This is a genomic window from Chryseobacterium sp. JV558, assembly GCF_033712365.1.
GTDB lineage: Bacteria > Bacteroidota > Bacteroidia > Flavobacteriales > Weeksellaceae > Chryseobacterium.
Genome location: NZ_WJHU01000004.1, coordinates 403,700 through 519,042 on the forward strand (window position 1 = coordinate 403,700; position 115,343 = coordinate 519,042).

The window sequence follows — 115,343 nt, forward strand, 5'->3', positions numbered from 1 at the left end:
TTTAATGCCAGAAAAATTAAGAAAGATCGACACTACTCTACGTTCTATCGGTATGGGAAGTCTTGCTGATGAAGGCGTAAAATTATTAAACAGAGCTGCTGAAGATGCCGTAACAGAAGCTGCTCCTATTTTCACCAACGCTATTACTTCCATGACCATTACGGATGCCAAAAACATTTTGTTAGGCAATAATAATGCAGCAACAAGTTATCTTCAGGGGAAAACACAAAGTCAACTTTTCAGTGCTTTTCAGCCTAAAGTAAAGGCATCATTAGGAAAAGTAGGTGCTGATACGCTTTGGAAAAACCTGATTTCAAAATACAATACTTTTACAGGGCAATCTGTAACAACGGATCTTAACGAATATGTTACTACAGAAACCATCAATGGGGTATTCAAAATGGTAGCCGATAAAGAAAGCGGTATCAGAAATACTCCTGCAATGAGAACGACAAGTATTTTGCAGAAGGTATTTGGAGCGCAGGATGGGAAATAAAGAAGATTAGAATAAATATATAGAAGCTGTTTCATGATGAAGCAGCTTTTTTTGTTGGGCTTTAATTTCTTTTGTCTTGAAACAAAAGAAACAAAAATTCAAGACCTGGATCTCTCCGCTAAAAATAAATCCTGTTCTCTAAAAATTCTAAACTTGCACGAAATCATTATTGCTGAATCAGTTCTAAGTGTGTGTCGTGCTTCGGACAGGAGAATTTTCTTAACGTTCACAGAATTTATTTTCTTAACGCTCCGATTTCCTATGTCGCTTTTAAAGTCATTATTAGAAATATTTTCTCTTTTTCAGAATTTTAAATGATAAAGAAACTTTTTTAATGTTGAGGTAGCTTTTTTTGTTGGGCTTTAATTTCTTTTGTCTTGAAACAAAAGAAACAAAAATTCAAGACCTAGATCTCTTCGCTAAAAATAAATCCTGTTCTCTAAATTCTAAACTTGTGCGAATTCATTATTACTGAATCGGTTCTAAGTCTGTCTCGCGCTTCGGGCAGGAGAATTTTCTTAACGTTCTCAGAATTCATTTTCTTCACGCTCCGAGTTCCTATGTCGATTTTATCTTCTATGTTTTACAAAAAGTTTCGGCCTCACTTTGTGAGGCCGAAACTTTTTGTATTGTAATCAAATTAGAATTGCATTTCAGGAATTTCTCCTTCAATGATCAGATCTGCTTCTGTAGCTTTGATAATATCTTCTACTGAAACTCCCGGTGCTCTTTCCACCAGTTTGAAACCTGCTGGAGTTACATCCAGAACAGCTAGTTCAGTAACAACTTTTTTCACACAGTTGACTCCTGTTAAAGGAAGAGTACATTTTTTAAGGATTTTGCTTTCTCCTGCTTTGTTCACGTGCATCATTGCAACGATAATATTTTCAGCAGAAGCTACAAGATCCATAGCGCCTCCCATTCCTTTCACCATTTTTCCGGGAATTTTCCAGTTGGCAATATCTCCGTTCTCTGAAACCTCCATCGCTCCAAGGATGGTAAGGTCTACTTTCTGACCACGAATCATCCCGAAACTGAATGCAGAATCAAAGAATGAACCTCCTTCTAAAATAGTAATAGTCTGTTTTCCGGCATTGATGATATCAGCATCTTCTTCTCCCGCAAAAGGGAAAGGCCCCATCCCCAAAACTCCGTTCTCACTCTGAAATTCTACGGAAATACCTTCCGGAACATAGTTAGCAACCAAAGTAGGAATCCCAATTCCCAGGTTTACATAATAACGATCTTTGAGTTCTTTTGAAATTCTTTTGGCAATTTGTTCTTTTGTAAGCATAATAAAAACTTAGACTGCAATTTAATTATTTTCACTTGAATACAAAAGGCCTTTGTTGTATTCAACAATTAACACTGTTAGTTAAAATAATATCTGTAATTTTGCTTCATTATTTTAACAGAATGAAAATACTTTTTAAATATCTTAAACCTTATCAGTGGCTGATCCTCATTTCGTTATTTTTGGCTACTATTAATCAGGTTTTCTCTTTATTTGCCCCTGCTATTACAGGAAATATTCTTGACCAGTTGGTTACTCATCCTAATTTTTTTGATAAAGAAAAGTTACTACCCAGAAATCTAAATGAATATTTATACGGAAGTACTGTATACCATGGTGCCTTTTATTTTTTAGGACTACTGATCGGTACTGCCATGGTAAGTAGAATTGCCAAGGCTTTTCAGGATTACGTGGTAAGCGTTATTACGCAAAAGTTTGGCGCTAAAATATTTACAGATGGCTTAAAACACTCTATGGCTCTTCCGTATCAGGAATTTGAAGATCAGAGAAGTGGTGAAACCTTATCTATTTTAACCAAAGTAAGAGAAGATACGGTGAAATTCATCACCAATTTCATCAATATTTTCTTTGGAATCCTGGTGAGTATTATTTTTGTTTCAGTGTATGCGATCCGTTTACATTGGTCGATCATGCCGGTTTATATATGCGGAATTTTTCTGATTGCCTTTGTTACCAATCTATTGAGCAAGAGAATAAAAGGTATTCAGAAAAATATTGTTACTGAAACCACTGCTCTGGCAGGAAGTACTACAGAAAGTTTAAGAAATATTGAAATCGTCAAAAGTTTAGGATTAACCAACCAGGAAGTAATCCGTTTGAATAACAATACCTATAAAATTCTTGGTCTTGAGCTGAGAAAGGTGAAAAGCATCCGTTCTTTAAGTTTTATCCAGGGAACAATGGTGAATTTTCTTCAGCAGATGATTACCCTGACTTTATTGTATTTGATTTTCAAAAACATTGTAACTCCTGGGCAGTATCTGTCTCTGATGTTTTATGGTTTCTTTATTTTCGGGCCGATGCAGGAAATCGGGAATATTATTATTTCTTACCGTGAAGCTGAAGCATCTCTTCAGAATTTTGACCGTTTAATGAAAAAAGAAGTGGAAGAAAAACCTCTTCATCCGAAACAAATTGGTGCTATTGAAGAACTGGAATTCAAACACGTTTCTTTCAAACATCAGTCTGCGCAATATAAAGCTTTAAACAATATCTCTTTTGATCTTAAAAACGGAGAAACAATTGCTTTTGTAGGACCTAGTGGCTCTGGGAAAAGTACGCTGGTAAAACTGCTGGTTGGGTTGTACAGACCTCAGGAAGGGAATATTTTTTACAATGGAATTAATGGAAAAGAATTTGATTTTGATGAACTGAGAAATCAGATTGGTTTTGTAACGCAGGATACCCAATTGTTTGCAGGGAGTATTAAAGAAAACCTTCTTTTCGTAAATCCCGCAGCTACTGAAGAAGAACTAGCTGTTGCTTTACAGAAATCGAGCTGTACAGCATTGCTGGAAAGGGCAGAAAAAGGAATTGAAACCATTATTGGTGAAGGCGGTCTGAAGCTGAGTGGCGGTGAAAAACAAAGAATAGCAATCGCAAGGGCTCTTTTAAGAAAACCTCATCTGCTGATATTTGACGAAGCGACTTCTGCATTGGACAGCATTACTGAAGAGGAAATTACCACCACTATCAAGGATATTTCAAAAGAAAAAGAACAGATAACAGTACTTATTGCGCACCGTTTAAGTACAATTATGCATGCCGATAAAATCTATGTTCTTGAACGCGGACAGGTAGTAGAAACAGGTTCCCACAGCAATCTGATTGCCGAAAAAGGACTTTACTACGCCATGTGGAGACAACAAATCGGAGAAAGAAAAACACTGACTCCTCAAGCATAAAAAAAGCGCTGAAAATATTTTCAGCGCTTTTTTATTTATTATTTGAGCTTATTCTTTAGTTCTTACTGTTCTCTGCTCAATTCTTTTTTCAAATTTTTCTCCCTGGAAAATTCTTTGAATCATGATTCCCGGAATATGAATTTCGTTTGGATCCAATTGTCCCGGTTCTACCAATTCTTCTACTTCTGCAATGGTGATCTTCGCAGCACCCGCCATAGGATGGTTGAAGTTTCTTGCAGAACCCTTGAAGATAAGATTTCCGGCATGATCTCCTTTCCATGCTTTTACGATAGAATAATCTGCTTCGTAAGCATGCTCCAGGATATGAGGTTTTTCTTTGAATTCTTTTACTTCTTTCCCTTCTGCTACTTCAGTTCCGTAACCTGCAGGGGTATAAAAAGCTGGGATTCCCGCCTGGGCAGCTCTGCATTTTTCAGCCAAAGTTCCTTGTGGAGTAAGTTCTACATCCAGCTCACCTGAAAGCATCTGTCTTTCAAATTCAGCATTTTCTCCTACATAAGAAGAGATCATTTTCTTGATCTGTCTTTTGTGAAGCAGTAATCCTAATCCGAAATCATCTACTCCTGCATTGTTTGAAATACAAGTAAGATCTTTCACATCACTTTCTACCAAAGCATTGATTGAGTTTTCAGGGATACCGCAAAGTCCGAATCCGCCAAGCATCAGTGTCATTCCATCCTGAATTCCTTCAATGGCCTCCTTTGCATTTTTTACTCTTTTATCTATCATGAAATATTAGATTTTTCTGTTGGCTAAATTTAATAAATTTTCTGGTATATCTGATGACTGGAAATCATCCTGAATTGTATCCTTTTATTGAATCTTGCTTTTTAACATCTAACATCATAAAAATCAATATTTTATCGACAAAAAACGAACAAGTCGGTTCGTTTTTATGGTATTTCTCGTCAATTTGATTTATATTTGAGCCTGCAAATCCAGAAATACAAGCTATCATTGTTTTCGGGTATCATTGATTTAAACACACTATTAATATAAAAATTATTTCGCGGCAGACCATTATTGCCCTTTACTTCTTCTGATTTCTTCAGGGAACCATTCCAACAAATACCATCACATTAATCATATACAAAATCAAACCTTAAATAAAAACATGAAAAAATTATTTACCTCAGCATTACTTGCCCTGGTACTGAGCATCAATGTGTATGCACAGGAAAAAACTTATTTTGATGAAAACTGGGAAAAAACCACTCAGGATAACATGGAATACTACCGTGAAACAACTCCTAAAGGCAAACTCACCCTTATCAAAGATTTCTATAAAGACGGAAAACTACAGATGGAAGGGCTGGCTTCTGATATAACTCCAAACAATGAAGTTTTTGACGGAAAAGTGACTTGGTACACTCCTGAAGGAAAAGTAATGAGTACAGTAACTTATTCTAACGGAAAACAGGTTGGAGCATCTCAGTCATATGACGATAAAGGCAGAATTACAGAAGATATGGTCTATAAAGCTGACGGCAGCTTCACAGGAAAAATGGTGGCATACAAGGACCCTGAAAATGAATCTTATTATAACACGATAACCAATTATGAGAATTCCCTGCCTGTAAAGACCATTATTTATGATGAAGATATGAAGGGAATCAGATACGAAACCACTTCTGATAAAGACGGCAACTACGAGACTAAATATTACGGTGAAAAAGGGAAACTTATTGGTACATCTCCTTCGGGTTCCGGAGAAGGGCTACAGGTAGATTATTATCCGAATCCAATGAGGATTTCAAAAATAGAAAAAACTAAAAGTGACGGCAGTATAAAAGAAAGTATCATTTATGCTAAAAACGGACAACTGCTGCAGGAACAAAAGAGAAACAAAAAAGACGGTTATAAAACCACTTATGATGAATCCGGTAAAAAAATAGGCCACCTTGTTTATCAGTACGATAAAGAGAATGATATTTACCAGCCAACAGAGGGTGAAGATTATCAACTTAATTATGATTATGCACTGATCTCTTCTATTGATGAATATAAGAACGGTTCAATCATCACCAGTAAATACTTTGATGAAGAAGGAAAGTTATCCTCTGAGAAAACATTAAAAGACGATATTACTCAGGAGATTAAATACTACTCCCCGGACGGAAAACTGAAATCTACACTAACGTATAAAGATGAACTGCCTTATAATGGTACAGCCTACGAAGGACTTACCGAAACGCAATATAAGGAAGGCGTTTTAGTGAATATTAAAATGTATACCGAAGAAAAAAAGCTGAAATCTGAGAAGAAATTAAATTCGAAACAAACATCTTACGATGCTGCTATTTATGATCATAAAGGTACTCTTTTATACACTTACAATCAGCCTTTGAGTGAAGACGGAGGTAATGATTACTTCTTCACAGCTCAAATTGTGCAGTACGTAAAAGGTAAGCCTGCTAATAAATCTTCTGTAAAAGCAGGTATTTTACAAAGCGGAAAAATAAAACTCACCACACTAAACGGAGTTAAGGAACTTGAACGCAGTGGAAAATGGGTCCTCTTAAAATTATATAGTACAGATGGAAAACTTATCCAGGAAACCAAAACGCTGGCAGATATACCGGATGAGTATGCTTCTACGGAAAACCCGGCAGCATTAAGCGAGGATGATCTATATGTTGACTAATCACCGCATTCATATATCAAAGGCAGTTTCATTTTTTTGAAGCTGCTTTTTTGTCAATTATATGATACGAATTTTCACAGATGATAATAAAGAATATATGTTTGCTAGGCTCAGTATCTACATTCTGTTATAAGATAAAAAAAGAGACCGCTATTTCCAGCAGTCTCTAAAATTATAATTGTGTTTCGTTTACTTGTTACTGAATAATCAGTTTTAAAGTAAATAGTTTTCTTCCGTGTACTTTTACAAAATAAACGCCTGCCGGAAGATTTTCATTCACCAAAGAGAAACGTTGGTTATTGATATTTTTTGATACATAAAGCAATTCTCCTGAAGCTGAAACCAATTCGATTTTCTCAATCGGGTAATCACTCTTAATGAAAGTAGGCTGTCCCGGTTTGGTTGGGTTTGGATACAACACTACATTTTTCTCTGTACTTCTGGTTTCTTCCGTTCCTAACGTTGGTGAAGTTACCTGGAACTGTACTCTGTTTGAGACTTCTGTATAAGAATCATTGGTAAACATGACCATATAATAGTTCCCTGGTGTAGCAGGTACTGCTGTTCCCTGAATCGTTTTTGTTCCCTGAGTCACTCCGTCAAAATAAGTATAAGAAACGAAGTTATCATCCGGTGTCTGAACACTTTGTGGGTAAATCCCTAACCAGTCTTTGATAATCCCTGGAGAATCTGTCCATGAAGCGGTAATATTTTCACCTAAAGTATATACAGGTTTATTGATCCAAAGATCGGTCACAATATCTCCTACTTTAAAAAATACCTTCTCCCCGATTCCGTTATATCCATCTTCCAGCAGATACTGAGCATAATAATATCCTTTCGGAAGTCCTGTGAAATTAAGCGTTCCTAATGCAGTAGTTACGTAGCTCCATTTGATAGCAGCTGTAGTTCCCGGAGTCTGCCCCATTTTATAAATTCCGATCCAGTCTTTCTGTAAGTTAGGTCCATTTGTAAAATTAAGAACCACTGTTCCTCCTACAGGATAAGTATCAGAAGTTGTCTGCAGCTGAACTTTCGGTCCTACATAGAACTCTTTTCTTGGAGTGATTTCCGTATAACCACCGTTAGCAAAAAATCCTGCAAAGTACTGACCTTTATTAGCCATACCATTATTAAAAGTAACCGTTCCTGCTACCTGCCCATTCGTATAACTATATACTTGTGAAGTAGTACTCGCCGGTGTTTGTCCTTTTTTATAAATTCCTACCCAATCCTGCTGATTTCCAGGACCTCCAGTGAAAGTAGCCGTAATTGCTTCATTTTGGGCGTATTCTGTTTTATTTAAAGTAAATGTAGGATTTGAAACTACACTTCCTGTGATTTCAAACTGCTTCACATCACTCCAGTCACTCCACTCCAGGTTTCTGTCTCTGTAACGTGTTTTCACGTAATAGTTTCCGTTTGGAATAGAGTTTGCCGCCAAAGTTGCTTTTGTAATATCTACTCCCGCATTCAGGTTTTTGGTTTTATCAGGAGTTCCGTTTCCGTCTTTTCCGAACCAGTTTTCAAAATCTCGGTAGAACTCTTTTTCAATCACAGAAAAATTCGATGTCTTACTGATCAGGAACTGTGTTGTGTTCAATAATTCATTATTTGAAGAGGTAAATGCACTTCCATTCAATGTCAAAGGCAAAGTAATAGACCCTGAGAAACTGTTTGTAATGGATGGTTTTGCCGGTTTAGGCTGATTTTTATATCTGTGGAAAGAATCTACCAGCACATTATTCTTTTTGTTGTAGACTCCTCCAATAGAATAACATTCAATATCTACTTTTCCTGTCGGAATATCTACCTCCACAATCTGGTACGTCCAGTCTGTCAATGTTTTCTGAACATCATCAAAATCCTTTTCATTAGACATTCCCCAATACTGGTCCCAAGCCGTTCCCCCGGAAATAATCTGATAGTTTGGTGTATTTTTCAACTGCCCTCTGTGGTACAAATGATGGTGGGCCCCCACGTGCATTAAATATTTATCAGAAGTTACCAGAAGCGGTACAGCATTTTCTCTTACCCATGTAGAAATATCTCCCACATACTGCTCAGCCTGATAAGGTCTGTGGCTTAAAGAAATGATCCAGTCTACTGTAGTATCATTGTTAGCTGCTGTTAAGACCTGTTGAAGCCATGTCTGCTGTGCAGATCCCGTATGTTCTGAACTTAAACTTACGAATAATACATTCCCAGCCTGCTGAGCATAATAATTTTCATTTCCTGAGCTTATCCCTTTATAACTAATTTCATCAATATAAAAATGAGCATAATAAGAATTCATTCCCATTGTTCCGTAGGTCTCATGATTTCCTACTGTTGTCTGAATAGGCAGATACGGTGACAATTTGATGTTCTTTTTAAAGTGAACATTTTCATAATGATCCAACGTTCCTACATCCACCTGATCTCCCACCATAAAAGTAAGAGCAATATTATCCGAAGGATCTGAAATAGCTCCGAATTTTTCTTTTAATTTTTTATAGGCATTCAAAGTAAGCGTGTCATATCTAGGCTCAGCTTTGATCTGATTGTCCCCCATAATCAGGAAACGGATCTTTCCATTAGCTGTTACAGCCTGCCCAGGCAAAGGAAGTGTTCTGAAATTATAAACAGCAGACTCGCTGGTACCTGTTTTTATCTTATAGTAGTATTTCGTATTCGGCTGTAGATTGGTAACCTTTGCCGTATGATAATAATAGTTGTTGTTGTATCCGGTATCTGAAAAGATATTGGTAGTTCCCGTTACTGTCACGCTCAAATTCGTTGGAGAATCTCCGTAGATCACGGTTGTTTCATTATTGGAAGCTGTTTTCCAATTGACGATCATAGAATTCGGTGTCGGGTTTTGTAAATAGGGAAACAAAACCTGTCCGAAAGCCATCTGGACCGCGAAACAAAAAAAGAAGAAATAATGTTTCATAATAGCTTTAATTTTAAAATAACATATAGTTTTAAGTTGTGAATCAGGAATTTAAAAATCGGTGTTAAGATTTTTTATTTCGGGCAAAAGTAGAGTTCCCATATAAACTGTGCCTGATGGTATTTTAAATTAACTGTTAATTTTTTAACAAAATCGGAATGAAAAAATTATAGTTTTTAGTACATTAATTATTTGGTGAATTCAAAAACTATTTTGTACATTTGCAACCTGTTATTCAACCTCTGACGAAGAACGTGTAAGTTGCTTAGCTTTAACATTTTATTTTATTAATAATGGATTTATTAAAGTACGTACAAGACAAGTACATCGCTAAAAAAGAATTCCCTGAATTCAAAGCAGGTGATACAATTACTGTGTATTACGAAATTAAAGAAGGACAAAAGACAAGAACTCAGTTCTTCAAAGGAACAGTTATCCAATTAAGAGGTACTGGTTCTACAAAAACTTTCACTATCAGAAAAATGAGTGGTGATGTAGGTGTAGAAAGAGTATTCCCTATTAACCTACCTGCGCTTCAAAAAATTGAGCTTGATAGAAAAGGTAGAGTTAGAAGAGCTAGAATTTACTACTTCAGAGACCTTAGAGGTAAAAAAGCAAGAATCAAAGACGCTGCTTACAAGAAGAAATAATTCAGACAACAATACATACAAAGAGAGGCTGTTTACCCGTAAACAGTCTCTTTTTTTGTTTAAAACATTCTTTATTTTCTATTTGGAGTTCCTTTTCCTGTTTCTAAATTATCAATATTTATTTATGTTCATTAAACCCTGTCAAGGTTTAGCGGGATTTATGCCCATCCAAACGCTTTATCAACTGCAAAATATTACTCATGTTTTATGAGATACTGCAAAGGAGTTGAGCCTGTATGCTTTTTAAAAAATTCTATAAAAGCACTGTCTGACGAGAAATCTAAAATATAGGACACCTCTCCTATTGAATTACCTTCTACCAAAAGCTCAATCGATCTTTGTAACCGCCACTGCTGTCTCCATTCCTGATAAGACAGCCCTGTTTCTTTTTTAAAAATACGGCTGATTGTCTTCTCCACTGCTCCTATTTTTTCTGCAAGATCTTTCAACATTGGTGGCATAGCATATCGCAGAGTCCACTCTTCTGAAATTTTCTTAAAACGCCTGTCTTGTGGCATTGTAAGTTCCAGTTTTTCCTCTGGAGCACTGTTCATTTCATCCCAAAATACATTCATCAGGCTGGCCTGATCATTTTTGAGATCTGACCATTCCCAAAAGCAGATCCTTTCGATAATTTCTTTTAATAAAGGATTTACATGCAACACTCTAAGGCCGAGGCCCATATATTTTTCTGCATAACTTTTATCAAAATAAACTGATCTGTAAGCCACAATATTTCTGAAATTTACACGGTGAATCTCATTGGCAGGAATCCAGAGCATTCTGAAGGGAGGAAGTACCAACTGTCTGTCAGAGGTTGTGACCGTCATACAGCCAGATGGTGCATAAAGCAGCTGAGCCTTCGTTGTATGAAGATGAAAGCCGGAATCATGCATCACCATATCAGAAGCTATTCCAATTACTTTTTCCTGAATAGAATCCGCATCAAACTCTTCATTTTGCTTCAATACAGCCATATCTTATTTTTGATGTTTTTTGTATTTATATCATTATAAATATACATTGAAATTTTGGAAACTTTGCAGAAAAAATGAAAAAGACAAATCCTATCTGGCTGCTGACCGTACTTGTAATGCTTCCTCAGTTTGTAGAAACCATTTACAGCCCTGTTTTACCAATGGTACAGGAACAATTCGGAGTGAAAGAAGAATCTGTCGCCCTGACGATCAGTTTATATTTTATAGCATTTGCTCTGGGAGTAGCATTTTGGGGAGTACAATGTGACAGAATCGGAAGGAAAAAGGCTCTGGAATATGGACTTATCACTTATGGCATCGGAACTCTGACAGCTGTTTTTGCGCCCAGTTTTATGGTTCTTCTTAGCGCCAGGGTTATTTCTGCATTTGGAATCTCCGTGGGCTCTATCGTAACCCAAACTATTCTAAGAGACACTTATGATCAAGACAACATCAATAAAGTATTTTCCTGGATCGGAATTGGGTTATCCATAAGTCCTGTAATAGGAATGATCACAGGTTCAGTATTGGCCAGTTCTGTTGGTCATCAGGGCGTTTTCATAACATTATGCCTGCTCGGAGGGCTGTTTTTTATTCTTTCCCGGAAAAAAGTTTCAGAAACCCATCATTCGGTAAAGAAAATCAACATGGGTATTTTAGCAGGTTTATTAAAAAGGATGCTTTGTGATCAGGCGATCATAAAGTGCTGTTTACTGATTATGAGCTTTAATGTCTTACTGTTTTTATACTATTCACTGGCTCCATTTATCTTTAAAGACAATCATTATTCCTCTTATGTTTTTGGATACAGCAGTATTATATTGGCTTGCGGAACATTTGCAGGAGCAAAACTTAACAGATTTCTTTTATTGAGGAATATACAACCTAAACACTTAGTTGAAGCAGGTACATTTACTGCATTTATCGCTTCTATTTTCGTATGGATTCTAACAAATGAAGGAATATATTTCTTAATTCCCTATTTTTTTATTGTTATGGCATTCAGTATGGCAGTCCCAAATATTCTGAGTACTGCACTTATCAATTATAAAAACGAAACCGGAAGTGCCGGAGCTTTACTGGGATTGATCTATTATGTACTGATAGGTTTAGGTCTGATTAGTATTGGTTTTATACAGAATTTAGGGATTTCATGTGTTTTATTTTCAGGAATTGGAGTTTGTACTTTACTACTTATTGATCGCAAGAAGCAATAAATTTGAAACATTAAGTTTAATGAAATGATAAGGAAAGCAAAATAGCTTACTATTTTAATCGTTCAACAAAAACTTAATGTTTCAAGTATTCTATTGTATAAAATGATACAGGGCATCAAAAAATTGAGGATATACTTCTATGTGAGGAAGATGTCCTACATTTTCAATCTCTACAAGTTTTGAACCTGCAATTTCACGCTGAGTTTTCTTTCCTAATTCCTGATACTGCCCCATTTTCGGCTGAAGTTCCTTGGGAGCTCTATCTTTCCCGATAGCAGTTCTGTCTCTTGTTCCAATAATAAGAAGTGTGGGAACTTTTATATTTTTAAATTCATAGCATACCGGCTGATTGTAGATCATGTCCGAGGTAAGCGCTGCATCCCAGGCTACCTGAGGGTAATCTTTATGAAGCGTCCATCCTGCAATCAGATCAAGCCATGGCTGATATTCTTGTTTCCATTTGTTATCATAATAGAATTTCAGCTGATAGTTTTTATAGGTTTCCGCGGTATTTTTCAATTCGGACTGATATGCCTGATCAATGGTCTGGTAAGCTGCAAACGTTTTATAATCTTCAAGTCCTATTGGGTTTTCAAGAATCAGTTTCTGTGCTTTCTCCGGATACAGCAATGTAAATCTGGCCGCTACCATTCCTCCCATTGAATGCCCCAGGATTATTGCTTTATCAATTTTTAATTCATCTAAAACTGCTTTTGTATTTTCCGCCAGCTGTGAAAAAGAAAACTGATAAGCATGAGGTTTGGACGATTTTCCAAATCCGATCTGATCAGGAATCACTACTCTGAATCCTTTATCAGATAAATCTTTTGCTGTTTTCTCCCAATAGGCTCCATTGAAATTCTTTCCATGGAGAAGCATTATTGTTTTTCCATTTGGTTTTTGTGGCTGTACATCCATATAAGCCATTTTCAAATCTTCACCCTGAGATTTTAAATTGAGAAAATGAACTTCATAAGGATATTTATAGTCGGAAAGCATGGCATCCAGAGGTTTTACCTGTGAAAATATAAAACCAGACATCATCAGTGCAAAAGCAGCCGTTATATTTCTGAAATCTTTCATGAAACTTTATTTTAAAGATTAAAATTAAAAAAAACCGCTCCAAAAGGAACGGTTCAACTATTATTTTATTTAAATATTTTTTAAGACAATTCTGCCACTGAAACTTCTTTTACTTTTTTTGAAGGTAAATTCATCAAAACAATAGCAAAAAGAATCAGGGTAATTCCTATCCATTGGATTAAAAACACTTTCTCACCTAATAAAACAAAGGCCATCGTCACAGAAACCGGAAGTTCCAGTGATGAAACAATACTTCCCAGACCCAATCCTGCATTCGGAAATCCTATATTGAATAAAATCGGTGGAATAATGGTTCCAAAGAGAGCCAGTACAAATCCGTACGTCAGGAATATTGAATAATTAAATGAATGAATATGTTCTGTATTTTCTGTGAAATTCAAGTACAATGATTTTAAACCATCAAAATACATAGGTCCTATCTGAGCAAAAAATAAAAATGCAAAAACCACCACAGAACCACCAGCCAGCATAATAATACTTTTTCTGAAAACCGGAAGATGGGTAGCCAGCGTATTGGAAGTAAACATTGTCAGGGTATACGAAGCAGCCGCCATCAATCCCCAGAAGACTCCATGCCAGTCCAGCTCAATTTCCATATTGATAAGATTTGTTGCCAGGACTGTTCCCAACAATACGATAACCACAGAAATTACTTTTCTTGCATTGGGCAGTTTTTTTGAAATAATACTTTCCACTACCACGCTGAACCAGACGGACTGCATCAATAGTACAATAGCAATGGAAACATTGATATATTGTACCGCAATATAATAGAATAAACTTGTCCCTCCCAGAGAAGTTCCTGCAAGCAATAACATTCTTACTTCTTTAGAATTGGGCAGCGATAACTTTTGTTTTGAGGTTAGGGTCTGAATAAGATTAAGGATCAAAAGTCCTATTAAACCTAATACGAACTGGGAAGTAGTCACTTCCGAAGTGGTGAAACCATCATGGTAAGCCATTTTCACAAAAGTGGCCAACATACCGTATATACTAGCTCCAATCCCTACAAATAAAACACCTTTTAGTATATTTTTCTTCTTCATAATTTTTTTTACAGCCTGCAAAGTTACGACATATAAATTAAACCAATCTAAAGTGTTATCATGATAGATAAACAAAATCGCCACAAGCAAGCTTGTGGCGATTTTAAAATTGATTATAAATAAATTATTTTTTAACCATTACTTTTGAAGCTGCTTCGAAACCTAATCCTTTGATTTTAACCATATAAGTTCCGTTTACCAAATTGTTTGTAGAAATTGCTTTCTTAGCATCTGGTGAGATTTTATCTTCAGAAGAAACCAGTTTACCAGACATATCATAAAGTTCTACGCTTACTTTTCCAAGGGTATTGCTTGGGAAGTTGATATAAAACTCATCTTTAGCCGGATTTGGATAGATAGAAATATTATTATTTTTATCACCATTCACTTCATTGGTAGCTAATAAACACTGTTCTGGTACATTAAAGTCCTGAACCTGATCATTAATATTATTCTTCACTCCTGCAGAAGCATTCACTCCTAAACCTCTTCTTGCGAAAACGCCCCAGATCATACATTTGTCAACACCTCCAGTTGTTGCCAGCTCTGCTGCTAATATTGCATTTCTTCCATCAATAAAGCTAGGGTTACATGTCTGAAGTTTCAAAGCATCTGTTACCAGTTGTAATACTTTTGTACTTCCGTTAGGAGTTGTGGATAATACATCTGAAGAATATCCATATTTTTCAACATATTTCCAGTGAAGATCCCATAGCATAGTAGCCCAAACGAAACCAATAGAGTGTACATCCGGAACAACTGCTGATCCGTTATTGTATTCCATCCCATTGGTATCTCCATATGTAAATCCGTTAACAGAAAGGCTTGTTGAATATTTTGCAGGTCTAATACCTCCTCCTGTTATCGCCTGACCTAATGCATAAGTACCTGTACCTCTTGCTACAGTAGCATTATCTCCAGCTTTATTAGTCAACATTAAGGCGAAGAAATCAGACCATCCTTCTCCCATCTGTTCTCTACTCACTCCTGCATTCAGACAGTTATATCCTGTACCTGTCATTCTGTTGGATATTCCGTGACCATATTCATGAGTTACAATTCCGTTATCAAAACTTCCATCAGGAGTCATATTTCCTTTTAAGGTAACATTTACAGTAGTACTTGCTGCCATCTGAGTTTTGATATATTCTCCCTCTGCATTGGTAATAAGTACCGAAGGAATTGTAATTGTTGGATCATTACCTGCCATATTACCTATAGTAGCTCCATTCACTGCGTTGTTATAAACAATCGCTGCTTTAGCTCCGGCATCCTGAAGGTTTTTCACTTTAACAGCAAAAGAACATGTTCCTCTTTCAACCAGTCCTATTTTCTCAGTCAATGAACTTGCAGGCAAAGCTGTACAACCATCCAAAACTGATGAAAGCGCTACATCACCTGTTATTCCGCCCATAGGTAACGGAGCGCCAAACTGAGCAGTTCCAGCTCCCGGTGTACGGGAAACAGCAGCCGTTGGTGCGTTATAGTAGAATACTCTTCCTACCGGAGACCAAAGGTACATCTGCATTTTACCATTATAACCATCCTGTCCTGAAGAGAAATTCGCATTATTTAATCCGCTTCCATCCTGAGCTTCTGCATATACAGAATCATCATCTCCTCCTACAGGTCCATTACCAAAATTGTTCTGCTGGAAGTTTCTGGCAGATTCTGTAAATCCGAATTTATAGAAAACATCATGAATTCTATTATTCAGATAAAATAAATTCGTAATAGCAGCATTTCTGTTGTTTAACGGAGTTTCATTGATATTAAAAGGGAAATCAAAATTTCTTGTAGCCCCACCGTCTGCCGGAGCTCCTGTAAGATAATCAGGCGCTGTTAAAGCTGTTCCTGCAGCATCTTCGTAGGCAAAAACATTATTTCCTCTTGTAACAGTATAATGAGTAGTACCGTCAGAATGCCATCCTTCAGGAGAAGCACTCAGGATCCAAGGATTCGTAATGATTGATCTTGAACCAAAAGTAGGCGCTTCAATTGGCAATGGAAATACATTATAGGATGCATTATCCGGTAAAAGTAACGGAATATTATTCTGTGCTACATTATTTTGAGGCCCCATTAGGGTATTTTCAAAATGATCAGCATGGCTGTACTCAGCATCTGAGCTATAAGCATCATGATGGAAATTACAGGATAAAGTCAGGTTGTTTTTTAACAGGATATTTCCATTGTTGGCATCTACTAAAATATTCCAGTAATTCGGAGTCTTTGGTTCCGTTAAGGTATATTCATAGGCTAAACGCAAGTTTCCGTTCTCGTCATTGGTATATACCAGTCTTTGATTGGCTGATGTGGCTTTTTTTTGAGTCTTTTCAAGATATTCAAGAATCGTAAAATTTGCAATATCAGGGTTTTTCAGATCTTCAGCAATCTTTTGAAGAGCCATGTTTTTATTAATTGCAGCTGTACCAGATGTAGATGCAGTATAGTCTTTTACAAAATTATCTGTATAATAAACAATTTTACTGTCCTTGATCAATGCTGTTCCTACAGAGCTGTAAATTGGTAAACCATTATACGTCTGTAAAAATTTCACAACATTACCATTTAAGGATTTTGAAGGATCTACAATATCAACAATGATATTATTAAGATCAGACTTTTTATATTCTCTTATTTTATTTTGAGAAATATAATCCTTAATCAGTTTTTCATTATCCTGTCCGAATAATATAGTCGGAAATGCAGAAAACACTGCAAATAAAAGGGGTAGAGCTCTATTTTTCATATCCATTATTAAAGCCGCTAATCTACAAATAATTCACATAACTTTAATATTTTTTTTATTAAAAATCAAAATATAAATGAATACATTAAAAATCATCAAATCAATGTCATTTTGCATATTTCTCAATAAGGAGAACCTCATCACAAGTTTATGCCTACCACATTATATTTAACGTATTTTTAAATCTTTACAATTTAATTATTTCATCAAATAAGTCACACATCAATGGATATTTTTAATGATTATTGATCTCTATTTTTTTTGAAAAAATTTTGATTTCTGATGATATATTATTGTTTCTTTATCAAGTTTTACATTTTATTTATTGTATTTACATAAAAAAAGCCGCTCAAACGAGCGGCTCCTTATATATCAATGGTTCAAAGATTATTTACCTTCTTCCATTTTTCTTTTCAACTCTGCTAATGCATCGATGTCTCCAAGAGTAGATCTTTCTTCGTTGTTTGAAGAAGAAGATACGTTTCTAGAAGAAGATTCTTTAACGTTTTTCTTTTCTTCGTCTCTGAAGATACCTGTGTGAGATACTACTACTCTCTTGAATTCTTTGTTGAATTCGATTACTTTGAATTGAGCATCTTCACCTTTTTTGATTTTAGATCCATCTTCTTTCTCTAATAATCTTGAAGGACAGAATGCTTCTACTTCAGCATCTTCGAATTGAACAGAAGCTCCTTTATCGTGAACTTCTACAGCTTTACCAGCGTGGATAGTTCCTTCAGCATATTTAGTTTCGAATTTATCCCATGGGTTTTCAGTCAATTGCTTGTGACCTAGAGATAATCTTCTAGCTTGGATATCTAATTCAAGAACTACAACATCTAATTTATCACCTACTGCACAGAATTCAGATGGGTGCTTGATTTTCTTAGTCCAAGAAAGATCAGAGATGTAGATTAATCCGTCGATACCTTCTTCTAACTCTACGAATACACCAAAGTTAGTAAAGTTTCTTACAGTTCCTACATGCTTAGATCCTAATGGATACTTAGTTTCGATATTTTCCCATGGATCTTTAGACAATTGCTTGATACCAAGAGAGATTTTTCTGTCTTCTCTATCTAAAGTTAATACTTCAGCTTCTACTTCATCACCTACTTTTACGAAATCTCCAGCAGATCTTAAGTGAGTAGACCAAGACATTTCAGAAACGTGGATTAATCCTTCTACACCTGGAGCAATTTCTACAAATGCACCATAGTCAGCAAGAACTACTACTTTTCCTTTTACTTTATCTCCAACTTTCATGTCAGCAGAAAGAGCATCCCAAGGATGAGCTTCTAATTGCTTCATACCTAATTGGATTCTTGTTTTCTCATCATCAAAATCAAGGATTACAACTTTTACAGTCTGTCCGTCCTCTAGGATTTCAGATGGGTGGTTCACTCTAGACCAAGAAAGGTCTGTAATGTGGATCAATCCATCAACACCTCCTAAGTCAATGAATACACCGTAAGAAGTAATATTCTTAACAGTACCTTCAAGAACCTGACCTTTTTCAAGCTGAGCGATGATTTCTTTTTTCTGACCTTCGATATCTGCTTCGATCAATGCTTTGTGAGATACAACTACGTTTTTGAACTCAGGGTTGATTTTCACAACTTTGAACTCCATAGTTTTTCCTACGAACTGATCGTAATCTTTAATTGGCTTAACGTCAATTTGAGAACCAGGTAAGAATGCTTCGATTCCGTGAACGTCAACGATCATACCACCTTTAGTTCTTGATTTAACAAAACCGTTAACGATTTCTCCAGTTTCGTGAAGTTCGTTTACTTTATCCCAAGCTTTAAGCGTTCTAGCTTTTCTGTGAGATAATTGTAACTGACCAGTTTTGTCTTCTCTCTTGTCAACCATTACTTCTACCTCATCACCTACTTTCAGGCCTTGGTTGTAACGGAATTCGTTAAGAGAAATAACACCTTCAGATTTGAAGTTGATGTCTACGATAGCTTCTTTGTCAGTTAATCTTACTACTCTACCAACTAAAACGTCATTATCGTTTAGGCTGTTAAGAGATCCGTTGTAGATTTCTTCTAAATCGCTTTTTTCTTTTCTCGCATCTGCATCAAGACCTGATTCGAAAGAATCCCAATCAAATTGTTCTGGTGCTACGTTTTGGTTTAATAAAACCTCTGCTGAATTTGTCTCTTTTGACATTTTCTAATAAAATTTGTATTCCTTCTTTTTTAATGGCTTGAATAAATGTGGATCTAAAAAATACGGAAGTAATTAGTTTATAATAATTTACTCATCAAACCTTTCACACAAAAAGTGGGTGCAAAGATAGGAATTTTATTTGAGACAAGCAATACTTTTATCTTTACACATATTCTCATTAAATAACTGAATATCAATATTTAATAATTAAAGATTAAAGGATTTAAAAATTGAAAGATTAAGTGGTTCAGAAAAATCCAGGTTATTTTTTGATATTAAAAATAGAGAATAAGAACTGGAGTACAATTTATAATAAAGATGCTTCGCTACGCTTTGCACTGTTCAGAATGACACTGTGAAGAACAGATGGCAATCAAACTATAAATAACCCATTTATGAATAGTGAATTTTGCTTTGCAAGTAAATAGAGAATGAATACGGTTTGAAAAATTGACAAGTGAAGCGAATTGACTATTCACCATTTACCGTTTGTAAAATCTACTGTCTATTTCACTACCTTTGCACCATGGAACTACAATCAATCTATCAAAAACTGCAGATTCAGGATATGAATCAGATGCAGAAATCTACTTATACTGCGTCTGAAAACAATACAGACATTGTTTTACTCTCTCCTACAGGATCTGGAAAGACTCTTGCTTTTCTATTTCCGGTTCTCCGGAATCTGAAAAAAAATGTTCAGGGAGTTCAGGCATTAATATTGGTTCCGGCCAGAGAATTGGCTTTACAGATTGAGCAGGTTTTTAAAGCTATGGGAACAGATTTTAAAGTATCTGCTTGTTATGGTGGACATGATAAAAAAATTGAGGCCAACAACTTAATTGAAGCTCCTGCAGTTTTGATAGGAACTCCGGGAAGGGTTGCTTACCATGTGAGAAATAATAATTTTGATCCGACAACGATTAAAACACTCGTTCTTGATGAATTCGACAAAGCGCTGGAGCTAGGTTTTCATGAAGATATGGAATTTATTGCAGGTTCATTAAAAGGTCTTTCACAAAGAATTTTAACTTCAGCTACAACGATGGATGAAATTCCAACGTTTACCGGTTTAAAGAATGAAAAAACCATTGACTTTTTAAAACTAAGTGAAGTAAAACCAGATATCCAATTACGAAAAGTAATGACAATTTCTGAGGAAAAACTGGATACTTTATTTAATTTAATCTGTAAGATAGGCAATAAAAGGACTCTTATTTTCTGTAACCACCGTGAGGCTGTTGATAGAATCTCAGAACTTCTTCATCAGATGGGAATCGACAGAGAAACCTTCCATGGCGGTATGGAACAGGATGAAAGAGAACGTGCATTGTTGAAATTCAGAAATGATTCCGCAAGAATTCTTATTACTACGGATCTTGCTGCCCGTGGACTTGATGTTCCGGAGGTAGAATCTATTGTACATTATCAGCTTCCTCCAAAAGAAGATGCTTTTATCCACAGAAACGGACGTACTGCAAGGATGAATGCCAAAGGTTTTGTATACCTCATTATGACAGAGGAAGAAAACTTCCCATTCATTAAAAACAATACTCCTGAAGAAAGTGTCACTGGATTTACTAAAGTGCCGGAAAAAACACCTTTCCAGACTATTTATATCAGCGCAGGAAAAAAAGATAAGGTCAACAAAGTGGATGTTGTAGGCTATCTCATCAAAAAAGGAGAACTTCAGAAGGAAGATATCGGTTTGATTGAAGTAAAGGATACCACTTCTTATGTTGCTGTTTCCAGAAGTAAAGTAAATGCTGTTTTAAGAAAGCTTCAGAATGAAAAACTGAAGGGGAAAAAGGTAAAAATGGAAGTTGCTTACTAACTTTACAACTTCATTCTAAAATTTATAAACCACAAAAGCTTCAATATTTAAAGAAAAAGTAATTAACCGTCTGAGAATTCCCCTCCTCCGGAGGGGTGGCGAAAATTCAGAGAATTTTTGACGGGGTAATTTCAACAATACAATAAAAGAGCTCTGAAATTTCAGAGCTCTTTTATTTATATAAACATTGAATGCTATTTTATTCCTCTTACTCTGGTAGGAAATGTATATACAGATTTTGAAGCAGTAATAAATAGAATATCATTATTTTTTCCACCAAAAGTTACATTGGAGGTCCATTTTTCAGGAATAGGAATATGGTAAATTTTCTTTCCGGAACGGTTAAAAACATGTACCCCATCTCCTGTCAAATAAAGATTTCCATGCTTGTCCAGCTCCATTCCGTCTGATCCCATTTCACAGAAAAGTCTTTTTTCAGAAAGTTTTCCTTCGCCCAGTATGTCATATACATACGTTTTCCCGGCATCAATATCAGAAAGGTATAATTTTTTCAGTTTTTCGCTGCCTACAATTCCATTCGGCTGAGTAAATGTATCCAATTTGGTAACTTTCCCTGCTTTATCTCTGTAGTAAAGGCTTTTATGTGGAAGTTCCTGTTTAAAACCTATCCAATAATCTCTTTCGTATAATGGGTCTGTAAAATACATTCCTCCGATTTCATCATTCCAGACATCATTAGGGCCATTCAGTCTTTTTCCTTCAAAACCTCTAAGCAGGACTTCTACTTTTTTGTCTTTGGAAATTTTCCAGATTTCTCCCTGATCATCTGAGCAGGTAATTAAATATCCGTCTTTGTCAAAGTGCGTTCCGTTGGCCCTTCCCGTCTTGTCTAAGAATTCTATTACCTTATTGCTTTTCCAATCCCAATAATAGATCTTATCATTGGGTTGATCGGTAAAGTAAACATTCCCTTCTTTATCTGCTGATGGCCCTTCTGTGAAACTGAACGTATCTGAAACCATTTCCGGTTTTACTCCCTCATAAAACATTTTACTATAATTTACTGATTGACAGTTTACCAATGCGAAAACCAAACCAATCATGCCTATTTTAAATATATTCTTCATACTTCATTTTTAGACCTGCAATTTACAATATGACTTACAGGTTTCAAAATATTTTCTCATTTTGATATAATAAAAACCAAGAACACAAAATGTCCTAATTGTCCTATTTTTGAAGTAGATCCTATTAGTAATAAGAGGATATAATCCGGAGCTTTGCAGTAACAGGATCGATCACTTTTTTCAATGATAAAATCAATTCAAAAAACAGGATGGATCCGGATGAAAATAGTACCAATATACTTTTATAGCATACAACAATGAGCGCAGAGTCCAACAATATCAAGTCTTTGGAAATTGAAAATGAAGATTTCAGAAATTCAGTGGGAACAATGGATGAAACCGGAAAAAGGAAGTGGATATTCCCCAGAAAACCTAAAGGAAAATACACCAACTACAGGAATTACACCAGCTATCTTCTTCTTGCTATATTTTTCGGACTGCCTTTTGTAAAGATCAACAATAATCCTTTTCTGCTCATCAATGTCATCGACAGGAAATTCTTTATCCTTGGGCAGCCTTTTTACCTGCAGGACTTTTTTATCCTTGCTTTGGGAGCGGTAACTTCTGTTATTTTTGTGATGCTATTTACTGTAGTTTTCGGAAGAATATTCTGTGGCTGGCTTTGTCCTCAAACTCTTTTTATGGAAATGGTTTTCCGTAAAATAGAATTCTGGATTGAAGGAGACCGAAACAAACAGATGAAACTCGACAGACAGGAATGGGATGCTGAAAAAATCCGAAAAAGACTGACAAAATGGTCTGTTTTTATTTTGATTTCGCTGGTCATCTCTACTTTCATGTTTATGTATATTGTAGGCTATGAGCAGGTTTTCCAGATCATGCTGGAAGGACCTTCAGAACATCCTTTGAAGTTTATTACGATGATCTTTTTCACGATGACTTTCTATTTTGTTTTTGCATGGCTTCGTGAGCAGGTATGTACTCTGGTTTGTCCTTACGGAAGACTTCAGGGAGTTCTAATTGATAAACAGACAATCAACGTATATTATGATTTTAAAAGAGGGGAAGGCCGTTCAAAATGGAGAAATAATGAAGATAGAAAAGCGGCTGGTAAAGGAGATTGTATAGATTGTAATCAATGCGTTGTTGTCTGTCCTACGGGAATTGACATCAGAAACGGGCAACAATTGGAATGCGTTAACTGTACCGCCTGTATTGATGCCTGTGATGAAGTGATGGAAAAAGTAGGTCTACCTAAAGGACTGGTTCGTTATGCTACAGAATCAGAAATAGAAAACCGCGAAAAGTTCAGATTTACTCCGAGAATGAAAGCGACGACCATTATCCTGGCATTGCTGATTGGATTTCTTGGATTTTTAATGTACGACCGAGGTTCTATGGAAGCGAAATTCATCAAACCGGCAGGCTCTACATTCTTCGTTAAAAATGGTAAAATTACCAATACCTTTATTTATACGCTTCTGAATAAATCTAATGAGAAAAAGACTTTAAGTATCAAAGTTATCACTCCATCAAATGCTGAAATCACGTATTTTGGTTCTGAAAAAATCATCTTGAAAGGAGACCAAATCTTGAAAGGAAACATCAATATCTCCTTCCCTGAAGATGAGATTAAGTTTTCAAAACAAAATATGATCATCGGAGTTTTTGATGAGGAAGGAAAACTGATAGATTCTTTTGAAACAACTTTTGAAGGGCCGTTTAAGTTAGCTCTTTAGGAGCAGATGGTAGGTTGCAGGCAGTAGGGACTAGGGAAAATACTCTGTGAAATATTGATAGAGGTTTTATTATATCAATGGTGAATTTTGCTTCGCAAGTGAATAGTGAATCTTAACAGAGAACTAAGATATCAGAACTGACAACCTTAAACCTTAAACCTTAAACATTGAACTATCAACTAAATTAAGCCTTATATTTCCTCATAAACTGAGTGGGAGTCATTCCGGAGCTTTTCCGGAATACTCTTACAAAGTAGGAATATTCTTCATATCCTAATCTAAAAGCAATTTCAACCAGGCTTTCGTCCAGATACATCAACATTCTTTTGGCTTCCAGTACCACTCTTTCTGTAATAACATCAGTAGCTGTTTTTTGAACAACAGTCTGTACAATTCTATTCAGATGTTTGGAGGAAATCCCTAATAAAGAAGCATAATGGGTAATCGATTTATGTTCTGCAAAATGCTGTTCAATCAGATTTTCAAAATCCTGATAATGTTTAAAATAGGAAAGTCCGGCGGCAGAATCCTGTGTATCAAAGTCTCTTGAAAATAGCCGGGTGGAATTAATAAAGATCTGGGACATCAATGACAAAATAAGCCCTTCTTTCATTATATTTTTAGCCTGATGTTCTTCTCCCAATTCCTGAAATAAACTAATATTCTTCTTCAATTCCAAAGCATCCAGTTGAAGCTTTCTAGGAAAAGACACAGATCCAAAAAAGGGAAAATTCCTCAGTTTCTGATTTACATAATGCATTTCATAAAATTCCTGAGAACAAAAGAAAATATAACCTTCTATATCTTCTGAAAGCTCCCAACTGTGAATCTGTCCGGGTGAAAGAAAGAAAAGGCTTCCCTCAGAAACATCATATTTTTGAAAATCGATTTCATGCACTCCTACTCCTTTGGTGAAAAGAACAGCAGCATAAAAATCATGTCTGTGTGGCTTTTCTATATGACGATGTCCTACCACCAAATGATTCTTCATTGTGTTAAAATAAAAATCTGAAGTATTTTTACCTGCCTGAAAAAGATCGATATGAAGAACAGAGATAGGATTCATCACTTATATTTATATGCTTTGTAAGGATTCACAAATTTAGACAAAAAAAAGACCAGTAATACCGATCTTTCTTATCTGTTACAAACTAATGTATGTTATTTTATGATAAGTTTACTGTTGTATAATGAAAGTCAGACCCTACTTTTTCCAATATATTTGGATACAACTTTAAAAAATTTTTATCTTTGAGGTTTAGGAGTCGTAAAATGAAAATAAATTTAGCTGATAAACTGTATTATTCTATAGGAGAAGTGGCAAAAGCATTCGATGTAAACACTTCATTAATACGTTACTGGGAACAGGAATTCCCTATTATCAAGCCTAAAAAAAACAGGAAAGGCAACCGATATTTCACTCCTGAAGATATCAAAAACCTTCAGATGATCTACCATCTGGTAAAAGAAAAAGGATATACCCTGGACGGAGCCCGCATCGCCCTGACCACAAACAGTAAAATCTCCGAAACTATCACTCTTATTGACCGACTGGAGTTTGTAAAAGCTGAGCTTATTAAGCTGAAAGAGTCTTTGGGAGAAAGGGATGGTGAATAGATTTTGTACAATATATTAAAAACCGCTGCATTTACTGCAGCGGTTTTTGTTTATACTGTCTGCTACCCGTCAAATCTAGGTAAGCTTCCAGGAGGAAAAGCCTTTTTCTATAGCTATGGAAAGCCTGGCAGGCTATTAATAAAAAACATGACCATTAACGGCTTTACTTTTTATACCCCCTTACCCAAGGGGATAGAGGGGGTTCATTAACGGTCTCCAGCCTTGATAAGTGGGTAAAAGGGCTTATAGAACGGTCTGGAGATCGTTAATGAAATAGTTGGAGACTGTTTCGAAGGGGTTCTAGCCACTTGATAAAGGGACTCGAGAGACTTACTATAGTGGTTAGAGGTACTTTCTAGGTGGCTGTAGGTTGTTTATAAAGTGATTCACAGTATTTTGATAAAGATATACAAGGAGTTTTGTTTTATTCGTGGACACGAGCGAAACGCTCGCGCCAGCGGGGAGGATTCAGGCTCTCAAAATTAAAAATATTGCTGCTCTTTAGTTCTGTTTCCATATACAAAACAGAACATTAGACAACACAAAACCCACTACAATGCAGTGGGTTTTATTTTTATTTAGCCAGCTCAAAGTTGGGAGACTTTGCGCAGCGGGGGGGTATGTCTCATCTGCTTAAGTTCATAACTCTGCAGGTACTTATTTACACTTTGCAGATACAGTGTCTATGTACAAACCACTCTTATGAAAATCTACTACGTATGGTTCTTCTGATCTACAATACTTTTTTCTGTATTTTTTTTTATCCAGATTGTAAATTTTTATTATTAGAAAAGAGGTATCTTTAAATAAATCCATTTTAAGAGGTATAATATAACTATAACGCTTAATTGGGTCTTCCTTATTACCATATGCATCAAATCGTAGTATCATATTTTCTTTGAAAATATCACTAACAATATCAATTTCTTTTCCAGGAGAATAAGTAAACTCATATTTATCCGATGAAGTTTTATTATAAAATTCTAAGCCAATTGGGCTTGTGATGATTTCATTATTTATAAAAATTATTAAATTGACTTTTTGACTGTAAGCTATTACTGACACAAAAGATGACAGTAAAATTATAATCTTATTAAGGTTTAACTTGACCATTTTCATAACTAGATAATATTTTATTAACTACTGGTAAACCGATTCTCATAGTCTCATTAGCATTGCGATCATAAAATATAGCTCCTTGTTTATTATAAGGATCTTGAACTGTACCATCAGAATTAACCGTCACAGCATTTCTTTCTAAATTACCTGCAATAATATTAGTATTACGGTTGGCAAAATCTGCCTTATCACCTGAAGAAGGTTCCGTTGCTACAAAAGTATAGGTTTTTCCATTCTCAAAAATTGTTTTGGTTGGGTGTGTATGCAATACAATATCTGAATTTGGTTGAGTTCCTATACCATGCTGCACCGCTACGTCAATTGGACTCACTGTTCCAGTTCCTTGATTAGTTGCTGCTTTCCCTCCAGTTGTAAATGTTGTTCTATTACCTGCTAAATCAATATCTGCTCTTACTTAACATTATCAGGGCTTATGATATGATTAGACTTCCCAGCAGTTAATTTCAAAGCTGTGGAAATTGCATTTAGACTTGCTACTCCTCCAATTATTTCTTGCTTTGAAGATGTTAAATAATTACTTTTATCTCCCTGACTTATATATACTTTTTTATCATTTTTCCCGTCACTACCTAAATACTTTCAGTTGAATATTTAGACGAATACAATATATTCTCAATAGTTCCACTAACCATAGGATTTAGATAATGATAATAACCATCAATCCCATTTGTTCTTTTACGAAAATCCTTATCAATACTGTCAATATCATCATTTCTCAAAGGATTTTCCCAACCAATGAGTTTTAGAAAATCTACTACAACATTTTCTCCGACCTCTCCAATACGTTTTGAATATTCTCCCATCTTTTTGCAATAATATGTTTTTATTAAAATATTTGAAAAACCAATTCTATAATCAATAAAAACCAATTAGAAGACTTCGTAATATAATATTACAGCAAAAATCAAGGCATAATCCTCCTGTATGTTTAAATTGTTTAAGAGTTTGGTTATTAGATTATAAATATATAAAAGTTTCCAAGATACCACAAATAAAGCCACCGAATTTGGTGGCTTTTCTCTTAGTTATGAGCAGTTTCTAAATTATATATATCTCCGCCCTCTTTTGTACACGGTACAAATATTTGTTTAGGAATACTGTCTTTCAAACTGATTTTGGTAGCCTGGTTACAATTTTCATTGTTATATTTAAAAATCAATTCCTTGTTATCAATGCTGTTAGGTACTGCAGAAGCAGAACCTAAATTATAAAAACCTAACAACTTATTGTGAGAATTATAAATATACACTTGCCCGTTTCCTCTCTTTGAATCCTCATAAATACCTGTATAATGAACAGAGTTTAAAATTTTTAGAGTGTCTTTTTTAGAGGTAATAATATTCCCTAAATATTTGACTACTTGTTCATCAATATCTTTTCCTTTTTTTGTGAATCCAAAATCTTGATTAATAGTGTTTTGTTCTAAAACTAATAATCTACAACGTTCATAGTAGTCTAACTTTGTTTCAGCAATTTTATTTTTATCATTTTTGTGTAAATCTGATTTATTACAGCTTGTTAATGAAATTATAATTAAACTTAAAAAAAATCTTTTCATATTTTAATAATCTGAGGGTTTAGGTTTTTTAGACTCTTGTTGCATTTGTAAAACACTTTTTTGATAACCTGCAGTTCCACCACCATTATATGCTTCTACAGCTTTTGCCCATCCTTGAAATTTATAGGTAACTTTTCCTGTTTTATCAACCGAAACTCCACCTTTGAATCCTTTGGTAGCTAATACTCTTGTTCCTGCATACAAAGAGTTCGTTTCACTTGTTTTTTCACCTTTAGTTAATTGATAGCTACTCTTCATTTTAGACCAGTCTCCGGGAACGTTAGCCTGCATAATATCTGTAATACCTGTTGTTCCCGCATTCGATTCCTGAACAGTAACAGCTTTAACTAAAGTAGGGTCTAAATCAGGAATATCTTTTGTGGCTTCAGTTGGAATAGGATTACCTCCTTCAGTTACCAAATTTAGTTGCCCTGAATTTTTAGCCTGATTAAAGTAACCCGTTCTTGCTGCAATTTGATAATCATTTTCCTGATAAGCTGCACCAGATACATCTTCATTAGATTGTGGTCTGTGTTGAATTGTGTTAGGCATAGGAACTGATTTCCAACCTGCAGTACTTTGGGCAGGATTACTACTTGCATTTGTTGATGCTTGTATATATGTTTTGAATTGAGTATCATTTTTAATACGATGAACCTCTACACCACGATTATTAATAAATACAATATCATTTGGTGCCATTCCGTCAGGGTCAACAAATCGAATAGGATTGTTAAGGCTATAATTATATGGTGACCAAGCGGGGAACTCAGCCCCTTAGGGTCGATTACACCCCAACGTCCAATGTCTGCCATATAGAACCTTGCGCCGTAGTCATACATACCCGTTTCCTGCAGTTCTTTGCCGTTGTACTTGTAACTATAATATCCTCCAAAATTAGAAGTACTAAGCATCCCTTCAATATGGTTTAAGCCAAATGGATAATAGTTGTTGGTATCTGTAACTTCAAGAACGCCTTCGCTGTTTTTTGCAAAGCTTATCTGGTATTTCCAAGATGGTCCCTATACTTGTAAATATAACAGTTTCTCTAGAAAAAAGAGAGTAAAAACCACTGCTTGCGCGGTGGTTTTTTATTTTATTCACGGACACGAGCGAGGACGCTCACGGCGGTAAGAGATTAATCCAAACACAAATGTCTTTTAAAAAGTAATTACTTTTTTAGAAAAATTATAATTTCTAAATCCTTTTTCGTTCGCAATTATATCATATTCTTTTGTATATTTTGGTAATATCTTAAATGTTTCTTCCTTCATTTTACTAAAATATAAATGTAAATACTTTTTATTTATTGTATTTGATATAGGGATATCCTTTAATGTTACCCTAGTTTTTCCTTTAGGTAAAATAAAAAGAGAAAATGATTCATTCGTATTTTGTATAGAAGGATCGTTTATAATAGAATCTTGAACAAGATTTATATCTTTAAGAAAAAAATTATAATCAATAATAGTTTCTCTTTCGTTTTCAATTACTTTTGGGTAAGCCTCTTTTTCTTCAAATGCATGATACTTATATAACATGACATATTTATCATCACTATTATTATCTACTAAAATTGAAATATTGTATAATGTTTTTTTCTTCTCGATTGATAAAACTTCAACTGAAAGTTTATCATTTCTATCTTTTTCTTGTATTAATTTATTTTCCTTACATGAAAATAAAACTATAAACAATATTATTATACTTTTACCTAGTTCGGCCTGTAAAAACTTCATATGACGCTCTTAATTTTAATTTGTGTTCTTTTCTTATCTTATTTTCTGAATATCCATCTTTACCTACAAATCCTGGAAATCCAGATGCTCTAAATTCAGATTTAGGATGTGTCTCAATTAATCTTATTCCCTTTAAATCTGAATAACTATGTTCTGCCTCAGTTTTATTAAGTGTACCACTAAAATGATCTTTAACGTGGATCAATTCATGTCCTAATACAATAAAGTTTGGTGCTGTTTCATACATAGTGTTTCCATCTTCTCCAAAAACTCTCATATCCTGCTTTCCTGTAGGGTTAAATGTTATCTCAGAATCTGTTCCGACACCATTTGATGCTAATTCCTTATTTTTAGCTGTAGCAAAACTAGATTTACCAATTCTTATATCAACATTATGTTCATCAGTTATTAAATCTCTTATTAATTGAGTTCCATTTTCAAATTTCCCATTTTTTTCAAACTCCTCTATTAAAACATGTGTTTTTCCATTAACACCTTTAACAGTTGTTAATTTATCTCTAGTCAATTTTTGAAGATTTGCCATTATAGCATCAATACCTTTTTGATCAGTTCCGCTTGGAATAGTAATATCTTTATTTTGCCTTCCATCAGGATCAATAAACCTTATCGGATTGTTATAAGCATATGTATATGGACTCCATCTTCTTGAAGTTTCAGCCAGTGGATCTACAACACCCCATCTTCCAATATCTGGCATATAGAATCTTGCTCCATAATCATACATACCCGTTTCCTGTAATTCCTTTCCATTATACTTGTAGCTATAATATCCTCCAAAATTAGAAGTACTGAGCAGTCCTTCAATATGATTTAATCCAAATGGATAATAGTTGTTGGTATCTGTAACTTCAAGAGCGCCTTCGCTGCTTTTTGCAAAGCTTACTCTGGCATTGCCAAGGTGATCTTTGTATTGATAAATATAACGGTTTTCTGTGAAACTGTAAAACCCTTCAGGTGTAGGTACAAAATCGAGTTTCCATACCGGAGTACCACCAATACCAGAAATAGTATTGATATTCTTATAAGCCTGTTCTTCAAAAGCTGTTTCCGTACGACATTCAAGGCATATCCCATCCCCTTCACGATATGAATACTGGAAACCATCCAGATAATCGGTCATTGTAATAGTTGTCTGCCCACGTGGCGGAGCAATGGAATATGTTTTACGAAGTTTCACACCATCAGCACGATACAGATATTCTAACCCGCTGTTCATAGGAAGTCCAAAAGGATTATTCTGGGTGATTGTATAGGAATCCGGTAAACTCAGATAGTTATACTGAATAGTCTGAATTCCTTTATCTTTCATGGTGATCATGTTTCCATTGAGATCATAATCAATGATATTATTTCCTCCTTCATAACCAGAATCATTTAATGAACTTTCAATGATCTGATTCAAACGGTTTCCTGTATATTTATATTCAAGATTATCTACCTGTGTAGCAGTTGCACCGTAAACAGGGATAGCATTTCTTTTTAAAAATGCAATATTTCCGTTTGCATCATAGATTAAACGCTCATCAAAATTCTTATTATGCGGATTAGTGGTCTCCGGTTCTGCATATTCGGCATCTGTTAATCTATTAAGCTTATCATAAGTATAGTTATATCTTTTCAGATTATTAACCGTTGACATATTCCAGTCTATTTCAGCAATGTTTCCATTATATTTACCAGGAGAAATATCTGAATAGACAGGATTTGTATATTTTACTTTATAACCAAAAAGTTTTCCGTTTAGGTTGGCTGGGTCATTAATCTGGGTCATCCAGCCACGGATATTATACTTATAATCCATCTGCTGAAGTGGAGAAGCCGCTGCAATACCTCCTACTTTTTTAGATTCTAACTGGGAAATTTCATTATACTTGTTTTGAGTCAAATATTCTACCAGATTGCTGTCAACCTGATGTTTGTGAACCAATAACCTGTTCTGATTATCATAATCAAAAGTTTCTGTAATGATTCTTTCTGTATCGGTGCCTAATCTTTTATGTTTGGTGACAGTCTGTTTCGTAACACCTGCAAAATCAAGCTTGGATTCTGTGTGGGTATATCCTCCCAAATGGTTGATAGAATGGCTTCCAATAGCTCTTCCCTTTTGATCATAATAAGTGTAGTTTTTTGTCCAGTTATCATCTTCAATATTTTTTACAAAGCTCATCACAGGAAGTCCTTTAGTACTCCTTCCATCCGCTGTAGGCGTCCCGGAAAGTACAGGTTCTCCCTGAATAGTTGAAGGAAATGCCGGATTAAAACTATATGCAGGATAGTTATCATAATAATTAACACTTAAGACCTGAGTAACACCGGTAGGAGTCGAAAGCTTAGTATAATTTACAGGCAGGCCGTTTAAGGTAAATCCAGGCGTAACAGTCCTGGTTTCATATAAATTAGCATTGGCATTAACACTGTTTTGCATTGATGCCCTGCTTGCAGGATTATTTGTCATTCCAGTATAAATGACTCTTCCAAACTGGTCATATTTGGTAAAAAGCCATTGCCCTTTATCTTTAAGAACTGTATCCTGGGTCAGGATAAGCTGATCTGCTTTATTATATACCATATATTCCCAGCCTTTGCCAGGCAGCCTCTTTTCTACCAGGCGGTTTCTTCCGTCATATTTATACTGGTAACATAAATCATTAAGAACAGTATTGGGATCTGCTTCTACAGAGGCTTTGGGAGGAATCACATAAGACAGCTGGTTATAGTCATTGTAAACATAGTAGGTATCCGCATTTTCTGTAGCACTGATTACTTTTCTGACCAATACAACCTGTCCCTGTCCGTTTTTGAACTCAATGGTTGAGTTGCCGTCTTCATCTGTAACCGTATTTTTATACAACTGCCCTGTTCCATAGGAACCGGATAATATTAGTTTTGATTCAAAATTGGTATAGCTAAAAGTGGCCGTATATTTTTTAACCTCGCCATCTGCATTGGCATCATATCCAAATTGTACAGGCTTATTATCCCAAGCGCTTCCAACTTGTTTCTGGCTTAAAATACGGTCTAAGGGTGAGTTTTCCAGAAACTTCTCTGAATAGATTTTCTCTGTTCCATAAGGGGTACTAGTTACATTTGATAATGGGTCAGGAGTAATGGCCCCGTTGAGAGTTCCTGCCTGGGGAACAGGAAGATAGTCCTGAACCTGTCTTCCGAACTGGTCGTATTTAATAGGAGTAACCACATCCCGCCCTAATGGGGAGGCTTTTACATTGACGATTTGTTTGGGTCTTCCCAACCCATCAAAATACTGAACCGTTTCCGAGGTTTTAACATTAGTAAGCGTAGGATCTGACAGATAGGTTTTTGAATACACATAGTTTTCCGTACTGGTAAGCTGGGACTTGGCGGTTCCCATAATAAGAATCCCTATAGGAATTATAAGTTTTTTCATGGTTGTGTTTAGTTTTTATAATTGTATTTGAATTCTTTTACCGTTTTATAGATCATATTTCCGCTGCTATCTTTTTCCTGCTGACGGATTTCTTTCAACCGATTAGCACTATCATAAATATAAAATTCATTAATTCCGGATGGTGAAGTGATGCTTCTTACTCCTACTAAAGAATCGTAAGTATAGGTAGTAATCTGATAACTGGATAATGAAGTATTAGCTCTGAATGAATTCAATGCAGATAAAAATGTAGTCTCATCATTACCAGAAGCTGCTAAAGCATCTGTATTGGAAGCATTAACAATAGAATCAATTAATGACTGCTGGATATCTGTTAATTTTGCTCCTTGTATTTTGGCAATAGGCTGAGTTTGGTTATACCCCCAAACAATTACTGTTGAAAGACCTGCTTTGGTCGTATATTGTAACAGATTTCCTTTTGAATCATATTGATCATAAGTAGCTTCTGTAGAAATAACATTTTGTAGATCAGTAGATACTACAGAACTTGGTAGTAAGTTCGATGGGTTATCATATTTTGTTTCCGTTTTTGATAAGGTTTGTCCGTTCTTTTTAGACTCTATTTCCAGTGGAATTGCAAGCATGTTGGCTGTAATCAATCTCTGATTTACTTTTTCCTTTGCATATTTATACCCTGAAACATAGGTGTCGCCTCCCTGAACACTTTGAGTGACATTGATAGGGTAATCTTCCATATTATAGGCTGTATTCGTGGTTGAACTTACTGAACTCTGAACACCATTCTTATAAAAATAAGAGGTTTCACGTTGCTGGGTAGGTAAAGTGACACCGTATTGAGCATAATACTTATAAGGAGTAGATAAAAGAACGTTAGGAAAATGAGCTTTAAAAGCATCATAAAAGGGAAAACTATAGTAAGTTGGATTAATATTATTATAAAAATTATCTTTAATTTTAACGCCCTCTAATTTCTCAAAAACAAGCGTATTGTATTCTTTATTTATTTCCGAAAGAATTTCCCCATTGACATCATATTTTTTCTCAAAAATCATTTGTCCTCTCAAGTAATCATGATTGGTAATAGGAAGTATTGGCATATCCGTTGAAAAAACATCAGGATTAGGAAAGTCTATCGGAGATCTAAACTTATATACGGTTCTACCTTTATCTGTAGTTGTATTATTAACATCTTTTACAATTTGTTTTACAGTTACATACTGATAACCAACATCGGAGCCTTGGGTCTTCTCTGCAGGAATAATATTAAAATTTGTTGTAGTATCTGATGTACATTCGTAAAATGTGTATGCGCTTGGAGTTTGAACGTACTTATAATTAATATATTCGGAATATTTAAAAATCGGCTCTGGAAAAACTAAAGCACCACTGCTTTTTTGAGGATTTTCTATATCTTTGTAATCATATACAAATTCTTTTACAGGTACAGTTGAAGTTGGATTATCAAAATATTGAATATTATTAATCCTTAATCCACCTCCTTTTTTAGTCACATAACTTTTGAAATAGGGCTCCCTGGTATATGCGTCAAAAGCATAAGAAACTGGCTTGTGTGTCGGGCCATAAGAGCCTGAAAGAGATGCGTAATATACTCCTGGTGCTAAGGTATTTGTTTCATCTTCTCGTTCTGATATAACCGCACCATTATCACCAGCTCCATATACCGGACAAAAGGAACCACCACTGGGCTGATCACACATTTGCGCCGCCAAACCGGTGGAAAAAACCTCGGTAAACGTATTGTCACTAAGTTTCTTATATATTTTAAAATTCCAGTTTGAATACACTAAGTTTCCGAAGCCCAAATGAAGTTTTACTTTTTGAGGAGAAATCAAGGTGAAGAACTCAACCTTTGCTGTTGTACTAAAGGAATTAAGTCCTGTTAAAGAAAAATTTTTATCTTGAATTTCCCACTCTCCAGTCACTTCTTCCATTGGAGTAAATTTTCCGGGCATATGGCTGTAGACATTTTCATCAAAATTAAAATTAACCAAACCTTTGGTAGGATAGGTAATAGATTTAATAACATCTTGGCTGATAGCTTCTGAGAGATCGCCGTTATAATATCCCCACTTATCCTTTTTTAATACTCCATTGATGTTATTATAGTTGATACTGTACTCGTTTGGATTGCCATTCTCCAATTTAGTCACTTTTTTCAGTACAAGTTTATTAAAACCTTGAAAAGTACCTTCCCCAGACATTACTGTAGAATTAGAATAATCATAATCAAAAGAATATTTATCAATATATTGGTTTGTATTTTGTCCTAGACTATTCGACTGAACAGATTTTAGCTTATAAAGATCTACAGAATTAAGATAATTAGAATCATTTCTACCTTTTTCATAAATAAAATTAACACTTCCTTTGTCGGTAATGGTAATATTGGTGAGTAGTTTAGTTTGCGAAGTATTGGTAACCGTTTGTCTCTCTTCCTGTCCCGGAAGAGAGCCGTCAGGACTTCCTGCCAAAGTATTTGTATATAGGACATCTCCAGGCATCCTTATTGTCATCGTCACAGGATCATCATATTTTACTAATGAGGGTTGCTCATACTTAAAGGAAAGTACCACATTATCATTAACATCTTTTACCTGATCAAGATGGTAGGAAGTAAAATAGAATCCTCCTGCAATATTATTCGTTACGTTTCCAACATGATTGGCAAGCCCTATTTTTACCGTAGAAATATTTCTGAGTGACTTTTCCATCCCTTTAAAAATATACTTAACCCCTTTATCATCTGTAATAATAACTCCCTCAATATCATTACCATCAGCAGACAAAACACTGATTATTTTTAAATTATTCCGATCCAGCTTTTCTACTATAAAATTTCCATTAGGATCTTTCTTAATGATAAATCGTCCGGCCTGTCCCATAAAATTATATTGATACAGATCATATTCTGTATCATATCTACCAGTCCCCGCATAATAACCATACTCAATAAAATCCCAGTTTGTACTCTGGTCAAATACCATTTGATAAGTAGGATTATTCCCATGCATATAAATACCGTATTTTACTGTGGGAGGAGAAGAATTTGTTGTAGAGGATGTTCTTTCATCAGGTCCACCACCTCTTACGGTCCTTGTGATTGTACCTCCAGCTAATAAATTCCACCCAAGACCTGTTTCTCCGGCTTTATCATCCGGTTTAGCACTTAGGGGATGGTATTTTAGCTGAATATTTAAATTTACATTTGGACTGCTGGTTGGAATATTGAAAAGAGGAATACTGATATCGGGAATTCCCGTATAATAACTTACCGGTACTTCTTCAAATTTCATCAAATTATTTGAAGTAGGAGCTGCAGGAAACATTTTATTGATATTATCAACATCTTTATTGAAAGTATTACCCGCCTGAGCAGAAAAAGATGTATTTAAAGAAGCCAGTAATAAAATTACAGCTATCATATTTTTCTTCATGAAATTAGTTTTATTTTTTAATCAGTTTCGCATTCGCTGTTTTATTAGTATCAGTTTTGATCGTTACTAGGTATGCTCCCTGAACTAAAGATTGAGTATTGATCTTGGTCACTCTGTTCTTTATTTTTATACTTTGAAGCTGTCTTCCGCTCATATCATACAAGAGAATATCAGCATCTTTAAAATCAAAGCCGATTTCTACATAAGCATAATCAGAAACAGGGTTTGGATAGATTTTGATATCGTATTTTTCAATTAACTGATCAACCTGTTTGTCACCCAGCTTTACGATCTTCCAGTTTTCTTTGCCTAATTCTTCTGCACTGGTTCCTGCCAATACAATTGAACCGTCTCTGTTCAGTTTTAAATCTGAAAGCCTTTCTTCTTTCTTTCTGGATTCTCCTTTGACGTGTTTTCTCCACTGTTCATTGCCATTCTGATCAAGATAGAGCATCCAGAAGGTTTCATCATCAGTTTGTATTCTTCCTTCAGCCTGAGTATAACCTCCTAATAGAATGCCTTTTGAAGATTTGTCATCTGCGGAATGAATTACACTCATTCCCATTAGGATATCTCTATTTTTGAAATTGTAGGATTTCTGCCATTGTTCATCGCCTCTCTCATTTAAAGAAATCAACCAAAGGTCTGTGCCTTCTTCAATACCTACGGTTTTATTTCCTGATCTTTCGGATCTGGATTCTCCACCAATGATGAAGCCATTTGAAGTTAATGCCAGAGTTCTGATATGATCATCTCCTTTCCCTCCAAAGTTCTTTTCCCATTCTACTTTTCCGTTTTTGTCTAACTTGACAATCCAGTAATCGCCTTCACCAAAGTTGTCGCTTTGCTTTGAGGTTGCAGAGAGCAGGTTTTGGGTTGCAGGTCTGTCTGACGGAGTACTAGTATTGATCGTTGATTGCTGATGAGTTGTTTTAACAGCTCCGCTTCTGGAATAAATTCCAAGTAAGGCTCCTCCATCCTTTGTTGGAATCATCTTTTCAACTTCGTCTAAACCTTTTCCGCCTAAGATTAATTGGGAGAGTTCTTTTCCGTCTTTATCCAATTTCGTGATCCAGACATCTTTGGAACCGTAACCTTTTGAAGAATTCTGTACATTTCCTGCTACAAAGAACCCTAAGTCTGTAGTTTGAATAACCGCTCTGGCTTCTTCGTCTGAAGAACTCCCCAAGGTTTTCTGCCATAGTTCATCTCCAAATTCATTGATTCTGATCAGCCAGATATCTGAGCCTCCTTTAGAATCGTTTTTTTTATCTAATCCTTTTCCGGAATAAGAAGTTCCGGTTAATAAAAATCCACCATCCTGCGTGGTAACAGTAGCTGATAAATAATCATGATTTTGTCCTGAGAAGTATTTCTCCCAGACTTCATTTCCCTGCTGGTTTAGTTTTACCAAGTGGAAATCATAGCCGTTGTTTTGCTTTTGGCTATTGGCAGCTTGCGACTGGCTTTTAGATTGTATAGAGCTTCCTGTAATCAGATACTGCTGATCGATTGTTGTAGTGACCTGGCTAAGAAAATCCTGGGTAGAGGATTTGATATCTTTCTGCCATACCACTTCCTGGGCAGAAATGCCCAAGACCGTGCATAAAGTACATGCACCGATATAGAATTTTTTCATTCCAATGTTGTTTTCTGAGTTAGTAATTAGTTTATTGAAAACTGCGCGAATTTAACACTTTTTAAGACATGAAAATCACAAAGTTGCGATTTAACATAAATCTTACTATTTATTATTAAATTATTATCATAAATATCTTTATGTGTCTTATCCTGATGCAAAATTATCTATGGACAACGACAAAACTTGTCGTATATAAATAAAAAACAGATAAACCTTAATCAAAATATTCGCTCTCAATTACGAAATTATATCATATAAAAGATCAAATTTCTATTTGCTTTTTAAGCATTAAATACAATCTGCATATCATATTTAATCATTTCATTATCAGCTATTGACATGCTTTATGTTTATTGATATTTTTACTGTATGATGAGAAAAAACTATTACCGAAAATTGGCATTCATGGTCACATTGCTGACTATTTTATTGGCCTATCAGAAATACACCAGTCGGGAAAAAGAACCTTTTCCTGATGTAAAGTTCATTACAAGTTCTTCAAATTCTTTAGATCTATCAGACTTTGATCCCAATACACTGGATAAAGAGCAATGGCAAAAACTTGGTTTTTCAGAGAAACAGACTGCTACAATTATGAAGTATAAAGATATTGTAGGAGGAAAATTTACATCAAAAGAACAGTTAAAAAAATGTTACGCCATTTCTGACGAGAAATTCAGTGAATTGGAATCATTCATTTTACTTCCTGAAACAGCAGAGAAAGGAAATTCAAAAGGATTCAATAGCTATGGAAAGAAAGAAATTATTATTTCAGGGAAATTCAATCCTGATCGGTTTTCTGCTAACGATTGGCTCAAAATGGGTTTCAGCGAAAGACAGGCAGAAGCTATTTTGAAATACAGAAATTATCTGGGGGGAAGCTTTATCAGTAAGGAGAAGTTTAAAGAATGTTTTATCATCTCTCCGGAAAATTACAGCAAGCTTGAACCTTATTTGCTGCTACCAGCAAAAACTCCCGAAACGTTCCAAAACTCTGAAAAGAATAATACGGTTAAAACCAAGATTCAATATCATTCTTTTGATCCTAATCAACTGGATATGGAGGGCTGGAAAGCATTTGGGTTTTCAGAAAAACAAGCGGTTACCATTATCAATTACCGGGATAGAAATCTACGGGGTAGTTTTAAAAGCCCGGAAGATCTGCAAAAGTGTTTTGTAATTTCTGCTGAGAAATTTCAGGAAATGAAACCTTATATCAAACTTCAGGAAAAGCAACAAGAAAAAACAGATTTTTCAAAAACAGATCTCAATGTGATTACTTTCAGACAGCTTATAGAATTTGGTCTGGATGAAAGAAGCGCAGGTTCTATTATTGGCTTCAGAAAAAAATTAGGAGGTTTCGTCAATAAACAACAGATTTTAAGCACCTACAATATTGATCAGGAACTTGTTCAAAAGCTAATTTCAACAGCACCGTTGAATACTTCAGAAGTACCCAGATATTCATTAGTGGATGCGCCTGAAGAATGGCTTAAAAATCATCCTTATTTCAAATATTCTGCAGATAAAATCATATTCTACCGAATCAGTAATCCTGACGATAAAAAAATATGGAAGTTTTTAAAACTAAAACCTGAGTATGAAGAAAGAATGAGATTGTATACAAAATAACATAAGCTCATATCAAAAAGAAACAATCAACCCGTTAACCTATTTGAATTTTTAATACTTAACTACATCTACTAACGTTCAACTTATTTCCAATAAAAACTATTCCAAAATATTACTTTTTTGGAATAGTTTATTATCTAAAATTCTATTCTAGATTTTAGTGATGCATATAATTGCTCGGGCCATTGGTTCCTTCAATTGATTCCGGAAGTATTCCATATCGGCCGCGTAAATCCACTGTACCTAAGGTGGTTCCTGTGTTGATATCAATCACACTAATGGTTCCGGAATTTAAATTAGGGATATCCAATAAGTTATTTTGTACAGCTACAACTTCTTTTCCTGATTTGGTTTTGAAGAAAGCCATATGATGGGCTCCTTTATCCGCATTTAAAGTCTTCAAAAGTTTTAGTTGGGGAAGATTGTTGATATCAAAGACAAGCACTTTTCCGGGTTCTGCAAAACTCACATACAGTTTGTTTGAATCATCAATATACATTTCGAGTGCCCAGCCTAACCCTTGTGTGCTTCCGTCAAAAATCTTACTAAAAGCATCATATTCTTTGGCGACAGCATTGTAAGGGGCCAGCCAGATATCACCTCCAAGCATGGTTGTAGCAAGTGCATATTGCGGAAATTTCCCACGCAGCAGTAAAACTTCCACAGGAGCAGACATATCTGTTGGAGAGTCAGCTACCCGATAAGTTTTCTTTAATTCATAAGTATTGAGATCTATTAAAGTACATGTATTTCCCATCCCAGTAGTGAGATCTGGGTGAATGGTTGAGCTCACCATCATTAATCCTTTTTCTTCATTGATTGAGATACCATGCGGATACATTATAAATTGATTGGGATTGTCCTGAATTGGTGCTTTAATCGTTTTGATAAGTTGGTTATTATTAGCATTAAAAACACCTATACTACCATCTTTTGGGCCTCCTGCTCCCCCCATAAAGGTCATAAAGTATCTTCCGTCATTCGTGAAAAATAAATTTTCACCAACTGTATTCTCACCAGTGTCGATAGGGGTTGCATCAATTAATTTTGGCAGCCCATTTTGGTCTTCTCCTGTTTTTATCTCATAGAGATAGCTGCCTCCCAAAGCAGTGGTGAACATTTTTTTTGCGTTTTGATTGTAATAAATATGATGCGGTAATACACCAACTCCTAATTCAAGCCTGCTGCTGATATTTCCAAAATTCGGGGCTTCAGGATCGAGTTCAATAACGGCGATTCCGTCTGGTAATCCTTTTAAACTTCTGTAATCAATGTAAAACGAAGAATCATGTGGATGATCCGGATCGTGGTCATTCAGACAATTAGTAAACATTACCAAAGTCACAAACAAAAGAACTAAATTGAATTTAAATTTCATGATTTTCAGGTTATAGTTATTACTATTATAAATATAACCTATTTTCAGTAGAAATTAAAATATATTACACCAATATGTGAAAAATCATTAAACAGCAAAAATACAATTACATTTCCAGCAGTAAATACAGGAAAATATAAAAGTGAAACCGTTAAAGTAAAGTAAAAGTCTTAGTCGATTGTTTTAGTAGAATCTGAAAGCATAGAATTCAATGCACCCAGTTCATCTTCCGTAAGATCTCTCCATTTTCCAACGGGGAGGTCAAGTTTGATGTTCATGATACGGATTCGCTTCAGTTTTTTCACTTCATATCCGAGATATTCGCACATTCTACGGATTTGCCTGTTAAGTCCCTGGGTAAGAACAATTCTGAAATTCATATCATCAATCTTTTCTACCTCACATTTTTTTGTTACGGTATCCAGAATAGGAACTCCATTTCTCATTTTTTCCAGAAATCTCGGATTAACCGGCTTATCTACACGAACTATATATTCTTTCTCGTGATTATTACGGGCTCTTAGAATTTTATTGACGATGTCACCATCACTTGTCAGTAAGATCAGTCCTTCACTTGGTTTATCTAATCTTCCGATAGGAAAAATCCTTTTCGGGTGGTTGATATAATCTACAATATTATTTTTTTCACGTTTTGTATCCGTAGTACATACAATTCCTACCGGTTTATTAAAAACAATATATATCGGCTTTTCCTGAGGTTCTCTGATTGGTTTTCCATCTACCTCTACAAGATCTTCATCAGAAACTTTCGTTCCCATTTCAGGAATTTTCCCGTTTATTTTGATCCTGCCTTCTTCTAAAAGCTTATCTGCTGCTCTTCTAGAACAGTACCCTACTTCTGATAAATATTTATTGATACGTGTTTTTTCCATTAGTCTTCTCTGTAGCCTGTATAATTTTATTGCTGAAAATTGTAATTCCATAGCCTGCTCATATAAAGGCAGCTTTGGATTTTGGGAAATTACGAATTTCTAAAATGAGTCTATTTTCCTTCTTTTATTCTACAAAAATCAGAATTGAAACTTGTAGAAGCATCATATCATCACCAGGACAAAAATAAATTTGAGCTGTATTATACAATACTTATGATCTATAAAGCAATATTTCAATCCTTTTCCCAATGCAAAATTAGGTAAAAAATTATACCTGCCAGCTATTCTGATTTCGCCGGTAATTTTATTGAGTAAATAGGGAAAGAAATAAAGATCATTATATTTTTATAGATCCTCGAACCTGTACTCGTTATTTAAAAAATGATCTGTAGCATTTTCAATAGCGTAATCTCCAATCTTAGTACGTCTTAATTGGGTCAGATAGGCTCCCACTCCCAATTCCTGCCCGATATCATGTGCAAGACTTCTGATATATGTCCCTTTAGAACAGCCTACCATAAAGCTTATTAAAGGAAAATCTATTTTAATATCTTTAATATAATGAATAGTCGTTTTTCTAGCCTTCATTTCCACTTCTTCCCCAGCTCTTGCAAGGTTGTAAGCTCTTTCACCATCAATTTTAATAGCTGAATAAATGGGAGGTTTCTGTTCAATTTCTCCAACAAATTTTTCAAGAACTTCCTGTATCTGTTCTTCAGAAATGTGAGCAATATCCTGATGAAGAATTTCAGGCTTTTCAGTATCATAAGATTCTGTCTGTACACCAATCTTAATCTCTGTCCAATATTCTTTGGGAGCATCCTGTATTTCCGGAATTTTCTTAGTGAATTTTCCACAGCATACAATCAAAAGGCCTGTTGCTCTGGGATCTAGAGTCCCTGCATGTCCTATTTTAAATTTTTTAGGGAGATCAAATTCCCTTTTAAGTTTGTATTTCATTTTATTGACAGCCTGGAAAGAAGTCCAGTCCAAAGGCTTATCTAATAAAAAAACGTATCCTGATTTCAGTTCTTCAGCAGTCATGAATGGGGTATAATGAGTAATTTCCTATTTAAAGAAATAAAAATAAATCAACAGAGCAACTCCAACAAAAATACGGTACCAGCCCCAAGGTTTAAATCCATATTTGTTAAGCACTCCAATGAATGCTTTGATAGCGATAAGTGCTACAATAAATGCGACAACATTACCTACCACAAAGATCATAATGTGATCCTGTGAAGCCATAATCATTTCATATCCTTTCTGCGGATTTGCAGTTTCTTTTCCCCAGGTTTTAACAAAAACCGAGTAAACCGTTACTGCCAGCATCGTAGGTACCGCCAGGAAGAAAGAGAATTCTGCAGCTGCTTTTCTGGTAAGTCCCTGAGTCATTCCTCCAATGATAGAAGCCGCACTACGGCTCGTTCCCGGCATCATTGCAAGACATTGCCAGAAACCAATAGTCACTGCTTTTCTTATCGTAATTCCTTTTTCGTCATCTATTTTAGGATTCTTAAACCATTTGTCAGCAAAAAGTAAAATAACGCCACCCAAAACCAACACCGAAGAAATAGCGATTTGATTTCCAAGAACAGCTTCAATTTTATCATCGAATAAATAGCCCAAAACCAATGCTGGAACTACAGCAAAAGCGAGTTTAAAATAGAACTGAATATTATTTAAGTCAAAAAACTTTTTCCAGTAAGCCACTACGACTGATAAAATAGCTCCAAACTGAATGGATACCTGAAACATTTTTAAAAATTCTGTTTCTTCAAGCCCCATAAGGTTGGCCGTAAATCCCATGTGTGCAGTAGAAGAAATTGGAAGATATTCTGTCAACCCTTCTACAATGGCAATAATAATTGCTTTGATTAAATCCATATTCTTTTAAAAAATTAAAAGATTAAGAGATCCGGAAATTCAGAATACAGGACTCTCAATTTCTTAATCTCTTAATCTCAAAATATAAAAATTTATTTATTTTCTTTTTAAGATAGCATATACTTCTATTACAAACCCAATAACAACAAAGAGAGGTGCTATTCTGATTCGTCTGAAAGAAAAGATATCGTCATTCCATGAGTTCGGGTCAAACTTACCATCTACCGTATTGGCATCGGGTCCCATCATCAGTAGAAATCCTACGACAATAAATGCCAGCCCTATCAGCATCCACTTGAAATTCTGCGGTCCGAAATAGAAAGCGTTTTCCTGTGCTACTTCAGCCTCATGTCCAAAGTCTGAAGCGGAAAATTTATTTGTTTTTTTGCTCATTGTTAAGAGTAATATAAATCGTCAACGTTTGATTTTAAGAATCTCCATGTAGCGAAAATTGTACTTAAGACAGAGATAAAGACTCCTACTCCCAGTACCAAGATCACTAACCAGAAGTACTGATTGTTGTCCTGTACGAAAGCAGAACCAATCTGGCTTGTGAAATAATACCAAACCCCACCTAAAGCAATAAGACCAATTACGGAACCAATAGCTCCTAAAATGATCGCTTCTATGATGAAAGGTTTAAGAATAAATCTTCTTTTCGCTCCTACCAGCTGCATTGTTTTAATAATAAATCTCTTCGAGAATATTTTCAGACGGATAGAGTTGTTGATCAATACAACAGCCAATACCAGGAACAGAATTGAAAATCCAAAGATCCACTTTAAGATTCTGCTCAGGTTATTGTAAACATCTACCATCAAAGTACTGTCATTTTTAACATCGATAATACCGGGAACAGATTTGATTTCTTTGATCGCTTCATCAATTTTTGCCGGATCTACGAATTCCGGTTTTAAAGCAACTTCAATAGAAGAAGGGAAAATATTTTCTTCAAACAATGCATCACTGTCAATTCCCATACTTTTCTTGGCTTCTTTTGCAGCCATGTCTCTTGAAATATAGGTTGCTTTTTTTACTGGACCTAATGTCTGTACCTTTTTAAAAGTTTCTTCCTCCAGTTTTGCAATTTTTACAGAATCTTTAGCATCATAATTTTCATCAAAGTAGGCGTTCACCACCAACTGTTCTTTGATATAGTCAGAATACTTCTGGGCATTAATTAAAATAAGCCCCATTAATCCTAACAAAAATAACACTAAGGCAATACTTATCACTACTGTAATATTGCTGGACCGAAGCCTTTTCTTATTAAATTCATCTACAGATTTAGCCATTAATATTAAAATTTTTGGCTAAAATAGAAAAAATCTTCCGAAATTTGGGACGAAATAAAGAAAATCATTGTTAATAAAATCATAAAAAACCTTGAGTGTAAAAGCAAAAAAACATCTTGGGCAGCACTTCCTGACAGATGAAAACATCGCAAGAAAAATCGTAGAAGGTCTTAGTTTTGAGAACTATAATAACATCATGGAAGTAGGCCCCGGAATGGGAGTTCTTACCAAATATCTTCTTGAAAAGGATCAGAACATTTACCTTGCAGAGATTGATACAGAGTCTATCGAATACCTGAAAAAAAATTATACAAAGGTTACTGAAGATACTTTTGTGGGAGACTTCCTGAAACAGGACTTCAGTTTTATCAAAGATGATCAGATTGCCATCATTGGTAATTTCCCGTATAATATCTCATCGCAGATCTTATTTAAAATTGTAGATCATTATGAACTGATTCCAGAAATGGTAGGAATGTTTCAGAAAGAGGTAGCTGAGAGAACCGCTGCCGTTCCGAGAACTAAAGATTACGGTATACTTTCTGTCCTGATCCAGGCTTATTATGATGTATCTTATATGTTTACAGTACATGAGAATGTCTTCAATCCGCCACCAAAAGTAAAATCCGGAGTAATCCGTATTACAAGAAATCCTAAGGAAGGTCTTGCAGGCAACGAAATTCTCTTTAAACAGATTGTAAAAACAGGATTCAACCAAAGAAGAAAAAAATTGTCTAATGCACTGAAATCTTTAAATATTCCCGAAGCTTTAAAAGGCCATGAGTTTTTAGATAAAAGAGCGGAAGAACTTAGTGTAACAGATTTTATCAACTTCGCCAATCTCTGGAAAGAAAATCAATAAACGCAAAAATAAAAGCTCCTGATAACGGAGCTTTTTTGTTGAAATACCCATAACGACCTTTATTCCTAAAAAAGTAGAAAGCCTTTCAAAATACATTTGAAAGGCTTTCTTTTATATTACATTATCAATTCTAATTTCTGTTTTTCAGCATGATCCATCCTGACCAGTTCATCTGAGCTTTTGATTTTGGATACTCAAAATTGAACTTATACCAGTATGTTGCTGTAGGAAGTCTCTTACCTCCCACTGTACCATTCCAGATAGGATTTTCTTTTGAGAATCTGAACATTTCCACTCCATATCTGTCATACACAGAACCTGTAAAGTTTTTAAAGTCTCCAAGAGCTTTAAGATCCAGTACATCATTGATTCCGTCTTCGTTTGGAGTAATAATATTATTGATTTGCAATGTAAAGAATTCAAGAGATCCCACACAATGTGTACCTACTCTTCTTACCAAAACTGTATAGTTTGTATTGTCTAAAAGGCTGGTAAACACGTTTGAATCCTGCCAGCTGATTCCGTTGTCAATAGAATACTCCAAAGTACTTGGCATATTATTCATTGGAGGGTTTTCAGCCATGATCGTTACTGTTTTCTTAATGCTTTCATAATTTAATCCAGTCACAAAAGGAGTAGCTGCACCCATTACTTTAGCTTCGAAAACTTTCTTACAAATTCCGTTATCAACTTCTACAGAATAGATTCCCCATTGGTCTACATCAATTTTCTGTGTTGTTGCACCTGTACTCCAAAGGTACTTAAAGCCTTGTCCTGCACCCGCATCAAGAGTCACTTTATCACCAATACACATTTCAACATCTTTTAATGGTGAAGTGATTTCCGGAGTAACTTCGATTCTTATTGTTGCCGGATTAAGAGATTTACAACCTTTTGCTCCAATAGCATATACTGTGAATGTAGTTGTCTGATATAAAGTAACAGTCTGCATATTTCCTGTTCCCATGAAGTTGCTCCACAGGTAAGTATCTCCACCTTCAGCAGTAAGGGTTACAGATTCTCCCGGACAGATTTTTATTCTGGAAGCTTTTACTTTAGCAGTTGGAGTTACTTCTTTCAGTAATTTCAGTTCTACCATTTTACTACAGAAAGCTCCGTTGGAAACTACAACATAAAGGATCTGACCGTCATTACCATTATAGTTCAATGGAGTCTGAATATAATTATTGTTCTGTGCAATAGCATCAGCCTGATTTACGTAGAATTTAAAGATCGCTCCAGGTGTTGGGCTTATTGTCGGCATAATAGTACTTAAATCAAAAGTAGTAATATCCGGTGTGGTACAAAGCAATAAGGTTGCATCCTGGGCCTGAGGAGTTGTTCCTCCGTGAATCTGAATAGTCGCTTTACCCGGACATGGATTCCCCGGAACACTTACTTCGATAGTATAGGTACCAGGTTGTATGGCAGTAATAGTATTGGTAGTAGCATTAGGAACAGGTGCTCCATTATAATACCACTGATATACAAGGTTAGGATCATTTATAGAAGCAGTGATTACCTGAGGTACATTATCACACACGTTGATATCAGAAGGTAATTTGGTTCCTGCAGGGTCTAAAAGATCTACTCCAATATTGAAAGATCCTCCTTCCAGAAATACTGCAGAGTCATAACTGTGGTCACTGTAATCGGCAATTACCATTTTGAAGTGGTATTGCTGTCCTGCTACTACAGTTGCTGTAGCTGTCAAAGGAATTGTTCTTCCTTCAAAATTGGTTTCCACGTTACCAGTGTTATATCCAGCAAAATATTGTTCATTTACCGCACCACAACTTCCTGGTACTGCAGGGTGAATATTGGTAATACTTACAGGTCCTGCTCCTCCGGGAAGTACAGCCATATTCACATAAGGTCCTCCCGAAGTAGGTCTCAATAAGATCGCAAATGCATCTGCAAAGGTACATGGGAATGAACCTGTATATTCTTCGGAAGCAATCAAATAGTTAAATTTAATCTGACTTGTTGTTGGAACGAAGTCAAATTCCAGAAGAACAGCATCATTCAATCTGCTTTCCACTACTCCAATCACCTGTGCCAGATCAGCATCTGAACCTCCACCGTTGACATCACTCAGTCCTCCTTCAAAAGTGTTACCTGCTCTTCTCGCATAACCTGTAGAAAGGATAAGCCCATCTTTGAAAGGGAAATTGGTTGTAGCTTTATGGAAATACCCCCATGCTCTGTTGGCATCACTTGCAGCATGATTAGGAGTAATCTGCACATTACTTACATTCGGAGTCAGGCAGGTATTGGTTCCGGATGAGATCAATACATCTTTTACCATTTTCTCTATCGTGTAACTTGTTTCAGGATACTGCGGAGCATTTACATCAATAAAAGCTCCAGCCCTTCTGGATAATGCTGAAGGGGTTTCCTTTGCATGTTTCCTGGGGGGCAGATTTTGTGAAAATAAAAAAGTCGAGATGACTAAAAAAAATAAACAAAGCGGTAGATATCTTCTCATAATATTTTTGTTTCAACAAATTTAATTTTTTTTTAAACATCTCACATACATATTTATATTTTTTACTGCAAAAAAACAAATTATAAACCTTTTAAAGCAAATTTTCGTTAATCAATCCCTATTCGTACAAACCATAAATAATATGGTAGCATCGTGTTACAAATTGTTTTAACATATTTATCCTCTATTTTAAATAATTCACAAAACGTGACAACGTTTACTTTATAAAACAACAAAATCTTTCATTGCTGAAAGATTTTGTTGTTTATTTTCTATTTTAATAATATCTAGTTTCTGTTCTTTAAGAGAATCCAGCCTGAACGTTGTTCCATTTTCTTACTGGCTGGGTTTTCCCACTGTACCCTATACCAATATGTGCCGGTAGGAAGGTTGATTCCTTTTAAAGATCCTTTCCAAATAACATCCCCTTTTCCAGCTTTGAATACTTCTGCTCCGTATCTGTCAAAAATGGAAGCTGCAAAATCTTTGTATCCACTTATTCCTGTGAAATCTATAGTATCATTTACACCATCCATATTGGGAGTAATGGCATTGCTGATAATGAATGTGAAATAATCCAATGAAGTACCGCATTTTGCACCTTTCACCCTTACCATCAGAGTATACGTGGTATTATTTAAAATACCGGTAAATACATTTGATGACTGCCATGTCAGTCCTCCGTCTATTGAATATTCCAAAACTCCTCCTGTCGGGTTACTTGCTGTAAGGGTAAGAATATGATTATCATATACAACATTAGTAAACTGCGGCAGATCAGGATTAATCAGCTGAGCAGAGAATGTTTTGGAACAGACTCCATTACTGATTATTACAGAATAAGCACCTGCAACGTTAGTTGTTATCGTCTGAGTAGTTGCTCCTGTATTCCATAAGTAAGTATAATTTGGTCCCGGACCTGCGTCAAGAGTTCCTTTATCTCCAGCACAAACAAATACATCTTTCAATGTAGAAACAATTGCCGGAACTACTTCAATGGTTACTTTAGCAGGATTCACAGAGCTACATCCGTTTCCTCCCAATGCAAATACTGAATATTCTGTTGTTACGGTAGGAGTAACGACCTGCGTATTTCCATTTCCCGTAAGTCCTACCCAGTTATAAGTAATCCCTCCTGTAGCAGTCAGTGTCACAGATTCTCCTTCACAAATTTTTAATTTGGATGCCGTAAGCCCTGCTATTGGCGGACCTACCTGAACGGTAACTGATGCCGGTGTTGCAGAAATACATCCGTTAGCTCCAACAGCAAAAACAGTATATACCGTTGTTGTTGTAGGTGAAACAACCTGAGTACTTCCATTTCCTGTAATACCATTGCCCCAATTATATGTTACTCCGCCAGAAGCTGTTAATGTTACAGATTCTCCTATACAAATACGAGGTACTGACGAAACAACAGCAGCAACAGGTTGTACTTTATCTTCCTGTACAGTTACCGTTGAAGTAAAGGTACAGCTCAAATTCCCTGGCTGTGATACATTAGTAACCGTTAAAGTATACGTTCCACCAGCGCTTACAACAGGAGTAAGTGTATTACCTCCTGATACGATAGTTCCTCCGGTTGTAGTCCATGTAATTGTAGATCCTGCAGGAACAACAGATGCTGATGCATTGATTGTAATCTGAGGTGTTGTACAGGTAATTGTTTGTGGTGCAGCAATGGTAAGAGTAGTTTGAGCCGTGCTTAATAATTGCAGAGATACTACATAGCTGCAACCTCCATTACTTGCCAATACATAAATTGTCTGGCTTCCTCCGGGCGGCGTATATGCTGTAGGTGTTACAATAAAGTTTCCGTTAGCAGCATTGGCGTCAGCCTGGTTTACATAATAGGTAAAAGTAACTCCTGCAGTAGTTGTGATCTGAGGTTGTGATTCTGTAAGATTATAAGTTAACCCTGGCTGATAACACTTATGCAGTGTTGCATTCTGTGCTGTAAAAGGTTCTGATACTTCAATTGTTATGGTGGCAGGGTTTTGAGACGCACAGCCATTAGCGCCTACTGCTGTTACAGTATAAGTAGTAGTAACAGTAGGTGAAACAACCTGTGTGCTTCCGTTTCCGGTAAGGCCGTTACCCCAGTTATAGGTAGCACCTCCCGAAGCGGTAAGAGTTGCAGATTCTCCTTTACAGATTTTTATTTTACTTGCAGTAAGTCCGGTAACTGGCGGAGCACTATTCCCTGTTACAGTTACATTACCTATAGCTGTACAGCTAAGATTCCCGGGCTGATAAACTTTTGTTATAGTCAAAGTATAGGTTCCTGCAGCATTGATAACTGGATTTAAACTTGTTCCTCCTGAAACAATATTTCCTCCTGTAGTCGTCCAGTTAAATGTAGCCCCTGCCGGATAAACGGAAGCTGATGCATCCAGTGTAGTCTGAGAGTTAGCACAGGTAAGTACTGCTGGAGGAGCAATAGTAGGGATCATTTGTGGTGCTTTTACCAATTGCAGTTGAGCTACCTTAGCACAGAAACCGTTTGCTACTCTTACATATACCGTTCCGCCTGCACTCTGATGAGCTGTTGGAGTGGGAATGGTATTTGTATTTCCTGCATTAGCGTCTGCCAATGTAGTATAATATGAAAACACAGCTCCCGGAGTGGTACTTATTGAAGCTTGTGCTGATGTTAAATTAAATGTAGCATTTCCGGCAACATAACAGGCCGTTAATGTAGCGTTCTGTACAGTAGGAGATGTCCCACCTACTACTGTAATAGTAGCTTCTCCCGGGCAGGTATTTCCCTGAATATAAACTTTAACAGTATATACACCTGGCTGGGTTGCTGTATAGCTGGCGTTGGTAGCACCGGCAATCGGGTTGGTTCCCGAATACCATTGATAGGTTATATTAGCTCCCTGAACAGAAGCTGTAAAAGTCTGTGGTGTATTATCACACATATTGACAGATGCAGGCAGCTGTACTCCAGCCGGATCCAAAATTTTCACTCCAATATCGAAAGATCCTGCTTCCAAAAATACGGCAGAATCAAAGTTAGGGTCCTGATAGTCGGCAAGAACGATTTTAAAATGATACGTTTCTCCCGGGATTACAGTTGCTTTTGCTGTAAGAGGAATGGTACGTCCGTTAAAATTAGTTTCGATCTGAGCGGTATTGGTACCTCCGTAATAGGCTTCATTTTTAGGTCCACAGTTTTGATACTGTGGGTGGATATTCGTTACACTTACAGGACCTGCTCCTGCCGGAAGCACTGCAAGATTGGTATAAGTAGGATCAGATGCCTTTTTTAACAACAAGGCAAAACCATCAGTGATGGTACATGGAAAGTTTTGCTGATATTCTTTTGAAGCAAATAAATATCTGAAAGTAACTTCAGTAGAAGCTGCCACAAAGTCAAATTCTATAGAGGTAGCATTGTTAAGGTTAGAGTTGGCAATTCCTAATGCATTCGCCAGATCTACATCCCCTCCGGTTCCAAGGTCATCACTTAAAGTTCCCTGAAGAGTATTCCCAGCTTTATTGGCATATCCGGTTGAAAGTATAATTCCTTTGCTAAATGGAAAATTGGTATTTGACTTATTAAAATATCCCCAGCTTCGGTTCTGATTGGTAGCAGGTAAGTTGGGAGATACGGTAACGTTGCTTACACTGGAATTTGTACAGGTACCTCCAGATATAAGGACATCTTTTACCAACTGGGTGATAGGATAGCCTGATTCCGGGTAACTTGGTGCATTAACGTCTATAAAAGCACCTGCTCTCAAAGAAGCAGCACTGGGTTTTGCCACAATTCCTACCCTTCCTCTATTTTGAGCCAAAATAAAGTTTCCTATAAAAACTAAAAATAACGCTAAAAATAAATTTCCTCTCCTCCTATTTAACATTTTATATTATTTTAAACAAAAATACTATTTTTTTTGATTGAAATTCAAGTTAACACAATTTACATTATTACTAACGCAAATTTATTTATGTTAGAATATCAACTCTATTTATTTTAATATAATAAAAAAGACTGACAAAATAGTCAGTCTTTCGATTATAGTTCTAATTATTCTATATTTTTAAGTAATATCCATCCTGTTTTCACTGTAACTTCTTTACTCGCAGGATCTTCAAAGGTTACCTGATACCAGTATGTGGAAGTAGGTAGTTTTTTACCCTGGAAATATCCATCCCAATACGGCCTCACCTTTTCAGCTTTGAAGACTTCTCTTCCGTATCGGTCAAAAACCTGTCCGCTGAAATTCTTATAATTAATGACTCCACTGAAATCAATAATATCATTAAGATTATCGCCATTTGGAGTAATTACATTTTTCATAACGAATGTAAAGAATTCAAGGAAACCTACACAGCTTGTAAATTTAACTCTCACCCTGATAGCAATGACTTTATTTTTAGGAACATTGTTAAATACATTCGAAGCCTGCCATGTAACTCCGTTGTCTATTGAATATTCAAGAATACCGTTACTTGGATTGCTTGCTGTAAGAATCATTGTTCCTTTATCATTGTAATCCACTTTTATCACTTCAGGAATTACCGCTTTAATAACCTTTGTTTTAAACTCTTTAGAACATACTCCATTGCTGATTGTTACTGAATATTCTCCCGGAGTTGCTACAGTGATACTCTGACTTGTTTCACCGCTACTCCACTGATAGGTATATCCAGGCCCTGAACCTGCATCCAGAATAATTTTATCTCCCTGGCAGATATGTCCTCCTTTTAAGTTTGAAATGATAGCTGGTACTACTTCTATTGTAATACGCGCCGGCTGAAGAGATTTACATCCTTGTGCTCCGATAGCATATACGGTATATGTTGTTGTCTGGGTAGGACTTACAGTTCTTATTCCACCGGTAGTGGCTGCAGAGTCACTCCATTGGTACGTTACTCCACCTGAAGCTGTTAATAACAGAGACTCTCCTGCACAGATTTTTAATCTAGGAGCTGTAAGTAAGGCTGTAGGAGTTTCTTCTTTTCTTAAAGTTAAAGTTGCTATTCTACTACAGAAAGCTCCATTGGAAACCAGCACGTATAATACCTGTCCATCTGTTCCATTGTAGGTTGTCAGATTGGTGATATTACTGTTATTTTGAGCCTGTGCATCAGCTTGATTAGCATAAAAACGGAATACCGCTCCCTGCGTTGTACTGATCAGAGGTTTTGCCGTTTCTAAATCAAAGGTACTGAGCGTAGGGGTTGTACAAAGCTTAAGTACAGCATTCTGCACTGTAGGGCTCGTTCCTCCTACAATGGTAATGGTTGCTTCACTAGGGCACTGGTTACCCGGAACCATTACTTTTACAGTATATACTCCTGGTTGAGTAGCAATATAAATAGCGCTGGTTGCTCCCGGAATGGCAACTCCATCTTTATACCACTGATAAGTCATTCCCGGAATGGCTGCTACCTGTGCTTTCAGTTGCTTTGGTGTATTGTCACACATGTTGATGCTGCCTGGCAACACTGCTCCGGCTTCATCTACAATTTTAATTCCGACATCAAAAGATCCACCTTCTAAGAAAACAGCAGAGTCATGGGAAGGGTCCTTCGCATCTGCCAATACCATTTTAAAGTGATAGGTCTGCCCAGGAATTACATCTGCAACAGCCGTTAAAGGAGTTGTTCTTCCAAAATAATTAATAACAAGATGCGGATTTGCCAACGCACCAAAATAACCTGCATTGATAGGACCACAACTGAATCCATTTCCTGCAGGAACAATATTGGTTGCACTTACAGGCCCGGCTCCTCCAGGAAGTACAGCCAGATTAGTATAGGTAGGGTCCCCAACTTTTTTTAATAATAATGCAAAGGCATCAGAATATCCTGTACAAGGATAGTTGGAAGTATATTCATCAGAAACGAATATATAATTAAATTTTACCTGGTTGGAATTCGGTACAAAATCAAATTCAAGTGCTACAGCATCTGTTAAACTCACGTTGGCTCCAGTAGCTGCTACAAGGTCAGCATCACTTCCTGTTCCTACTGATTGTCCAACAGCTGACACATAGTTATTACCAGCTTCTGAAGCGTATCCTGTAGTCAGGACAATACCATCAGTAAAAGGAAAACTTGTTGTTCCTTTATGAAAATATCCCCAAAATCTGTTGCTGTTGGTCACATCATGATTAGGAGATACTGTAACATTGGTAACGTTGGCTGTTGTACAATTGGTACCACCATTGATCAAAATATTTTTCACCAGTTGCTCAGGTGTATAATTTGATGGTAAATAAGGGGGTACATTCACATCTATGAATGCTCCAGCTCTAAGACTGGCAGCAGAAGGCTTTATCTTTTCTGATTTTCTGACTGGTCTCGTTTGAGAAAATACAGAAACAGAAGCCAATAGAAAGGAAAAAAGGAAAAAATAGTTTTTTAATCTATAAATTAACATTTTGATTTCATTTGTTCAAATGTAGCAAAAATAATAATAACAAATCAGTCTTTAATGTTACTATTTTTCAATTAAACATCTAGATTCACAATATTTTTTTCTTATTATTATGTTTTCCGTAAATCACTTAGAACAAAAATCTACCTATAAAAAAACGGATCAATGTGATTGATCCGTTCCTATATTCATTACTACCATTCAGTGGCAGTTATTCTTCTTTTTTCAGTTGATCAATCTCATTTTGCAACTGAGAGATAATGTCTTTTAAAGCTTTTATTTCGTTTTTATTGGAGGTTACATTGCTTCTCAACATTACATTTTTTGCTCTCTCATTGTGATCTTCGTCTTCCTCTTCTTCATTGATCTCTTCAATATCTTCCTGGATATCCTCTATATCTTCATTGATCTCTTCGATATCTTCGCTGATCTCTTCAATATCCTCACTGATTTCCTCAATATCTTCCTGAATGTCTTCAATATCTTCACTGATTTCTTCAATATCTTCCTGGATGTCTTCAATTTTCTCGTGACTTTTATTCACTGACATCTGGATAAAAATAGCCAGATAAATAGCTTCCAGAGACAGTACTGTAGTAAGAATCAGAAGCATCTTATCAAAATCTATGATATGCAGCATCGGAAGCAAAAACGAAGTAAGAAACAGCAGGGTATGCACAATCAAAGACTGGATAGACCCTATCCACGAGGTAATACTGTCCGCTATTTTTTCAAGAACTTCTGTTTTTTCGTTATATTTTTTCATCCTTTATATTTTTACAACAGTTCTTTGGTAACACCTAATCCAAACAAAGCAAAATCATATTTTGCAGGATCTGTCTCATCAAATTTTCTAATGGCAACATCCAGCTCTTCTACTGTCTTCCAGTCGTTCTGTGTTCTGAAAACCAATCCCAATTTTCTGGAAATATTTCCGGTATGCACATCCAAAGGAATGGAAAGGTTTTTCTGATCTATATTTTCCCAGATTCCAAAATCTACACCCCGTTTATCTTTACGCACCATCCACCGCAAAAACATAATAATCCTTTTGGCAGAAGAGTTTTTATAGGGTGAACTGATATGTTTATGGCTTCTGTGTTTTTCTGTTTCCAGAAATCCGTTTCTGAATCTTTCTATGGCGTGGAGAAAATTATTCTCCGATTCTTTTACCTCAAACAGGCTTTCCAGGCTTTCATTTTCTTTATAAATCCTGTTGAACTGTCTGATGAAATAGGAAAAATCCTGTCCATTGAAAGTTCTGTGAATACTTTTATCCTGAATATCTTTCAAATCCTTTTCTGAATAATTCATCACAAAATCATAGGGAGAATTGCCCATAATATCAAGCATTTTATCCGCAGAATTAATGATTGATTTTCTGTTTCCCCAGGAAATTGTGGCCGCCAGAAATCCTGCAATTTCAATGTCCTGTTTTAAAGAAAAACGATGAGGAATCTGTATGGGATCATTTTCAATAAAATTGGGAGCATTGTACTGATCTGCCTTTTCGTTGAGAAAATCTCTGAGTTCTTCAAATTTCAGCATATTCATTTTAAATCTTTACACTTTCCAATGCTTTCGGTAAAAATGTATTGGGAAAAATATTTCTTGCTTCATCGGTAAACACGGTCAGGTCTCCATATCTGTTGGAAAAATGTCCTAAAATCAGTTTTTCAACCTGAGCTTTCTGAGCAATAGTTGCTGCTTCCAATGCAGTAGTATGTCCTGTATAATCAGCCATTTCTTTCAAATCATGTAAAAATGTAGATTCATGATACAAAACGGTAACATTTTTAATAATCGGAATAATACTCTCAAGGTAACGGGTATCGCTGCAAAATGCATAGGATACCGGAGGAGCAGGTTCCAGGGTCAGGATTTCGTTTTTAAGAACATAGCCATCGCTCAATACAAAGTCTTTTCCTGCTTTTATATTATGATAGTCACAAGTTTCAATCTCGCTGTACTTAGCAATTTCTTTCATATTAAGATGCCTCTCTTTCGGTTTTTCCTTAAAAAGATAACCGTTACAGTAAATCCTGTGATCCAGCGGAATAGTAAATACTTCTACTCTGTTGTCTTCATATATTTTTTCGGAATAATCTTTATCCAGTTCATGATATACTACCTCAAAACCACGATGTGTTTCCGTAATCTGGAAAATGGTTTCCATCATCTTCTTAATGCCTTTTGGACCATAGACATGCAGCGGGGTATCTCTTCCTAAAAGGCGGAAAGAGGCAATAAGTCCCGGAAGCCCAAAACAGTGATCCCCATGAAGATGGGAAATAAAAATATGATTGATTTTTGAAAATCTTGCTTTTGCTTTTCTCAGCTGTACCTGTGTACCTTCTCCACAATCTATAAGGAAGAGTCTTTCTTCCATTTCCAGCAGCTGGGCTGTGGGTGATGTATTGATGGTTGGAATAGCTGAATTAAAACCTAATATTGTTAAATAAGTACTCAAATCAATAATTTATTATAACAAATGTACGATAGAAAATCTAAATGGTCAGTTTACCCTTGATATTTAAACTTAATCGGTCACTTTTAAAAAATCCATAAATAAATCTAAAGCCTGCTTGCGGTGGCTGATTTTGTTTTTGTCTTCGGGATCCATTTCTGCAAAAGTTCTGTCATATCCTACGGGAACAAAAATAGGATCATATCCGAATCCTTTAAAACCTTTATTTTCTGTCAGTAAATTTCCGTGCACTCTGCCTTCAAAATATTGAGCTCCGTTTTCATCATAGTAGCACAGAACGGTCACAAAATAAGCTTTTCTGTTTTCAATTCCCTGCATTTCTTCCAGCACCTTTTCAATATTTTTTGCAAAATCGTGATCTCCAGCGTAGCGGGCAGAGAAAATTCCCGGTCTTCCATCCAAAGATTCTACTACCAGGCCGCTGTCATCACCCAAACTTGGAACACCTGTCTTTTTGAAACAGTATTTTGCTTTAATCAGGGCATTGGCATGAAAAGAATCTCCATCTTCCACAATTTCTTCATGAATATTGTAATCGGCAAGACTTTTCACAACACAATTACTTCCCAGGATCTGTTGGATTTCTTCTTTTTTATGTTCGTTGTGTGTAGCTACTAATAATTCCATTTCTATATTCATTTTCAATTTTACTTTTTTAGCGTAGGTTGATTACATTTCGACATAATGTACTTTATTCTTTTTCATAAAGAGATAAGAGAATAAAGAGAAAAGTACAATTCCGACAGCCAGGATCAGCCATTCTGAAACATTAAAAACCTTTGCAAAACTTTCATCTTTACCGTAAAGTACCAATAATGACAAGGTCAAATTATTAAACGCATGCAGCAATATCGGCATCAGTAAAGATTTTGTTTTATGATAGACCAATCCCAGCACACAGCCCAGCATCACTGCACTGATAAACTGCCATGGATTTCCGTGAACGACTCCAAAAATAATAGAAGCATACAGAATTGCTTTCCATGGTTTTACTCCTTTATTAATCAATCCTTTCTGGATAATTCCTCTGAATATAATTTCCTCAAAAACAGGAGCCATGATTACCGTCATAATGATCATTATCACAGGATTATCAGTCAATTGGCTCATCAACCGGGTAAAATATTCATAAAAATCACCAAAAAAAGGACCTGTAGTAGGAATCTGAGCGGCAACAAATTCTGAAATAAACATCATCCCCGCCATCATTGGAAAGATAAGGAGATAGGTAGAAAAGTTAACGGATGACAAATTGAAGTTAAGCTTCTTTTGGGTGGTGCGCCTTACAATGAAAAAATCAAAAAAGGCAATAGCAGTAAGGAATCCTACAGCATTCACTACCATAAGGAACCAGTCTTTAAGCTCAAGATTTTCTTTGAAAACAACTTTCCAAAAAGTGCTGAATAATGAAACAGCCATTGTTCCCACGAATAATCCAACCACCAAAACAACACCGCCAAACCACGTGAAGGTAAACTTTGGATATTTGCTATTTTCCATCCTTTCTCTCTAAAAGTTTATTAGAAACAAAGATAATTTTTTTGAATGCCACGGGCAACTAAAAAAGGAATTTCTTATTTATTTGATGATGTAATAACGGTCATTTATAAACCGGTTTCAAACTCTACTGTCCGCCCACTCTCTATACTGATACACATTGTTGTCATTTAAATTTGAAAACCTCGCAAAAAATCACGATTTTTGCAACTTCAAAATACGATATGTCAGACTTAATCAAAGAAATACAAAAAAGAAAGACCTTCGGGATCATTTCCCACCCGGATGCCGGAAAAACTACTCTTACGGAAAAGTTACTTCTTTTCGGGGGTGCTATTCAGGAAGCGGGTGCGGTAAAATCCAACAAAATAAAAAAAGGAGCTACCTCCGACTTTATGGAAATCGAAAGACAGAGAGGGATCTCTGTAGCGACTTCTGTATTGGCATTTGAATATAGAGACCATAAAATCAACATTCTAGATACTCCGGGTCACAAAGATTTTGCTGAAGATACTTACAGAACATTAACTGCTGTAGATTCTGTAATCGTTGTAATTGACGTTGCAAAAGGGGTTGAGGAACAAACTGAGAAACTGGTTAAGGTTTGCAGAATGAGAAACATTCCTATGTTGGTTTTCATCAATAAACTTGACCGTGAGGGTAAAGATGCTTTCGACCTGCTGGACGAAGTAGAACAAAAATTAGGATTAACAGTTTGCCCGCTTTCATTACCAATTGGTATGGGAAGCGACTTCCAGGGAATTTATAATATCTGGGAAGACAACATTCAGCTATTCCTGGAAGAGAAAAAACAGAAAGTTGGAGATTCTATCAAGTTTGATGACATTAATGACACTTCTATTGATGATGTTATTGGTGAAAAAGCGGCAAAAACATTAAGAGAAGAGCTTGATCTGATTCAGTCTGTTTATCCTGAGTTTAACCGTGAAGATTATATGAATGGTGATCTTCAGCCTGTATTCTTCGGTTCTGCTTTAAATAACTTTGGGGTACGCGAATTATTGAATGCTTTCATTGATATTGCTCCAATGCCACAACCTAAAGAAAGTGAGACCCGTCTGGTAAAACCTGAAGAAGAAACTTTCACTGGATTCGTTTTCAAAATCCATGCAAATATGGACCCTAAACACAGAGACAGACTTGCTTTCGTAAAGATTGTTTCAGGAACTTTCAAAAGAAACGAAAATTACTTATTGGTAAGAGAAGGTAAAAAAATGAAGTTCTCTTCTCCCAACGCATTCTTTGCTGATAAAAAAGAAGTGGTGGAAGAAAGTTTCCCTGGTGATATTGTTGGTTTACATGATACCGGAAGTTTCAGAATCGGAGACACACTGACTGGTGGAGAAAAATTGAGCTTCAAGGGTATTCCTAGCTTCTCTCCAGAACATTTCCGTTATATCAACAACAACGATCCTTTAAAAGCTAAGCAATTGGCAAAAGGTATTGATCAGCTGATGGATGAAGGGGTTGCACAGTTATTTACCCTTGAAATGAACAACAGAAAAATCATCGGAACAGTGGGAGCACTTCAGTACGAAGTTATTCAGTACCGTCTGGAACATGAATATGGTGCGAAATGTACGTATGAACCTCTATCCATGCACAAAGCATGCTGGGTAGAAGCTGATGAGAAATCTGAAGAGTTCAAAGAATTTGCAAGATTAAAACAGAGATTCCTGGCGAGAGATAAATACAACCAACTGGTATTCCTTGCTGACTCTTCTTTCACAATTCATATGACACAGGAGAAATTCCCGAATGTGAAACTTCATTTCATTAGTGAGTTCAGAGAAAATTAATCTTAAATAAGCAGACAAAATCGCGAAAAGGCGAAATTGTTTACGATATAGATCCGCAGAAATTTCTGCGGATTTTTTTATGCTTTAATTATACAGTAATTCTTTAGTATAATTTAAACGACAGTAGATTCTACGGAATGACAAGGTGTACGGATCAATTCAGCGTTCTGTTTATCATTCCGTAGGAATCTAATCTACAGGTAATAAAGTACCGCTATTAAATGCTTCTTTAGAGCGTATAAATCTGATTCTTTTACCATCAAAGACCAGAATCTCTTTGTAAATCTTTTGTAAAACAAATACAAAACACTGAAAATACACCAGTTATCATTTTACCAGCATAATACATTCTATTTACAATCTTTACAAGAACTTCCCTCCTAATTTTACTTCATCAAAAAAATTAATGTTATGAAAAAGTTCATATTACTCGTTGCTGTATCAAGCACTTTCATTATGTGTAAAAAAGGAGAAATTGCACAAGGCAATATCCATGAAGCTATCAATGCGGCCGACAGTACTGCTAGTGCTGCTACAGAAACAATTGACAATGCCAGTAAAACTGCCAATCAAATCATGGATTCTGCCAGTATTAAAATAAAAGATTTTGAAAATACTAAAAGCGACATTCAGCAAAAAATAGAAAACACCTCAAAAATGGTAGATTCTTTATCTGAGAAAATTGCCACTACAAAACTGGAATCCAAAATAGAGAAAAAAGATTCTGCAGAAAAAAAATCTGAAAAAATTGCAGTAAAAGCTCCAGCTACAAAGATTATTAAAGAAACCAAAATCATTTATAAAGACCACCCTAAAAACGACAGTTATGAACTGAATATGCCAAAAGACAAAATGGTAAAATCAGGATATCTTTCAATAAAAGCAGACAATACAGAAACGGTGAAGGAAATCATCAGAGAAGAAGCTAATAAAAATAACGGCTACATCAAAAGCGAAAATCTTTCTTATGTAGAATCTGCCAGCCGCTATGGAGAGGATCAAAAAATATACAGCATTGATATCAAAGTTCCTATCCAGCATTTTGATGGTTTAATGGATGCTATCAACAGCAATGTTGGAGATATTGATACTAAAGATATTCAGGTTTCAGGGCGCAATTACGCAGACAATACGATCTGTACAATCAATGTAAATATCAGTGATAAGACTAAAACAGAAAAAGAACCTAAAACTTTTGGTGGAAAATCATTGGCAGCCATTGAATCAGGCTGGGGAGTGATCACTTCTATTTTCCTGTTTATTCTTCCGTTGTGGCCTTTATTCCTTATTGCCGCTATTGGGTATTATTTTTACAAAAAGAAGAACAAAAACGTTCCTGATAACGATTCTCACTAGATTTGAAATCCATCCTAAGGGTGGATTTTTAATATTTTTTTAATGAGGTTTAGAGGGTTAGATAAATTCTTATACTTAATTTTATAACATTAATAAAAACAGCTTGTTTATTAAAAAAATTCCTCTTAACTTTAAGTGTAATTAAAAGTAATGAATCTTCGTTATTATACAGGATTCACAACAAACCTGGAAATTTTTATTTCATATATTAATATTTTGTGATTTGGTGTAAAATAAGGCCCTCAGATTGAGAGCCTTATTTGTTTTATTTCATATTCACTATTTTGTCTACGACAAACTTTGTATTTCCTCTCCATGGGAGAGCACCGTTGTATTCTTTGTAATGCAGGTCAAAGGTTTTTCCGCTGTTGGTTTCCAATTGTTTGAAAATCTCAGGGTCATCTACAGAAAATTCAAACTCATAGCTTGTAATTGTTCCTGTTTTTCCTCTCCCGAAGCCTTCCTGAATCAGTTTACCTTCATAGGTTTTGAAGACATAACCTTTTTTCATGGCATAGTTCAGGTATCCGGATTTCACTCCTTCTCCGAAAACAAAATAGTACTTATACCAGACAAATACGCCTAGTAACAGCAGTACAACACCGAGTGTGATCCACAAAGATTTTTTCATAGGTAGTGTGTTTTATAAAATGTTATTTTGCGATGCTTCTTGAGATCACGATTTTCTGAATTTCAGAAGTTCCTTCGTAGATCTGAGTGATTTTCGCATCTCTCATTAATCTTTCTACGTGATATTCTTTCACGTATCCGTATCCACCGTGGATCTGTACTGCTTCAATAGTAGTGTCCATTGCCACCTGAGAAGAGTATAATTTTGCCATAGCTCCACTTTCAGAGATATCTTTTCCAGCATCTTTTTCACATGCCGCTTTGAAACACAGCATTCTTGCTGCCGTGATCTGTGTAGCCATATCAGCTAATTTGAATGCGATAGCCTGGTGATTGATGATCTCAGTTTTGAAAGCTTTTCTTGTTTTAGCATATTTCAATGCCAGTTCGTAAGCACCTGAAGCAATACCTAAAGCCTGAGAAGCAATACCGATTCTTCCTCCGTTCAATACTGCCATTGCAAAATTGAACCCGAATCCGTCTTCACCAATTCTGTTTTCTTTTGGAATTTTTACATTATTAAAGATCAAAGAGTGTGTATCACTTCCTCTGATTCCCAATTTGTCTTCTTTTAGTCCGATTTCAAATCCTTCCCATCCTCTTTCTACGATGAAAGCATTGATCCCTTTGTGTTTTTTCTCAGGGTCTGTCTGAGCAATTACGATATAATAAGAAGCTGTTCCACCATTGGTGATCCAGTTTTTGATTCCATTTAAAAGATAGTAATCTCCTTTGTCTTCAGCAGTTGTTTTCTGAGAAGTAGCATCAGAACCAGCTTCAGGCTCAGATAATGCAAAAGCTCCGATTACCTGTCCGCTTGCCAGTGGAGTAAGATATTTTACTTTCTGTTCTTCAGAAGCAAATTTTTCAAGACCGGCACAAACCAATGAATTGTTTACAGACATTACAACAGCTGCAGAAGCATCTATTTTTGCAATCTCCTCCATTGCCAGCACGTAAGAAACGCTGTCCATACCTGCTCCTCCGTATTGTGGATCTACCATCATTCCTAAAAGACCCATTTCTCCCATTTTTTTCACCTGTTCTGCAGGGAATTTCTGGTCACGGTCTCTTTCAATCACTCCAGGTAATAGTTCGTTTTGTGCAAAATCTCTTGCTGCCTGCTGAATCATCAGCTGTTCTTCCGATAAATTAAAGTCCATAAAAAAAATAATTAGATAGCCGTAAATTTACACTTTTTAAGCAAATCTGAAAAAATAAATTAAAAGCAGACAAAACGCACAAAAAAAGAGCTTTGAAAGAGGTTTTAAGGTTCGAAATAGCGATAAATGACATGAAGGTTTATCAAATGGGAATACCATTCAATTCCGGAGGAAAAATAAAATACCATGGTAAGATATACTTCATTCGTAATAAACTGCTGCAACCACCCTTTAAAAGCCACTGATCCCCTTTTTGATTCAATATATTATGGCAAGCATTTAACTAATTCCTAATTATTACATTCATACGTTTTCAATTAAAAAAAATGCTTATATTTAAATTTCTTTATAATTTATTTAAAAAATCATGACGATCAAGAGATTATTCGATATTCCGCACTACGCTTTAGAAAAATATCCTAAAACGGATATGTTTGTAACGAAGTATCAGGGTGAGTGGAAAAAAACTTCTACGCAGGAGTTTATTAATGAGGGAAATAAGATATCCAGAGGGTTACTGAAGCTGGGCATAAAACCGGGTGATAAGATCGCTTTGATTACTACCAATTCCCGTACTGAATGGGCGATTATGGACTTCGGCCTTTCTCAGATCGGAGTTGTTTCTGTACCTGTTTATCCAAGTATTTCACCTGAAGATTACGAATTTATCTTCAACAATGCTGAAATTCAGTACTGCTTTGTTTCTGATAAGGAGCTGCTGACTAAAGTAATGAAAGTGAAACATAACATCCCAACTCTACAGGGAATATTTACTTTTGACAACATCAGTGGTGCTGCCAACTGGAGAGAAATCCTGGATCTGGGTAAAGATGAATCTACACAAATTGAGGTAGATGATCTTTCCAATGCCATCAATACGGAAGATCTTGCCACTATTATCTATACATCCGGAACTACCGGAAGACCTAAGGGAGTAATGCTTACCCATAACAATATTGTATCAAACGTATTGGGGGCTATTCCACGAATTCCAAAGAAAAGAAGTTTTGATTATAAGGAAACAAGAGCGTTAAGCTTCCTTCCTATCTGTCATATCTTTGAAAGAATGCTGTTCTATCTTTATCAATACAACGGTTTTTCTCTTTATTTTGCTGAAAGCATCGAGAAAATGGGGGAAAACGTAAAAGAAGTGAAGCCTCATTATATGACCGTAGTTCCAAGACTGGTAGAAAAGGTATATGATAAAATCTACAATACAGGATCTTCTGCCGGAGGATTGAAATCAAAAATATTCTTCTGGGCATTGAACCTGATCAGCAAAAAGAAAGTAATCTCAAAACCATCCGGACTTCAGGAAATTATTGCTGATAAACTGGTATTTTCTAAATGGAGAGAAGGTTTAGGCGGTGAAATCGTGACATTGGTTTCAGGATCTGCCGCATTATCTACAAGACTTAACTTAATGTTCCAAAATGCAGGAATTCCAATTTTGGAAGGTTATGGTTTAACAGAAACTTCCCCTGTAATTTCCGTCAACAGCTTTGAGAAAATGAAAGTGGGAACGGTAGGTATTCCATTGGATAATTTAAAAGTAAAAATTCAGGAAGATGGTGAGATTACGGTAAAAGGCCCATCAGTTTTCAAAGGGTATTTCCAAAATGAAGAAATGACCAAAGAAGCTTTCACAGCTGATGGATTTTTCAAGACTGGAGATATCGGACATATCGACAGTGATGGATTTTTACAGATCACTGACCGTAAGAAAGAAATGTTCAAGACATCCGGTGGAAAATATATTGCTCCTCAGACGATTGAGAATTTAGCAAAAGCTTCTAAATTTATAGAACAGATCATGGTGGTAGGTGATGGTGAAAAAATGCCATGTGCCTTGGTACAGCCTGATTTTGAATTTGCAAAAAGCTGGGCGATGAGAAATAACCTGAATTTAGGTTCAACGCCGGAAGAAATTGCAAAAAGTCCTGAATTGAAGCAAAGAATTGAAAAAGAAATCGAAGGCATCAACGAGCATCTTGGAAACTGGGAGAAAATCAAAAAAATTGAGCTTACTCCTGAAGTATGGAGCATTGAAAGCGGATTGCTTACTCCAACATTAAAACTGAAAAGAAAAGCGGTAAAAGAAAAGTTTATTGCTTTGTATAATAAGATGTATGATCATCAGGAATAAATAATATCAACCGCTTCATTTTGAGGCGGTTTTTTTATGTTTTAGCTAAAGCCAATAATGAAGATTTGTTTTTTGATTAAACAGGCTAAAGCCCATTTCTATTGATTGTCTCATTAGAACTCTTTTTATTAGAGTTAGAATTGTCATTCCGTAGGAATCTCTACACATTCTTTTAACATGATATAGATTCCTACGGAATGACAAGGACACCGCAAAAAACTAAACGGGCTTTATAAAAATAAACACAAAAAAAGCTGTTTCATTTCTGAAACAGCTTTTATATGATTTAAAATCAATAATTAGAACTTAATTACAGATTTCATTCTTTCGTTTTCTTCCATTACCAACTCGTCATCAACAAGGATTTTCCCTGAATGCTCATCAATAATAATTTTCTTTCTCTGAGCAATTTCCATCTGCTTCTGAGGCGGGATTGTAAAGAAAGATCCTTTTGGAGCTCCTCTTTCTAATCCTACTACTGCAAGACCGTTGATAGAGTTTGTTCTGATTCTGTTGTAAGAAGCTAATAATCTCTCATCGATTTTACCTGCGAATTCTTTAGATTGCTCTAAAAGATATTCTTCTTCTTTCTGAGTTTCAGAGATAAGACCTTCTAATTCTTCTTTCTTGAATTTCAAGTGGCTTTTCAAATCGTCGATCTTCGTATTCAGTTCACTTAAAGTTTCGTTTTTGTGAGCAATTTTAACTCCGAATTCTTTAATTCTTTTTTCAGCAAGCTGAATTTCCAGATCCTGGAATTCCATTTCTTTCCCTAATGCTTCAAACTCTTTATTGTTTCTTACATTATCCTGCTGAGATTTGTATTTATCAATTAAAGTTTTAGCATGGTTAATAACTTCATGCTTTGTTTTGATCTGATCGTCCTGTTCTTTGATATCAGCATGAAATTTTTCAGCTCTTTTTTCAAGACCTTCAATCTCGATTTCAAGATCTTCAACTTCAATTGGCAATTCTCCTCTAGTATTTCGGATTTCATCCAATCTTGAATCAATGATCTGTAAATCGTATAAAGCTCTTAATTTTTCTTCAACTGAAATATCGTTGGTTTTTGCCATATTTAAATGAAATAATTTACTGGGTTTGTTTTTTCAATAGATTTTGAAATTGCAAATGTACTAAATTTTTGTGACAAAATTTCAAATAATTGTTGACTAACAAATTGTTCTGATTCATAATGGCCTATATCACAAATCAGCATTTTAGACTCTGCCAAAAAATAGTCGTGGTATTTAAGATCTCCGGTAAGGTAAGCATCACATTTCCTGGCAGCTGCAGATCGTATTCCGCTGGCTCCGGAACCACCCAAAACCCCTACTCTTTTGATTTTTTTGTTGTTGAAAGAGGAATGTTTGATCACTTCAAGGCCAAACTTTTCTTTTACAAACCCAAGAAATTCCTTTTCATCCATTTCCTCTTCCAGATCTCCGTACATTCCCAATCCTGCATGATGGTTTTTATTATCAAGGCTGTATATCTGATGAGCGACTTCTTCGTAAGGGTGTGCCGCTTTCATCGCTCCCACAATCTGACCTTGTTTAAAGCCTTCAAAAATCACAGAGATCATATCTTCATCTGCATTTTCACGAATACCCTGCTGTCCGGAAAACGGATTTGAACCTTCCATCGGTCTGAATGTTCCGTTTCCATTCACAGTAAAACTGCATTCGTCATAAAATCCGATACTCCCTGCTCCTGCTGAAAACATAGCTTCTTTTACCTTTTCAGAAAATTCTTTCGGAACAAAAACCGTCAGTTGTTTTAAATTGTTTTCTTTTGGCTGAAGAATTTTCATATTCTTTAAGCCCAACTGGCTGCATATTCCATGATTTACTCCAAAGAAATCATTATCAAATGCTGTATGAATGGCATAGATAGCCACTTTATTTTCAATAGCCTTTAAAACAGCTCTTTCTACATAGTTTTTCCCTGTTAAAGATTTGAGTCCGGAAAATATAATGGGATGAAAGCATACAATCAGATTGCAGTTTCTCTCAATAGCCTCGTCTACCACATTTTCCAGAGCATCATGACATACCAGAATCCCAGATACATCACGGTCATAAACACCGCACAACAGACCTACATTATCAAAATCTTCTGCCTGTCTGATACTTATTTCCTCTTCAATCTTTGCAATTACAGTTTTTAGCTTCATTTATTTATATTTTACGGTTACAGCGAAGATATTAATTTTACTAAAATTTTAAAGAATATTTCTGCTCCAATAAAAAAACCGGCTTTCATCGGCCGGTTTGAATTTGATATTAAAAAAAATAGACTGTTAATCTTTGAAAAGCGATACTCTTGTAAAGGATTCCATGACTACACTACAGCTTATATCGGCTTCCATAAAAAGCTGATACCCTTTTCCCGGATCAAGACTCGCAGGATCGGCAATGGTATAGAAATAGAATGTAAGAATGTTACCTGTTCCGCTTGAACCACTTGGAACTAATTGAATAGAGTTAATTTCAAAACCGGAATCAGGGTTTTTAAAAGTAGCCTTTACTGATCCTGAGGAATTGGACCCTGGAGTAATAGTAGCAATGACTCTCCAGACATGGACTTGTCCGTTAATTTCGTTTTCTCTCCATTTACCAGTAGCTGAAATATAAATATTGGAGGTAACTCCCGGAAATGGAACTGTGGTTTCCGGCCAGCTTGTAGTAGGGCTTGCTGCAAAGACCAATGGGGTGGCATAGAGTATCTGCTGCCTTGGACCGTAGCCGCTTCCTGCTGCACTTAGACTGAGTGAAGGTTTTACATTTGCGTTTCCAGAATTTATTTTTACGACACCGTCGTTACCAGCCTGAGAAGATGTGGGAACAAAAAGCTGTCTCCAGAGGATACCATCCCAATACTGGAAGTTATTGGTTGTCGTATTAAAAATAAGTGTTCCTGCAGTAAGGTTAGCATTCACAACCCCTGCAGGTGGTATTGTGGAAACATTATTATCTGCCAGGTATGTATCCCGGTCAGTATCTGTAAGCCGAGGAATGAGAATCCCTTTCTGGTTGGAGACTATATCCAATACTGCAGCACCGTTGGGCGTTGAAGTATTAATCCCAACCTGAGCATATACAAAACTGCTTATGAAAAACAGAATAAACAAGGTTAAAATTTTTCTCATGATATAAAGCTTTTGTTGGATAAAATTACAAACTTGCCCTAATATTATGTTAAAAAATAAATTTTTATATGTCATTTTTTATTCGTAATTTACTTATTATAATATATTGAAAATCACTAAATTAACTCATAATAATTCACTTTTTAATGATGAAAATTACATTAACATTTGCAGGATTCTTTTAACAATCCTATCTTTACCCTATACTCTATAGAAATTACTAACTTCGCTGTGAAATAACCTATACCAATGGAAAGAGAACATAATCTTGTTCCTGAAGACAATCTTTGGAAAAGATTCCTTTACCGGATCATTTATCGCTCCGATACGAAGCTCGGAAAACTGTTCGATATCATCTTATTATCTTTAATTCTTGCCAGCACTGCCATTATTATGATGGAAAGCATACCTCAGCTTGATAAAAGATTTCATTACACCTTCCTGGTCCTGGAGTGGGTGATTTCCATTTTCTTCACTCTTGAGTATTCTATGCGTATTGCAGTGGTAAAGAATAAACGAAACTATATTTTCAGTTTTTTCGGGATTATAGATTTTCTCGCTCTGGTTCCTTTTTTCCTCAGTTTTTTCTTTCCTATCACAAAGTATTTCCTGATTTTCAGGATGCTGAGAATGTTGAGAATCTTCAGGATTTTCAATTTGCTGGATTTTATGAATGACGGCTACCTTATTGTAAGGGCTCTGAAAAACAGTTCTAGAAAGATTTACATCTTCCTTCTCTTCCTGATTATATTCTCAGTTATTGTAGGATCACTAATGTTTATGGTGGAAGGTGGACGACAGGGATTTGAAACAATACCACAGTCTATCTATTGGGCAGTTGTTACTGTAACGACTGTTGGGTATGGTGACGTGTCTCCTATTACGCCTTTAGGAAAGTTTTTTGCGGTTGTCCTGATGCTGGCCGGTTACTCCATTATTGCTGTTCCTACCGGTATTGTAACGGCAGAAATGAGAAACAAAAGACAAAATCTGGAAATGGTATGTGAACGTTGTGGAAACGAAGATATTGATGATGATGCGAGATATTGTAAACAATGTGGCAAGAAATTAGCTTGATATTAAGTATAAGTAAAATTTATTCACCAAATACCACAAAATCATGGAACCAAAAAAGAAAAACAAACCGAGCAGTTTAGTGATCATTCTTTTTGCACTGGTGGTGCTGATGATCATCGTCTACTTTATATTAGTAATGTTCTTCCCTACTGTTTTTGACCTTCTGAACAAGGGAGAGATACAGCCGGTACCAAATAAATAATGAGTAATGAGCAATGATTTATATTATATACTAATCATACAGCAAAATAAGAAAGATGAGTGAAGTATTTCGCTCATCTTTCTTTTGATCCATTGATTTTCAAAGTAAATATCTGCTTCATAAAAAGGACGGATCATCAATGACCCGTCCCTTCCTTTTTATTTAAATGATAAATTATTTTTTAATGGCTTTGATGGTCTGCTTAGATCCGTCTTTCATTTCTAAAGTCACTAAGTAAACGCCTTGCATTAAGTCTCTTAAATGTATTGTAGATTCAGGGTTTGGAATAGTTTTCACTAATCTTCCTGTAACATCTGTTACTGATACATTTTTCACGTTTTTCACATCAGAGATATTCAACATATCCGTAAATGGATTAGGATATACTTTGATACTGTTTTTCGCTGCAGAAACTTCAGATATTGCCAGATTTGCATTACTAATGCTGATATCATCTACATACAGATTAAACTGGTCTGGATCTGAATAAGCATTAAATCCAAAGTAATACACTCCGGTTACAGGAACTGTAAACGTTATAGATTCTGTATGAGCCATTTCATCATTGATTGCAGGATAATCTGCCACTAAATTAGTCATTGCTGATGCAACTGGTGAAGTTCCGTAAGCTACTTTTAATTTTTCAGCATATGTAGATGAGTTATTTCCATACTTATAGCTAATGGTATATTGTGTTCCTGCTGTCAGGTTCAATCCTTGAGTAAAGAACCATGCGTTGCCAGGATTGGAGGAGTTATAATGGTACCTTAATACATTGGTAGCAAACCCCTGGCTATCAGAAGGTGGATCTGAAGTTTCCCAGTTATTCCCAGCTCCCGCGTTAACATTCATTGTACAGCCTGGAAGTTCAGGAACAGTAACATTTTCAAAATCTAAAGTATAAGGAAGATTCGCACTTGAGCACAATGTCGTAAATGTAACAGAATCACTCCATACACTTGTGCTGGTTACATTACACGCAGATCTCACCCATACATAATAAACAGTAGAAGGAGCTAAACCTGGAATATTATAAGTAGTTGCTGTAACTCCCGTAAAATTAGGTGTAGTTGCATCTGTAGGTGCTGTATTGGTTGTGCTGTAATAAATATCATATCCGCTTGCCGGTACAGGAGTTGCAGCCGTCCAGGACACTGTAGCTCCTCCGGCAGTAATATTAGACATCACTAATACATTTGGCTCACTACAAGCTGGTGCCACATCTATATTAATATCATCCACATATAATTGATTCATATTAGCATCAGAATATGCCTGAAACCCAAAATAATATACTCCTGTGGCAGTTGGTGTGAAATTCGCAAAAGCACTGGTTGCTGTACTGGTAACAATATTCGAGTGATCAGCTAATGTGTTGGTCATTCCTGCACCTGTAGCTGAAGTTCCGTAGGCAATTTTTAACTTTTCAGCATATACAGTTCCTTCTGCATTTGCATATTTATATTTAATTCTGTAGGTAACTCCCGCGGTAAGGTTTATTCCGTTAGTGAAAAACCAGGTGTCTGCATTATTGATATAATCGTAAGAATATTGAAGAACATTTCCCGTAAATCCTTGAGCATCCAAATCACCTGTCACCCACATATTTCCTGAACCGTCATTTACTACTGAGGTACAGTTCGGAAGATCTGGCGGAGTTATACTTTCGAAATCCAATGCATATGGCACTCCTACAGAAACGCAAGCTGTCATAAATGTTGCCATTTGAGACCATGCACTCTTATTTGAAGTACTGCATACAGAACGTGCCCACACGTGATAAACAGTAGCCGGAGCTAGTGTAGACAGACCAGCCGTTAAACCAGTACTAGTTCCGGAAGCTACAGCAGCAGCCGTAGGATATGTACTGGAAGTTGAGTAGTAATATTCATAACCGCTGCCTGGAGCAGAAGCCGGAGCCGTCCATCCAACCTGAGCTGAATTTGCAGTTACCGCAGTTACCGTTAAAGCAGACGGTGCAAAACAAGTTGGGACTGCACCAATTACTACTGTATAATCATGAGCTTCTCCATACCCATCTGTATTACAGGGAATAGGATCACTAGAGAATCGGTCTCCTACTCTCATTCTGTAAGTACCAGGAGTAACGGTAGAAGGAATTTCAATAAGCCCTGAGGTAATATTGTTTCCTCCTACAAAAGTACTGCTCGCAGAAGCTACAAGCTCCGGAGCTGCATCATCAAAAGTTCCGTCGTTATTAAAATCTATCCAGATGCGTACATTTTGATCACTATAGTCATGTTTCACGCTAAAGTCATAACTCAAACCTGCGCTAAGGTTGATCGTCATGGAAGTGTAATCTCCATATGCATCAGTGGAGCAACCTGTATTAGGATGATCAAATCCGGCACCCGGAATTGCAAAGGAATCTATCACATCTCCTCCGCTGCACCCACTTGCAAACGCAGGCGTACAGTAAGTCTGTGCGGAGGATAAAATGCCAGTCATTAAGAAACCAACGAGTAAAATGTTTTTCATATAAAATAGTATTTATAACTCAAATCTAGTGAAAATCAGTAATAAAAAAAATATTTTTTTATTTATATCACAATGAATTAAACTTTTCCTTTTACAAAAGATAATTCCACATATAAAAAGAGAGGCTGCTCAAATTGAGCAGCCTCTTTCTCTTATTTTTTTAAGAAATTATCTATCTCTTAATTGCCTTAATTGTCTGTTTAGATCCGTCTTTCATATTCAATACTACTAAATACATTCCTTGTTTCAGATCTCTCAGTTGAAGTACAGAAGAAGGCTTTTCTATATTTTTAATTAACCTTCCTGAAGAATCCAGAATAAAAATTGATTTTACTTTATCAGCTTTTGAAATATTCAGTACGCTTGTAAACGGATTTGGGTATACTTCTATAGCTTCTTTTCTATCAGCAACTTCAAGAGTACCAAGGCTGGTTACCTTTTCTATAGTAATGGTAAAAACGCCTTCCACTGTATCGGTATCATAATCCCGATCTCCAATATTTATATAATATACGTTTCCTGCAATAGTTGGCAAATCCATTATAACCGGACTTGAACCAGTAAAATTTACTCTTTTTACACACGTTAAGTTTCCACAATTTCCTTTATAGGCACCAATACCAAAATTAAATGTGCTATTTAAAGGTCTTGAAACTGTAATCTTATGCAGAAAACCATCACCAACGAACGTAAACCATGTTCCGTCATTCATTGCAGAATTACAAGAATTTATAAATCCGTTATTATTGGTAGTATGCTCAGCATCAATCTGTGTATAAGTATATGGAAAATTTGAAACCGTCAAAGCACCAGTACAGTCATCATTAACAGGAGGTAGTAATGTTCCCACACAAATATTGAATTTAACGGCAATACCAACACCTGTACTGTATGCCCTTATATAATAGGTTTCACCCGCAACCAACCCTGAAACATTATTAATATAACTAGAACGATTAACACTTCCTCCACATTTTACACTTGTTAAAGCACCACAGCTACCCTTGAAAATCTCAAATCTTATATCCTGCTGCGTACCACTCACTCCAACATCTATAATATTTTTAAAACTAATTCTGTGGCTGGTTCCTGTTGCTACAAATTTAAACCACACATCATTCTGAACCCCGGTTCCACCACACGAAACTGTAGGTAATATCGTTGAAACCGTTGCTCCTAAGGTATTTCCTTCAAGTCCCCCGACACAGGTCAAATCTGAATTAACGACCAACGAGACCGCATTTACACATTCGTCATTTACCGGAATCGGTGTCAAATCTTTTGAAATACATAAATCAAAATTAAAGCCTGAAGCCTGTATGCCCCCCGTAACAAAAACCTTCAGATAATAAGTTTCTCCGGCAGTAAGCCCATCAACAAGTCCTGACGTTCCTCCCCCTCCTTTACATACAAAGTTACCACAACTTCCCCCAAACACATGAAATGCCAATCCTCCTAAATTATTTGGTAATCCAACAGGAATTACGTTCTTTATTTTAATTATATGTTTAACATCAGTAGCTGTAAATTTATACCAAACATCATATCTTGGTAAAGAATCACAAATTGAGAGTGGAGAAAACGTTGATGACAAAGTAGTTCCTGAAACAAGATTGATACAATCAGATCCAGTATTCACTGGTACATTGACAGCATCAGTACATTCATCATTAGACGGTGTAGCCGGCAATGTTCCTACACATATTTCAAATTTATGAGATGAATAACCTGAGCCACTGAAGACTTTGATATAATAAGTCTCACCTACAGTAAGGTTGTTAACTATAGAAAGAGGACATGATGCACTTGTCATATAACCACAATCAGATCCGGAACATAAAATACTTGTTAAATTACCGCAATCACCTTTCAAAACCTGAAAATAAACATAACCACCTCCCAACGGCACAGAGGTTACGTTCTTTAGATTAACTGTATGAGTAACGGAAGTAGCTATAAATTTATACCATACATCTCCAGTACTCGTACCACACGATGATGTAGGAGATGATACAGTTGACATCACAGTAGTTCCAGAAGTAAAGTCAACACAATTCAGATCTGGATTTACAGACAGAGTTATAGCATTTATACATTCATCATTGAAAGGTATAGCCTGCACTGTTGTAAATTTCTGATTAACACAACCAGAAGATTCTCCTGTTGACCCTACTGCTATTACTTTAAGATAATAAACTGTACTTGCCAAAAGTGGAGATGATGGAGTAAAGTTTGTTGTAGTTACCGATTGCTGATTAACAATATCTGTTCCTCCCGCAGTAGTTCCGACAGAAACTTTGTAACTTGTAGCTCCCTGTACAGCAGCCCATGTAAAATTAGGCAGAACCGGTACAGATGAAGCATTGTTTGCAGGATAACTGATTATTGGACAATCCGGTAACAAATTGGGAACCAGTCCCATAAGACTAACCACAGGTTTATAAGGTAAAAAATGACCAATTGGAGGATTTGCAGGGTCTGCATTAACAGTATTACTTTCAGTATAAAGAGCCTGCTCCATAGTATTATACACAAAAAACGGATTATTTGAGTTAGAATTAAATCCATTTTCATCTACTGCAACAACTAAATTTCTTACATTATCATATGGGAAAGGAGTAGCAAATGTTACCTCTACAACTCCGTTTACATTAGTAACTGTACCTGAATAGACCTGAGTCATTTCCCCAACAGGAATCCACCCAATTTGATAATCTAAAGAGTTTTTTGTAGTGTGTCCTAAATAAACCACCCAATTTGATAAATAAGAGGGATTCGCAGAAGGTGTTAAGTAAAACTTAAGCCCTGTAATATTACCTGCTGCATCAGCATTGATTTCTTGTTTTGTATAAATCTGCTGGGAATAAGAGAAAGTAAAACCACTGTTGACCGGAGCATTACCCGTGTCTGTACTTCCTGCACCTAATTTGATTTGAGCACTTAATACGATGCTTATCATCAGTAAGCATACAAATAAGATTTTCTTCATGTATAAGTTTTTGGTTATTAATACGTCTACGAATTTACAATAAATTTAAAACACCTTTTTAAAAAGTTTAAAAATAAAAAACGACAGCTGTTTGGCTGTCGTTTCATGTTATATAATTAATATATTTTATCTCTTAATTGCCTTAATTGTCTGTTTAGACCCATCTTTCATATTCAGTACTACTAAATACATTCCTTGTTTCAAATCTCCTAAGTGAAGCGTAGAAGAAGGATTATCAATCATCTTCACTACTCTTCCTGCAGCATCAACCACAGAAGCAGATTTTACTCTAGAAACATCTGAAATATTCAGGTCGTCTACAAATGGATTAGGGTAAGCTTTAATTTCATTGTTTTTCTTTTCAACTTCAGCCGTTGCAAGCCCTGAACATCCTTGTGTAACAGAAATACTATAATTACCAACTCTGGTTGCAGCATATCCTGTAAGTAATACATAATAAGTAGTCCCTGCAACTCCCGTAAATGTTAATGTCGGAGCATTATAAAGACTAACTGTACAACCGGCATCAGCATATCCTACCCCTGAGCTGTTACTGAAACAAGTAAGTGAACCACAAGTACCTGTATATACTCTTAAATAAGCGTCATATTGCGTACCGCAAGCATCAATAGTAATAGGACCATTTTCAGTAGCTTTCACGGTGTACCAAACACCTTTATAAGATGCCGTACTTCCAGAACTACCACATGTTGAAGCAGGAAGTGTTTCATCTCCTGCAAGAGCATTAACACCCTGAGCCGTACCATTACAAGCCAAAGCAATAGCGGTATCACAAGTATCATTAGTTACAGGCGAAGGAGTGGTTACAGCAATCTGGAAATTAGATGTTGTAGTTGAAGTACTTGTAGAAGAGTATACTCTAACATAATACATTTGTCCTGCTACAAGGTTTTGTAATAATATACTGGAATTCCCATAAGCACCATCAAAACAAGTCATAGCCGTTAAAGCTCCACATGTTCCAGAATATATCTGTGTACTTGTTGCATTATCAGTATATAAAACATGTACAAGGTGTGTAGCACCTGTTGCAGTAAATGAATACCAAACATCATCATTAGTACCGGATGCACTACATGTAGGTGCTGTAACTCCTGAACTCTGAGTAGCACTCACAGTAGAACCATTCACAGCATTCAGGAAAGCATCTGTACTGCTCACAGAAAGAGATGCAGCATTTGTACAATCATCATTTGCTGGTGGTGGTGGCGGTGTACCAATACAAATATTGAAGCTGTTAGCATATAATGTACTACCATTTGTATTAGAATTATAAACTCTTACATAGTAGGTCTGTCCCGCAGTAAGACCAGTAAGTGGTGTATTCACTGCAGTACCACATTTAATACTTGTCAAAGTACCACAAGCTCCACTGAAAACCTGAGTATATACACTTGTAGATGTAGAAGTTCCAACCGCAGCAACGTTTGAAAGCAATACTACATGGTCAGTACCTGTAGCTGTAAATTTATACCAAACATCATCATCAGCTGTCCCTGTACACGGACTTACTGCCAATCCTGAATTAGTAGCACTTAAAGTTGTCCCAGATACTGGTGAAGCACATGTCAATGTTGGGCTCACAGATAGAGAAACAGCAGCTGAACACTCATCGTTAGCAGGAGCTGCAGGAAGTGTTCCCATACAGATATCAAAAGAGTTAGCATAGAAGCTCGCCCCTGAATTAGCATCATAAGTATATACTCTTACATAATAAGTCTGACCTGCAGTAAGACCGGTTAAGTTTGTAAAGGTTGTATTTGAGCTGATACATGCAGTACTTACCAAAGCTCCGCAAGCACCACTGAATACCTGAGCATACAAAGATGTTGTAGAAACATTTCCTACAGAAACTATATTTTTCAGCTGGAAAGTATGACCTGTTGACGTTGCAGTAAATTTATACCAAACATCATCATCAGCTGTTCCTGAACAAGAACCAAGAGCAACTCCTGAACTTGTTCCTCCCAATGTTGTCCCTGCTGTAATACTAGCACAACCCATATCAGGATTAATAGTAATAGCCACAGCATTTGCACAGTCATCATTAGCAGGCGGTGCCGGTGGTGTACTTACACAGATATTGAAACTTGCATTGGCAGTAACAGTAGATGAATAAGTGTATACTCTGATATAATAAGTCTGACCTGGAGTAAGACCCGTAACGATATTCGTATCAGGATCAGAACACAGCATACTTGTCATAGTACCACAGCTTCCTGATAATACCTGGAAATACATATCTGAAACCCCTGTTGTAGTTCCCGTAGAAACTACATTAGAAATTGCTACAACATGACTTGCCGCTGTTGCAGTAAACTTATACCAAACATCATCATTTGGAGTTCCGTTACAAGCACCTGCAGCCATAGATTCTGTAGCTCCCAATGTATTACCAGGAGTAGTAGCAGTACAAGCTAAAGAAGGATTTACTGTTAAATTTACAGCATCCGAACAATTATCATTCGCCGGAGGTACTACAGTAGTCGTGAAATTTCTTTCAGTACATCCTGTTGATACAACACCACCGTTATAGGCTGTAATCGTATAATAATACTGCGTTGTAGGGTTCAACTGCTGTGCAGGAGTAAGAGTATAAGCAGTAACGTTACCCATATTAAAATTACTCAAAACATTGGATGAACCTGCAGATGTTCCGATACTTAAGTTGTATCCCAGCGCTCCGCTTACTGCAGGCCAAGAGAAAGTAGTTAACACAGGTAAGCCAACCTGAGCAGCTGTAGGCGCACTCACAGACGGACATCCCAAGGTAGCCATTGTGGTAAAAGATCTTTCTGTACATGCAGCAGAAACTCCTGTAGAATTGGCAGCATATACTGTATAATAATATTGAGTATCGAAACTCAAAGAATTTGTTAGAGTATAAGAAGTTACATTCCCTACATCCTGCATATTCATCACATTGGTAGCCCCAGGCGTTGTCCCGATGCTGATTTTATATGATGTAGCAGAAGGCGCTAAAGCCCAGCTAATGGTAGGCAACACAGAAACCCCTGTTGCTGCAGCCACAGGAGCAGAAACAGCAGGACAAGCCGGCACTCCCGGAGTAAGTCCTAGCAGACTTGCAATAGATTTCGTTGCTGTTCTTGATCCTGTGGGCGGTGAAGCCGGATCCGGATTTGTTGCATCACTTCTATAATACAAAGTTGAATTGGAAGCCCCTGTAAAAGTATAGAATTTGTTTGAAGTTGCTGTGTAGTCTGCGGTATTCTCATCAACAACAACTAATAAATTATCTGTATTATTATAAGCAAATGGTGCTATAAAGTTTACAGTCACTTCTCCTCCGGAAGCACTTACTGTTCCCGAAAATACCTGAGACAGACCAGATACAGGAACCCAGTCTGTAGTACTTGAAAAAGATGTTTTAGTAGTATGACCTACATATACGACCCAATCTACTGATTTTGTAATATCAGCATTATTTGGCAAATAAAACTTCATTCCGGTAATATTACCCGCAGCGTTGGCGTTAATTTCACTTTTAGTAAAAATCTGCTGCGTGTAGTTGTATCCGTAGTTGACATCAATAGGAACATACCCGCCCTGGGTAGTTCCGCTTCCCAGCATTATCTGGGCATTGGTAATGGAAGCTATTAAAAATAGACTTAATAGTAGTAATTTCTTCATAAATAGTAATAATAAAAGTTAGGGCGATAAATGTATAAATATTATTTTAAATATTAAAAATTATCATAAAATTTTGACAATAAACAAGCAAAAACACCTTTAAAATCAAATAAAATCAAACGTTTATTTAATTTAATATTTATTTCGCAATCCATTGAATAAACATTAAATAACTAACAATCAGACACTTAAAATAGTATATCATTAAAATAGACTGTAGAAAAATTTTCTATTTAACATAAAAAACTATTTGAAAATTTTCACCAATATCAACAATATACAAACAAAAAAAGAGTGGCTTTTGGCCACTCTTTATATTATTATATCCTTTTTCCTAGTTTAAATAAAACTCATATTTATTAAGAAGCTGGATTTCTTTAATCAAATCTCCATTCAGATCAACCGAATGTTTCATAGACTGTACTTCAATATGGGAATCATCATCAAGATTTCTGATAAAGAATTTCAACTTTTGATTTCCTTTGTTTCTGTCAAGAACTGTTCTGAAAAAGTCCAGATCTTCGGCTCGTACATCCATTACATCCATTACCAGAGATATACTCTTCGCAAACCGTTCGAAAGCTTCCTGAAGTTCTATCACATCATTCACATTCACAAAGACTCTTCCATCCTTTACCTGAGCAAATTTTATTTTGAAAATAACAAACCTCTGAACCTCCAGTTTTTCCTTCAGCCTCATATAATCCCTGTCTCCCAATCTGAATGAATATGATCCTGAATAATCTTCCAGGGTAACAAAAGCTACCTTTTCACCGCTTCTGAAACCGTCTTTTACCACATATTCCGTAATTAAACCTGCAACGGTATACTCTTTTCCACCGCCACCGTTTTCTCTTTCTTTCTGAAGTGTTTTCCAGTCTTTCTTTTTCTCTTCAAATAATTCTTCCTGCTTATTTGCAAATGCCTGTTCTTTATATGCATCTACTTCATCAAGATTCAAAAAATGAAAAACCCCTTTCGGTTCAGCTTTTTTGGTAACTTCTTCTATCACTTCTTCCTCTTCACCGGCAACTATATCATCAGAAACAATTTCTACAAGGTCTGCAACCTCATCTACAGAATCTTTTTCCAGAATAGGAGCTTCATCAACAACCACTTTTCCTTCATCCTTCTCCAACACAGATTTTTTAGAAAGCTGCCCCTGCATAAACTGATATTGATATTTAAATTCATCCAGCGGGTGTGCAGAAAGGTAAAATCCGATCGTTTCTTTTTCTTTATTAAGCTTATGCATATTTGGCCATTCCGGGCAAGGCGGCAATTTCGGCTGTTCAATCTGAACTTCTTCTGCAAAATCTGCAAAAAGAGAATGTTCCATCTCATTTTTACTCTCCTGGAAGCTTTGTCCATATCGGATCAATCTTTCAAGATTCGTTCTTCCGGCCATATCGATATCAAAATACTGACCTCTGTGGAAAGAATCCAATTCATCAAAAGCTCCAGCCAAAACCAAACTTTCCGCTACCCTTTTATTCATTTGCGAAGGCATAATCCTTTCAAAAAAATCATAAATATTCTTGAATCTTCCGTTCGCTCTTTCTCGTGTAATTCCTTCACTTGGACCTTCTCCAATACCTTTAATAGCACCCAAACCAAAACGGATCTGCCCTTTTTCGTTTACAGAGAATTTATATTGAGATTCATTCACATCCGGTCCTAATACATCCACTCCCATACTTTTACAATCCTCCATGAACATGGTAATTGAATCCGTATTGTTAATGTTATTACTCATTACACTCGCCATATATTCTGCAGGATAGTTTGCTTTCAGATAGGCTGTCTGGTAAGCAATAAATGCATAGCAAGTAGAGTGAGATTTGTTGAAGGCATATTCTGCAAAGGCTTTCCAGTCATTCCAGATTTTCTCCAGTCTTTCTTCATTCAGGTTGTTTTTTCTACCACCTTCAATGAATTTCGGGTACATTTTATTAAGAACATCAATCTGCTTTTTACCCATCGCTTTTCTCAAAGTATCGGCTTCACCTTTGGTAAAATTGGCCAGTTTCTGGGACAAAAGCATTACCTGCTCCTGATAAACGGTAATTCCGTAGGTTTCTTTTAAATATTCTTCTGTTTCCGGTAAGTCATAAACAATCTCTTCAATTCCATGCTTTCTGTTAATGAAGTTTGGAATATATTTGATTGGACCCGGACGATACAAGGCGTTCATGGCAATAAGGTCGGCAAAAACCGTTGGTTTAAGCTCCCTCATGTATTTTTGCATCCCGGGACTTTCATACTGGAAAATCCCTACGGTTCTACCTTCTTTAAATAATTGATAAGTCTTTGTATCATCAAGCGGAATAAGGTCCGGATCAATATCCAGCCCATATCTTGCTTTCACCAGCTTCAAGGCATCTTTAATGATCGTCAAAGTTCTCAACCCCAGGAAGTCCATCTTCAGAAGACCTGCACTTTCCGCCACAGAGTTATCAAACTGTGAAACCAGAATATCCGCATCTTTTGCAGCGATGGTCACTGGCACAAGATTACTTACATCTTCCGGCGTAATAATGACCCCACAAGCATGAATACCCGTATTTCTGATACAGCCCTCCATTTTCTTCGCACTCGCAAGCACATCATGACGGACATCATCCGGACTATTCAGAACGTATCTCATTTCATCAACAAGCATCTGTTCTTCCGGCTTCAGTTTTTCATATTTCGCCAGTGCTTTTGCAATGTTCATCCCCGGGCTTGGCGGAATTAGTTTTGCAATATTATTCGTATCAGGAATTGGCACATCCAATACTCTTCCTGCATCTTTAATTGCAGATTTCCCTCCTAAAACAGAGTAGGTAATAATCTGTGCTACCTGGTTTTTACCGTATTTTTCAACTACCCATTTGATAATTTTATCACGTCCTTCATCATCAAAGTCAATATCAATATCTGGCATGGAAACCCTTTCCGGATTCAGAAATCTCTCAAAAAGCAAATCATATTTAATAGGGTCTACATTGGTAATTCCGGTACAATAAGCCACAGCAGATCCTGCGGCAGAACCACGACCCGGACCAACCCAAACGCCCATTTTTCTTGCTTCATTACAAAAATCCTGCACAATCAGGAAATAACCTGGATACCCTGTATTCGCAACTACCTCCAGTTCAAAATCCAAACGTTCTTTGATTTCGTCTGTAATTCCGGTATCCATATATCTTTTTTTCGCCCCTTCATATGTTAAATGTGTCAAATACGCCATTTCACCACGTTTCCCTCCATCAACATCATCTTCAGGATGAATAAATTCTTCCGGAATATCGAATTTTGGAAGTAAAACGTCTCTTTTTAAGGTATAAGGTTTGAATTTGGCAGTGAATTCTTCATAAGCATCAAAAGCATCAGGATAAGCCAAAAAAGCTTCTTTTATTTCGTGAGAATTTTTGATGTAGTATTCTGCAGTAGCTAATCCTCTTCTTTTTCCAAAGCCTTTTCCGACAGGAGTTGTCAATTTTTCTCCGTCCTTGATACAGCTTACAATATCCTGAATATTAGAATCGTCTTTATTGGTATAAAAAGTTTCGTTCTGGGCTAAAATTTTAACATTATATTTATCCGCAAAATGCAGTAAAACATCATTTAAATGCTCTTCTTCAGGCAGTTTATGATTTTGAATCTGAACATAAAAGTCATCTTCAAAAGTATCTTTCCACCATTTGAAAAGCTCCTCTCCTTTTTGTTCACCCGTATTTAAGATCGCATCTGGAATATCTCCCAGAATTCCGGAAGTCAGAGCAATTAAGCCTTCTTTATATTCAGCAATCAATTCACGGCTGATCCTTGGAACTCCAAAATAAAATCCTTTTAAGAAACCAATACTTGAAAGTTTTGCTAAATTTTTATATCCTTCAAAATCTTTCGCCAGCAAAACCACCTGCGTTCTTCTGTCGGGATCATCTTTGGTAAACTGTTTCTGTTCGTAACGGTCTGAAATATAAAATTCACAACCCACAACAGGAATTAAAGACTCTGAAACAGGTTCAGCCTCATTAAATTCTTCTCCACTTTCTTCAGCTTCCTGTTTTTTTGCTAAATATTCTTTATGTTTTTTTGCACGGTCACCATTTGCCCCTTCAATTGCTGAAACAAATTTAAAAGCGCCCATCATATTCCCAAGATCCACCATACCGACAGCCGGGAAATTTTCATCAGAAGCTTTTGTAATCAAATCATTGATGCTTGAGGTAGCCGTAAGCGTAGAGAATACACTGTGATTGTCAAAATTGAAATATTTACCCAGATCAATTTCATCAACACTTCCGAAATCCTGCTGCTTTTTCTTATTATGAAAATCTGCAACCTGCCTTCTGATAACAATATTGAAAGGTTTTATCGGATCCGGATAAAGGCTCTTGAAATAGGCGAGCTGATCCTCAGAAATCTTTAATATTTCTGCCGGAACAACCCCAATTCTTATCATTTCAAAGAAAGCCCTGGCCGTAGCATTTACGTCGGCAGCAGCATTATGAGCCTCATCAAACTTGCTTCCATAAAGTTTTTCATAAAGTTCTTCAAGTTTTGGAGATTTGTATCTTCCACCCCTTCCTCCACCTAGCTGGCAGAATTCGGTTCCCAAAATCATGGTATCCGCTTTGGGTTTTTCCTGTAGATTATCTTTAAGGTTTTTTCTGTAAAATTCAGCTCCTACGATATTGTAGTCGAATTCTACATTGTGTCCGGAAACAACTCTTACCCTATCTAAAACTTCAGAAAATTCTTTTAAAATTTCTTCAAGGTCACGGCCTTCTTCATTGGCAATTTTTGTTGTAATTCCATGAATACGGGCTGCGTTGAAGGGAATATCATACCCTTCAGGTTTTATTATATAATCCTGATTTTCAATCAAATTCCCATCATCATCATGTACCTGCCATGCAATCTGAACCATTCTTGGCCAGTTATCCGAATCTGAAAGCGGAGCGTTGAAATTTTTTGGTAAACCGGTTGTTTCTGTGTCAAAAATTAAATACATATAATTTTCTAACTTTTTTATAAAAAAGAGAATGTAAAGTTACTCCATTTTTTCTAAATATTGCTTTATAGCGGTGATATAAACAATCAATAATATTTAAAAAAATACAACAAATAAGGTATTTAAAAAAAAATATTTTAACAATTAAAAAGATAAATTAAAATTAGCTTAAAAAATTAGACTTATTCATCCAAACTAATTAATTATTAAAATATTAGCATAAATTTGATTTACGATAACTTTAACAATCTGTTACTTAAAATGAAAAAACAACTACTATTAATTAGTTCTTTGTTCGTTTCACTGATTAATGCTCAAAATAATGAAGAATTAAACAGGAAATTCGAACAACAAAGAACAGAGAACAATGAAAAATTTGACGCTTACATATCTAAACGATATAGCACTAATAAAACTCCTGAAGTTTTAAAAGAGATTGAGCTCCAAAGAACCAATCTTGCTGGCTTTTTACCTGATAACAGACCTTATTTTTTCCAGGCACACGATATGGATCAGATTAAAAATTCCAATTCTGATTTTTTACAGGGAGGAACTATTACAGGATTAACGGGGTCTTTTAATGGGGAAGGAATCAAGTTTACTATTTTTGACGGAAGCACCTCATCCGGTGTAGCCAGAGTATTTGCTGGTCACGTTTTTTTTAACAATCTACCCAATAGAATCACGAACAAAGAAAGCAGTACCGTCAACTATGGTGATCATGCCACCGCTGTTTCCAGCTTTATAGGTGCAAAAGATTACCCATACACCGTAACATTTACGAATGGTACAACAAGACAGGTTAATTTCAAAGGGATTGCACCCAATTCTACTATCGATGCATATGCTTTTGGAACTTCTGTTCTGGACGGCGAAACTACCCAAAAAACAGTTTTTCAAAAAATTACAACGGCTCAACCTAATATTTCCAATCATTCCTATGGAACTAATCAGGGATGGGCAGATCCTCAACTGATTAATAATGAACCTTCATGGGTATGGAATGGTGCGTTTTCAAGCCCAAACAATACATTTGATGCTCAGGGAACTTATCACACCAATGATCGTGATTATGATCAGATTGTATACAACAACCCTTCTTACATCATTGTAAAATCTGCTGGAAACTCATTTGGTGAAGGACCTAGTGCTGATACAAGCACTTATAAAAAGTATTATAAAGATAATTCGGGAAATTTAGTTGAGTTCACTGCAACCGATACATTACCTCAAAACAATTGCGCACAGGGGTATGACTGCATAGGAATTGGTTCTTTAGGAAAAAACATTATTGTTGTAGGTGCTGCAGACAGAATTACAACGAATGATGGAAGATATACGGCTTCTTCAGATGTTATTCATTCCGTTTATAGCAGTGCAGGACCAAGAGATGATGGTGGGATCAAACCGGATATTACAGCAGTAGGAACAAGCGTTGCCAGTGCATGGACAGACAATAATGCCACAGGAGGCAGTAAAATAGATATAGGAGACGGTACTTCTTATTCTGCTCCTGTAGTGACAGGGATTGTGGGACTTTGGACCCAGATTAACAAACAACTGTTTTCCGGAAACTTACTAAATGCTGCTTCTGCAAAAACCTTAATGGTACATTCAGCGAAAGAAGCAGGCAATATAGGCCCTGATCCACAATTTGGCTGGGGATTCATTGATGCAAAAAAAGGAGCTGAACTTCTTGTAGGGAAATCCAACAACAGCATTATCTTTAATGATGAAACATTGAACAGCGGAGTTGCCAATGTAAAAACAGTAAAAGCATCAGGTTCAGAACCGTTAAAAGTTACCATTTCATGGATAGATCCTGAGTTCACCAACTTTACGAATCAATGGAGCAATATTTACAATAACAGAAGTTCCAAACTAATCAATGATCTGGATCTAAAAATTACAGACACTACTACCAATACGGTCTATTATCCATGGAAACTGGAGGCCAACAACCCTATGACACCGGCTACCAAAGGAGACAATACTGTAGACAACGTGGAACAGGTGGTAATTGATGCTCCGGTTGCCGGAAGAACTTATAAGATAGAGATTACCAATAAAGGTATACTGAAAAATAATACAGGAGGCAATGCCCCCCAAAACTACTCTGTCATAGTAACAGGATTTACGGAAGTATTGGGAACTAAGGATGCTGCAAATCCTCTTAACAATCTTGCCATTGCCCCTACGATTACGAAAGATTTTACAAACATCCTAAAAGCACCTAAAAAGTCGACTTTCAACATCTATGATCTCACAGGTAAAAAATTACAAAGTGGTACTATTAATAACGAGAAAGAAACAGTAGATTTATCTGCTTATACAAAAGGAATTTACATCATTGAAGTAAAAACAGACAAAGATGTTATTTCTAAAAAAGTGATCAAGGAATAACCTATATAAACAAAGATTTTTCACAAAATACTAACAGTTGTTAGTATTTTGTTTTTTTATGTATATTTGCTTCCTATGGAAAATGCACTTCACGAAAAAGTTTCTCAGGATATATTACTCAAAGCGTATAATCATATGATGCTAGCTAAAGCAATGGCTGATATTTATGAAGAAAACAGAAACGTATGCAAATACGTTCACAGTACTTCAAGAGGTCACGAAGCCATCCAGCTTGCAACAGCATATCAGCTTAAGAAAGAAGACTGGGTTTCTCCTTATTACAGAGACGAAAGTATTCTTTTAGGAATTGGTTTTGAACCTTACCAATTAATGCTTCAATTACTAGCTAAAGCTGATGATCCTTTTTCCAGAGGAAGATCTTATTATTCCCACCCTTCAAGCAGGGATGAAAACAAACCTAAGATTGTTCACCAGAGTTCCGCAACCGGAATGCAGACTATTCCTACTACAGGAGTAGCTCAGGGAATCAAATATATTCAGGATTTCAATCTGCAGGAATTTGAAAACAACCCTGTTGTTATCTGCAGCCTTGGAGACAACTCTGTTACAGAAGGTGAAGTGAGTGAAGCTTTACAATTTGCAGCATTGCACCAGCTTCCTATCATCTTCCTTGTACAGGATAATGAATGGGGAATTTCCGTAACGAAAGATGAAGCGAGAACTTGCGACGCCTATGATTTTGTAGCCGGATTTACCGGATTAAGCAGAATGAGAGTAGACGGAACGGATTTCGTAGAAAGTTTCGAAGCGATGAAGAAAGCCGTAGATTTTGTAAGAACAGAAAGAAAACCTTTAGTTGTTTGTGCAAAAACCGTATTGATAGGACACCACACTTCAGGGGTAAGAAGAGAATTCTATAGAGACGAAGAAGATTTAACTAAACATAGAGCTAAAGATCCGGGAGAAATCCTTAGAAAACATTTACTGGAAACAGGAATTGATGAAGATCTTTTAAAGCAAATTACCAAAAAGGCACGCCTTGAAGCAGAAGAAGCTTTTGAAAAAGCTAAAAATGCTGAAGAACCGAAGCCTGAAACTGTAATGCAGCACGTTTTTGCCCCTACTCCCATTACTGAGGAAGCAGGAACACGTGAGCCTGCTAACGGAGAAAAAATTGTGATGGTAGATGCTGCCATCCACGCGATCCAGGAATTGATGTGGAAACACCCTGAAGCTCTTCTTTACGGACAGGATGTAGGAGAAAGAATTGGCGGTGTTTTCCGTGAAACAGTAACGTTAGGAAAAAAATTCGGAAGTAAAAGAGTTTTCAATACAGCCATTCAGGAAGCTTATATCATTGGATCTACCGCTGGAATGAGCGCAGTAGGCCTAAAGCCAATTGTTGAGGTTCAGTTTGCAGACTATATTTATCCGGGAATCAACCAGTTAATCACAGAGATTTCAAAATCAAATTATTTAAGTGGCGGAAAATTCCCTGTAAGCAATATCATCCGTGTTCCAATCGGAGCTTATGGAGGTGGCGGTCCTTATCACAGTGGAAGTGTTGAAAGTATTTTAGCCAACATTAAAGGAATCAAAATAGCATATCCAAGTAATGCAGCCGATTTTAAAGGTTTATTAAAAGCTGCTTATTACGATCCAAACCCTGTAGTAATGCTGGAGCACAAAGGATTATACTGGAGTAAAGTTCCGGGAACCGAAGATGCTAAAACGATAGAACCGGCTGAAGACTATGTTCTTCCGTTTGGAAAAGGTAAAGTAATCATTGAAGCTGATAAAGATGAAACTGAAAAAGGCAGAACTTTATTAGTGGTTACTTACGGAATGGGCGTTTATTGGGCTAAAGAAGCAGCCAAGAACTTCAATGGAAGAGTTGAAGTAATTGATTTAAGAACATTAATTCCTCTGGATGAAGAACTTGTTTTTGAAAGAGTGAAAGCCCACGGAAAGTGCATCGTTCTTACTGAAGAACAGCTTAACAACTCTTTTGCAGAAGCTTTTGCCCACCGTATCTCCAAAAACTGCTTCAAATATCTTGATGCACCGGTAGAAACCATGGGATCACTGAATGTACCTGCTGTACCAATCAATCTGATACTGGAAAAAGAAATGCTTCCAAATGCTGAAAAGCTCAGCAATAAGATTGAAGAAATGCTGGAATATTAATTTTATATAAAATTAAAACCTCTAAATTTTTTAGAGGTTTTTTTATGCATTTTTTTTACTACATTTATTTAAGATTATCAATCTCAATCCTAGACTATTATAAACCAAGAAAACCCGATTACCCATTACCAGACAGGCAGGACAAACCAAAACCCATCATAGTTTGGTATTTATTTTGTCTCTACACGCAAAACACATCCATCTTTATGATCACAACCAAATACGTCAATTACAAACAGGTTCTCAATCTAGCCGGTATACATCTTATTTTAATCTCTATCTGGTGTACATTGATTGCTGTTTTCTTTTATTTCTTCAACTGGCACTGGATGACGATTCCCTGGGTTCCTGTTGCACTGATTGGTACAGCAGAAGCATTCCTTGTTGGTTTTAAAAATAACCAGGCGTATGACAGACTTTGGGAAGCAAGAAAAATCTGGGGTGGAATTGTGAATTCAAGCCGCTCCTTTGCTTCTATGGTGTATGCTTTTGATACCAAAAATGAAGGAATTGGCACTTTTGATCTTGAAGACCGTAAAAAAAGAATTGTCTTTCGCCATATTGCATGGTTATATACTTTCCGTGAACAGCTTTTGATTCCTACAGAATGGGAACATATCAGTACTGAAAAGAAATTCGGGAATATCAATTTGAGAAGAAACCGACTGATCAAAGCTGGATTTCCGGATTACGGAAGAGCTCCTATTTTCCTGCACAAATATCTTTCGGAGGAAGAATATGAACTTAAAAATGATTATAAAAACTTTGCCACTTACCTGGTATCTCAACAAGCAAAAGATATCAATGAGCTTAAAAACATGGGTGCGATTACAGAATTCAACCAAACTCAGCTGCAAAACAGCCTGAATGAATTCTATAATTTTCAGGGACAGGCCGAAAGAATTAAAAAATTCCCTTCTCCAAGACAGTTTGCCAGCACAGCCTTTGTTTTCAATATTCTTTTTATCATGCTTCTTCCGCTGGGATTGGTAAATGAGTTTGCAAAGCTTGGCGATTGGGGAATCTGGACTTCTATTCCGTTCTGTATCATCATTGGGTGGATCTACATTATTATGGAACTGGTAGGAGATTATTCTGAAAATCCTTTTGCAGGATTGATGTTTGACGTTCCTATGCTTTCTATCTGCAGAACCATTGAAATTGATCTTCTTCAGATGAGCGGAGAAACCGATCTTCCGGATCCTATTTCTTCTAAAAACGGAGTGTTGGTTTAATTTCTTTCTTTAAAAAGCCATACATCAGGTCCTGAAAATCATTCAAAAAAAATTAAAAAATATACTTTAAAACATATTTAAAACTTCATTGTTTTTCATAATTTAGAGGAATTGAAAACATCAGCTAAAATCTGTCCAAAATTGAATTACGGTTCTGTTTCGGACAGATTTTAACGTATACTTTTTCGTCAACTAATAATTTATCCTTTCTTTTAAACAATGAAATCCAAGCAAGTACTGCAGGTTTTGACAATGCTATGTCTTACCCTATTCTGCCCTAAAGTAAAATCACAGGCAGCTTTTAACAAGGAATTACCAAAAGAATTTGAAGACCAGTTCACCAAAGAAATCAATGACAGTATTCCATCCTTGGGTTCTTTCATTGTTACCCAAAACGGCAGGCTTTTGTATGAACACTATTTTCACGGAGCTAATAAAGAAACTACCTTCAGTGTAAAATCTGTTACCAAAAGTATTGTATCTGTTCTGGCAGGAATAGCAAAGGATAAAAACCTTCTTCCCAATCTCAACACTCCGGTTTTAAAAATCCTCCCGGAATACAATGTTTCAAGAAGCAGTTTCAAAAACATCTCTAATATTGAAGGTAAAATTCATCATGATTCTATCAGGAATACGGTAACACTAAGACAGCTGCTGACGATGCAGGCAGGTTTTGACTGGGTTGAAAATTCAAAAATTTCAACAGCTATGTTTTTTTCCGGTGATCCTGTAAAGTTTGTTCTGGATCTGCCTTTCGATGAGTATCCGGGAACTATATTCAACTATAACAGTGGAGAATCTCACCTTTTTGGTGCTGCTTTGGCAAAAATTGTAAAGACCAATCTGAAACAATTCGCGACTGAAAATCTTTTTAGACCTTTAAAAATGAATGTTACCCAATGGGATACAGACTCAATGAACAGAAATTTAGCAGGATCTGAACTTTTTATGAAACCGGAAGATATGCTGAAATTTGGATCTATGATCCTTAACAACGGAAAACTTAGCGGCAAACAGATTGTATCTCAAAAATGGATTCAGGAATCAACTTCTGAACAGGTAAAACTGGATTCTTGGGATGTAATGCCCAATGCCAACGGATATGGCTATTATTGGTGGAGAAGAAAAACCAACGGACATCAGGCTTTTGTTGCAACCGGATACGGCGGTCAGCTCATCTGTGTCATCCCGGATTTAAAAATGGTGATTGTAACGACCTGCTTTTTAAATGATAAAAACAAAGGAAGAGAAGACATCAAAAGACTTCATTATTTTATTGATAAAATAACGAAAGGTGACTATAACAATTATTAAAAACCAATAATCTATTAAACAATCCAAAATATGAGATTTTACTTATCCTTTATCCTTCTCTTACTTATATCTTTATCGTTTGCCCAAACCAGCGAAAACATTAAAAAAGCAAGAGAAAAGCAGCTGAAAGTTCAAAACCAAAAAGAAAACCTGGATTTCAAAAGAATGGATGAAGAGCTCAAGGCAAAAGACCAAAACTCAACTCCTTTTACCTATGGCATTTTTCCTTATCCGGTCTATGACAGTATTCAGAAAGATGGTTTTAAGGGCGTAGGAACTCTGGGGAATTTTTTTGGTTTAAAATTACAGGGTAAAAGAATTGTCTATTCCAGCTTCTCAGAGAAAAACTGGGGAGCTTTAAATGCTCATAAGGTTAAAAATAAAGACAGGATCTTTTTCACTATTCTTGTCCTCACTGATTTCATTGATGATAAAGAATATACATCAAGTAAAATGCAGATTGTTTCAAGAAATTTTCCGGATGTTATTGGACAGGGATTTGTAAAAACCTCCAATAACAGGATTGATTTCTCAGCTTTTACCACTTTGGAAAAAGAAGAATTTGCGATTGTCAACCTCAAACTTTATAACCTAAAATACGGTCATATTATTTTGATTGCACCACAGAAAGACGGAAGCCTGAGAAGCCTGCAGATCAATAATACAACAGACTTAACCTCAGAAACTTTGAAATCCTATATGGAACAGCTCATCCAACAACCGGAAGTGTTTTCCTTTTTCATCAACGAAAAAACGATCTGAAACGATCGTTTTTTTTTATGATAAAGCCTTTCAATAATCTACAATACGATTGCCGTTGTATTTTTAATCTCGGAAATCATAAATGAACTGTGTGTGCTTGCAATGTGCTGAAGCGTTGTGAGTTTCGTCAGCATAAAATTACGATAGTCTTCAATGTCTTTCACTCCTATTTTAAGGATATAATCGTAATCTCCACTTACATGAAAGCATTCTGTAACCTCCTGTAAATCCATCACTTCTTTTTCAAACTGCAGTACAAATTCTTTTTTATGCTGGCTTAATTTTACATGACACAGAACGATAAAATTTTTCTTAACTTTACCCTTGTCCAGCAAAGCCACATACTTTGAAATGACACCCGCATTTTCAAGCTTTTTTACACGCTCATAAACTGCTGTAACAGACAATCCAAGTTTACCGGATAGCTCTTTGGTGGTTTGCTTACAGTCATCCTGTAAAAAAAGTAAAAGTTTCTTATCAATTTCGTCAAGTTCCATAGATAATTTTTTGGTAAAAGTTTAATAATACCGAAGATACTAAATATTTTTTCTAAATAAACAATATTTTACAGTTTTATATTCTATATATTCAAATTTATGTTGTAATAATTAGGAAATTAACGCAAATTGGGACAATAAAATAAAAACAATATTTATGGAAAACTTTAACGCAGCCAATGAGATCCAGGATCTTCAGTATTTTGGTGAATTCGGAGGAGTGAATCCTTCTATCTCTGACAGCTCTACTTATACGTTCCTTTCTGCAAAGACGATGTTTGATACTTTTGAAGGAAATGCGGAAGGATGCTATCTGTATTCCAGACATTCATCACCCATGAATCTTTATCTGGCGCAGGCTCTTGCCAAGTTGGAAAATACAGAATCTGCCAACGTTACAGCATCCGGAATGGGAGCTATTACTTCTGTTTTGATGCAGGTGTGCAAAAGTGGAGACCATATTATTTCCAGCAGAACCATCTACGGAGGAACGTATGCTTTTCTTAAAAACTTCATACCTCAGTTTAATGTAGCCACCAGCTTTGTTGATATCAACAATTTTGAGTCCATAGAAAATGCCATTACTCCCAATACGAAAGTAATCTACTGTGAAAGTGTGAGCAATCCGCTTCTAGAAGTAGCAGACCTTAGAAAACTTTCTGAAATCTGTAAAAAATACAATCTTAAACTGATTGTAGACAATACCTTCTCTCCTCTTTCGATCTCTCCAACGGTATTCGGAGCAGATGTCGTGATCCACAGTTTGACGAAATTCATCAACGGAAGCAGTGATACGGTAGGAGGTGTATATTGTGCAACACAGGCATTTATTGACGATACTAAAAATGTAAATTCCGGTGCATGCATGCTTCTTGGGCCTACGATGGACAGCTTAAGATCTTCAAGCATCTTAAAGAACCTGAGAACATTACACATCAGAATAAAACAGCACAGCCACAATGCTATGTATCTTGCTGAAAAATTCGAGGAAGATGGTTTAAAGGTATCTTATCCGGGATTGCCATCACATAAAAACCATGAATTGATGAAAAGCATGATTCATGAAGAATACGGATACGGAGGATTACTGACTCTGGATGCCGGTACAACAGAAAAAGCAAATGAACTGATGGAGCTGATGCAGGCAGAAAACCTTGGCTATCTTGCAGTAAGTTTAGGGTTCTATAAAACCTTATTCTCTTGCTCAGGAAAATCTACTTCATCTGAAATTCCAGAGGAAGAACGTGCATCCATAGGGATTTCTGACGGATTGATCAGATTCTCCATCGGTCTTGACCATGACATCAAAAGAACGTATCATAAAATGAAGGAATGTATGCTGAAAGTAGGCGTTCTTAACCACCATGAAAACATTTCCATATCCTAATTTATTGTAAAAAGGCTGTTTCAATTGAAACAGCCTTTTTTTTATTTTTAGTTTAAATCATAAGATTCCTGCGGAATGACGAACGTTGTGTTTTAATATATACCATAAAAGGATTCAATAGGAATAGGCTTTAGCCAAAACCTGAACAAGATACTCCCTATTATTTCTTATAATAATGATGCGGAAAAGCTTCCTCCGGTTTCATTCTTACAACGTTCAGTAGAATCCAGGATTTTAGGAAACCGTATCCGTAAGAAAACATTTGAATGTATGTGGAAATAACCGCCATACCGGCAATACTGATATTTTTGGTCTGTAATAAAGCGTGAAACAACACCAAAAAGGTGTACAATCCATAAAAGCTAAGGATTATTCCTCTATGCATTATAAAATACTCCAGAAAGCCCATTATATACCCTAACATAAATAAGGTAGGAAATGCAAAAGAGATCTTCACATAATTAGGATGTCTCTGATTAAGGATTGGCCTCGCGCAGCCAAACTGATAGACCTGCTTGGAGAATTTCCCAAAGTCTACCCTACGTTTATGATATACGGCAATATCATCAAAAAAAGCAGTGGTAAAACCATTTTCCCAAAGGGTCATAGAAAGATCCGGATCCTCACCTATTCTCATTTCTGAAAATCCGCCTACTTTTTCAAAAACGGCTTTTTTCACTCCCATATTAAAACTTCTGGGTTGAAATTTGGAAACCGCTTTCTTACTTCCTCTGATTCCTCCAGTTGTAAAAACAGAAGTCATGGAATAGGAAATAGCTTTCTGCATCAGATTAAATCCTTTATGCGCTTTATCTGCTCCTCCAAATGCATCACAAGGAATGGTAAGGATATCGTTTTTAATATGTTCAATATAATCTTTTTCAACAATGACATCGCTGTCTACAAATACCAGCCATTCATTCGCTGCTCTTGCCGCCCCGTAATTTCTTGTCAGCCCGGGTCCTGAATTATCTTTTCTGAAATAGTTGATATCCAACCCTTGTTCAAAGTTTTGGATGGTAGGTTTCAGATCGATCAGAGAACCGTCATCTACAATAATGATCTCGAACTCCTTATCTGTCTGCTGGGTAAGAGAGGTCAGCAACTCAAAAAGTTCGTCTTTTCGGTTGTAAATGGCAACGACAATGGAAATAGTAGGCTTCAAATTGAAAATTTTTCAAAATTACTTATTCGTAGAAAAACCTACAAACAGTTTAACAGCTTATTCAAAGAAATTAACGAAGTTAGATTGTATTCGTCTCAATGCATGAAAATTACAAATGAAATTCTGAGCCAACTTATTTGACATTTTAAACAAAATGAAGACAGGAAATCCAGCCTAATTTTGCTATAGAAATTTAAACCAACAAAAAAATGGAATCAACTATCAACCCATCACAACAGCCTCTTCAATCCGGCTTTAACGCTTACTCAACAGCTCAGGAAGTAATAAAAGGAATGGATCTTACCGGAAAAACAGTCATCATTACCGGCGGTTATGCAGGAATTGGCCTCGAAACTACAAAAGCCCTTACTGCAGCCGGAGCACATGTGATTATTCCCGCAAGAGATATTGAAAAAGCAGGAAAAAATCTTTCAGGAATTAAAAATTTTGAACTTGAAAAAATGGACCTGATGGATCCTTCATCCATAGACACTTTTGCAGAAAGATTCTTATCATCAGGAAGAAGTCTGGATCTTCTCATCAATAATGCAGGCATCATGTGGGTTCCTCTCCGCAGAGACAGCAGAGGTTTTGAGTCTCAATTGGCAACCAATTATCTTGGTCAGTTTCAGCTTACCGCAAGATTATGGCCAGCTCTGAAAAAAGCAGACGGAGCGAGGGTTATAAGTGTTTCTTCATATGGACATCAGATGGCTCCTTTTGATTTTGAAGACCCTAATTTTGAGAAAAAAGAGTATGACACGCTTTCCGGATACGGACAATCTAAAACAGCCTGTAACTTATTTGCTGTAGAACTTGATAAAAGAGGAAAAGAGCACAATATCAGAGCCTATTCTCTTCATCCAGGTTCTGTGTATGGCACTGATTTGGGCAGAGAAGAACCTATTGAGCTTTTTAAGCAACTCGGAACGCATGATGAAAACGGAAATATCAAACCGGAGGTTGAAGCCCGATTAAAAACTATTCAGCAAGGAGCAGCTACTACCATCTGGTGCGCTGTAAGTCCCCAACTTAACGAAATTGGCGGGGTTTATTGTGAAAACTGTGATATTGCGGAGATCGACAGAGGACAGATTGAACACAGGTTTGATGAACCGGCCACCATCCGTGGGGTACAACCCTATTCTATTGACAAAAAAAATGCGGCGCAGCTGTGGAAACTGAGTGAAGAGATGTTAGGGTTCAGCTTTGACACCAAATAACTGTTTTTTAAATACATTTGTAATGAAAAACTTTTGATAATGGATTTCCAGCTGCAATACCTCACACCAGACATCAAGCTTTCAAGCTATGACGACAAGCTGTTCAAAACAGAAACGGTTTTTGAATATCATATGCTGGTATGGTTCATATCAGGAGAAACAAAAATTATTCAGGCCGATAAAACCTATCTGTTCAAAGCAGGAGATATTTTTCTGATTCCGAGGAATCATCTTGCCACAATCATCAATTATCCAAAAGACGGACTTCCTCATAAAGCAGTGGTCATGCACCTTACAACGGAACGTCTGAAAGCATTTTACAGCGCTGTTGATTACCAGAAGAAAACCGGGCAGCGGGAATCCAGTATTTACAGCTTTACCAGTCATCCTCTTCTGAACAGCTGTCTTGCATCACTCATTCCTTATTTTGAGATTGAAGGCCCATTTCCTGAAAATATTGCTCATTTGAAGATCACTGAAGCTATCAGTATTTTAAGGGAAATTGATCACAATATAGATTCCGTACTCGCAGATTTTGATGAACCGGGAAAAGTAGATCTGATTAATTTCATGGAAAAGAATTATATGTTTAATATGCCTTTGGAACGATATGGCTATCTGACGGGAAGGAGTTTATCTACTTTCAACAGGGATTTCAGAAAAATATTTCAAACAACACCACAACGTTGGCTTACGCAAAAACGTCTTGAATTGGCTTATTATCATTTATCAGAAAGGAATAAAAAACCGTCTGATGTTTTTCTTGAAGTAGGTTTTGAAGACCTGTCGCATTTTTCACATGCTTTTAAAAAACAGTATGGATTTGCTCCTTCACTGGCACGATAAAATAAAAGAGACTGTACCACATAAGTACAGCCTCTTTTTATTATTTTAATTAAACTGAAATCTATTGCAGTTATTTTTTCTGCAAAATATCTGGATCTTTTAGTTCTTTCTTTTGAGATATTACATTATGATTTAAAGGCTTTCTTTTAGGTTTAGAGCCTGATGATTTTGATCCGGAGCTAAACAGACCAAATACATCCAAAACCACGTCAAATATATCTAAAAAATTCCAGGACATATATAATCTTTATTTATCTTCCAATTTATGTATCTTCTTAGTTCGTTCATACATTTCGTACTGTAAAAATCTCGTTTCCAGCTTTCCGTTCACTTTAAAACCCTTATATAAACCAGCCAGATCTGAAATAGCTATACATTACCACAGAAATAAAGAAAGCAATTACCGAACAGCTGAACAAGAGCAGTTTAAAGATATTCTTAAAATAATAGAGCTCCATTACATGCAGGATAAAAAATACTACAAATGAAATCACAACTCCTATTAAGGAAGTTACAACCAAAGTTTGTGTATAATTTCCTGCTGGCAACGGATCTTTAAAAACAATCAGAAAAAAAAATGCAGTAGCTGCAATAAGCCCAGCACTGACTTTCTCTGTAAAATATTTAGATCTTCTTGAACTCTTTTTCTGTGGCTTCTCATCATAGTTCAGGCTTTTTCTATCAGAAGTTGAGCGTGAACCAGAACCAGAACCAGAACCAAACAGTTCCAATACATTGACAATTATATCAAGTCCATCAAGAAAATTCCAAGACATCAGTTTATTATTTTAAATTGTACAAGCTATTGTTTATTATCTTCCAATTTATGTACTTTCTTAGTCCCTTCATACATTTCGTACTGTAAAAATCTCGTTTCCAGCTTTCCGTTGAAAAGTTTGATCTTTCTTGAAGGACGTAATCCAATTTTTTTCACTGCTTCAAGATCGGAAGAGATCAGCCATGCTAATGTATTCGGATAATGAGTCTTGAAGGTATCTCCTATTTTTTTGTAGAAATCATCGTCATTGATAGAAATTCTCTCGTCGTATGGAGGATTGAATACCATCAATAAAGGGAAAAGTTCTTTTTTAGACTCAAAGAAGTTTTGCTTTTTAATCTCGATAACGTCCTCCATCTCTGCTGCTTCCACATTTATTCTTGCCGCATTCAGCATTCTAGAATCGATATCATAGCCTACAATTTTCCCATCAAACGGTCTCACTCTGTTGACTCTGAATTCTTTAATTTTCGAGAACAATTCCGCATCATAATTATTCCAGTTCTGGAATCCGAACCTCTTTCTGAAAATCTGGGCCGGAAGATCCATAGCGATCATAGCCGCTTCAATCAATAATGTTCCTGAACCACACATAGGATCAAGGAAATTTCCTTTTCCGTCCCATCCTGCTAGCTGAAGCATTCCGCTTGCCAGCACTTCATTGATAGGCGCTTCTCCCTGTTCTTTTCTGTACCCTCTTTTAAATAAAGGATCTCCTGAAGAATCCATTGAGATCATCACCAACTCTCTGTCAATATGAAGATGGAATTTAATATCCGGATCTCTGGTCTCCACATTCGGACGTCTTTTGAATTTATCCTGGAAATAATCCACGATGGCATCCTTCATTTTTAACGTTACAAACTGTGAATGCTTGAACGTTTCAGAGTTTACCGTAGCATCAATAGAGAAAGACTGGTCTACATCCATAAAGTTTTCCCATTCAAATTTGAATAGTCTGTCATAAAACTGATGCTGATTGAAAGCTTTAAACTCATGAATCGGCACTAAGATCTTCAATGCTGTTCTTGCAGAGTAATTGATCTTGTAAAGAAAACCCAAATCTCCTTCACAATTTACTGCTCTGTTTTTAATTTCAACATTTTTTCCACCCAGTTTTTTGATTTCTTCGGCAAGAATAGGCTCCAATCCGAAGAATGTCTTTATCTGTATTTTTATATTTTCTGTATCCATAAGTATGAATTAAAAGTTTTAAAGTTTTTAAAATCAAAAGATTAGCTATGCAACTTATTGTCCAATTGAATTTCTCAATCTCTTAATGTTGTAAAATACTTTGCTTTTAACCGCACAAATTTAGTTATTTTTGCATTATGGAATGGTTTGAATCTTGGTTTGATACCCCTTATTATCATTTGCTTTATAGCAACAGAGACTATACTGAAGCTGAAAACTTCATTAAAAAGCTCACAGCGGACCTTCAGCTTCCGCCTCAGTCGAAAATCATAGATCTTGCCTGCGGAAAGGGAAGACACTCAGTTTTCCTCAACAAATTAGGGTATGATGTTTTAGGGTTAGACCTTTCAAGACAAAGTATTGAATCTGATAAACAATATGAAAATCAAACCCTGCTTTTTGAAGTTCATGATATGAGAAACCCAATTGATGCAGACCCTATGGATGCTGTATTCAATTTATTTACAAGTTTTGGGTATTTTGATAATGAAAATGATGACAAAAAGGTATTCCAGTCGGTTTACAATGCATTGAAGCCCGGAGGATATTTTGTACTGGATTATCTGAATGAAGAGTATGTAAGAAATACTTTAGTCCCGGAAACAGCAATCACCCGCGGTGATATAGACTTCAAGATCATGAAAAAGATAGAAGGCAGGCATGTCATCAAAGACATCCGTTTTGAAGCAGACGGGAAGCCTTTTCATTTCTTTGAAAAAGTAAAACTTCACCCATTAGAAGCCATTCATGCTTATGCTTCGGAATGTGGTTTTGAAAGAATAAAAATCTGGGGAGACTATCAGCTGAATGAATTTAAGAAAGAAAATTCCCCGCGTTGCATCAATTTATTTAAGAAAAAATAATGACAACAGTACTTTTACTGATTTTAAGTGTAATAACAGGAGTATTTCTGGGAAAACACTTTGGTAAAAAAGAAAAACTGGCTAAAAATCTACTGATCTTAAGTGCTGGTTTTTTAATTACAATCTGCCTCAATGAAGTTTTCCCGCAGGTGTATACCTCTGCAGGAAGCAGTAATCTTGGGATATTTGTAATCGCAGGAGTTCTTCTACAGATGATTCTGGAGGCTCTTACCAAAGGTTTTGAACATGGACACTTCCACCATCATAATGAACACAACATTCTTCCTGCTGCTTTAATGGTGGGATTATTCATTCATGCTTTCATTGAAGGGATTCCTCTTGCCAATGAAGAGCATGAGATGTCTCCTTATCTTTGGGGAATTGTATTTCACAATCTTCCTATTTCATTTATTCTGGGAGCATTTTTATTCAACAGAAAAGGAGAATCAAAAAGTTCTTCATCTTATCCTTCTATTCTCATTGTCGCCTTATTTGCCCTGGCTTCTCCAATGGGAATGCTGTTAGGAAATTATTTCAATCCTGATCTTCAGCCGTATTTTCTGGCTATCGTAGGCGGAATTTTCCTTCACATCTCATCGGTGATTATTTTTGAAAGCAATAAAAATCACAATATTGACTGGCTAAAAATAGGACTGGTTGTTTTAGGAGTTTCACTTGCATTGATGATGCATCTCTTCCATCAACATCCTGCTGCTCACTCTCATTAAAAAATAAAAAAAGCTCCGAAAAATTCCGGAGCTTTTTTATTGATATAGCTTATTGAAAGCTTAGAATTTCCATCCTACTGTAAGGAAGAAATTGTTTCTGTTATTTTTAACCTCACTTGCTGCATACGCATCACTTTCGAAGATCTTATTAGCGGAATAGTAAGACGAATCTGAATTACCATCCATATATCCTCTCATAAAAGGGTTAGTGTACTTAGATGAGATATTCTGATAAGATGCATCTACATAGAAAGATTTGAAATCATACCCGATACCGAATGCAAGCGTGTTTCTATCACTTAGCATCATATTGCTGTAAGATTGATCCCCTACGCTCCCTGCATCATTAAATCTACTGATCGTAAGCGCATCAAAAGGACTTGACTGGTAAGAGTAACCTCCTCTCAGTCTGAACTGTTGTACTCTGTATTCAGCACCTACTCTTACTTCAGAAAGGTTTTTATAATTCTCATTAAAGAAGTCGTTTAGTGATCTTTCTGCACCTCCATATACTTTATAGTCAGGTTTTGTAAGCCCAAGGGTATAATCTACGTTTAAAGAGAAGTTTTTACTTGCTACAAACGCAGCACTCACTGTCGCTTTAAGCGGTGAAGTAAACTTTCTGTTTTCAGCACCCATATCATCCCCGTAAGTAGGGTCGTTGTAGAAATAGTAATTTCTGTCTATCGACCAGAATGTAGGTGTTTCAAGGGATGCCCCCACTCTGAAATTAGGACTTAGCTTTCCGATAACCCCTAATGAAGCAGAAAAACCTGAAGATCTTTCTGTATAAGGGGTATCCTGCTTACTGAATGCTTCGGTAGAATTATTGGCAAGGTTTCGGTATGCTAAAGTATCATATTGATCAACTGAAGCGTTGAAAAAATTTAAACCTGCTCCCAAATATAAATTATGATTATAATTCGCTCCTACCCCAAAACTCATCTTTGACAGATTACCATATCTTTCATACATATGTCCTGCCAATGAAGCATCTTTGGTTATATCATTTTTATCAAAAGCGTAAACAATATTCTTATTACCCGGTGACTGAATTACATTATCAAGAGACTGATTGGAGAAATTAATACCAATATTAATAAACTTCCATCCCGTTTCCGTCATCAATGGGAAAGCAATGATCCCGCCTGCATTTCCAAGGTCTCCCTTAGTTTTGCTATAGTCTATAGTAGATCCAGCTAAAGTGCTGCTGTTTTTATTTCCTAAAATAGATAAAGTTCCTGAAACCTCTCCTGAAATAGCTACCCCTAAACCTGCCGGGTTGGTAAGCAAAGAGTTTGCATCACCACCCAGTGCACCATTAGCTCCAGCCATTGCATTGAATTTAGCCGATCCCACCATAGGAGTACTTGAGTAAACATCTACAGTATTTCTTATCACAGAAACATCCTGAGCCTGCGCATAAAATGCAGCAGAAATACTCATTAATACTAAAGATTTTTTTAACATTATTTTTTAATAGTTTATTCGTTTGAAAATTATCTGAAGCCACCTCTGCCTCCGCCGCCGGATCTCATTCCGCCACCGCCGCCTGAAGAACCACCTCTGAAGCCGCCGCCACCGGAATTGAAACCGCCGCTAGATCTGAAACCTCCTGAATCATTAGATCTGAAGCCTCCATTATTATTGTTTCTAGGCTGTGGTTGCTGATAATTATAGTTAGGTCTTGTCTGTGGTGCAGTATTACGGAATCCACCATTGGACTGTGTATTTCTGAAACCACCATTTGAGTTGGAATTTCTGAAACCGCCATTATCTGTGTTTCTAAAGCCTCCATTACTATTTCTGAAGCCTCCATTTGAGTTAGAATCTCTGAAACCTCCGTTATTTCCGTTTCTGAAACCTCCATTATTATTTCTGAAACCTGAATTGGCTGTATTGGTTCTGTATACTGCGTTGGCTACACCCGTATTTTGGAATCCACCACCACTGGCACCGCTTCTTCTATAAACAGGTCTGTTGTAGTAACCACCACCCCAGTAACCGCCTCCGTATCCCCAATAAGGGTTTCCGTAACCGCCCCAGAATGGATCATAATATCCACCATAACCGTATCCCCAGTATGGACTTCCCCATCCGTAAGAGCCTCCCCAGCCCCAGCCGAATGATCCGCCCCAACCCCAGGACATACTTGCACCCCAGCCCCAGCCACGGTTCATGCCCCAGCCCCAATATGGGCTATATCCACCATAACCGTATCCCCAGTATGGGCTTCCCCATGAGTTATCATAGTAGTTGGTTTGAGAACCTGAATAAAGTCCCCAATCGGAATCTGTAGCATTGGAGTTCCAATTAGTATTGGTACCGCTCCAGTCATTATATCTGTTTTGCTGTTCTCTGGAATTCGTCTGTGCATTTTGAATGACATTGGAATCCTGATAATAGTCATAATATTCTCCTACCCTGTTTCCGCTATCATTAATGATAACTCCTTCAGGTAGCGTATCCTTATTGGGGTCGTAATACACCCCATCTGTCTCGCTATACCCTCCCATCTGAGCACCACAAGACACAAGTAACAATCCGCCTGATATAGCCAACACCCCTTTGGATCTTAGCAGACCAAGCAAATTTTTATGTATATTTCTTTTCATGATAACGTAAAAATTTTTAATTTAAATTATATTTGCAATCTGTACCAAAAATGTACCAAAATACTGGTAAAAAAATCTATCAAAAATAGATTTTTATTTTTAGATAACAATAATGTACAATAGTTAAAAAAATTTTAAAAAATAATGGCAAAATTAACCTCAAGAAGCGAAGATTACAGCAAATGGTATAATGAGCTGGTTGTAAAAGCTGATTTAGCTGAAAACTCAGGCGTGCGTGGATGTATGGTGATCAAACCGTATGGCTATGCGATCTGGGAAAAAATGCGTGATGAAATGGATAAAAAGTTCAAAGAAACAGGTCACGTTAACGCATACTTCCCGCTTTTTGTGCCCAAGAGCTTATTTGAGGCAGAGGAAAAGAATGCAGAAGGTTTTGCAAAAGAATGTGCTGTTGTTACTCACTACAGATTAAAAACCGATCCGAACAATCCATCAAAACTGATTGTGGATCCGGATGCAAAACTGGAAGAAGAACTTATCGTTCGTCCTACTTCAGAAGCTATTATCTGGAATACATACAAAAACTGGATTCAGTCTTATAGAGACCTACCAATATTGATCAACCAATGGGCGAATGTTGTTCGTTGGGAAATGAGAACACGTCTTTTCTTAAGAACTGCAGAATTCCTATGGCAGGAGGGGCACACTGCTCACGCTACAAAAGATGAAGCTGTTGAAGAAGCAGAAAAAATGAATAAAGTATATGCAGATTTTGCAGAAAACTTTATGGCGATGCCAGTAATTCAAGGATTAAAAACGCCATCTGAAAGATTTGCAGGAGCAGATGAAACATATTGTATCGAAGCATTAATGCAGGATGGAAAAGCTTTACAGGCAGGAACATCTCACTTCTTAGGTCAGAATTTCGCAAAAGCATTTGACGTAAAATTCACCAACAAAGAAGGGAAAATAGAACATGCATGGGCTACATCATGGGGAACATCAACACGTTTGATGGGAGCTTTGATTATGACACATTCTGATGATTTCGGATTGGTACTGCCTCCTACTCTGGCACCAATTCAAGTGGTGATTGTTCCAATCTTTAAAGGTGAAGAGCAGTTAGAGCAAATCAGTGAAGTAGCATTGGATATTCAGGCTAAACTGAAGGCAAAAGGTATTTCTGTGAAGTTTGATAATGACACTCAGAACAAACCGGGCTGGAAATTTGCAGAATATGAATTGAAAGGAGTTCCTGTAAGAATCGCAATGGGACCAAGAGATCTGGAAAACAAATCAGTGGAAATTGCAAGAAGAGATAATCTGACAAAAGAAGTTCGTTCTATTGACGGTTTGGATACTTATATTGAAGAGTTATTGAAAACAATTCAGCAGGATCTTTACAACAAAGCTTTCGAATTCAGAAAAGATAACTTTACGAAAGTGGATACTTACGAAGAATTCAAAAAAGTCCTGGAAGAAAAAGGTGGTTTCATCTATGCACACTGGGATGGTACAGCTGAAGAAGAAGAACAGATCAAGGAAGAAACGAAGGCTACGATCAGATGTATTCCTTTAGATGATGATGTAGAAGAAGGAATTTCATTGGTTTCTGGTAAACCATCTGCGAGACGTGTATTATTCGCAAAAGCTTATTAATAATTTTAATGATTTTAAAAAAAATCGTTAATTTTTAAAGAAATATTCAAAAAAAAATGACATTTGGACGGATTTTTGTTTAAATTTATCTCAACATTAATCAAAAAAATTTATTATTATGTCTTTAAATGTCATTGATTTAATTAAAGGACAATTAGGTCCCGCTTTAGTTTCACAGGCTGCATCGCAGTTTGGAGAAAGTGAATCCGGTATTTCTAAAGCAATTGGTGGATTATTACCTGCTGTAGTGGGTGGATTGGCCAATAGTGCAGATAAGCCTGGCGTTGTGGATGCTATTACACAAGCCTCTTCAAGTGGAATTTTAGGAAATTTATTAGGCGGATCGTCTAGCAATCCTATTATCTCTACCTTGTTGTCTTCAATTTTTGGAGATAAAGTAAGTGGATTAGTTAATTCCATTGCCAGTTTTTCAGGAATAAGCAATACCTCTGCAGGTTCTTTGTTAAACCTGGTGACTGGAGCTACAGTAGGCACAGTAGGAAAATATGCAGCAGACAATAATTTGGGTGCTTCAGGTATTTCCAGCTTACTGAACGATCAGAAAGGCATTATTTCTTCTTTATTGCCGGCAGGTCTTTCTTTGGCTTCCTTTGGATTAGGAGCTGAAAATTGGTTTGGTCAGGCTAAGGAAACTGTTTCTTCGGTAACTTCTACTGCTAAGGATAACATCGCAGAAGGTGTAGCCACGGCAAGAGAAAATGTTTCGGAAGGAGCAAGAGAAATAAGAGAACAATTTAACGATAATAACAACAATAATCAAGGCGGAGGCTCCATATGGAAATGGTTGCTTCCGCTTTTACTGTTACTGGCAGCCGGATATTTCTTGTGGAAACAGTGCGAGAAAAAGCAGACCACTACCACAACTACGGCTACGTCTGATTCCGCAACAACAAGTTCTACTGCGGATACTGCTACAACAGGAACTGCAACACCTGTTCCGGCTACAGCTAAAACCGATGAAAACATTGATCTTAACGGAGTGATGTTGAAAGGTTATAAAGGCGGTATGGAAGATCAGATGATTACATTCCTAAAATCCGGAGCTTACAAAAATGCAGCTGATGATTCCGCATTGAAAGATAAGTGGTACGATTTTGACCATGTTAATTTCAAGATGGGAAGTTCTACTGAGTTAGAAGCAGGTTCACAAGGACAATTGGATAACCTGGTAGCTATCCTTAAAGCGTTCCCTGATGCAAAAATTAAAATCGGTGGTTACACTGATAAAACAGGAAATGAAGCTTCTAATGTAAAATTATCAAAAGCCAGAGCTGAATTTATCAAAGCTGCTCTAGCAAAAGCTGGAGTTGGAGCTCAGGTTCTGGAAGCAGAAGGTTATGGAAGCAAATTTGCTAAAGTAGATGCAAAAGCTTCTGACGCAGAAAGAGCTGCTGACAGAAAAATGTCTGTAAGATTCGCAAAATAATCTTTAGATTCAATAAAAATTAGATCCTGGAAAGTAATTTCCGGGATTTTTTTTACCATGATGTCTCCTGTTTACATTTATTTAATTAAATTTGTTAGTCATTTCTAACATTTATGAATTTCAATATAAAAAGCGCTTGGCGAAAAGATAAAACATCTCATTCCTTATCAGAGGTTTATTCATCTATCAAAGTTCCTAAAAATGCAAATTTCTGGAGAAAGTATCTTGCATTTGCCGGACCGGGACTGATGATTGCGGTAGGATATATGGATCCGGGAAACTGGGCTACGGATATCGCCGGAGGAGCACAGTTTGGGTATACTCTATTATCGGTCATTCTAATTTCTAATATTTTTGCAATGGTTCTGCAGCATTTATCCGTAAAACTCGGAGTTGTTGCAGAAAGAGATCTTGCACAGGCCTGCAGAGATCACTTCAGCCCTACTACCAATTTTATTCTTTGGGTATTCTGTGAAATAGCCATTGCCGCCTGTGATCTCGCCGAGGTCATTGGATCTGCGATTGCATTAAATCTATTATTTCATATTCCGCTAACCTGGGGAATTGTCATTACCACAGTGGATGTTTTAATTATCCTCTTACTTCAAGCCAAAGGTTTCCGATGGATTGAAAGTATTGTAGGAGGTCTTATATTCATTATCCTGGCCTGTTTCATTTATGAAATTGTGATCTCCCAACCTGCGTTCAACGAAATTTTGGGAGGATTGGTACCTCAAAAAGAAATCATTACAAATCCTGCCATGCTTTATATTGCTATTGGGATTTTAGGAGCTACAGTCATGCCCCACAACCTGTATCTGCACAGCAGTATCGTACAGACAAGAGATTACACCCGAGATACTGAAGGGAAAAAAGAGGCAATTAAATTTGCTACTTTAGACAGTACGGTTTCATTGATGCTAGCCTTCTTCATCAATGCTGCAATACTTATTCTGGCAGCTGCCACATTCCATACAACAGGGAACGAACATGTTGCAGATATTCATGATGCCTATAAAATGTTGACCCCTATTCTAGGTGCTTCAATGGCAAGTATTGCGTTTGCTATTGCTTTATTGGCATCCGGACAAAACTCAACTTTGACCGGTACACTTGCAGGACAGATTGTAATGGAAGGATTCTTGAATATCAAATTAAAACCATGGCTTCGAAGACTCATTACAAGACTTATTGCTGTAATTCCAGCTCTTATTGTCGCTATCCTTTACGGCGAACAGGGAACGACCGAATTATTGGTTTTAAGTCAGGTGATTCTATCCATGCAACTGAGTTTTGCGGTTGTCCCACTGGTTATGTTTACTAATGATAAAGCCAAAATGGGTGAATTTGTCAATAAACCGTTTCTTAAAATCTGTGTATGGGCAATTTCCATTATTATCATTGTTTTAAACCTATATCTTTTGTATCAAACGTTTACGGGAGAATAAAAAAATACAACTATAGTTTTTAAATTGACTATTAGACATTATTAAATGAATGTTCAATAGTCAATTTTTGTTTTGCAAAGTCAATTATTAATGAGCAAATTTACAAGCAAATCGAATTGATTTATTCACTATTCACCACCACTCATTTTTCTGCCTTAATGTCCTGATTTCAGATTTGGCAGGCTCTTTGTCAAACAATCAGTAAATAAATATTGAATTATGGAAAACCAGGATATTAACGAAGAAAGCATCAATAATCAGGAAGAAAACAATGTTCAGAATGACGCAACATCTCAGGACAATGTGACAGCAGCTCCTTCTCCAGAAGAACTTTTGGCAGAAGAAAAAGACCGTTACATCAGATTGTATGCTGAGTTCGAAAACTATAAAAAAAGAACGAGCAAAGAGAAGATGGAATTCTTCCAGTATGCCAACCAGGAGATGATGGTTTCAATGTTAGGGGTTTTAGATGATTTCGAAAGAGCATTAAAGGAAATCGCTAAAAACGGAAATCCGGCTGACCTTCAGGGTGTGGAACTGATCTATCAGAAATTCAAAAATAAACTTACCGAAAAAGGCCTACAAACAATGGAAGTAAGAGCTGGTGACAGCTTTAATGTTGATTTCCATGAAGCGATTACTCAGATCCCTGCTCCATCGGAAGATTTGAAAGGAAAAATCGTAGACGTTATTGAAACAGGATATACTTTAGGTGATAAAGTAATCCGTTTTGCAAAAGTAGTAACAGGAAATTAAAATTAATAATGATAAATGATGAGTGATAATGGATGAATATTTCACTTATTAGCTTTAAAATATCTTTTATCATTTATCAACAATCAATTATAAAATTGTCATGTCAAAAAGAGATTATTACGAGGTTCTTGAGATCAGCAAATCTGCATCAGCCGACGAAATAAAAAAAGCATACCGTAAAATGGCCATCAAATTTCACCCGGATAAAAATCCTGGTGATAAAGAGGCTGAAGAAAAGTTTAAAGAAGCAGCTGAAGCTTATGAAGTGCTGAGCGACGATCAGAAACGTGCAAGATATGATCAGTTTGGTCATGCCGGAGTAGGTGGAAACGGCGGTTTTGGAGGCGGAGGCTTCGGAGGCGGAATGAACATGGAAGATATCTTCAGCCAGTTTGGAGATATTTTCGGTGGTGGTTTTGGAGGATTCGGCGGTGGCGGCGGTGGTCGTCAGCAGGTAAAAGGTTCTAATTTAAGAATCAGAATCAAGCTGAATCTTGAGGAAATGGTAAACGGTACTCAGAAAACCATTAAAGTTAAAAAAATGAAGATGGCAGAAGGTGCCACTTCAAAAACATGTCCTACCTGTAACGGTTCCGGTGTTCAGCTTAAAGTAATGAATACCATGTTCGGTCAAATGCAGACTCAAACAACTTGTAGTACTTGCCAGGGAATTGGAAAAGTTGCTGACAAGATTCCTGCAGGAGCCAATGCACAAGGTCTTATCAAAGATGAAGAAGAAATCACGATCAACATTCCGGCAGGAGCAAGAGACGGTATTCAGCTTAATGTAAGAGGAAAAGGAAATGATGCACCATTTGGTGGAATTCCAGGAGATTTATTGGTGATCATTGAAGAGGAAGTAGATCAGACGATCAAGAGAGAAGGCGATAATCTTCACCAGGAATTGTATGTTTCTTTTGCTGAAGCAGCTTTAGGAACTAAAAAAGAAATTCCTACTGTAGGTGGAAAAGTAAAAATTACCGTTGATCCGGGAACTCAATCCGGAAAGATCTTAAGATTGGCAGGAAAAGGACTTCCAAGCATCGACAGTTACGGAAAAGGAGATATGTTCATCCACATCAATGTATGGACGCCGCAAAAGCTTACTAAGGAACAGAAAGATTTCTTTGAAAAGCAGATGTCCAGCGGAGAAATGGTTGCAGAACCATCCGGAAAGGAAAAAACTTTTTTTGATAAAGTAAAAGATTTATTCAATTAATATAAAAAAAGAGACTTATAATAAGTCTCTTTTTTGTTTAAAGTTCAAAGTTTTAAATTCAAGGTTAAAATCTTGAACCAGATCATAAAAAATCCTGCATTCTTTCGAATACAGGATTTTTTGATTATTTAATTCTAATTCTGTTTTATTTTTTTGTCGCTAAAGAATAGATTCCTTTTCCTAACGTAAATACGGCAACCGCTGCCAATCCGCCAACAACTCCAAGAGTAAGCTCTTTTAAAACATCTGGCCAAGTTGGAAGTATACCATGAAAAAATTCTATTCTATGTAGAAAAATTCCACCAGCAACCATTATTAAAGCAATTGTTCCTACAACTCCTAATATTTTAATAACAATAGGTAAAGCCTTCACTAATACATGCCCAAGCTTCCCGAAAAAACCTTTATCATTACTTTTTTTTATGAGTTTAAACCCTGCATCATCCATTCTTACGATCAAAGCTACAATTCCATACACTCCAACAGTAGCGATAAATGCAACCAAGCTTGTCACTAAAATCTGTGTAATGAAAGGATGGCTTTCTTCCAATACGGTTCCTAAAGCAATAATAACAATCTCGATTGATAAAATAAAATCCGTTGTAATTGCCGATTTTACTTTCTGTTTTTCTATTTCTTCAGAGCTTTTTTCGTCTTCTACAATTTCCTCTATAACTTCATGACCTTTTTTGTCACGGTGAAAAAGAAATTCTATTACTTTTTCAACTCCTTCAAAAGCCAGATAGAATCCTCCAAGGATCAATACATAATTAATAGCCGGAGCATACAACCAATTGAGTAAAAAAACGACAGGCAAAATGATCAGTTTGTTGATAAAAGAACCTTTTGTAATTGCCCATAAAACCGGAATTTCCCTTGAAGAAAGAAAGCCAGTGGCTTTTTCTGCATTTACAGCCAGGTCATCTCCTAAAATTCCTGCTGTCTTTTGGGTAGCAATCTTACTGGTAACTGCTACATCATCCATCAATGCTGCAATATCATCTAAAATTGCAAAAAAGCCTGATGCCATATTTTAATAATTTTTTAATCTTTGTTAAGTTCAGCAAAAATAAATATTTAATTCCGTTTTTGGATTGATAATCTGACAATAATTTTGAAAATTATGAGAACGATAAAGCAACTCTTCGTTTTCAATATTTTATATCTTTGTTTAAAATCTATTCAATGGATGAAAACTGGGAAACCCAATTACAGGGTATATGGCTAAAACTCGGAACAATAAGCAATGAAGAGTTTATTCACCAAATTAAAAATCATGCAGAATTATTAACGGATTCCCAGGCTATTGCTGATTTTGAAAAAGCCTGTGCTTTTGATTCAACGGGACATGAAAAAGAAGCAGAACCACTCTACAGATCTGCATTAGATCAGGGACTCATAGGTTTACGAAGAAGAAGGGCAAGAATCCAGCTGGCAAGTACCTTAAGAAATAATGGAAAACTGGAAGAAAGCATCCTTATTTTAAGAGAAGAAAAAGCAAATTATTCTGATGAACTGAATGATGCTGTTGATTCTTTTCTCGCCCTTTCCCTTTCTTCAGCAGGAGAATACAAAGAAGCATTATCATTAACCCTAAAAGCCATTTCCCAACATCTTCCCAGGTATAATAACTCTCTGAAAAGATATGCTGAAGACCTATAATTTTCTACCCAATTCTTCAGATAAATCCTGAAGTGATTACCAGCTGAGTATTCAAACCCTTACAGGTAATACATTATATACTACTGGCATAACAAAAATCTCCTTACTTTTAACCGTTTTTAAAATCTGATACTATGCGACGTCAATCTTCTATTTTAATCTTACTATGTTCTCTTTTTATGTTCAGTATATTCTGTTCACCTCTAAAAGCACAGACTGAAACAAAGATCAGCACTATTGATCAGGAAAAGAAAAAACAGGAAATAGACAGCATCATAAGAGCCTATGCAGCTATTAATAAATTTAATGGAACTGCCTTAATTCATTATCAAAATAAAATCATTTTTGAAAAGTCTTACGGCTGGCAAAATGCTGAAAAAAAGATACCGAACCAGGACAAAAGTATCTATCAGATCGCCTCTTTGACCAAATCTTTCACAGCACTAATGATTATGAAGCTAAGTGAAGAGGGAAAACTTTCTGTACATGATCCTATCTCAAAGTTTATTCCCGATTATCCGAGAGGAAATGAAATTACTATTGAGCATCTTCTTACCCACAGTTCAGGCATCTACGAAGTATTACAAAACAAGGAATATTTCAGCCTGCTTCACACTGGAAAAAGTATTACTAAAGATAAAGAGCTTTCTTATTTTAAAAACGAACCTCTGGCTTTTGAACCGGGTACTCAATTCTCATATACCAATTCGGGATATATTTTGCTAGGAATTATTATTGAAAAAATAACAGGCCTTTCTTATGAAGATGCGATAAGAAAAAACATCTTAAATCCTTTGAAGATGACTCACACCGGATTTAACTACCTGGCTCTGAAAAGCCCATATAAAACAGTTCCCTATTCATATATTTCAAAAACAAAACAGGAAAAAACAGAAGTCTGGAATTCAACATTGACAGGCCCTGCAGGACAGATCTACAGTACGGCTGAAGATCTTTACAAGTATTACAAAGGGTTAAGAGATTATAAAATTGTATCCAAAGAAACATTTAAAAAAGCTGCAACACCTTATTTGAGCGGCTATGGTTACGGATGGTTTATTGATGATCTGTATGGAAGAAAACTCATCAACCATGGAGGAAATATAGAAGGTTCTACAAGCTATTTTGCTATGCTTCCTGACGAGGATCTCAGTATTATTCTTCTCAATAATATCACGAGTAAAAAACTAGAAAAAGCTGGAAATACTATTCTAGCAGCCCTTTTAGACCAAACCTATACTCTTCCACAACCTAAAAAAGAAATTACCTTAAGTACTGATTTACTTAAAAAATATACGGGTGACTATAAACTTGCGGACGACAGTGTTATTCATATTCTGTACGAAAATGGCCAGCTCTTTATTCAGAGCAATACTAACCCAAAAGTGAGAATGCTGGCTGAAAAAGAGAATGAATTTTTCCTGCAGGATGATGACAGCGAAATTTCTTTCATTTTCAAAAAGGGAGAAAAAGATGCTGTTATGATCAAAAAAGGACTTTCATCAAAAACCGCTGAAAGGCTTTAAGTATTTTAATAATGATCATGGATAATACATCTATTTTTTTGTAAATTTAATTAATGAAAAGGCTCATTCTCAGGTATCATTTTTTCGTTATGGGATGCATTGGTTTCGTCCTGCAGTCCTGCAATACGAAATTCAGAGTCTGGGTGGGTCCCGGAGGCCAGCAGAAAATTTATAATTTGAAATACGGTGAGCATAAAAGACAGAAAATGGATGTCTTTCTTCCGAAAGATTATGCTGAAGATTCTCCTGTAGTTCTTATCATTCATGGCGGAGCCTGGACTTTAGGTAAAAAGGAGCACATGATACAGGTTCAGAAAATGCTTTTTGAAAACAAGATTCCGAGTATCAGTATGAATTACCGATTGGTTTCTGCCAAGAAAAAAATCACTTATAAAGAGCAGCTTGAGGATATTGGTCTGGTAGTTGAAAAATTCAATTCTTTAACCGACAAAGCAGAACTTCAGCCCAACAATTATATTCTTCTGGGAGAAAGTGCCGGCGGACATCTGGCGTTACTTTACGGATATCAGCATTCTGATCAGATTAAAAAGATTATTTCTCTCAGCGGACCTACAGATTTTTACAGTTCTGAGTATCTTAACTCTTTTTATTCCAAATATACTTCTCCCACTTTTCAGAAGGTAGTAGGCAGTAAATTTGAAAGGAAAAATGTTTCTGAAGCCTTTAAGGAAGCCAGTCCTATTGCGAATATTACCAATGTTCCTACCTTACTGTTTCAGGGGAATAATGATTTTCTGGTCAACCAGCATCAGGGAATTGCCATGGATTCAGCGCTTACCCGGATGAATGTTCCCCACAAATTTATCTTCATGAAAGGAGCAGGTCATGCACCAAGGTTCTTCAGTAAAAGAAAGAGAGACAGTATCATCTATCCCAACATTCTGGAATGGATTAAAAAATAGCTATTATTTAATGCAATAAATAATTAAACTACTATTTTAAACAATTCGTTCATAAGAATCTTTTAAGTATCCAGCATAAAAAAATTTTGTCTGGTAGATGTATTTAAAAAATGCTACGTTGGCAAAGAAATTTTAAAGCTTATATTCTATCGATCGCAAAGACACTTCGTTCAGCGAGGCAAATTACTTAGCTAAGTGGAAGCGCCTCTGCGAACGAAAAGTAACGGATCATAATAATAACCTTGCGAGCTTTGCGTGTTAAAAAAACATTACTAGGTACATAAAAAGCCGCCTCATTTCTGAGACGGCTGTATATTTTTGATTGAATTAATTCTTATTCAAAGTCCTGATCTTCATATTTGGAAAGATCTTCTTTTTTCCCGAATACAAACTTGAAAATTACAGGAAGAGTTGTCACCAAAACAATCACAATAATGATATATTCCAGTTTTTCTTTTAAGTTGATTCCAAACTGCTCCATAAACAGTTTATCCAGATAATGTCCGGCAAAGATCAAAATGAATGACCATAGCACGGCACCAATAATATTATCTCTTAAGAATTCCTTTTTATCCATCTTCACAATTCCAGCTACAATGGGAGTAAAGGTTCTCACCACAGGTAAGAATCTAGCCATAATAA

The 115,343-nt window shown here is 36.3% G+C and carries 84 protein-coding genes (2 of these 84 running past the window's edge); 33 read left to right on the forward strand and 51 right to left on the reverse strand.

What is annotated here, in order from left to right; all coding sequences use genetic code 11:
* Positions 1-496: the 3' portion of a DUF4197 domain-containing protein gene (locus tag GFU89_RS16325; protein WP_318848144.1), read on the forward strand. The gene continues 317 nt to the left of window position 1, outside the view; only the last 496 of its 813 coding nucleotides appear in the window; its start codon lies off the left edge, out of view; it ends in the stop codon at positions 494-496.
* 640 nt (positions 497-1,136) lie between these two features.
* Here GFU89_RS16325 and GFU89_RS16330 read toward each other — a convergent pair.
* Positions 1,137-1,790, reverse strand: coding sequence for a CoA transferase subunit B (locus GFU89_RS16330; RefSeq protein WP_047376943.1), 654 nt, complete (start codon positions 1,788-1,790; stop codon positions 1,137-1,139).
* A gap of 122 nt (positions 1,791-1,912) precedes the next feature.
* Between GFU89_RS16330 and GFU89_RS16335 the strand changes: the two genes are divergently transcribed.
* On the forward strand, positions 1,913-3,715 hold the full coding sequence (locus GFU89_RS16335) for an ABC transporter ATP-binding protein (protein ID WP_318848145.1): 1,803 nt from the start codon (positions 1,913-1,915) through the stop codon (positions 3,713-3,715).
* Positions 3,716-3,763: 48 nt separating this feature from the next.
* On the opposite strand, the gene GFU89_RS16340 is transcribed toward GFU89_RS16335, so the two are convergent.
* Complete coding sequence (locus GFU89_RS16340) at positions 3,764-4,465, reverse strand: CoA transferase subunit A (protein ID WP_318848146.1); 702 nt, start codon at positions 4,463-4,465, stop codon at positions 3,764-3,766.
* Between the two features lie 385 nt (positions 4,466-4,850).
* On the opposite strand from GFU89_RS16340, the gene GFU89_RS16345 reads away from it, so the two are divergent.
* Positions 4,851-6,380 (forward strand): membrane-binding protein, encoded by a 1,530-nt coding sequence (locus GFU89_RS16345; protein ID WP_318848147.1) that lies wholly within the window; start codon positions 4,851-4,853, stop codon positions 6,378-6,380.
* Positions 6,381-6,576: 196 nt separating this feature from the next.
* Here the strand turns inward: GFU89_RS16345 and GFU89_RS16350 are convergent, their stop codons facing one another.
* On the reverse strand, positions 6,577-9,315 hold the full coding sequence (locus tag GFU89_RS16350) for a fibronectin type III domain-containing protein (protein ID WP_318848148.1): 2,739 nt from the start codon (positions 9,313-9,315) through the stop codon (positions 6,577-6,579).
* 293 nt (positions 9,316-9,608) lie between these two features.
* Between GFU89_RS16350 and rplS the strand changes: the two genes are divergently transcribed.
* Positions 9,609-9,965 carry a 50S ribosomal protein L19 gene (gene rplS, locus GFU89_RS16355; RefSeq protein WP_047376947.1) on the forward strand — a complete coding sequence of 119 codons (357 nt, stop codon included), beginning with the start codon at positions 9,609-9,611 and terminating at the stop codon, positions 9,963-9,965.
* A gap of 194 nt (positions 9,966-10,159) precedes the next feature.
* Here the strand turns inward: rplS and GFU89_RS16360 are convergent, their stop codons facing one another.
* Positions 10,160-10,942, reverse strand: a complete 783-nt coding sequence (locus GFU89_RS16360) for a helix-turn-helix transcriptional regulator (protein WP_318848149.1) — start codon at positions 10,940-10,942, stop codon at positions 10,160-10,162.
* A gap of 74 nt (positions 10,943-11,016) precedes the next feature.
* On the opposite strand from GFU89_RS16360, the gene GFU89_RS16365 reads away from it, so the two are divergent.
* Entirely contained in the window at positions 11,017-12,159 is a 1,143-nt protein-coding gene (locus GFU89_RS16365) for an MFS transporter (RefSeq protein WP_318848150.1), read from the forward strand.
* A 90-nt stretch (positions 12,160-12,249) separates the two neighbouring features.
* Here GFU89_RS16365 and GFU89_RS16370 read toward each other — a convergent pair whose 3' ends face one another.
* From GFU89_RS16370 to rpsA, 4 genes are all read right to left on the reverse strand, one after another.
* Entirely contained in the window at positions 12,250-13,242 is a 993-nt protein-coding gene (locus GFU89_RS16370; RefSeq protein WP_318848151.1) for an alpha/beta hydrolase, read from the reverse strand.
* An 80-nt stretch (positions 13,243-13,322) separates the two neighbouring features.
* Complete coding sequence (locus tag GFU89_RS16375; protein WP_318848152.1) at positions 13,323-14,309, reverse strand: EamA family transporter; 987 nt, start codon at positions 14,307-14,309, stop codon at positions 13,323-13,325.
* A 124-nt stretch (positions 14,310-14,433) separates the two neighbouring features.
* Positions 14,434-17,061, reverse strand: a complete 2,628-nt coding sequence (locus tag GFU89_RS16380) for a T9SS-dependent M36 family metallopeptidase (RefSeq protein ID WP_318848153.1) — start codon at positions 17,059-17,061, stop codon at positions 14,434-14,436.
* 387 nt (positions 17,062-17,448) lie between these two features.
* Positions 17,449-19,239 carry a 30S ribosomal protein S1 gene (gene rpsA / locus GFU89_RS16385; protein WP_318848154.1) on the reverse strand — a complete coding sequence of 597 codons (1,791 nt, stop codon included), beginning with the start codon at positions 19,237-19,239 and terminating at the stop codon, positions 17,449-17,451.
* Positions 19,240-19,765: 526 nt separating this feature from the next.
* Between rpsA and GFU89_RS16390 the strand changes: the two genes are divergently transcribed.
* Positions 19,766-21,073, forward strand: coding sequence for a DEAD/DEAH box helicase (locus GFU89_RS16390; RefSeq protein WP_318848155.1), 1,308 nt, complete (start codon positions 19,766-19,768; stop codon positions 21,071-21,073).
* Between the two features lie 194 nt (positions 21,074-21,267).
* Here GFU89_RS16390 and GFU89_RS16395 read toward each other — a convergent pair whose 3' ends face one another.
* A complete protein-coding gene (locus tag GFU89_RS16395) occupies positions 21,268-22,161 on the reverse strand; it encodes an SMP-30/gluconolactonase/LRE family protein (RefSeq protein WP_318848156.1) in 894 nt (297 codons plus the stop codon).
* A 257-nt stretch (positions 22,162-22,418) separates the two neighbouring features.
* Here GFU89_RS16395 and ccoG point away from each other — a divergent pair, with 257 nt between their 5' ends.
* Complete coding sequence (gene ccoG, locus GFU89_RS16400; protein ID WP_318848157.1) at positions 22,419-23,861, forward strand: cytochrome c oxidase accessory protein CcoG; 1,443 nt, start codon at positions 22,419-22,421, stop codon at positions 23,859-23,861.
* A 184-nt stretch (positions 23,862-24,045) separates the two neighbouring features.
* On the opposite strand, the gene GFU89_RS16405 is transcribed toward ccoG, so the two are convergent.
* A complete protein-coding gene (locus GFU89_RS16405) occupies positions 24,046-24,927 on the reverse strand; it encodes an AraC family transcriptional regulator (RefSeq protein WP_318848158.1) in 882 nt (293 codons plus the stop codon).
* A gap of 206 nt (positions 24,928-25,133) precedes the next feature.
* Here GFU89_RS16405 and GFU89_RS16410 point away from each other — a divergent pair, with 206 nt between their 5' ends.
* The gene (locus GFU89_RS16410; protein ID WP_047423629.1) at positions 25,134-25,478 is read left to right on the forward strand and encodes a MerR family transcriptional regulator; all 345 of its coding nucleotides are present in this window, start codon (positions 25,134-25,136) and stop codon (positions 25,476-25,478) included.
* Positions 25,479-26,135: 657 nt separating this feature from the next.
* On the opposite strand, the gene GFU89_RS16415 is transcribed toward GFU89_RS16410, so the two are convergent.
* The 10 genes from GFU89_RS16415 to GFU89_RS16460 all read right to left on the reverse strand — a co-directional run bounded on the left by GFU89_RS16415 (position 26,136) and on the right by GFU89_RS16460 (position 38,418).
* A complete protein-coding gene (locus tag GFU89_RS16415; RefSeq protein ID WP_318848159.1) occupies positions 26,136-26,597 on the reverse strand; it encodes a hypothetical protein in 462 nt (153 codons plus the stop codon).
* Positions 26,572-26,928: a hypothetical protein gene (locus GFU89_RS16420; protein WP_318848160.1), complete on the reverse strand. Its 357-nt coding sequence runs from the start codon at positions 26,926-26,928 to the stop codon at positions 26,572-26,574. The genes GFU89_RS16415 and GFU89_RS16420 overlap by 26 nt, the downstream gene beginning before the upstream one ends.
* A 259-nt stretch (positions 26,929-27,187) precedes the next feature.
* A complete protein-coding gene (locus GFU89_RS16425) occupies positions 27,188-27,421 on the reverse strand; it encodes a hypothetical protein (protein ID WP_318848161.1) in 234 nt (77 codons plus the stop codon).
* 218 nt (positions 27,422-27,639) lie between these two features.
* Complete coding sequence (locus tag GFU89_RS16430; protein ID WP_122546836.1) at positions 27,640-28,176, reverse strand: hypothetical protein; 537 nt, start codon at positions 28,174-28,176, stop codon at positions 27,640-27,642.
* A gap of 3 nt (positions 28,177-28,179) precedes the next feature.
* Positions 28,180-28,878: a hypothetical protein gene (locus GFU89_RS16435; protein WP_318848162.1), complete on the reverse strand. Its 699-nt coding sequence runs from the start codon at positions 28,876-28,878 to the stop codon at positions 28,180-28,182.
* Positions 28,836-29,090, reverse strand: a complete 255-nt coding sequence (locus GFU89_RS16440) for an RHS repeat-associated core domain-containing protein (RefSeq protein ID WP_318848163.1) — start codon at positions 29,088-29,090, stop codon at positions 28,836-28,838. The genes GFU89_RS16435 and GFU89_RS16440 overlap by 43 nt, the downstream gene beginning before the upstream one ends.
* 246 nt (positions 29,091-29,336) lie before the next feature.
* Positions 29,337-29,915, reverse strand: coding sequence for a hypothetical protein (locus GFU89_RS16445; RefSeq protein WP_318848164.1), 579 nt, complete (start codon positions 29,913-29,915; stop codon positions 29,337-29,339).
* Positions 29,887-33,342 carry a DUF6443 domain-containing protein gene (locus GFU89_RS16450; protein WP_318848165.1) on the reverse strand — a complete coding sequence of 1,152 codons (3,456 nt, stop codon included), beginning with the start codon at positions 33,340-33,342 and terminating at the stop codon, positions 29,887-29,889. The genes GFU89_RS16445 and GFU89_RS16450 overlap by 29 nt, the downstream gene beginning before the upstream one ends.
* An 8-nt stretch (positions 33,343-33,350) precedes the next feature.
* Positions 33,351-36,779, reverse strand: coding sequence for a hypothetical protein (locus GFU89_RS16455; RefSeq protein WP_318848166.1), 3,429 nt, complete (start codon positions 36,777-36,779; stop codon positions 33,351-33,353).
* Between the two features lie 10 nt (positions 36,780-36,789).
* On the reverse strand, positions 36,790-38,418 hold the full coding sequence (locus GFU89_RS16460; protein WP_318848167.1) for a T9SS type A sorting domain-containing protein: 1,629 nt from the start codon (positions 38,416-38,418) through the stop codon (positions 36,790-36,792).
* A gap of 408 nt (positions 38,419-38,826) precedes the next feature.
* Between GFU89_RS16460 and GFU89_RS16465 the strand changes: the two genes are divergently transcribed.
* Positions 38,827-40,053 (forward strand): helix-hairpin-helix domain-containing protein, encoded by a 1,227-nt coding sequence (locus GFU89_RS16465; protein WP_318848168.1) that lies wholly within the window; start codon positions 38,827-38,829, stop codon positions 40,051-40,053.
* Positions 40,054-40,210: 157 nt separating this feature from the next.
* Here the strand turns inward: GFU89_RS16465 and GFU89_RS16470 are convergent, their stop codons facing one another.
* The 6 genes from GFU89_RS16470 to GFU89_RS16495 form a co-directional block, all read right to left on the reverse strand.
* Positions 40,211-41,431: a hypothetical protein gene (locus tag GFU89_RS16470; RefSeq protein ID WP_318848169.1), complete on the reverse strand. Its 1,221-nt coding sequence runs from the start codon at positions 41,429-41,431 to the stop codon at positions 40,211-40,213.
* A gap of 170 nt (positions 41,432-41,601) precedes the next feature.
* Positions 41,602-42,324 carry a 23S rRNA pseudouridine(2604) synthase RluF gene (gene rluF / locus GFU89_RS16475; protein ID WP_318848170.1) on the reverse strand — a complete coding sequence of 241 codons (723 nt, stop codon included), beginning with the start codon at positions 42,322-42,324 and terminating at the stop codon, positions 41,602-41,604.
* Between the two features lie 345 nt (positions 42,325-42,669).
* Positions 42,670-43,368, reverse strand: coding sequence for a tRNA pseudouridine(55) synthase TruB (gene truB, locus GFU89_RS16480; protein WP_318848171.1), 699 nt, complete (start codon positions 43,366-43,368; stop codon positions 42,670-42,672).
* A gap of 24 nt (positions 43,369-43,392) precedes the next feature.
* A complete protein-coding gene (locus tag GFU89_RS16485; RefSeq protein ID WP_318848172.1) occupies positions 43,393-44,211 on the reverse strand; it encodes an undecaprenyl-diphosphate phosphatase in 819 nt (272 codons plus the stop codon).
* A gap of 96 nt (positions 44,212-44,307) precedes the next feature.
* Positions 44,308-44,604, reverse strand: a complete 297-nt coding sequence (locus GFU89_RS16490) for a DUF3098 domain-containing protein (protein WP_318848173.1) — start codon at positions 44,602-44,604, stop codon at positions 44,308-44,310.
* A gap of 2 nt (positions 44,605-44,606) precedes the next feature.
* On the reverse strand, positions 44,607-45,506 hold the full coding sequence (locus tag GFU89_RS16495; RefSeq protein WP_318848174.1) for a cell division protein FtsX: 900 nt from the start codon (positions 45,504-45,506) through the stop codon (positions 44,607-44,609).
* A 91-nt stretch (positions 45,507-45,597) separates the two neighbouring features.
* On the opposite strand from GFU89_RS16495, the gene rsmA reads away from it, so the two are divergent.
* On the forward strand, positions 45,598-46,368 hold the full coding sequence (gene rsmA / locus GFU89_RS16500; RefSeq protein WP_318848175.1) for a 16S rRNA (adenine(1518)-N(6)/adenine(1519)-N(6))-dimethyltransferase RsmA: 771 nt from the start codon (positions 45,598-45,600) through the stop codon (positions 46,366-46,368).
* A gap of 130 nt (positions 46,369-46,498) precedes the next feature.
* On the opposite strand, the gene GFU89_RS16505 is transcribed toward rsmA, so the two are convergent.
* The 8 genes from GFU89_RS16505 to GFU89_RS16540 all read right to left on the reverse strand — a co-directional run bounded on the left by GFU89_RS16505 (position 46,499) and on the right by GFU89_RS16540 (position 59,238).
* The gene (locus GFU89_RS16505) at positions 46,499-48,856 is read right to left on the reverse strand and encodes a choice-of-anchor L domain-containing protein (protein WP_318848176.1); all 2,358 of its coding nucleotides are present in this window, start codon (positions 48,854-48,856) and stop codon (positions 46,499-46,501) included.
* A gap of 287 nt (positions 48,857-49,143) precedes the next feature.
* Positions 49,144-52,725 carry a choice-of-anchor L domain-containing protein gene (locus GFU89_RS16510; RefSeq protein ID WP_318848177.1) on the reverse strand — a complete coding sequence of 1,194 codons (3,582 nt, stop codon included), beginning with the start codon at positions 52,723-52,725 and terminating at the stop codon, positions 49,144-49,146.
* A 167-nt stretch (positions 52,726-52,892) separates the two neighbouring features.
* Entirely contained in the window at positions 52,893-55,253 is a 2,361-nt protein-coding gene (locus GFU89_RS16515; protein WP_318848178.1) for a choice-of-anchor L domain-containing protein, read from the reverse strand.
* A gap of 208 nt (positions 55,254-55,461) precedes the next feature.
* Positions 55,462-56,016 (reverse strand): DUF1003 domain-containing protein, encoded by a 555-nt coding sequence (locus GFU89_RS16520; protein WP_318848179.1) that lies wholly within the window; start codon positions 56,014-56,016, stop codon positions 55,462-55,464.
* Between the two features lie 11 nt (positions 56,017-56,027).
* Entirely contained in the window at positions 56,028-56,798 is a 771-nt protein-coding gene (locus GFU89_RS16525; protein WP_413228600.1) for a TIGR02757 family protein, read from the reverse strand.
* Between the two features lie 7 nt (positions 56,799-56,805).
* A complete protein-coding gene (locus GFU89_RS16530) occupies positions 56,806-57,720 on the reverse strand; it encodes a ribonuclease Z (RefSeq protein ID WP_318848180.1) in 915 nt (304 codons plus the stop codon).
* A 69-nt stretch (positions 57,721-57,789) separates the two neighbouring features.
* Positions 57,790-58,365: an RdgB/HAM1 family non-canonical purine NTP pyrophosphatase gene (gene rdgB, locus GFU89_RS16535; protein WP_413228599.1), complete on the reverse strand. Its 576-nt coding sequence runs from the start codon at positions 58,363-58,365 to the stop codon at positions 57,790-57,792.
* A 42-nt stretch (positions 58,366-58,407) separates the two neighbouring features.
* Positions 58,408-59,238, reverse strand: a complete 831-nt coding sequence (locus tag GFU89_RS16540) for a CPBP family intramembrane glutamic endopeptidase (RefSeq protein WP_318848181.1) — start codon at positions 59,236-59,238, stop codon at positions 58,408-58,410.
* A gap of 221 nt (positions 59,239-59,459) precedes the next feature.
* Here GFU89_RS16540 and GFU89_RS16545 point away from each other — a divergent pair, with 221 nt between their 5' ends.
* Entirely contained in the window at positions 59,460-61,055 is a 1,596-nt protein-coding gene (locus tag GFU89_RS16545; protein ID WP_318848182.1) for a peptide chain release factor 3, read from the forward strand.
* A gap of 411 nt (positions 61,056-61,466) precedes the next feature.
* Positions 61,467-62,411: a DUF4349 domain-containing protein gene (locus GFU89_RS16550; RefSeq protein ID WP_318848183.1), complete on the forward strand. Its 945-nt coding sequence runs from the start codon at positions 61,467-61,469 to the stop codon at positions 62,409-62,411.
* Positions 62,412-62,676: 265 nt separating this feature from the next.
* On the opposite strand, the gene GFU89_RS16555 is transcribed toward GFU89_RS16550, so the two are convergent.
* Both GFU89_RS16555 and GFU89_RS16560 read right to left on the reverse strand, forming a co-directional pair.
* Positions 62,677-63,042 (reverse strand): hypothetical protein, encoded by a 366-nt coding sequence (locus GFU89_RS16555; RefSeq protein ID WP_103234213.1) that lies wholly within the window; start codon positions 63,040-63,042, stop codon positions 62,677-62,679.
* 22 nt (positions 63,043-63,064) lie between these two features.
* Complete coding sequence (locus GFU89_RS16560) at positions 63,065-64,204, reverse strand: acyl-CoA dehydrogenase (RefSeq protein WP_318848184.1); 1,140 nt, start codon at positions 64,202-64,204, stop codon at positions 63,065-63,067.
* Positions 64,205-64,571: 367 nt separating this feature from the next.
* On the opposite strand from GFU89_RS16560, the gene GFU89_RS16565 reads away from it, so the two are divergent.
* Positions 64,572-66,350, forward strand: a complete 1,779-nt coding sequence (locus tag GFU89_RS16565; protein WP_318848185.1) for a long-chain fatty acid--CoA ligase — start codon at positions 64,572-64,574, stop codon at positions 66,348-66,350.
* Between the two features lie 299 nt (positions 66,351-66,649).
* On the opposite strand, the gene GFU89_RS16570 is transcribed toward GFU89_RS16565, so the two are convergent.
* From GFU89_RS16570 to GFU89_RS16580, 3 genes are all read right to left on the reverse strand, one after another.
* Positions 66,650-67,426 (reverse strand): hypothetical protein, encoded by a 777-nt coding sequence (locus tag GFU89_RS16570; RefSeq protein WP_318848186.1) that lies wholly within the window; start codon positions 67,424-67,426, stop codon positions 66,650-66,652.
* A 2-nt stretch (positions 67,427-67,428) separates the two neighbouring features.
* Positions 67,429-68,526 (reverse strand): Nif3-like dinuclear metal center hexameric protein, encoded by a 1,098-nt coding sequence (locus GFU89_RS16575; RefSeq protein ID WP_318848187.1) that lies wholly within the window; start codon positions 68,524-68,526, stop codon positions 67,429-67,431.
* Between the two features lie 126 nt (positions 68,527-68,652).
* Positions 68,653-69,501, reverse strand: a complete 849-nt coding sequence (locus tag GFU89_RS16580; RefSeq protein ID WP_318848188.1) for a hypothetical protein — start codon at positions 69,499-69,501, stop codon at positions 68,653-68,655.
* 249 nt (positions 69,502-69,750) lie between these two features.
* On the opposite strand from GFU89_RS16580, the gene GFU89_RS16585 reads away from it, so the two are divergent.
* A complete protein-coding gene (locus tag GFU89_RS16585) occupies positions 69,751-70,578 on the forward strand; it encodes an ion transporter (protein ID WP_318848189.1) in 828 nt (275 codons plus the stop codon).
* A 43-nt stretch (positions 70,579-70,621) separates the two neighbouring features.
* Positions 70,622-70,780, forward strand: coding sequence for a hypothetical protein (locus GFU89_RS16590; protein ID WP_318848190.1), 159 nt, complete (start codon positions 70,622-70,624; stop codon positions 70,778-70,780).
* Between the two features lie 174 nt (positions 70,781-70,954).
* Here GFU89_RS16590 and GFU89_RS16595 read toward each other — a convergent pair whose 3' ends face one another.
* The 4 genes from GFU89_RS16595 to dnaE form a co-directional block, all read right to left on the reverse strand.
* The gene (locus GFU89_RS16595; RefSeq protein WP_318848191.1) at positions 70,955-73,279 is read right to left on the reverse strand and encodes a GEVED domain-containing protein; all 2,325 of its coding nucleotides are present in this window, start codon (positions 73,277-73,279) and stop codon (positions 70,955-70,957) included.
* Between the two features lie 172 nt (positions 73,280-73,451).
* Positions 73,452-76,268: a T9SS type A sorting domain-containing protein gene (locus tag GFU89_RS16600; RefSeq protein ID WP_318848192.1), complete on the reverse strand. Its 2,817-nt coding sequence runs from the start codon at positions 76,266-76,268 to the stop codon at positions 73,452-73,454.
* A 126-nt stretch (positions 76,269-76,394) separates the two neighbouring features.
* On the reverse strand, positions 76,395-79,940 hold the full coding sequence (locus tag GFU89_RS16605; protein ID WP_318848193.1) for a T9SS type A sorting domain-containing protein: 3,546 nt from the start codon (positions 79,938-79,940) through the stop codon (positions 76,395-76,397).
* Positions 79,941-80,274: 334 nt separating this feature from the next.
* The gene (gene dnaE / locus GFU89_RS16610) at positions 80,275-84,942 is read right to left on the reverse strand and encodes a DNA polymerase III subunit alpha (RefSeq protein WP_318848194.1); all 4,668 of its coding nucleotides are present in this window, start codon (positions 84,940-84,942) and stop codon (positions 80,275-80,277) included.
* 261 nt (positions 84,943-85,203) lie between these two features.
* On the opposite strand from dnaE, the gene GFU89_RS16615 reads away from it, so the two are divergent.
* The 5 genes from GFU89_RS16615 to GFU89_RS16635 all read left to right on the forward strand — a co-directional run bounded on the left by GFU89_RS16615 (position 85,204) and on the right by GFU89_RS16635 (position 92,804).
* Positions 85,204-87,345 (forward strand): S8 family peptidase, encoded by a 2,142-nt coding sequence (locus tag GFU89_RS16615; protein ID WP_318848195.1) that lies wholly within the window; start codon positions 85,204-85,206, stop codon positions 87,343-87,345.
* A gap of 75 nt (positions 87,346-87,420) precedes the next feature.
* The gene (locus GFU89_RS16620) at positions 87,421-89,493 is read left to right on the forward strand and encodes a thiamine pyrophosphate-dependent enzyme (protein WP_318848196.1); all 2,073 of its coding nucleotides are present in this window, start codon (positions 87,421-87,423) and stop codon (positions 89,491-89,493) included.
* Positions 89,494-89,699: 206 nt separating this feature from the next.
* Positions 89,700-90,728 carry a bestrophin family protein gene (locus GFU89_RS16625; RefSeq protein WP_318848197.1) on the forward strand — a complete coding sequence of 343 codons (1,029 nt, stop codon included), beginning with the start codon at positions 89,700-89,702 and terminating at the stop codon, positions 90,726-90,728.
* A 219-nt stretch (positions 90,729-90,947) separates the two neighbouring features.
* Positions 90,948-92,042: a serine hydrolase domain-containing protein gene (locus GFU89_RS16630; RefSeq protein WP_318848198.1), complete on the forward strand. Its 1,095-nt coding sequence runs from the start codon at positions 90,948-90,950 to the stop codon at positions 92,040-92,042.
* Positions 92,043-92,072: 30 nt separating this feature from the next.
* On the forward strand, positions 92,073-92,804 hold the full coding sequence (locus GFU89_RS16635; RefSeq protein ID WP_318848199.1) for a hypothetical protein: 732 nt from the start codon (positions 92,073-92,075) through the stop codon (positions 92,802-92,804).
* A 38-nt stretch (positions 92,805-92,842) separates the two neighbouring features.
* On the opposite strand, the gene GFU89_RS16640 is transcribed toward GFU89_RS16635, so the two are convergent.
* A complete protein-coding gene (locus GFU89_RS16640; RefSeq protein ID WP_318848200.1) occupies positions 92,843-93,301 on the reverse strand; it encodes an Lrp/AsnC family transcriptional regulator in 459 nt (152 codons plus the stop codon).
* Positions 93,302-93,458: 157 nt separating this feature from the next.
* On the opposite strand from GFU89_RS16640, the gene GFU89_RS16645 reads away from it, so the two are divergent.
* Complete coding sequence (locus GFU89_RS16645) at positions 93,459-94,688, forward strand: aminotransferase class I/II-fold pyridoxal phosphate-dependent enzyme (protein ID WP_318848201.1); 1,230 nt, start codon at positions 93,459-93,461, stop codon at positions 94,686-94,688.
* Between the two features lie 160 nt (positions 94,689-94,848).
* Here the strand turns inward: GFU89_RS16645 and GFU89_RS16650 are convergent, their stop codons facing one another.
* Positions 94,849-95,853, reverse strand: coding sequence for a glycosyltransferase (locus tag GFU89_RS16650; RefSeq protein ID WP_318848202.1), 1,005 nt, complete (start codon positions 95,851-95,853; stop codon positions 94,849-94,851).
* Positions 95,854-96,062: 209 nt separating this feature from the next.
* Here GFU89_RS16650 and GFU89_RS16655 point away from each other — a divergent pair, with 209 nt between their 5' ends.
* Both GFU89_RS16655 and GFU89_RS16660 read left to right on the forward strand, forming a co-directional pair.
* Positions 96,063-97,076 carry an SDR family NAD(P)-dependent oxidoreductase gene (locus tag GFU89_RS16655; RefSeq protein WP_318848203.1) on the forward strand — a complete coding sequence of 338 codons (1,014 nt, stop codon included), beginning with the start codon at positions 96,063-96,065 and terminating at the stop codon, positions 97,074-97,076.
* A 39-nt stretch (positions 97,077-97,115) separates the two neighbouring features.
* The gene (locus GFU89_RS16660; RefSeq protein ID WP_318848204.1) at positions 97,116-97,922 is read left to right on the forward strand and encodes an AraC family transcriptional regulator; all 807 of its coding nucleotides are present in this window, start codon (positions 97,116-97,118) and stop codon (positions 97,920-97,922) included.
* Positions 97,923-98,263: 341 nt separating this feature from the next.
* Here the strand turns inward: GFU89_RS16660 and GFU89_RS16665 are convergent, their stop codons facing one another.
* Complete coding sequence (locus GFU89_RS16665; RefSeq protein ID WP_318848205.1) at positions 98,264-98,698, reverse strand: branched-chain amino acid ABC transporter substrate-binding protein; 435 nt, start codon at positions 98,696-98,698, stop codon at positions 98,264-98,266.
* A 26-nt stretch (positions 98,699-98,724) separates the two neighbouring features.
* A complete protein-coding gene (locus tag GFU89_RS16670) occupies positions 98,725-99,894 on the reverse strand; it encodes a THUMP domain-containing class I SAM-dependent RNA methyltransferase (protein WP_318848206.1) in 1,170 nt (389 codons plus the stop codon).
* A 137-nt stretch (positions 99,895-100,031) separates the two neighbouring features.
* Here GFU89_RS16670 and GFU89_RS16675 point away from each other — a divergent pair, with 137 nt between their 5' ends.
* Both GFU89_RS16675 and GFU89_RS16680 read left to right on the forward strand, forming a co-directional pair.
* The gene (locus GFU89_RS16675) at positions 100,032-100,757 is read left to right on the forward strand and encodes a class I SAM-dependent methyltransferase (RefSeq protein WP_318848207.1); all 726 of its coding nucleotides are present in this window, start codon (positions 100,032-100,034) and stop codon (positions 100,755-100,757) included.
* Positions 100,757-101,485 carry a ZIP family metal transporter gene (locus GFU89_RS16680; protein WP_318848208.1) on the forward strand — a complete coding sequence of 243 codons (729 nt, stop codon included), beginning with the start codon at positions 100,757-100,759 and terminating at the stop codon, positions 101,483-101,485. The genes GFU89_RS16675 and GFU89_RS16680 overlap by 1 nt, the downstream gene beginning before the upstream one ends.
* A 60-nt stretch (positions 101,486-101,545) precedes the next feature.
* On the opposite strand, the gene GFU89_RS16685 is transcribed toward GFU89_RS16680, so the two are convergent.
* Both GFU89_RS16685 and GFU89_RS16690 read right to left on the reverse strand, forming a co-directional pair.
* Positions 101,546-102,955 (reverse strand): hemin receptor, encoded by a 1,410-nt coding sequence (locus tag GFU89_RS16685; protein ID WP_318848209.1) that lies wholly within the window; start codon positions 102,953-102,955, stop codon positions 101,546-101,548.
* 29 nt (positions 102,956-102,984) lie between these two features.
* On the reverse strand, positions 102,985-104,100 hold the full coding sequence (locus GFU89_RS16690) for a prolyl-tRNA synthetase (RefSeq protein WP_318848210.1): 1,116 nt from the start codon (positions 104,098-104,100) through the stop codon (positions 102,985-102,987).
* A gap of 144 nt (positions 104,101-104,244) precedes the next feature.
* Here GFU89_RS16690 and proS point away from each other — a divergent pair, with 144 nt between their 5' ends.
* The 5 genes from proS to dnaJ all read left to right on the forward strand — a co-directional run bounded on the left by proS (position 104,245) and on the right by dnaJ (position 110,590).
* Positions 104,245-105,720 (forward strand): proline--tRNA ligase, encoded by a 1,476-nt coding sequence (proS, locus tag GFU89_RS16695; RefSeq protein WP_318848211.1) that lies wholly within the window; start codon positions 104,245-104,247, stop codon positions 105,718-105,720.
* A gap of 118 nt (positions 105,721-105,838) precedes the next feature.
* Positions 105,839-107,167 carry an OmpA family protein gene (locus tag GFU89_RS16700; protein WP_318848212.1) on the forward strand — a complete coding sequence of 443 codons (1,329 nt, stop codon included), beginning with the start codon at positions 105,839-105,841 and terminating at the stop codon, positions 107,165-107,167.
* A gap of 113 nt (positions 107,168-107,280) precedes the next feature.
* Positions 107,281-108,615: an Nramp family divalent metal transporter gene (locus tag GFU89_RS16705; protein WP_318848213.1), complete on the forward strand. Its 1,335-nt coding sequence runs from the start codon at positions 107,281-107,283 to the stop codon at positions 108,613-108,615.
* A 216-nt stretch (positions 108,616-108,831) separates the two neighbouring features.
* On the forward strand, positions 108,832-109,371 hold the full coding sequence (locus tag GFU89_RS16710; protein ID WP_374200551.1) for a nucleotide exchange factor GrpE: 540 nt from the start codon (positions 108,832-108,834) through the stop codon (positions 109,369-109,371).
* 100 nt (positions 109,372-109,471) lie between these two features.
* Complete coding sequence (dnaJ, locus tag GFU89_RS16715) at positions 109,472-110,590, forward strand: molecular chaperone DnaJ (RefSeq protein ID WP_318848214.1); 1,119 nt, start codon at positions 109,472-109,474, stop codon at positions 110,588-110,590.
* A gap of 145 nt (positions 110,591-110,735) precedes the next feature.
* Here the strand turns inward: dnaJ and GFU89_RS16720 are convergent, their stop codons facing one another.
* Complete coding sequence (locus GFU89_RS16720) at positions 110,736-111,620, reverse strand: DUF808 domain-containing protein (protein ID WP_318848215.1); 885 nt, start codon at positions 111,618-111,620, stop codon at positions 110,736-110,738.
* 155 nt (positions 111,621-111,775) lie between these two features.
* On the opposite strand from GFU89_RS16720, the gene GFU89_RS16725 reads away from it, so the two are divergent.
* From GFU89_RS16725 to GFU89_RS16735, 3 genes are all read left to right on the forward strand, one after another.
* On the forward strand, positions 111,776-112,252 hold the full coding sequence (locus tag GFU89_RS16725) for a tetratricopeptide repeat protein (RefSeq protein ID WP_318848216.1): 477 nt from the start codon (positions 111,776-111,778) through the stop codon (positions 112,250-112,252).
* A gap of 134 nt (positions 112,253-112,386) precedes the next feature.
* On the forward strand, positions 112,387-113,778 hold the full coding sequence (locus tag GFU89_RS16730) for a serine hydrolase (protein WP_318848217.1): 1,392 nt from the start codon (positions 112,387-112,389) through the stop codon (positions 113,776-113,778).
* Between the two features lie 53 nt (positions 113,779-113,831).
* Positions 113,832-114,701: an alpha/beta hydrolase gene (locus GFU89_RS16735; RefSeq protein ID WP_318848218.1), complete on the forward strand. Its 870-nt coding sequence runs from the start codon at positions 113,832-113,834 to the stop codon at positions 114,699-114,701.
* A gap of 334 nt (positions 114,702-115,035) precedes the next feature.
* On the opposite strand, the gene GFU89_RS16740 is transcribed toward GFU89_RS16735, so the two are convergent.
* Positions 115,036-115,343: the final stretch of a DedA family protein gene (locus GFU89_RS16740; RefSeq protein WP_309432818.1), read on the reverse strand. Its footprint extends 388 nt past the window's final position; only the last 308 of its 696 coding nucleotides appear in the window; the start codon falls outside the window, past its right edge; it ends in the stop codon at positions 115,036-115,038.

Bases quoted from the DNA above. Each gene is read 5' to 3' on its own strand.
- GFU89_RS16330 (WP_047376943.1), bottom strand. From the start codon at position 1,790: ATGCTTACAAAAGAACAAATTGCCAAAAGAATTTCAAAAGAACTCAAA.
- GFU89_RS16335 (WP_318848145.1), top strand. From the start codon at position 1,913: ATGAAAATACTTTTTAAATATCTTAAACCTTATCAGTGGCTGATCCTC.
- GFU89_RS16340 (WP_318848146.1), bottom strand. From the start codon at position 4,465: ATGATAGATAAAAGAGTAAAAAATGCAAAGGAGGCCATTGAAGGAATT.
- GFU89_RS16345 (WP_318848147.1), top strand. From the start codon at position 4,851: ATGAAAAAATTATTTACCTCAGCATTACTTGCCCTGGTACTGAGCATC.
- GFU89_RS16350 (WP_318848148.1), bottom strand. From the start codon at position 9,315: ATGAAACATTATTTCTTCTTTTTTTGTTTCGCGGTCCAGATGGCTTTC.
- rplS (WP_047376947.1), top strand. From the start codon at position 9,609: ATGGATTTATTAAAGTACGTACAAGACAAGTACATCGCTAAAAAAGAA.
- GFU89_RS16360 (WP_318848149.1), bottom strand. From the start codon at position 10,942: ATGGCTGTATTGAAGCAAAATGAAGAGTTTGATGCGGATTCTATTCAG.
- GFU89_RS16365 (WP_318848150.1), top strand. From the start codon at position 11,017: ATGAAAAAGACAAATCCTATCTGGCTGCTGACCGTACTTGTAATGCTT.
- GFU89_RS16370 (WP_318848151.1), bottom strand. From the start codon at position 13,242: ATGAAAGATTTCAGAAATATAACGGCTGCTTTTGCACTGATGATGTCT.
- GFU89_RS16375 (WP_318848152.1), bottom strand. From the start codon at position 14,309: ATGAAGAAGAAAAATATACTAAAAGGTGTTTTATTTGTAGGGATTGGA.
- GFU89_RS16380 (WP_318848153.1), bottom strand. From the start codon at position 17,061: ATGAAAAATAGAGCTCTACCCCTTTTATTTGCAGTGTTTTCTGCATTT.
- rpsA (WP_318848154.1), bottom strand. From the start codon at position 19,239: ATGTCAAAAGAGACAAATTCAGCAGAGGTTTTATTAAACCAAAACGTA.
- GFU89_RS16390 (WP_318848155.1), top strand. From the start codon at position 19,766: ATGGAACTACAATCAATCTATCAAAAACTGCAGATTCAGGATATGAAT.
- GFU89_RS16395 (WP_318848156.1), bottom strand. From the start codon at position 22,161: ATGAAGAATATATTTAAAATAGGCATGATTGGTTTGGTTTTCGCATTG.
- ccoG (WP_318848157.1), top strand. From the start codon at position 22,419: ATGAGCGCAGAGTCCAACAATATCAAGTCTTTGGAAATTGAAAATGAA.
- GFU89_RS16405 (WP_318848158.1), bottom strand. From the start codon at position 24,927: ATGAATCCTATCTCTGTTCTTCATATCGATCTTTTTCAGGCAGGTAAA.
- GFU89_RS16410 (WP_047423629.1), top strand. From the start codon at position 25,134: ATGAAAATAAATTTAGCTGATAAACTGTATTATTCTATAGGAGAAGTG.
- GFU89_RS16415 (WP_318848159.1), bottom strand. From the start codon at position 26,597: ATGAAAATGGTCAAGTTAAACCTTAATAAGATTATAATTTTACTGTCA.
- GFU89_RS16425 (WP_318848161.1), bottom strand. From the start codon at position 27,421: ATGGGAGAATATTCAAAACGTATTGGAGAGGTCGGAGAAAATGTTGTA.
- GFU89_RS16430 (WP_122546836.1), bottom strand. From the start codon at position 28,176: ATGAAAAGATTTTTTTTAAGTTTAATTATAATTTCATTAACAAGCTGT.
- GFU89_RS16435 (WP_318848162.1), bottom strand. From the start codon at position 28,878: ATGGCACCAAATGATATTGTATTTATTAATAATCGTGGTGTAGAGGTT.
- GFU89_RS16440 (WP_318848163.1), bottom strand. From the start codon at position 29,090: ATGCTTAGTACTTCTAATTTTGGAGGATATTATAGTTACAAGTACAAC.
- GFU89_RS16445 (WP_318848164.1), bottom strand. From the start codon at position 29,915: ATGAAGTTTTTACAGGCCGAACTAGGTAAAAGTATAATAATATTGTTT.
- GFU89_RS16450 (WP_318848165.1), bottom strand. From the start codon at position 33,342: ATGAAAAAACTTATAATTCCTATAGGGATTCTTATTATGGGAACCGCC.
- GFU89_RS16455 (WP_318848166.1), bottom strand. From the start codon at position 36,779: ATGAAGAAAAATATGATAGCTGTAATTTTATTACTGGCTTCTTTAAAT.
- GFU89_RS16460 (WP_318848167.1), bottom strand. From the start codon at position 38,418: ATGAAAAAATTCTATATCGGTGCATGTACTTTATGCACGGTCTTGGGC.
- GFU89_RS16465 (WP_318848168.1), top strand. From the start codon at position 38,827: ATGGTCACATTGCTGACTATTTTATTGGCCTATCAGAAATACACCAGT.
- GFU89_RS16470 (WP_318848169.1), bottom strand. From the start codon at position 41,431: ATGAAATTTAAATTCAATTTAGTTCTTTTGTTTGTGACTTTGGTAATG.
- rluF (WP_318848170.1), bottom strand. From the start codon at position 42,324: ATGGAAAAAACACGTATCAATAAATATTTATCAGAAGTAGGGTACTGT.
- truB (WP_318848171.1), bottom strand. From the start codon at position 43,368: ATGACTGCTGAAGAACTGAAATCAGGATACGTTTTTTTATTAGATAAG.
- GFU89_RS16485 (WP_318848172.1), bottom strand. From the start codon at position 44,211: ATGGATTTAATCAAAGCAATTATTATTGCCATTGTAGAAGGGTTGACA.
- GFU89_RS16490 (WP_318848173.1), bottom strand. From the start codon at position 44,604: ATGAGCAAAAAAACAAATAAATTTTCCGCTTCAGACTTTGGACATGAG.
- GFU89_RS16495 (WP_318848174.1), bottom strand. From the start codon at position 45,506: ATGGCTAAATCTGTAGATGAATTTAATAAGAAAAGGCTTCGGTCCAGC.
- GFU89_RS16505 (WP_318848176.1), bottom strand. From the start codon at position 48,856: ATGAGAAGATATCTACCGCTTTGTTTATTTTTTTTAGTCATCTCGACT.
- GFU89_RS16510 (WP_318848177.1), bottom strand. From the start codon at position 52,725: ATGTTAAATAGGAGGAGAGGAAATTTATTTTTAGCGTTATTTTTAGTT.
- GFU89_RS16515 (WP_318848178.1), bottom strand. From the start codon at position 55,253: ATGTTAATTTATAGATTAAAAAACTATTTTTTCCTTTTTTCCTTTCTA.
- GFU89_RS16520 (WP_318848179.1), bottom strand. From the start codon at position 56,016: ATGAAAAAATATAACGAAAAAACAGAAGTTCTTGAAAAAATAGCGGAC.
- GFU89_RS16525 (WP_413228600.1), bottom strand. From the start codon at position 56,798: ATGCTGAAATTTGAAGAACTCAGAGATTTTCTCAACGAAAAGGCAGAT.
- rdgB (WP_413228599.1), bottom strand. From the start codon at position 58,365: ATGGAATTATTAGTAGCTACACACAACGAACATAAAAAAGAAGAAATC.
- GFU89_RS16540 (WP_318848181.1), bottom strand. From the start codon at position 59,238: ATGGAAAATAGCAAATATCCAAAGTTTACCTTCACGTGGTTTGGCGGT.
- GFU89_RS16545 (WP_318848182.1), top strand. From the start codon at position 59,460: ATGTCAGACTTAATCAAAGAAATACAAAAAAGAAAGACCTTCGGGATC.
- GFU89_RS16550 (WP_318848183.1), top strand. From the start codon at position 61,467: ATGAAAAAGTTCATATTACTCGTTGCTGTATCAAGCACTTTCATTATG.
- GFU89_RS16555 (WP_103234213.1), bottom strand. From the start codon at position 63,042: ATGAAAAAATCTTTGTGGATCACACTCGGTGTTGTACTGCTGTTACTA.
- GFU89_RS16560 (WP_318848184.1), bottom strand. From the start codon at position 64,204: ATGGACTTTAATTTATCGGAAGAACAGCTGATGATTCAGCAGGCAGCA.
- GFU89_RS16565 (WP_318848185.1), top strand. From the start codon at position 64,572: ATGACGATCAAGAGATTATTCGATATTCCGCACTACGCTTTAGAAAAA.
- GFU89_RS16570 (WP_318848186.1), bottom strand. From the start codon at position 67,426: ATGGCAAAAACCAACGATATTTCAGTTGAAGAAAAATTAAGAGCTTTA.
- GFU89_RS16575 (WP_318848187.1), bottom strand. From the start codon at position 68,526: ATGAAGCTAAAAACTGTAATTGCAAAGATTGAAGAGGAAATAAGTATC.
- GFU89_RS16580 (WP_318848188.1), bottom strand. From the start codon at position 69,501: ATGAGAAAAATTTTAACCTTGTTTATTCTGTTTTTCATAAGCAGTTTT.
- GFU89_RS16585 (WP_318848189.1), top strand. From the start codon at position 69,751: ATGGAAAGAGAACATAATCTTGTTCCTGAAGACAATCTTTGGAAAAGA.
- GFU89_RS16590 (WP_318848190.1), top strand. From the start codon at position 70,622: ATGGAACCAAAAAAGAAAAACAAACCGAGCAGTTTAGTGATCATTCTT.
- GFU89_RS16595 (WP_318848191.1), bottom strand. From the start codon at position 73,279: ATGAAAAACATTTTACTCGTTGGTTTCTTAATGACTGGCATTTTATCC.
- GFU89_RS16600 (WP_318848192.1), bottom strand. From the start codon at position 76,268: ATGAAGAAAATCTTATTTGTATGCTTACTGATGATAAGCATCGTATTA.
- GFU89_RS16605 (WP_318848193.1), bottom strand. From the start codon at position 79,940: ATGAAGAAATTACTACTATTAAGTCTATTTTTAATAGCTTCCATTACC.
- dnaE (WP_318848194.1), bottom strand. From the start codon at position 84,942: ATGTATTTAATTTTTGACACAGAAACAACCGGTTTACCAAAAAATTTC.
- GFU89_RS16615 (WP_318848195.1), top strand. From the start codon at position 85,204: ATGAAAAAACAACTACTATTAATTAGTTCTTTGTTCGTTTCACTGATT.
- GFU89_RS16620 (WP_318848196.1), top strand. From the start codon at position 87,421: ATGGAAAATGCACTTCACGAAAAAGTTTCTCAGGATATATTACTCAAA.
- GFU89_RS16625 (WP_318848197.1), top strand. From the start codon at position 89,700: ATGATCACAACCAAATACGTCAATTACAAACAGGTTCTCAATCTAGCC.
- GFU89_RS16630 (WP_318848198.1), top strand. From the start codon at position 90,948: ATGAAATCCAAGCAAGTACTGCAGGTTTTGACAATGCTATGTCTTACC.
- GFU89_RS16635 (WP_318848199.1), top strand. From the start codon at position 92,073: ATGAGATTTTACTTATCCTTTATCCTTCTCTTACTTATATCTTTATCG.
- GFU89_RS16640 (WP_318848200.1), bottom strand. From the start codon at position 93,301: ATGGAACTTGACGAAATTGATAAGAAACTTTTACTTTTTTTACAGGAT.
- GFU89_RS16645 (WP_318848201.1), top strand. From the start codon at position 93,459: ATGGAAAACTTTAACGCAGCCAATGAGATCCAGGATCTTCAGTATTTT.
- GFU89_RS16655 (WP_318848203.1), top strand. From the start codon at position 96,063: ATGGAATCAACTATCAACCCATCACAACAGCCTCTTCAATCCGGCTTT.
- GFU89_RS16660 (WP_318848204.1), top strand. From the start codon at position 97,116: ATGGATTTCCAGCTGCAATACCTCACACCAGACATCAAGCTTTCAAGC.
- GFU89_RS16665 (WP_318848205.1), bottom strand. From the start codon at position 98,698: ATGTCTTGGAATTTTCTTGATGGACTTGATATAATTGTCAATGTATTG.
- GFU89_RS16670 (WP_318848206.1), bottom strand. From the start codon at position 99,894: ATGGATACAGAAAATATAAAAATACAGATAAAGACATTCTTCGGATTG.
- GFU89_RS16675 (WP_318848207.1), top strand. From the start codon at position 100,032: ATGGAATGGTTTGAATCTTGGTTTGATACCCCTTATTATCATTTGCTT.
- GFU89_RS16680 (WP_318848208.1), top strand. From the start codon at position 100,757: ATGACAACAGTACTTTTACTGATTTTAAGTGTAATAACAGGAGTATTT.
- GFU89_RS16685 (WP_318848209.1), bottom strand. From the start codon at position 102,955: ATGTTAAAAAAATCTTTAGTATTAATGAGTATTTCTGCTGCATTTTAT.
- GFU89_RS16690 (WP_318848210.1), bottom strand. From the start codon at position 104,100: ATGAAAAGAAATATACATAAAAATTTGCTTGGTCTGCTAAGATCCAAA.
- proS (WP_318848211.1), top strand. From the start codon at position 104,245: ATGGCAAAATTAACCTCAAGAAGCGAAGATTACAGCAAATGGTATAAT.
- GFU89_RS16700 (WP_318848212.1), top strand. From the start codon at position 105,839: ATGTCTTTAAATGTCATTGATTTAATTAAAGGACAATTAGGTCCCGCT.
- GFU89_RS16705 (WP_318848213.1), top strand. From the start codon at position 107,281: ATGAATTTCAATATAAAAAGCGCTTGGCGAAAAGATAAAACATCTCAT.
- dnaJ (WP_318848214.1), top strand. From the start codon at position 109,472: ATGTCAAAAAGAGATTATTACGAGGTTCTTGAGATCAGCAAATCTGCA.
- GFU89_RS16720 (WP_318848215.1), bottom strand. From the start codon at position 111,620: ATGGCATCAGGCTTTTTTGCAATTTTAGATGATATTGCAGCATTGATG.
- GFU89_RS16725 (WP_318848216.1), top strand. From the start codon at position 111,776: ATGGATGAAAACTGGGAAACCCAATTACAGGGTATATGGCTAAAACTC.
- GFU89_RS16730 (WP_318848217.1), top strand. From the start codon at position 112,387: ATGCGACGTCAATCTTCTATTTTAATCTTACTATGTTCTCTTTTTATG.
- GFU89_RS16735 (WP_318848218.1), top strand. From the start codon at position 113,832: ATGAAAAGGCTCATTCTCAGGTATCATTTTTTCGTTATGGGATGCATT.